This is a genomic window from Desulfoluna spongiiphila, from assembly GCF_900101345.1.
Taxonomy (GTDB): domain Bacteria; phylum Desulfobacterota; class Desulfobacteria; order Desulfobacterales; family Desulfolunaceae; genus Desulfoluna; species Desulfoluna spongiiphila.
In genome coordinates this window covers 117,804-233,146 of sequence record NZ_FMUX01000007.1, presented here as the reverse complement: position 1 = coordinate 233,146, position 115,343 = coordinate 117,804, and the positions used below count along the sequence as shown (strand labels likewise).

Genomic DNA, 115,343 nt, shown 5'->3' with positions numbered 1-115,343 from the left:
CTCATGGAGTTCGGTTCCTTCGTGGGCCACCCGGCCGAACATGGCATCCATGCAGCTGGCAGTGGCCTGGGTCCCGGTGAGGGCGATGGCACAGAGTGCTATGAAGGTAGACGCGATACGTGATTTTTTAATTGATCGTAATTTCATGGTTATGAACCTCCTGGTTCTAAAGGTGATCTGAACGCCTTGTCGCCATGGGCGCTGCCTTCGGGATGTTTTCGAAAAATACCCCACCAAGGGCAAGATTCCGAAGACCGGCTTGGCCTTTCCGGCGATTTGCGATGATTGAAGTGGCGTATTGCCAACCTGGGAGATGTTATACGGGGTTGATTTGATGTCATGAAGGGGGTAAAAAATCATTTATTAATTGCATATTTTGCAATTAATCGTATCGGCTCGGTATCTCCTGAGCTAAGGTCTTGAAACGTTTGACATACAGGAAATTGTTCCCGGTATGGTGCGGATGGTGGCAAACGGTTTTTGTCCTCTTCGTTACGTTGTTCGAATATGGCTTAGAACTGATGAGAGTGGCTCGACGACACGTCAGACAGGCATAATGGTGCTGGAGTGACAACCAATGGTGCATGGGTAATGCATGACACAGGAAGGGGGAAGAAGGGTGTTTTTCGGTGAGTCATCATGACAATTGAAACCAATGAACGGATTTTTTTAAGGGTGGTGGAAGCGGGAAGCCTCAAGGCGGCGGCTGAGCAGTTGGGGACGGACCCTTCGTCAGTGAGTCGGAAGGTTGCAGCTCTGGAAGCCCGCCTCGGGGTAAAGTTGCTCCAACGATCTACCCGGCGTTCCGTGGCAACGGAAGCGGGGAAAAAGTATTATGACGGCATGCGTCGGCTTGTGGCCGAGCAGGCTGCCCTTGAGGCCCATGTGGCTCGTGAGACCGACACCCCCAGGGGGCTGCTTCGGGTAACGGCCCCCAATAACATAGGGGATGTGCATGTGGCCCCGGTTCTTACCTCCATGGTCAAGATGTACCCGGACCTGAGGGTGGAGCTTATCCTGACAGGTGAGGCCCCGGATATGAGTGAGAAGGGAATCGACGTCTCTATCCGCATCGGCCATCTTCCCGATTCCAACCTCATCTGTCGTAAGCTGATAGACGTGCCTGTGCTGCTCATCGCCTCTAAGACGTACCTGAAAAAACGAGGTACCCCGAAAAAACCGGCGGACCTTCCCGGTCACGATTTTCTTTTCTTTAACCGCATGCAGCGGGATACCCCCCTTGAATTCATCGGGCCGAACGGAGCAGAGAGTGTGAAGGTGTCCTCGAAATTCATGGTGAACAGCGCGTCGGTGGTCCGGCAGCTTAACCGAGAGGGCTTCGGTATCAGTCTCGGCAATCGCTGGGCTTTCAAGGGGCTGCTTGAAAGCGGAGAACTGATCCAGCTGCTGCCGGAGTACACACTTGAGCCGTATCCCCTTTACGCCACCTATGTTTCAACGGCCTTTGTCCCTGCAAAAATCCGACGATTTGTCGATCTTATGGCTACTTACTCTTCTGGGGAGTTGACCGAGTGGGTTATGAAGGCGACGTAAAAGGCACGTTGACCATTCATGCCGATCCCGAACAGGTTATCGCAAAAACGTCCCCGTGATGACTGCAGGGCGCAGGTTATCTCGGATAACTGTACCTGTGTCCGGGGGAAGTCTGAGTCACATGTATCCTAATTCTCTATGTATTTTTGATCGTTACTTATTCGGGCCGTATACCTGCCTGGGTGCAAGGTACTGTGGAAATCTGTCCACAAGGGTGCGGCGGATAAGGGTGCAACAGTGGCATTCATCCACATACTCCTGTTCCAGCTCGACTCCGTAGTGTTCTGCAAGTCCTGCCGGCCCTCCGTTTGCAAGGGGGCCGCAGATGGGATGGGAGGTTGCGACATAGCTGCGCACCAGGTGTGAGAGCGGGTGCTGCCACATGTTACCCATGCTTATTCCCTGGCAGAGGTGGACATGTCCGTAGCAGTCCACATGGACCCTTGATGGGGTTTCCAGTTTCTCATGGGGGCATGTGGTGAAGTGTCGAGCGGGCCTTCGGGGTAACCCTTCGGCGAGTGTATCAACAGCCCGCCCCCTGAACATGGCACCGCCACCAATGACAGGGGAACCTGTGGCCTGGTCCTGGCCGGGGACGGACTCGACAAAGGGTTTTTCAATGCAAATGGAGGCGGTGGGGATGCCCAGCCTCCGTGCCGCAGCCAGTCCGCGCCCGGCAGGATTGTTTTGGCTTCCATAGTGAAACGAATCGTTACTGATTCTGAGGTCCGCGACGCCAAGGTCCGCCAGAGGCTGAAGCAGTATGTCGGCGTCTTCATCGGATACCGCTCCATAGATATTTGTCACGACCCCGACCTTAAATCCCATACTTCGTGCGAGCCTGATTCCTTCAAGCAGGGAGGGATAAAATAAAAACGGCTCCCCACCTTCGAAGTATATCCATTCCACACCGTCGATTTTTTTTGATTCATCCAGTACGGAACGAATCTGGGCCAGGGTCATGGTCCCTTGCGCCCTGGGCCCTGAGTAAAGAAAGCAATGGTCACACTCAAGGTTGCATGTGTATGTCATAAGGATGTGGATTCCAGTCAACATGGCTTTGTCCTCGTTGTGCGTATGCATGTGGCTCGGAATAATGAAACAACTGGGTTCACGCTCCAACGGTCTTGGCGATGTACATGGTGCAGGGAGGCGCAAGGGCCTCCAGTCAATGTGCTTATGAGTTTACTGTTCGGGTAAACCCGGCAATTTCTTCGAACAGTTCGATTTCGGGGGGCTCGCTCAAGAGGTCTTTGCACTGTCTCAGGAGCTCCTGAAGGTATGGCGTTGTCATATGATCGTTACAGGCCTGCTGGTCTTTGTACTTTTCATAAAACAAAAAACGGCCCATGTGTTCCTGGGACCGATGAAGGGTATACACAATGGTGTCTTTTTCTGTCTGGACACTGGGGATAATGCCTTTGAGAAGCTCTTCCAATGAAATTTCCATGCCCGATTTTGCCTGCAATATTGCCTTGATAACAATCATGATCGTCCTTTGCCACGAAGACATTCTGGTTGCTCGTGGCCTCTATGGGTGGGGATGATGGCCGAATGCCGTTTTGTTTCGCACTATGAATCGTCTGTACGTTATCGCATATCCAGAAAAAGAACAAAGAATCGGTAGCTTATTTTTTTAAAGGGGACAGGCTCTTTGTTCCTCTTTAGATTTCGACATTTTTTTTGTCATTGTCATGGGCTTCAGCAAGTCCAAGCAAAGCATAAATTGCCTGTCCCTTGTTCCTTGTTCCCTCTTTATTTTAATACCTTGATGGGCTGGTTGGAGAGGGTGGGGCAGGCCGATTATTCAATAGGGTCTGGTTTTTTTACGAGATGATGATTACTCGATAAATCCGAGGCGTCGCATCACGTCGTTTTTCTGGAAGTATGCCATACCCGTTTTCATTTTCCGGAATCCGAGGGATTGATAGAATCCTTCTTTACCCGGCGACGCGTACAAAACGATGTTGCAATGAGATAGCTCGGATAACAGAGAATTCATGATTATTTTTCCGATTCCCTTACCTTGAAATTCTTCACGAACCGCACAGTCATATATGGCTGCCTGATAGGTGCCATCAGATATCGCGCGACCAAATCCAATTAGTTTCGATTCATGATAGGCAAACACGGTCGTATGGCTGGCTTCAAATGCCTTTCGATGGATTTCGGGTTCGTAGAAAGCCATATTTACGCTTTTTAATGTGTCGGATACGGCCTTCCAGTCCACGCCTTCGCAGCTCAAACTCACATCTATATCCATATTCACCCCTTGTTGTCATACTTCGGCTGGCTAAATGCGTATAGTGCCTGTCCCCTTAGGACGCGGCCAACTTTTCCCATTCGCTTCTCATGATGATGTGATGGTCAATGGTATGGTCCGTAAACAAAATGCCATTCAGGTGATCTATTTCATGCTGGAAAAGTTCCGACAAATCACCTGTGAAGGTTTCAGTGATTGCTTCCTGCTTTTCGTTCCAATATTCAACGTCGATGGTCTGATGTCGGAGAGTCCTGCAGAAAAAGGCGACATCAGCGCTGAAGCAACTGTCCCAGACTTCAAATGTCTCGGGGCTTTTTGTAACAATCTTGGGGTTGATCATTACAATTGTTCGTCCCTCTGTCTCCATATAAACCATCCGCTTCAAGCACCCGATTTGAGGGGCGGCAATGGCCCTGCCGATACGCTTCTCTTTTTGAAAGAAATGAAGGGTATCCCTTAAGTCTTCGAGATGACAATTTACGTTGTCCCGTTCAAAATCAATGGGATCTGATTTTTTTCTGAGAGTTTCATTTCCAAGCATAAGAATGTTTCTGATGGTCATATCTCTATCCTTTTCCATGATGCTCAGGGCATCAATACAAAAAAGTGCTGTGACATGTAACCCATGTCTTCGCTATCATAGTCTTTATGAACGATGTATATGGCAAGGGATAATCGTGTTTTTGGGCTTTACGGGTCTACCCAATCTGCTCAAGCCTCACCCAGTCGTTTCATGGAATACATTCCCTCAACACCTTTTACCAGCCTGGGGATTCTTTTCCTTCCCCCATAAAGTCGGTCTTTGAATTCCTCATAGGTCGACAACACAAAGGCTTTGGAACCAATGATACCGGAATCGGTGAAATATCGCGAACGGTAACGAAATAGTCGGGTTTGATTTAATTCAAACCCGTTTGCTTTTTCCTCTTCGAGGATGGGATTGGGGATGCTCGCCTTTCCATGTTTTTTGACAGCCCCTGCATGATACAGATAGTCCCGATACGTCTTGAGCCGTTGGGACGCCTCCACTCCAAATTCCTCCAGCCCGAAATCCAAAGAGAGAAAGCTGTCTCTGTTTTCTGTCTGCACATGATGCCCGATGGAGCACCATCGATAATTCTCGGGCCGTTTCACAATTCCTGCCCGTACCGCGTTCAGGTCTATATAGCTCAGACAGTTGATGACCGTTTCTCCCTTCTCAACGATGACACTTTTGAACCGTTCGCCCCAGAGGGTTCCCCGTCTTTTTTTCTTCCGGTTGTATGCTCGGGAAAAGGTCTGCTTAATGTCCTTCACATACCACGATAAACTGCAGAATCGTTCTCTGAAATCGTCCAGTTGTCCCTCCGGAAAGTGGGAGTCCTTGGGGTAAAGAAGCTTAAACCGGCGTCTTACTTCGTCATTCGAGAGCATGGAAGGTGGGGTGACCTCCACCAGGATGTGAAAGTGATTCCCCATAACTGAAAAACCCAGTACCTTTACGGCATACACCATGGAGAACCGTTTGATTATTCGAACCAACTCATCTTTTTCAGTGGCTTTAAACGGAAGCCCGTCAAGGGCTGTGCGGCTGATTACATGATAAACCGTCTTCTGACCTGAATCAGTTCTGACCATCCGGGGAATACGAGGCATGTCGTCCTCCTTGAATAAGGGCAGTTGAATTTTTGGTGTTCCGATATTTCGATGGAAATGCAAATAAATAAGATGGGTTGTCTTGTTTGGTGTGATCATGCCACGGTGTTTCAGAAAGGTCAAAGAGTATCTGAGCATATCTTGCCTGTCCCTTTTTTTCTTTTTTTTCCATCATGTTCTTCAGTCCATGACGATCTCTTGATTGCATCGGGGGGCGAGTATGGTGTAATGCCTTTTAAAAGAAAATGGTTACTGCATAGTTTTTTCCCTTCGGCGGCCCTGCCTGGGGCCAGGTGTTTGAAACGTTTGATAAACAGCCGTTGAAAGCGATTTCGCTTCACTCAAGCATGTTCGTGTTTGGACCGATTTCGCCTTACAAACATGACCGAAACGGTTTTGTGGCTTTTTTTTCAACAAAGCAGGATTTGGAGAAGAATACAGACGCATGACACTCGAAGAGTTAAAACAGATTGACTGGTTTTTTGATCTCTGCAGCGTCACCGAGTCCCGGGATGAACAGTCATTTGGGTCACACGAGGCATTGACGTCTATGCTGAATGATGACCCGGATTCTTTTTTTGAGCCTGTTTATGCCTCTCCTTATGAGGCCTGGTGTGTCAAAGACCACGAAGCAGCGGAGGAGATAGTCGGAGCCGTCAAGGACGACATTGAGGACTGGGCCGAAGAGGTTTACCTGAAGTTGTTCGAAAGGGTCCCGAGCGCGGAATTGTGCGCTCTGGTTTACGACGAGGTTGTCACCATCGCATCGCTTATGTCTGCGAAAGAAGGGGCGGTGGGGGCTTTCCTGGAAAGCAAAATCGCCATTTATTCTAAGGGGAGAATCCCATGGGGCTACAAAGGAATTTTTCCAGATGGCGTCTGGATATTGATATAAGCTTCGGGCTTGTATCCCGAAGTGCTTGCCGACGGGGAGAGGGATTAACCTGCTAAATTGGTTTTGAAAAAATAGTGTTGACACCCCAAAATAACAAGTGTTATATAACATTCATTATTTAAATGAGGTATTATGCCGCGGAAGACCAGATTTGCCATTGAAGACATTACCCAGGCCGCTCTCCAGGTGGTTCGAAGAGACGGCATGGAAAAGTTGACCGCTCGAACCGTTGCAGCGGAGTTGAACGCCTCCACCATGCCGATCTATTCGTGTGGCAAGACCATGGCAGAGATTGAAGAGGCGGTGGTGGAAAAGGCATGGGAGGTTTTGGAAAGATTTCAGGACACCCCGAGAAGTGGGGACCTCTATCTGGATATGGGTTTGGGGTATGTTCTGTTTGCCAAAGAAGAGAGGCATCTTTACAAGTGCATCCACAGCGATAAATACCCGGGAATCAACACGGCGATGGCCGAGGACAACCTGAAGCGAAGCATGAAAAGGGTTGTCGACTACCCTCTCTTAGAGGGACTTCCTGATGAGATCAAAGAGACTGTTCTGATCCAGGGCTGGATTTACTCCCACGGGTTTGCGGATTTGATGCTGAATCCTTTGACACAGAACATGCGAGAGCTTGAGACCGAGGCTCAGATCGTCGACTCCTTTATTAAAGCCAACGCGATGTATTGGGAGGGGCTCAAAGGGGTGGTGGAGAAGCATCGCTCCTTGTAACGGATAGGGATTTTTGAGTTCACAGGTGTGCCGTTCGGTGGCGAGACCTCAATAGGGTGCCTGATTTTAGAACGGCGTAAGACATGGTCTGCAGCCTCGCATCGGAGCGAGTGTTCCCATAAACACAGGTAGGTAACCACGTGGATCCGTGGGACGTTAGACTGTCCGGGATCCGGTAAGATGATCGGCGTATTGGAAAGGGTTTTTTTTACCTCCAAAATTTCATATTGCAACCTTGCCTGGGTACAATCTGAAATCGTGTAATCCCCCCATTCCATGCATCGTGGCTTCTTACCGGGTCCCTTTTTTTACATCCGATGCGTAACCGATCTGGCGGAGGCTTTTTTTGCACACATTTCAACGCGGGAGATGACCATGGACAGAAGTTTTGTGATCACGCAGGTCTCAGGCTTTGTTATTCATTTTTCCATCGCGTATTTCAACGGGCTTCTGGTAACGCATAAGGGGGTGAAGGTCAACTACACCCGCAAGATCAACCACTTTATGCTCTTTTTCTTGCCGATTTATCTCAGCATGTACCTTACCTACGAACGGACCCTTGCCTCCACCATCCTTGCCATGTGCCTTATGGCAGCAACCCTTGTGATTTATATCAAGCCTGTCCGGCAAAGGGTTCCCGCCATCGCCACGGCCTTTCTCTCCTTCGATCGACCCGAGGACCGGCCCCACACCTTGCTCTGGCTGTCTACCCAGATCCTTGCGGCCACCGTGATCATGATTCCCCTGATGATCTATTTTTCCAAGGTCGGCATGCTGGAACTCATCTATATCCCCTTGCTGATCAACGGGCTCGGGGATGGCCTTGCCGAACCCGTCGGCGTGCGGTTTGGCAGGCACCCCTATAAAACCTGGGCGCTTTTTACGCGCAAGCGATATATCCGGACCCTTGAAGGGAGCGCCTGCGTGCTTCTGGTGAGCAGCGCAACCATATTGCTGTTTCGGGACAGCTTTACCCCGGTTCAGTTTATCATCGCCATGGCCGCCGTACCGGTACTGATGACCCTTGCCGAGGCTCTCTCGCCCCATACCTGGGATACCCCTTTTCTCTACACGGTGTCAGGTATCTCCCTGTCGGGTATTCTGATGATTTAGGGCTTGTCTAAAGGGGACAGGCACTTTATTCCCAGCACAGATCATCTTAACCTCTGGCTCTTCGACGCAGCAGAGTGGCTTTTTTTAATTGCATCGTATGGGAAAAAATCCGCTGTTTTTTTGTTCTTATTGGGGCTGTTTTTCGGTCAGGCATATGTTGCCTGTCCCCTTAAACTCTTAAACTTAAAATTACACAAAAGACCGGCAAAAGTGCGGAGGGAGGACAACCCTCACCCCTCACCCCTCACCCCACACACCCAAGACTGGGGTCCTGGGCGGCCGGGCGCCTGCGCTCCCGTTTTTTGTGCTTCACCTGACACAGCAGCGTTTTGTACACTGGGAACCCCGATATCTCATCGTATTGATCGAGATCGGTCAGCACGTTGACGTTGGCGTTCTGCCACGCCTCCGTCCCCAGGGGGCCGCCGCCTCCCACGGGTGCGTACACAAAGCCTTCCATGATCTTGTCCGTAACATAGGCCCTCATCACCACCGATCCCCGTGCGGTTTTGATGACGACGGTGTCCCCGGTGTCGATGCGGCGTTTTTTTGCATCAGATGCATTCATTTCGATGACCGGATACGGGTATTTTTCCATAAAACTGGGAATGGCCCGCAGGCAGGATTTCATATCGGGCTTGAAGGGGCCGGTCCCTAAAATCAACGGATACCTCTTGTGCATCTTTGGGTTGCTGACTGGGGTTTCAATGGATTCCTCATATTTGGGAAGGCCCTCATAGCCGTAGTGTTCCAGAACCGTCGATTTGATCTCAAACTTGCCTGAAGGCGTTTCAAAACCGGGCTGCCCATCACGCCGAAGCAGGCCCGTTTCCCATTTTCGGTAGGCCATCTCTTTTTTGCCGTTACGGAGCACATACTTTTCAGCCTGCTTCAAGTCGTCAACCGTAAATTCGGTATCGTCCAGGATATATTGCAAAAGCGCTTCTTGATTCTGGGGGTAGAGATGCCCGTACCCCAGGCGATCCGCCAACTCAGCCAGGATATAATAGTTCGGCCGGGCTTCGCCCACGGGGTCTGTCAGTTTTTCCCTCAGCCGGATGGCGTTGCCGTAATAGCAGTAGGACTCCTGCTCAAAGGCCGTGGTGGCCGGCAGCACGATATCTGCATAGGCAGCATCCTGGGTGAGCTGCAAATCGATGGTAACCAGGAAGTCAAGGGTCTCCAGGGCTCTCTTCCAGACACCCGGATCGGGCCATGAGGTCAAAAGCGAGGCCCCCATGACAAACATGGACCGTATCTTGTAAGGGTCTCCCTCCAGAATGGATTTTGGCAAAAGCGCGGCGTGGGGTTCTCCCCCGCAATAAAGGGAGTACACGGGAAACTTGTCTTTTCCGATGGATTTCTCATAGCCCGGCGTTTCAATCTGGCCCTTCCGGGTAAGGGGCAGGGTATTTTCCCGCCGTGCAAAGCAGCGCCCCCCTTCCACATCCAGTTGGCCCGCCAACGCCCACAAAACCATCACCGCCCGTATGTTCTGCACCCCGCTTTTGGTGTATTCCAGGCCCGTATACATGATGTAGCTGGCGCCTTCCGCATCGGCGATGCTTTCGGCCAGGTATTCAATTTTCTCCTCATCAATGCCTGTCACCGCAGCGACATGGTCAGGGGGGAACTCTTTTACATACGCTGCGAACTCATCAAATCCTAAGGTCCAGTCCTCCACAAATTCCTCATCGTAGAGGTTGTCCCGTATGAGGATATGGGCCAGTCCCAGGGCCAGCGCACCATCGGATCCGGGCCTGATGGGGAGCCACTCACTGCCCTCCAACTCCGCAGCTTTCGTTCGCCTGGGATCAATGACGATGATCTCCGCGCCTTCATCCGAGGCAGCCTTAAGCCGCTCAAACATCGCTGGCGGCGTTGAAGACGACGGATCGGTCCCCCAGACCACGATGAAATCCGAGTTGTCCACATCCGAGAACATATCAATATGCAGGCACCCCATGGTCAACTTGGGGGCCAGGACGCCCAGTGAGGTGTAACACGGGGCCCCCACGCCGAAGGAGTTCGGGGACCCAAAGGGAAACAGGACGCTGCTCGCCAGGTAGATTTCCGACCCTTTGAGTTGAAAGATATCTTTGAACGACCGCTCGTAGGTCCCGGTCCCCGCATAAAAGGCCACCGTCTCCGGCCCGAAGTTTTCCTTCATCTCCCGGAGTTTATCGACGATAATCTCAAAGGCCTCATCCCAGCTGATTTTTTCAAATTCGTGGGTGCCCTTGGGACCCACCCGTTTCATCGGATGCGTTATTCTCCGGTCCGAATAGATGATCTCTTTCACGCTGTCCGCGATGGGGCACAGGATGTTGCCCATGGGGACCTCGGGGTCAGGTTCCAGGCGGTCGATCCTGTTGTCTTCATCAAAATGTGCAATCACCCCGCACCCGGGGCTATGGAAACATATGCCGCAAATACCATGCTTCGGATCCACTGTGATCATCTCCTGTTTTGATGTCTGACACCGACGAGAAACTGGGACGTGATGTGCTCCCAGAGATTTTCTGTTTTCCTGATTTTCCAGTCCACATCGCCTTGATCCAGTATCTCAAAGGGAGGGTGGAAGGTCCCGCCGTCTCCTGCCATAAGCCGGCTGATATTGTCGATGCCCCGGCCTGTGAATGGCCCCTCCGTCCGTCCGCTGAGCCACACACCAGGGTCTGATACGCCTTCATCCCAGGAAAAGGGGTCGGAGAATACAAACATGGCGTTGTCATCTTTGAGCACATGGTTGATGTTGGCCAGGTGGTGCAGGGGCTGGGGCACTTTTTCCAGGACGTTGATGGAGGTGGCCGTCGAAAAAAGGGTGCGCTGAAAGGGCAGGGCCATGGCATCGGCCACCACAAACTCCACCCTGTCGTAGTTCCAGTCCCGGTCCAGCGTGCAGCCCCGCTGTTCTGTCATGTGGCCTTCGACAATCAGCTCAAATTCCAGGCGTTTTTGCTTCAGCAGCTGCCGTGCTTTTTTGATGAAGGAAAGCGAGGTGTCCATGCCCACCACCCGGGAATGGGTTTTACTCAATTCAAAGGAGAGACGCCCCACGGAGCAGCCGATATCAAGGGCCCATCCGTCTGTTTCCTTAAAATACGAGGACCAGGTCCTGTAGGCATCGGTGGCATCCGTGCCGTTGAAAAATTCAGAGAAATGACTCCACAAGTAGGAGGACAACATGGCCTTGGAGTTATACCCTGAACCGGTCGACAGCAAATCCATGCTGCTTTCAGGAAGCAACACGGCGACGCCCTCCTCAATCCCGTAGGTCCTCTGGCACGAGAGACACGTTAGTTCGCCTTCCAGCACATCGTCGCCCTCTTCGCGTGTGGCGGTAAGGCTCAACGGGTTTTCCGCCGGAGCACACTCCGGACAGATCAGCTTTTCCTGTAACCATCGTTTCATATGCGGCGCCTTTTTGCGGCCTTCCGGGAATACTCCGGGGCCGAGCGGTTACCCCTGACGAAAAGGGGCGCGGTGGGTAAATTTTGGGTGAAAAACTCGCGGAACATCTCCGCAGAGATGATGTTTCCGGGCACAGTGCCGGCGAAGAGCCCATGCCATGGGGGGGATGGCAGCCCGTTGTATCGGAGTATCGTATACTTGCGCTTCACGTGTTGAAACCGGGCATCAACCGAGGACACAGGTTGATTGAGAGCCAACGGGACGAGGTCACACCCCGGTTTTACAGATTGTGATGATGGGTTTACATGTGTTTTGGTATGATTGTGGACGGTTGCAAGTTGTTACAACATCTCACAGACGGCTGAAAAAAGTCCAGCAGAAAGAGCCTTTTCCCCTACTGCGGCTTTTGTGTGCAGGCAACGCGTCTGGTTTACGTCAGCCTGAAAACGTCGGGGTGCTTCTCCGTGGCCCATTCGTGGCAAAGGTCAGTGAGATACGTATCAACCTCAGAGCTGTCGATAAATGAGGGCACAATGAGGTCCGTTGCAGGGCGGCGTTTTCCATCCGCTCCCAAATAGAACAACGACCATGTGTTTTCTTTTTGTATGGCCAATACGATCCTGCCAAATACATTGAATGTGATTTTTTCAACCATATTGAAAATACCTTAACGCCACGAACATCTGTGGGCCGTTCAATGAACCTCACTTGCTTATCATCAGGAAACCATCGGTTCCCTCGCACCATGTGACAGCATAACGGGTGTCTCGAATGTCCGATAGGTACGGCACCGCTTTGTCTATGTTGGGTGAACTACCCCTGGCTTTTCAAGTCTCCGCATAGGGACCGATAATGCGGAGAGCCTGCTTCAAGGGAATTCCTTTCGTCATGGTATTGCGGTTGGTTTGCCTGTCTCCGAAGGCGAAGACGATGGACTTTTCAAAAAGCGATTCGCCGGACACAGGAGCATATATCATAAGTAAATCGAGGCCAGGTGGCAACGCGGTTTTTTGAGGGCAGAAGGGGACGGCGGGCAAGGGGGCGTCAGCCGTCAGACCCGGAAAAGGAACAGGGGGCGTTTGCGGCTGGGGGGCGTATGGTGTTGATTGGGCGGGCTTTATAGATAGGGTGTGCGGTGCTGTGATTTTTTTTAGTTTGATTTTCAAAACACTTGATCTTCAAATTAATGGCCGGTATAGAGAGGGGGTGCCGGGCTTGTTTTTCTGGTGCTGGAACGGAAGACATGCATGTGATGAGGACATAGATAATAGAGACAGAACAGACCGCGAAAAAGAGGAAACGCTATGATCGGCAGGTATGCAAAACTCAATGTGTATCAGGAGATATTCAAATCATCGGATTTTTACCGTGTGGCGGGCGGGGCATTTTTGATCCCGGTGGCCCTTCTGACGGGGATGGTTAGCAACACAGGGCTGGTGGCCTCCCTGAGTCTGAGGGACCTGGTGTTGATCGTGTCGGTGGCCCTTAATGGGCTCCCCATCATTGTCGATGCGGTCAAGGGGGCCATGGCCCGAGAGGTGAACGTGGACGAGCTGGTGAGCATCGCCATCATCGCCTGCATGCTCACGGGAAATTACCTTGAGGCCGCTGTGGTCAGCGCCATCATGGTGGTGGGGGCTCTCATTGAAGAGGCGGTGAGCGACAGCGCCCGCCATGCCATCGAGGAGCTGGTGGAGATGACCCCGGCCACGGCAACCCTTTCAAGGGATGGGGGCGAAGTACAGGTAAAGGTGGACTCCATCCGTGCAGGGGACCTGCTGGTGGTGCGAAGCGGCGAGACCATCGCTGTGGACGGTGTGATTCGCCAGGGGGCCACCTCCGTGGACGAGGCCGCCATCACCGGGGAGTCCATCCCGGTGAGTCGCCGTCAAGGGGACGAGGTGTTTGCCGGAACCACCTGTGTGGACGGGTTTATCACCGTGGAGGCGGTGCGCGTGGGGGAGGACTCCACCTTCGGGAAGATCGTCCAGATGATCCAGGCTGCCGAATCGTCCAAGACCCGGAGCGCTCGCATCGTGGATGAATACGCCAAGTGGTTTACCCCGGTGATCCTGGCCAGTGCCGTGTTGGCCCTTCTTGTCACCGGGGAGATCTCCCGGGCGATCACGGTTCTAATTGTGGGGTGTCCCTGTTCCTTTCTGCTGGCAGGGCCCGTCACCACGGTGGCTGCCATCAGCCGCGCGGCCAAAGAGGGCGTGCTGGTGAAGGGGGGCGGTTTCCTGGAGACCATGGCCGGGGCCGATGCCCTCTATTTTGACAAGACCGGCACCCTGACCAAGGGCGAGCCCGCCGTGGTGGAGATCCTGCCCGAAGGGGACAGGCGCCCGGAAGATCTCCTTTCCATGGCAGCCGCCCTGGAGACGGGAAGCGCCCACCCCCTGGCCCATGCGATCCTGGCCAAGGCAAACGCTTTGGGGTGCTCTGTGCCCGTTGCCCGGGAGATTCAGTCCGAGGTGGGGCGCGGTGTTTTTGGCAGGGTGGGGGACGCACGGGTTGACGTGGTCTCCAGCGATGCCAGGGGTGAGACAGGCCTGACCACCGTAGAGGTGCGGGTGGACGGCGAGCTTTGGGGGTATCTCGGCATGGATGATGAGGCGCGCCCCGAGGCGCGGGAGGTGATCCGGGCTGTGGAGGCAAAGGGCCTTACCGATGTCCGTATCCTTTCAGGGGATCGGGGACCGGCGGTCCGCCGCCTGGCAGACCAGGTGGGGATTTCACGGTGGCACGCCGGGTGCAAGCCCCATGAGAAGCTGGGTCTTATTGACGCGCGGGAGGGCTCCGGCCTGATCTTCGTCGGGGACGGGGTCAACGACGCCCCGGCCCTGAAAGCCGCCGACACCGGTATTGCCATGGGGCTTCGCGGATCGGACGTGGCCCTTGAGACCGCCGACATCGTGCTCATGAACGACCGGCTGGAGACCCTCCCTTTTCTCGTGGACCTCAGCCGCAGGATGAGCCGCACCATCAAGGCCAACATCGCCCTGAGCTTCGGCATCAACCTCGTGGCCGTGCTCCTGGGTTTTGCCGGGGTGCTCACACCCATCCTGGGGGCCGTGGCCCACAACATCGGCTCCATCCTGGTGGTGGGCCTGGCCGCGTCACTGAGGTATGCAAAGTAAGGCTTACCCTCCGTGGGTCTTGTTCCAATTATCCACAAACTGCGCCGACTCCTTTAGGGTGTCCACGAACCACGGCACCTCCCACTCGGGGGTGCTGGAGTAGGTGTGGAGGATCTCCTCGTCGGTCATGGTGAGGATCTGGGTCCAGTTGTCCTGGTTGGCGGCGTTCACCAGGCGGGAGATGAGGGCGTCGTCAAAAGTGCGTGTGGACTTCCAGAGCCACACCGGCGGGTAGATCTTCATGCCGAAGACGGCAAAGAGGGTCTGGACGCCCCCGGTGGGATCCCGCTGTTCGGACGTAAGGTCAAAGGCCTGGTTGCTGACCTTCATGGTGGTTAAGTCCACCCCAAAGTCGTCCCGGTGACATTCGTTGGGATCGCCCTGGCCCAGGCTGAGGGTGACCTGTTCCACCCACCAGCTCGGCTTGTCCGCCGGGATGTTGTACCGGAAATTGTCCAGAGAGTGGGTCATGAGCCACCCCATGAGGGTGTGGGTGTTGTCGTTGGATGCCTCGGCCAGGGGCGGGTTGCCCCCCTGGCCCCAGATGTGGACCGGCCCCACGAAATGGGCCCCCACCAGGTTGAAGAAGTAGTCGTAGCGCACCTTGCGGGAGAGGTGGCTGAGCATGACGATCTCCTGGTCATCGGCGTTGCGACCGGCCATGACCACGATGATGCAGGAGGTGGCGCTGTCCGAGTAGAGATATTTTTTGTCTGTGTCGTTGAGGCGAACCAGGCAGTAGTTGTCCTGGCTGACGTAGTGAAACCCTTCGGGAAGGGTCGTGGTGGGGGCGGAGTCGGTGCGTTTGAGAGTCAACATGGCTCTGGTCTCCTTATTTGGTGATGGTCATGGTTTGCCACGGTTTGGTGCGGGGGTTGCCGTTGATCACGTATTCGCACATCAGGCCGTTTTCCTGGGTGCTGAAGATCACCGAGGCCTGGGTGTAGAACTCACCGGGCTTGACTGCGACCCGGCAGATCGATAGCTCGGTTTCGCCGAAGTACTGATCCCGCAGGAGCTTGTGGATGCCGTCGTGGTTGGGTTGGATCAGCAACAACCGCTCGGCCCGTTCCAGGCGCAGGAAGGTGCTCAGGTTCATGGGGTAGGTGACGGACGTGTTGAAGAGGCGGCAGTTGTTGGTGTTGGCAAAATAATCGGCCTTGGGGGAGAGGGTCAGGACCTCGGGGTTCCCGGTCTGGCCGACCACATCGCCCAGGCCGTTGAATTTAAAGTTGCCGACGGGGGAGTACTCCATGTAAACAGCCTGGCTTGTGTCGGAGAACATGGCGATGTCTGCTGACTCAAAGGGCCCCGGGTGTTCGGCGTCGCCGTTTAAGTAAAAATCCGCCAGGGAGTTGGCGGCGTCCTGGGCGTTGTCGTAATCGGCCACGGCCTTTTCGTAGGCCAGGAACAACGAGTCCACGGAGCTGTTCGACCCCTGGTAGGTGTTGGTGCGGACCAGGCGGAAGGGGGAGTTGCTCTGTCGTGCCGTGAGTTCACGCGTGTAGTTGTCCGCGGCGGTGAAGGTAACGCCGCTCGTATTGCCCCCGGCCCACAGACCCGGCCTGCCCAGGCGGGTGAGGGCCAGGTAGGTTCCGGCTTTTCCCTGCCGTTCTTCCGGGGGATAAAAGGTGGTGGGGTCGGTGAGGTCGCACTGCTTGAAGGATCGGACAACGGATGCGTCAAACACGGTTCCAATGGTGCACATGGGGGTCTCCTTTCATGGTTGGCGTGGGCGGAAAAAAAAACGGGGCCCCGGGATCCGGGAGCAACATGCCCGGACCCGGGGAAAATGCCGGGTACAACGGTCAAAACCCCCGGTAAAAAGCCGTCACCGGGGGCTTGATTGTCATCGCCTGCGGGCCAGGGTGGACAGCAGCAGGATTTCAGGTGCGGTGGGCACCGCATCGGCCATGGGGGCGGCTTCGGTGCTCGGGGCATAGATGGTGTAGAACACCTCATCCGTGTCCATGTTGTACAGGGCCAGGGAGCCGTCGTTTCCGAGCTGGAGGTAGGCGTTGTGGCCGATGGCGGCTGTGTTCGTGGCCCACAGCGGGGTGTGGCTCATGTCGTAGAAGACCAGGTTGTTGTCGGACTGCATCACCAGCCTGCCCTGTGCGCCCATATCCTGGGACCAGATCAGGGTGGGGTTGGAGGCATCCGTGACGTCGTACAGCGCCAGGGTGCCGTCGGTGGTGTTCTGGAACTGGTAGTTGCCGTTGATGGAGAAGAGGTTCTCCCCCGGTGCCAGGTATGCGTTCTGGTAGCCTGAGATGGCGTAGTAGGGGGTGAGCTCGCCTGCAAGGCTCTGGCCCATGAGGTTCTCCACATCGGCCATGGCCATGGAAGGATCCCTGGCAAGGAGGACGACGAGCTTTGCAAGGCCGGCGATGGGGGTCATGTCGTGGCCGCTGATCACACCGGCCTCCTTGAGCCAGGCCCCGGTGGCATAGGCGTTGTAGTTGACGTCTCCGGCCAGCACCTGGGTGCAGTCCACCAGGATGATGCCGTCCGAGTGCATGTCCCCCAAGAGGGTCTGCATGGTCTGGTAGCTGGGGATGTTGCCCTCTCCGTAGGATTCGAAGATGATCCCGGCAAGGGGCGGGGAGACCTGGCTCAGCTGGGTGAGCATGGAGGTCAGGAGGGACGGGTCCCCACCGGTGTCTTCGTTGTAGTAGGCCGGAAAAATGAGGAACTGGATGACCGATTTGCTGGTGATGTTGGCGGTGATGGTGGCAAGGTCCGCACCCACCTGCTCGTAGTTGGCCTCCAGGGAGTTGGATCCCGGCAGCGGCAGGAGGAACTGGTTGTAGAGGGTGGGCAGGATACCGAACTCTCCCAGGGCCGGGTAGTTGGGCGAGGAAAAGGCCACAAATTCACTGGCGTTGGTCTTGACGACCCGGTTGCCGCGATAGAGGTAGTCGGCAAAGTAGAGACACACCTCGTTGACCCCCATGGTGAGGAACTGCACGCTGCCCAGCACGTTGCGCAGGGCATCGGTGTTGAAGAGAAAGGGGTACGCCGCCGGGTCGTCTCCTTCCTGGATGAACAGGGGAAGCTGGGAGCCCGTCACGGTGATGGGTTTTGTGGTCCCGGGAAGCAGGAAGGAGAGGGCCGAAGAGGTCCAGGCCATGGTGTCGGTGCCGTGGAGCACCAGAAAGGCGTCGTAGTCCTTGTAGTTGTCGAAGATGGCCTGGGCGATCATCACCCAGCCCGAGGGCTGCATGTTGGTGCTGTCCAGGGTCTGGTCGAAGTAGGCGATGTCCACCTCTGTGATGGAGGTCTGGCCTGTGATCATGGGCGTCACATTGGCGGTGAAGGCCGTTTTGAAATCGGCGCCGGACATGGGGGACAGGGGGGTGCCCACAGAGCCGATGGTTCCGCCTGTATACAGGATGTAAAGTTTCATGGAAGGGGTTCTCCTTGGGTTGGGAACGTCGTTTTTGTGGTTAAAACAAATCCTGCGGGTCAGATGATATTCACGCCTTCGCGGGGCACGAACATGTAGGTGTAGAAATCGTAGCTCACCACCATTTCTTGAACGTCTGTCTTGGTGGGGCCCTGGTTTACGGTCCAGTTGGCCGTGGCAGGGTCGGTGATGGGGTTGCCTGCGAAATCAAAGTCCGTGACCTGATCGGAGCCGTCTTTCTGGGACCACATGGAGGTGGTCAGGTCGTCGCAACGGACCCAGTGGTAGTCGCCGGTCCATCCGATGTCGGGGTCGGCATCGGAGATGAGCAGGGCCACGTAGTGACCCGGGGCGCCCTTTTTCGCATGGGAGTAGACCGCATCCAGAGTTTTTCCCACCATGGACAAACCGTCCAACTCGGCCCCGTGTGCCACATCCGAGCCCGTAAAATTGCTTGGTAGGCTGTAGCCGTTGAGACGCCCCGGCTGGGGAAAGGAGTTGCTGGCGATGACGCAGCCGTAGGCATAGCAGTTGTTGTTGGGCTGGTATTTCGCGGACATGAAGTAGCCTTCGCAGTCATGGGGCGGGTCGTAGGCGGCGGATTGGCCGAAGACCGTGGGCGCATACTGGGGGACGTTACCGATCCCCTCCACAAAGACATAGTTGGGGGCGATCACATGGTCTTCCGGGGCGGCTTCCTTGAGCAGGTGAAACTTGCTGTCGGGGTTGACGACGCCACAGAACTTGAGCCTTCCGGCATATTTCGCAAGATTTCGTGACAGGGGTGATGAGGGCATGGCTTGATCTCCTTATCTCGATGTGGCCCGTCCCGCGGTTTTTCAGGCAGGAACCCGGGATCGGGCCGGTTGGAAAGGGCGGGAGGCTCGGAAAATGGCAACCGGACAGGTGCACGCATTGGCCGCTTTGGGGATGATGCATACCACCTGCGGTTGCCCGGGTGGTGCAAAACGAAAGCTGGCTCCGGCGTGGTTCATTTCAGTTTTTCCGGCCAAGCCCATGCATGGTCATGGGCCGTCTTCGGATCTCAGCATGTCTGCGAAAAGGGCTGCGAAAAGGGTTGGGTCTCGGACGATGTGACGCGTACAGGCTGCATACCGGCGGCCAATGACGGCGATATGACGAAAAACAGGGCCTTCATGCTCCGTGGGCGGAAACTACGGTGTTTCCTTTAGGTGAGTTGTGGGTATTTATCGTTGTAAATAAGGCGTGTTGTGGGTCGCGAAGATCGTTGCATAGATCGGCTGAAAAATCAAGCGGCAGAACAGGGAAAAGGCCGAAAAAAGAACGGCTTGCGAGAGACTGCAGAGGGGGCGGGATGTGCACCCCCCCGTCCTCCGGGGCGCTGCGGCAACCACGGTGCCTTTAGTCCGGATATGTACTGAATTGATCTGGAATGTCCCGACTGTTCACATACACTTCTCAGCGTGTGTATTTTCAACCAGTTTTCAATGACGATGCTTGTATGGTTCGTGTAATCGGGCCATTACGCACGGTATGGGCCTGTCTGTTGCTTAAGCCTTCCCCCAGGGGAAGGCTTTGTGCTGATTTTATAGAGAAATGTAGTAAGGGAATAGCTGATTGTCTGGAAGATAAGGGGGCTGGACAGGAAAGTTGGGGGCCCGTGGCACAGAGGGGACAAAAGAATGGAGAAAAGGCGGGCCTCCGGTTGCCACCACCTCTCTTCTATTCCACCGGGCCGGAACGAGAGGCGGTTGTGTTTGAGGCAACCGGACATGTCTTGCTTTTTTCGGTTTTTTACACGTTCGTGAGCAGGCTCACAAGGAGGATCCCGTGGATGAGAAGGGCGCCGGTGAGGATGGCGATCTCTTTAATCTGTGGGCGTTTCATGGCGTGCCTTTCCCATGTGGGGTTGGATGGTGATGCCTTTGGTGACACTCCTTCGGAGCCCTGCCGCTTTCCGGAAACAGACCCCTGCCGGGCAGAAGAACCTGCACCAGAACCGGGGAATGAAAAACGACCCCCCCAGGGCCAGGGAGACCAGGTACCACTGCACGGTGGTTCCCTTGAGGCCGAAGAGGGTGGCAAAGGGCTCGATGGCCGCGTGGGCGGCATTGCCCGTGGCAAAGGCCACCATCAGGGCCAGCCAGGTGAGGCCCAGGGCCCCGGCCCGGAGGACTGCCTGGATTTTTTTGGGCACCGATACCCGGAGCCCTCCTGTGCGGGCGATAAGCTCCTGCAGGGCGCCGAAGGGGCAGAGCCGGGTGCAGTAGATGTTTTTTCCCGAAAGGGCGACAAGGGCAAGGCTCCCCGGCACCAGCAGCCACCAGAAGAGGTCGTCCCCGATGAAGGGGGCGTGGCCCATAAAGAGCGCCGCGATGTTGGAGACGGAGACCGGTCGGTTCATCATCAGCCCCAGAAAGAGGAAACCCAGGATCAGCAAGGGCATCTTTGCCCTGGTGAGTTTGAACCGCGTACAGGCCAGGGCGGCGGCAAACAGGGCCAGCAGGAGGAGCTCCTCTTTGCCTGCGCGCCAGCGGATATCCGGGGCGGGGCGCTTGACGCCCAGGACATCTTCGGCGGCAAGGGCCATACCGGAGTCCACGGCACGGGTGATGGCCTTGGACGAGATCGTGGCACCGCTCACCGCGTCGATGGTTTTCCCGACGCAGAGGGCATCACGGGGCGTCTTTCCTGCAAACTGTTCAAAGAACCCGTTGGCAAGGAGGTACTCGAAAAACAGGGGCGTCTCCCGGTGTTCCGGGACCAGGACCTCTTTCAGGACAAGCTTAGGCGTCAACACCGGGGCCACGGTCATGGGCCCGCCCCAGCCCGTGGTCCTACCCGGGTAGATGAGGTATTGCGTCTCGCCGCCATCCACCACCCGGTACGCCTCAGGGGAGGAACCTGTTTTTTCCACGGCAGCAGGGGCGAAATGATCGCTCAGGTACTGGATCGTCTTGTTTTCCCGGCTCACCCGGCCGTAGGCCAGGGCCCCTGCCAATGCAAGGACGCCAAGGATCGTGAGTGTTTTTTTTAGGTTCATACGTGTTTGTCTTTATGTCGGGCGAAACCCGAGTCGAAGGCCCTTGCACTTTGGCCCGAAGAACCGGGGCCAAAGCGCAAGGGCAATATGCTTTCAAGGCAGCCAGGTTAAAGATGCCTTCGGCGACCCTGCCGGGGGCCAAACTTTTGCAACGTTTGATAAACAGGTTTTAAAAACAGATTCAGGCCAATCAAAATCAAAGGCGAATGTGATTTTCCCTGAGAAACGAAGGGGAAAGCGCATTGGCAACCTGCTTTCAAGGTGGCACACCTTGCCGCCGGGGGCATCTTTTTGTTTTTTATGTCGTCTTTTTACCGGCGGGCGGCAGCTTCTTCCAGGCCATTCCCGCAAGGAGGACGGCGGGCAGGCCGAAGAAGAGGAGGCCCATGTTGGCGGCCTGGTGCTCATTTTCCAGAACAGAGCTCACCGACCAGGCCAGGGCAAAGAGGAAGAGAAAGAGCGAAATTCCGGACAGGACGAGGCTCTGGTTTCCTGCGCCGCGAACCTTCTTAAGGTAAACGATGCCCTGGATGCCCAGGGTGGTTAAGGCCCCGAGGATAAAAAAGAGGGTTTCAATACCGCTGAATACACCCATCTGTGTGTCTCCTTGTGGTGATTATGATTTCCAGAAATTGCTGACGGCTTTTTTGTCAAAGGAGTTGCCGTAGCCGAAGAGCTTGTCCATCTCCCGCATCATGGAGTGGGCCGGGCCGGGCATGAGGTGGTTGATTTTGTCCACCAGGCGATGGTGCCAGAAGTCCGGCTTGTTGTAGGGGCAGCTGGTGATGCAGGTGGCGCAGTCGCTTTTGGTTTTTCCCCAGGCCAGAAGGCATTTTTTCGCGTCGATGGCCCACTTGGCCACCCCCGGGTTGTTGCACTCATTGTGAACGGCAAAGGAGGGCTCCTTCTCCGTGGAGATGGCGTTTCCCGGGCAGGCGTCGGCACAGCGCATGCAAGTCTCGCAGAAGTGGCGGACCCCGAAGCTCACCGGCTTGTCATGGGCCAGGTCCAGCTCGGTGAACACCTTGCCGATGCGCACGCGGGGGCCGTACTCGTAGGTGACGAGGATGCCGTTTCGGGCCGCTTCCCCCAGCCCTGCGGCCATGCCGTAGGGGACGCTCAAGGCCACGTCGTTTCCGGCGGCAAAGGCTTTGTAGCCGATGTTCGTGATGAACCTGCGCAGGGATGCGCCGGTGATGGCCATCTGGGAGTATCCCTTGCCCACGGCGCCGCCGGAGACCCCGGACGGGGCCGTGGTCATGGCCCCGTAGTCCATCTCAAAGGCCATGACGATGACCGATTTGGGGGTAAAGGGCAGGTCCGGCGGCAGGTTTTTCTGCTTCTGGGGGTTGTAAAAAGAGGCGTAGGTCCAGCGCTCGTCGTAGGGGGTGATCCCCACCAGGTCGGCGCCCAGGAAACGGGCCGCTTTCTTGATGTAGAGGGAGGCCTCGTCGGGGGATGCAAAATCGTAGCGGTCCGGGGATACCTCATTGTCCCGGGCGTAGGCCACGGTGTCCGGGCTCGCCGTGGAGGCGCCGTCTGCGATGAGGGAGTCGATGTACCACCCCGCATCGGAGATGGCCTTGTCCAGGACGCGCTGCCCCAGCTCGGGCGAGGTGCTGCCCAACAGGCCCAGGGCCTGGCGTCCTTGGGGAAAATCCCCTGAGATGGCCTGGCAGAAGGCGGTGTTTTTCTGGTGAAACCGTTTGTAGACCGTTTCGTCAATGGTGACGGGCAGGTCCGGCAGCTCTTTTATGTTTGTTGCTCCTTTTGTCGCTTTGTCCGCGGCCTGGGCCGGCAGGCCGGCCATGAGGGCCCCCCCGGCCACGGCGGACGCGGCGCCGAGCTTGACAAAATTTCTTCGTTTCAGATCGACCTCTTTCTTTGATCCTTCTCCTGAATCCATTGATCCTCCTAAGGCAGTTGATCGGGCCCTGACAGTGGTGTCGGCGTGTGACGGCGTCGCAGTTGTCCGGGCGATTTTATCTCTGGCTTGTGTGCGCGGCCCATGGTTGCCTGGGTCGCTGCGTTGTGCCCATAACTGAGCACAAAGCGTGCCGGGTTGCCGGGCACAGGGGAACGGAGACCGTATCGTATGGAAATCATGGGGGCACTGCGGAAACCGGCGCGGCGGGGATCAACGGGCTGAAGGAGCGCCGGGGATGAAATGTCATCCCCGGGATGTCATTTCATCTGGATTCAGGGGGCTCGTCCCCGGCCGGGGAGGCCGATCTGGACAGGCCCAGCTTCTTGATCTTGGACGTCAGGGTCCGGGGGTTGAGCTTCATGACGGCAGCGGCCCCGTCCGGCCCGAACACTTTGCCGCCGGTGGCGGCAAGCACCGAGGCGATGTACCGGCGCTCGTTCTCTTCAAAGGAGTCCGGGGCTGCCGGGGCGTCTGTCATGGGGATGGACGAAAAGGAGATGCACGCCGGGTCCAGGCTGTCATCGGTGCTGAGGATGCAGGCGCGCTCCACCACGTTCTGAAGCTCCCGGACGTTGCCCGGCCAGTGGTAGGTTTCGAGAATATCGGTGAACCCTTTGGGCACGGTCTTGGCCTTGCGGTTGAGGGTGGTGCAGAAATTCCGGGTGAAAAATCGGGCAAGAAGGGGGATGTCCTCTTTGCGCTCCCGCAGGGGCGGGGTGGGGATGGGAAAGATGCTGAGCCGAAAGTAGAGGTCCGAGCGGAAGGTGCCCCGGCGCACCAGGTCCGGGAGGTCCCGGTTGGTTGCGGCGATGATCCGCACGTCCACTTTCAGGGTGTCGGTCCCCCCCAGCCGTTCGAACTCACCTTCCTGGAGCACGCGCAGGAGCTTGGCCTGGATCTCCAGGGACATCTCACCGATCTCGTCTAAAAAAATTGTCCCCCCGTCCGCCAGTTCGAATCGACCGGGTTTTCGCGAATGGGCCCCGGTAAAGGCCCCGCGTTCGTGGCCGAAGAGTTCGCCCTCCACCAATTGTGCGGGCAGGGTGGCGCAGTTGACCTTGACGAGCTTCTTCCCCGACCGTCCGCTCAACTCATGGATTTTCCGGGCCACCAGCTCTTTGCCCGTGCCTGTCTCTCCGGAGATGAGGACCGTGGTGGGGGTGGGGGCCACACAGCAGATCAGCCGGAAGAGCTCACCCGTGGCCCGGCTTTTGCCGATGAAATCCCGGAAGACCTCCCGGGGGTTTTCGGCATGGAGCTCCGGGGATTTTTCAGAATCCCGGCAGGGGTACTTCTCCTGAAAGGCCCGGAGCATTTCAGTGAGGCGAACGGTCTCGGAGAGGTCCGTGAAGAAGGCACACCCGAAGTCCCCGTGGTCTTCGTCTGCCCCGTAGACCAGGACCTGTACGGGAATCACCTTTCCGCGCTTGGTAAACAGGTTGTGAAGGGTCCCTGCCCCGGGGTCCTCACCGTAATAGGACCCTTTCTCTTTGCTGGTGTCCAGGACGACGAATTTGTAGAGGTAGTTCCCCGTGAGTTCCTCCGGGGCGTACTCCAGTTTGCGGGCGGCGTATCGGTTGACGCGGATGATCTTGCCGTCGGCGTCGTGCCAGACGATGCCCACCGGGGCCTGATCAAAGGCGAAGAGGGTTCGTTGTGCTTCCAGTCTGTTGTCGGTCATACACTGCGATTCCATGGTGGTTCCGGGTTACTCCGACGCTTTGAATTCCAGGATGTCGCCGGGCTGGCACGACAGGTGCTCGCAGATGGCATCCAGGGTGGACAGGCGAATGGCTTTGGCCTTGCCTGTCTTTAAAATGGACAGGTTCTGCTCGGTGATCCCGATGCGTTTGGCAAGCTGGACAGACTTCATCTTTCGCCTGGCCAGCATCACGTCTAAATTCACGATAATGGGCATGATCTCTCCGGTTCATTTTCTGGTCAACATAACATGGGCATGGGCCGGCGTCACCGCTGAGGCGGCCGGCAACGGGTCATGTGCCCGGACCCTTATACCGTAAATTGGCTCTCTTCGCTCAAGGCCCTGCCTTCATCCATGACCCAGGCGATAAAAAAGACGATGCCGGCCACCACCAGGGTGGTGAGCTCCGGCGAGCTGAAGCCGACGCTTATCATTCGTTCTCCAGGCGGATTGCCGATGGTGAAGATCACGCTCTTGGCCGATTCGTAGAGGATGGAAAAGACCACCCAGAGCACCAGGGCCTTGGCCGTGCTTTTGAACAGGCGGACGTGGGTAAAAGAGAAGATCTCCCCTTTGTTGTAATGGGCGAAAAGCTTTCGGAGGGTTATCAGGCCGTAGGTCAGGGCAGAAAGGGGCAGCAGGCTGCAAAGGAGCCCTGCAACCCGTAAGGCCGGGGACACATGCTCGGGGATCAGTGGCGTTGCCGTGGTGTTGATGTTGATGATCTCGTTGGGCAGCTGGTTGATGAAGAGCCAGTACAGAAGATAGTACAAGGGGATGGCTGCCATGAAAAAGGTGATGAGCATGTGAAACCGCTTACTGTTTTTTTTGATTTTTGACAGGTTGTCCACAACAGGTCTCCTTTGGTCGCGTTCTCGGTGAATGGCGATTGCGTTCTTATACATCAATCATTTATTATCGAAAAACAATAATTATTGGTACCGCAGGGTCTCCTTGTGTGTCAATCATTTATTATCGAAATTCGATAATAAAAAGGCAGGACACTCCTGTCCGGTCGGATGGGCAGGTGTCATCGACAGGCGGTGTGCGGGGATTGGATGGTTCGGAAGGGCTTTTTCCGGTGATGTCCTAAAGTACGGTGAACCCCAGGGTCTCATAAGGTTCAGAGAAAAAACCAAAAAGATGCCTCCGGCGGCAAGGTGTGCCACCTTGAAAGCAGATTGCGAATGCGCTTTCCCCTTCGTTCCTCAGGGAAAATCACATTCGCCATTAATTCAGATTAAACTGAATCTGTTTTTCAAACCCAGGTGATAGAAATTGGCAAAAGTTTGGCCCCCGGCAGGGCCGCCGCAGGCATCTTTAACCGGACTGCCTCCGGCGGCAAGGTGGGGGCACCTTGAAACCCTATGGCGAATGCATGGAGGCAGTCGTTTTACACACGCTTTCGGGGCATTCGCGTGATGTGTGACATGTGGCAGCCGTTTTTGCAGGAGAGGCCTATTTCATTCTTCTGGAAACACGATAACAGGCATTTGGAATTCGTTTGACTTTAACCGGAATAACTCCGGCGGCAAGGAGATCCATGGTGAACTCGCCTTACCGCTGCGTGTGCAAAAACGTAGGCTTATCTGTTTTCAGAAGCCTGGGGCAGGGTGGTCCCCCACTCCTTGAGGGCCAGGATGATGGGCTTGACGGGCTCGGCCATGTCCGTGAGGCTGTACTCCACCTTGGGGGGCACCACCTTGAACACCTCCCGGTGGATGAGGCCGTCGCTTTCAAGCTCCCGGAGCTGTTTGGTGAGCATCCGCTGAGTGATGGAGGGCATGTGCTTTTTCAGCTCACCAAAGCGTTTTTTTTCCGTCATCAGGTGGTAGAGGATGATGCCTTTCCATTTGCCCCCGATGAGGCCGAGGGCTTGTTCTACGGGGCAGTTGGGAACTCTGTTGGCCATGATATCTGTCTCCATGGTATACAAATTGATACTATAACACAAAATTGTACCTACTTGACCAAAAGATACTTTGTCCTTAGGTTGGATGTCAACATAAATACGACATCTTTACGGAGGACGATTCCATGAAAAAACAAGAGATTCTCGACGCCTTTATGTTCCGGCACGCCTGCAAGGAATTCGATGCGACGAAGAAAATACCCAAGGACGATTTTTCCTTTATCCTGGAGACCGGGCGCCTCTCCCCGAGCTCCTTCGGGCTCGAACCGTGGCATTTTCTGGTGATCCAGAACCAGGACCTGCGGGAGACCCTTGTGAAGGCTGCCTGGGGCGGTCAAAAGCAGTTCCCCACGGCCAGCCACCTGGTGTTTGTCCTTACCAGAAAGAGCCATTTCATGAAATACGACAGCGATTATATCGACGGGTTCATGGTGAACGTCCAGGGGCTGCCCCCGGAGATTGTCGAGATGAGGAAGGGGTTTTACGAAGCCTTTCAGGCCAAGGATTTCAAGCTGCTTGAGAGTGAGCGGGCCATGACGGACTGGGCCGCCCGGCAAACCTACATCCCCCTTGCAAACATGATGACGTCCGCTGCCATGATCGGCGTGGACAGCTGCCCCATGGAGGGCTTTGACCGGGAGACGATGGACGCCCTCCTCGCTTCGGAGCTGGGGATGGACAGGGACAAGTTTACCCTGGGCTATGCCGTGGCCTTCGGGTACCGCAAAGAGGCCCCCATGGAAAAAACGCGCCAGGAGATGGAGGCCGTTACCACCTGGTATGAATAGCGGTGTGTTTTGGTACCGCCTCCGGCCTTGCCGGAGGCATGGAACCGAGACATGGCACCCCCAAGGTGTTTCAGCCCTTCAGGGAGAGGATAAAATTTTTGATTTTTTTCAGGTGGGGGACCACCACGACCACGACGATGGCGATAAAAACGTACTGGATGATGTGGAAGCGGTCGTTCAGGAAATCAAAGCAGTAAAACCAGATAGCGATGGCGGTGAGGGTGCCCAGCAGGGTTGCGGACAGGTTCCGTATGAGACCCAGCCGGAGCATGTACCCGATGATGGAGCCCATGACCGGTCCGGTGACGGGCAGGGGAGCCATGACAAAGAGAAAAATGCCGATCCATCCGTAGGGCTCGATCTTGTGCTTGCGTTCCAGGGCTTTTTCAGTGAGGCGGTCCATGGCGTTCATGATCCACGGGACCCGTAAGTAGCTCTTGGTGCTGAGTACGAATCCTGAGTAGGTGAAGCAGACGATGAGGACTTCGATGTAAAAGTTGTAGCCGATGGACAGGGCTGGGCCCATGCCGGCAAAAATGCAGAGTCCCACGCCTGCGGCCCTGCCCCCGAAGGTGTGGGCGCCGAACACGAGGACAAGGGTCTCGGCTTGCTTCAGGTCGGTGACCGCGCAGTATCCCAGATACCCTAAGAGCAGGACGGTCAAAAACACGCCCAGAAGCAGGATCTTGAATTCAACGGAGTTTACAAGGGTATGTTTCATGGTGAATCTGTACCGTTATAGTGGGTGGAGGGTTCAGGCGTGTGACGGGTAACACACAGATAGGTGACTTTCAAAAGAACTATGCAGATGTTTTTATCACACCAGCAGCCCTTTACCAAGGGATAACGACCCCGCCCAAGGGTGTTACCTTCAGACTCCGGGCAGATACGTAAAAAAGGCCCGCATCCACCCATGATGGATGCGGGCCTTTTTTGCTTTCGTGTCACGATACCGTTTTACTTCAGCAACTCAACAAAGGCTTCCACGCGGGTCTTGAGCTGTCCCATGTCTTCCTGGCTGTAGTCGGTTTCGATGCGCAGGGTGGGAAGGCCTGTCTCTTCCAGCTCTTTTTCCAGGGGGATGGCTTCCATGGCATAGGGCTGGCAGAAGTTGAGGGTGTACTGAATCACGCCGTCGGCCTTTGATTTTTCCGCCAGCTCCTTGATGTGACCGGCTCGCTCGGTGTTGGGGGTGAAGATGGCGCAGTCGATGGCGAGGTAGCGGTCCACCAGGGCGTCCATGAGGCCGTCCATGTCGTCTGCGGAGTCGTCGGTGAGGTTGCGGCAGCCGCGCTCTCCCACGCAGGACTCCTCGGCCACGATGACAGCTCCCGAGGCCTCGATGACGGCGGGCAGCTTCCAGTTGGGCACGGCCATGGGGCAGCCCGAGACAAGGATGCGGGGGGTGCCGTCGGCAATGACGGAGGTTTTTTCTGCGATGCGTGTTTCCAGCTCGTCGCACAGGGCGTTGACCGCGTCGGTGAAACGGACCGGGTTGTCGTAGAAGAAGACCTGATTGGCGATGAGGGCGTCCAGGCCGGAGATGGGTAGCACCGGGTTGTGCCGGAGGGCGGCCAGGCGGGCCATGGCTTTTCGTTTGTTGTTGACGATGGCGATCCCTTTTTTCAGGGCGGCCGCATCAATGGTGTTGCCGGTTAAGGCCTCCACCGCCTCCTTGTAGCGGAGGAACTCTGCCTTCAACAAGGCCCGGCCTTCGCCTGATTTCACCTGGGGCAGGTCCATGACGTAGAGGTTGTCGGCCATGGTCCCAAGGGTCTCGTAGGCTTTCTTTTTGCCGTCGCAGGTGTTCTCTCCCACCACCATGTCCGAGCACTCCAGGTAGGGGCAGACCTTGGCGAGCTTGAACCCCAGGGACGATTTGATGAGGGCGCAGGTGTTCCGGGGCAGGTATTTTTCGACTTCGTCCATGGCAAAGTCGGCGCCGGAGCAGAGCCCCACCTGGATGGCTTCCGCCGCCAGGGAGATCTCTTCGGGCACGAAGACGCAATAACAGCCGATGACTTTTCGGCCCGCGGCCTGTGCGTCCACCAGCTCCTGAATACGCTGGCCGTGGACTTCGCTCATGACAAAGTCAAAGTACCCCATTCCTTCGGGGCGGTTTTCCTGGGCAAGGTAGATGTCGCCGTAAGCCTGGCCCAGCACGCTGAGCAGGGCATCGTGGGCCTCGATGTCAAGGCCTAGGTCTTTCCACATAGGGGTGTGATTGGTGGTCATGGGAGCTCCTTTGGGTTGGGTGATCATGTCTTGTCAATATGGATGAAAAAAGTAGGCCTCCAGGGTCGCGAATGCTCCCGGCCTTCGTTCCTCAGGCCGATCACATTCGCTGACGGGCTGCGCACGCAGGCAATGGGGGCCTTGCTGTTTTATGCGGGTAGGGTCTACAGAGCCTGCCTCCCGGAGGTACGAATGCTTCCGGAAACATCTGTAGGGTGCACTTTGTGCACCATGAATAACCGAAGCCTTCGGGCTTGCGAAGGCTCTCGAGGCATCATATGTCTTCGTTTCGGTGCACGGAGTGCACCCTACAGGTCTGATGCTGTTCGAATTTTATTCTGACAAAGCGACGACATCGTATCTATGGCCCACCAGTGCTTGTGATAAAGCCCGAACAGCATCCAGCTTTCGAGGTGTTTTCCGCCACTCTTGCCGCCGGAGTTATTCCGGTGAAAGCCAATTCAATGCGGAGAGCCCCGCAACGTGGTTTTTAGAAAAATGAAATGGGTATCTCCTGCAGAGACGGTTACCGAATTTCACACGTCGCGCGAATGCTCTGAAAACGAATGCATTGCGACGGCATTCATGCATTCGCAATAGGGTTTCAAGGTGCCCCCACCTTGTCAGATCATCTCCAAAAACGCTTCCACGCGGATTCGGATCTGCTCGGTATCCGACGGGGAGTAGCCGGTGTTGACGTGGAGGACGGGGATGTCGCACTCATTTTCCAGGGTGTCTGCCACGGTGGTGTGTTCCACGGTGTAGGGGTGGCAGCTCTGGAGGGTGGCATCCACCACGGCGTCTGCCCGGAACTGGGTCACAAGGTCTTTGAGCAGGTCAAGGCGCCTGGTGTTGGGGCTCATGCAGGCGCAGGGGGTGCCCAGGTAGTGGTCGGACAAGGCGTTGATCATGTCGGCTTCTTTTTCCACGGGGCGAAAGATGCTCTTGAGGCCGCCGCAGTGTTCCTGGGCCACCACAAGGCCTCCGAGTTCTTCCACGAGCCTCAGGACCTTGTCCGATCCGCTTCCCATGGGGCAGCCGGTGATGAGGACCCTCGGGGCACTGTTTTTTTCTGTCTCCGCCGGGGCGTTGGCCAGGATGGTTTGAAGAAGATCATCAAGCATGGCGTTGTAAGCCGAAAGGTCCACGGCCACGTTGCGGGACTCCATGAGCATGAGCATCTCTCGGCCCGTTAAGGGCGGCACGGGCCCTGCCATGAGTGTGGAGATGGCCATGAGGGCTTCGTTGCGGGTGTTGAGAAGATCTGCCTGGTGGGCCAGGCCCTCGTCGGTGATGACGCGCCCTGTGTGGTCTTCGATGAAGGCCTTCAGCCGTTGGACTTCGCTGCGCCAGAACTCTTTGGCCGGGGCGCTGTCCGCTGCGTAGGGCAGCTGCATCACGTGGACGGGTTTGAGGGCTGCCATGCGTTCGAACATTTTCTTTTTCCCGTCGCAGGTGGTCTCCCCGATGATGACATCGGCGGCTGCAAAATAGGGACAGGTGCCGGAGAGGGCAAAGCCGTAGCTGGACTTGATGAGGGGGCAAAGGGCTGCGGGGAGCTCGGTTTCGGCCACGGCGATGGGTTTTTCGTCCTTGCCGCAGAGGCTCACCGGGATCATGCCTGCGGCGCGGACCAGCTCTTCCGGGGCAAAGGCGCAGTAGATCCCGGCCACTTTGATGCCGTTTTCCGGGGCTTCGGCCAGGTGGCGCTGGCAGTGTTCGGACAGGAGGGTAAAGGGTTTCAGTGCTGCTTTGATGGCAGGGTGGGTGGTACGGGTCATGACTGTTTTCCTGAAGATGGGGTGATGAGTGCGTGGACGGAGACCGCCCCCATGATGACGACGCCGTAGACCATGCGGGTCCACAGGCCGGAGAGGCCGATGCTGATGATGCCTGCCTCGATCATGCCGATGATGATGGCTCCCATGAGGGTGCCGTAGATGGTGCCTGTCCCCCCGAAGACCGAGGTGCCCCCCACGAAGACGGCGGCAAAGACGAGGAGCATGTAGCCCTCGCCCTGGGTGGGCCACCAGCTGGCCATCTCCATGCAGACCATGGCGCCGGAGAGCCCGGTGACCATGCCCATGAGCACAAAGACGCCCGTGCGGACCTTTGCCGTGGGGATGCCCATCATGCGGGCGGCCTCCGGGTTGTCTCCGCAGAAGCGCAGGTGGTCCCCTGCCACGTGGCGATTCAAGATCAGCCAGAAGAGGCCGGTGAGCATAGCAAACCAGACCGCCTGGGCCGGAAGGAGATCAAACCAGCGGCCCACCATGAGGTGGTGAAGGGCTGTCTCCCGGATCTCGGGCATGTTCACGGCCAGGCCACCTGCCAGGAGCACGGTGGCCCCGCGCCAGAAGAACTGGGTGCCGATGGTGGCGATGATGGCGGGAACGCCGAATCCCACCACCAGCAGGCTGTTGAACCCCCCGGCAATGGCGCCCACGGCAATGGCCGCCATGAGCCCTGCCCCCGGACTGCCGGTCATGGCAAAGAGTTTGGAAAAGGCGAACCCGCAGGCCGCCATCACCGCGGGAAAGGAGAGGTCCATCTCCCCTGTAATGATGACCAGGGTCATGGCAAGGGCGACCATGCCTGCAAAGGGGATGGTGGAGAGGTAGGCGATATAGATCCTGCCGTGGAGAAAGGTGTGGGGGGCAAGGGCCATGAAACTTGCCAGCAGCAACCCGAAGATCAGGGTAATGGCCCATTGCACGGGGTTGTTGCGCACGTATGCTGGAATCGTCGTCATATTAAGACCATTTCATCAGGGTTGCCATGAGGGACTCCGGGGTTTCGTCGGCCTTGCGGGCTTCGTGCACCACCCGGCCCCGCTGGAGAAAGAGGAAGCGGTCCGCCACGTCATGGACGTGGTGGAGGTTGTGGGAGACGAAGATCCCGGATTTTCCGTCGGCCTTGAGGGCCCTTGCAAAGCCCAGCACCTTGCCCACCTCCTTGACGGCCAGGGCCGTGGTGGGCTCATCCAGAATCACCACCCGGGCGTTGAAATACATGGCCCGCCCGATGGCAAGGCCCTGGCGCTCCCCGCCGGAGAGTACCGAGACCGGGGCGTCTGCAGAGAGGCCTGCGCCTTTTAAGCCCAGAACCTTGGTGAGGACATCCATGGCCTCCTTTTTTTCATGGGCCACCCTGATCATGCCCAAAGCGTTGGTGCGGTGGCGCCCCATGAAAAAGTTACGCCAGATGGGCTGGGACTCCCCCAGGGACTTGTCCTGGAAGACGGTCTCGATGCCCATGTTCCGGGCGGTTTTCACGGTGTGCCTGCCCGGGTCCACGGCGTCCCCGCCGATGCGCATGATGCCGGCATCAAAGGTCTCCACGCCGGAGAGGATCTTGATGAGGGTCGATTTCCCTGCGCCGTTGTCTCCGATGAGGCCGATGATTTCGTTGTCATGCAGGGTCAGGTCCACGCCGTTCAAGGCGTCCACCTGGCCGTAGGACTTGGTGATACCGGACAGTTCAATAAGGGGCGCCATGGGAATCTTACCTGAGCCCTTTTTTCGCCAGGGGTGCGATGAGGGAGAGGTTGTCCGCTCCGATGAACCCGCCGCCGGTGTCGATGTTAAGGCCGGAGAACCCGTATTTTTCGGTGAGGGCGATCTGGAGCACGGAAAAGTAACCCAGAAGAAAGGGCTGGGCGTCTCCGATGAGGTCCACGTAGCCGTTTTTGATGGCCGTTGCCGTGGCAGGGGACAGGGAGAATCCCGCCACGTGGATTTCATCGGGTTTCACGGCCGCAGCCCTCAGGAAGTTTTCCATCTGGGCAGTGAGGGCGCCGTGGTCCACCACCATGAGCTTGCAGTCAGGGTGGGAGGCCAGGTAGCCGGTGACCACCGGGGTGCCAAGGGAGGGGTCCTTGTCGATCTCCGGGGAGATCTCAAGGTAGTCCACGGTCACGCCGGCGCCTTCAAGGACTTCAAGGATGCCCAGGGCACGGCGACCTCGGGTGGGGAGGCGCTTGAGGCCCCAGACAAAGGCCCGGTCTCCCTTTTTGAGGCCGAAGCGCTGAAGGCACTCGGTGGCCATGCTCTTGCCCTGGGTGTAGTTGTCCGGGCCGATGAAGCCAAACCCATCGGCCTGGTATTTGCCTTGGGTTTTCGGAAGCGGGGTGTCCACGGTGGTGACGAGGATGCCGTGCTGCCTTGCTTCGTCGATGAAAGGGGCAAAGGCCGAATCACCGGGAAGGCCCATGACGACGATGCCCGTGGGCTTTTCCGCCAGGGCTTTTTTGAAGTTTTCGATCATCTTCTCGGGGCTCCAGTCGGAGTAGACGAAGCTGATCCTGGCGCCGATGTCGCTGGCCGCGGCTTTGGCACCGTTATACACCACGGTGTTGTAGGTGCCGCCGACGGGGCCGCCGGTGTCGAACCAGATGTGCATGCCGTTACCGGTTTTCGGCATCTCCCCGGCCGAGGCCAGGGGAACGGCGGTAAAAAGGAGCAGGGCAAGGGTCAGGAGTCGTTTGATCATGTCGTGTTTCCTTGGTTTTTGGTCACTATTCAGTTTATGCCTCCGGCGGGTCGCTTTTTGGAAAAAGCTCCGCAAAAGCTTTCCGGTTGACTGTCCGTTACGTTTGAAACAGTCGACTCGTCGATAACTTTCGGCCGGTCCAAGTTGCTCGTAAGACCTGTTGCAAAACTTATTAAATGGTTTTAGAGGGACGGGTTTTACAAACAGGTCGTAAAAATCCTTTTTGAACCAATTTTGTTTTAAAAGCGGATGTGATTTGACCCGAGGAACGAGGGGCAAAACGCATTCGCAACCTGCTTTCAAGGTGGCACACCTTGCCGCCGGAGGCTTTGTTCCATGCACTTTAACCATAGAAGGCAAACCGAATAGCCGCGTTTTTTTTCTCAACGGTTGGGGTTGAACCCCTGTTAACGCATAGCGTCCGCCAGCAGTGCGGCGCCTAAGGCCACAACGGTTTGGGGGGATTCCGGGACCACCACCTCGGTGCCCAGGGTCTCTGCCAGAAGAGCCCGGATGCAGGGGTTCTTTGCCACGCCCCCTACAAAGCACAAGGGGCCGTCAAGGCCCACGCGGCGGATCATGGAGGCGGCGCGCCTGACCACGGAGTCGTGGAGGCCCCGGGCGATGTGGACGGGCTCTTCGCCTTTGGCCAGCAGGGAGGTGACTTCGGATTCGGCAAAGACCGTGCACATGCTGCTCACCTCGATGGTTTTTTCAGCCGCCAGGGCGGCATCCCCGAAGGTTGACAGCTGAAAGCCCAGGTTGTCGGACATGATCTCCAGGAACTTGCCGGTGCCTGCGGCGCATCGATCGTTCATCTCGAACTTCACCACCCGGCCTTTTTTTCCCACGCGAATGACTTTCACGTCCTGGCCCCCGATATCGAGGATGGTGGAGACCTCGGGGTAGAGGTGAAAGGTTCCGGCGGCGCAGGCTTTGATCTCGGTCACCGTGTCGGCCTGCATTTGCTGCTCGAAGAGGGTGCGGCCGTAGCCGGTGGCCATGATGCGATGTGGGGTCATGCCGCTGGTGTCCAGGATTTCACGGGCCCGGGTCATGGGTTGAAACCCGGTGTCCGTGGTGGCGGAGTCGGTGACGGTGCCGTCTTCTATAAGGACCAGCTTGATGGTTCGGGAGCCGATGTCGATGCCTGCTGAGATCATGGGGCCATCCTGTGTCAGTCATAATAAAACATGGCCGGGATCTGTGGGCCATGGTGGGGCGCTGTGTGCGACGGATTGCGATGGGTTTGTTTTGTATGTGCAGGGGGACCGGGCGTCAAAGAGATAATACTGATAGGGGCAGGGTGTTGCTATTTGGATGATCTATTGGGAATGGGCAGGGGGCTGAAAGGCCTGGAGGGGCGTGCGGCGACCTGTTATGCGGCCGCATGGTAAATTCGGTTTCGGCCCTTTGCCTTGGCCCGGTACAGCTGCATGTCCGCATCCCGGATCAGGCAGGAGAGGTCGGCGTGGTCCGGTTGCAACTCTGCGGCTCCTATGCTGATGGTCACCAGGACCTCGCCGTTGTCCGTATGAAAGGGGGTGTTGCAGACGGTGGTACGGATGCGCTCGGCTGCGATGAGGGCCTGGGGCAGGGTGCATTGGGGAAGGAACACGATGAACTCTTCCCCGCCGAGCCTGCCGAAGGAATCCACTTCCCGCAGGGCGTGTTTGCATCGGGTGGCCACCCCGGCAAGGATCTGGTCGCCGGTGTGATGGCCGAAGGTGTCGTTGAACCGTTTGAAATGATCGATGTCCAGCATGAGGACAGAGCCCGGTGTGTGAAACCGCCTGGCGGATTTGAAAAAGAAATGCCCCATTTCAAGGACCTTTCTCCGGCTGTACACCTGGGTCAGCTCGTCGATCTCCACAAGGCTTCGCAGCTCGGCAAGGGCGGAAAATTCGCGCCTTTTGGTTTTTTCCATGTGGATGAAAAAATAGATGCCGCAGCAGTTGGCAAGGCCAAAGGAGAGGATGGTGGTGGACATGGAGGTAAAGGGAAGGGGCGTCAGGAAGATCATGGACCCGATATACAGCACCGAGCCCCCCAGGCCGCCGATGAGGGGTGCCATGAGGCGGGGGGGAAAAAAGAGGTAGCAGATCAGCACCACAAAGGAGGTGGCGGAGATGGTCATGGTACCCGTAATGGGTGCCTTGAGGATGAGCTCGATGATCTCCGTGCCCATGACTGCGGACATGTACACGCAGACCGTGGCCGTGTGCCTGAGAACATCTTTTTTATTGAGATAGAGCTGATAAAAAGAGGTCAGGCCAGCCATGGCGGCAAGGGCCCTGCATGCCAGAAGGAGGTTGAACTTGGGACCCGGCCCGAGCTCTAAAAAATCAGCGAACCCGGCGAGGAGGTAGACGACGGCCGTTGTGACGTACACAAATTGCATTTTGTGTTTGACCCGTGGCCATTGATCTTCCCGGAATGTTATCTCTTTTTCGGGGTCCTGGAACTCACCCATCCAATTGAACTGTGCCATCATTCACTCTCATTCGTTGTTGCGGGACGCCTTTAAAACGGGGGATGAGGCGCCAAGGGCCGGATAAATCCGTGCAGACCCGGGGCACCGGGACAAACAAGGCGCGCTCCTTTACCGGGACCAACGGGGATCTGTCGATGAGTCGGCGTTTAGGGTCCGAACCCGGTTCAGCTCATATATCAGTACGCAGTGCCCCGTGGTCAATATCAGTTTTTAGTGAAAATTTAAAGGGCATTATTACCCATCAGTTCAGGTAGTAGGCGATATCTCCCGTGTAAAATGAACCCGGAGAAAAGGGTCGGAGGCGCGCTGAAAGTACGTATGGGGCGCTGTAAGGGGCGACGGGCTTGTGGCACTGCGCGTACCCATAAAAAAGTATCCATTAGGTAAGGCAAGATTCATGGGGGTGGGAGAGGCATTTTTCTTTGCCTGATCATAAGTCATCTTACTGAAAATAAAACAATGTTTTTGTGCGGAGATGGTGTAGGATAAGCTATCTTGAGGCCGGGATCATTGATTCCGTGCCAAAGACCGCCCGCCCCGTTGCCGTCAAACATCTTTCACGTAAATACGCCGGTGACGCCATTTCGCACCGCGACCCTTTTGGGAACAGATCACCCAGGTAAGGACTGGCCCAGACCATGCGCATGATTCCTTTATTTCGATGGGTTCTGATCGGATGGCTCTTTTCTGTTTGCCTGTGGTCCGTTTGTGTGGGGGAAGAGGCCTCCATTGTCCGGGAGACGGCCGATTCCCTGGGGACCATCAGCATTCCCTACGGTTTTTACAACGACAGCTTCGGTGTTGCCGTGGGGTATGTGCACAGCGTCACCGGTTACCCCCAAAAGCAGGCCGGGCTCCTGGGCACCGCCATGGTGGGGTCCCAGGGGTCGGCCATGGCCATTTTGTACGGGCAGGACATCCTGCTTCCCAATACGGAGCGGTTCCTGTTCGATCCCATTGCCTCGGTGGGGTACTTTTCCGACAATGAGAGCTATATCGACGGGAACCCCAGTTTTACCGGGGAGCGGGCGGGGAGCAACGGGTCCGACAAAGACAACTTTGTCACCGGGGACGGGTGGGACAACTACTTTCGGCTTCGGTTCCAGTACCTCTTGCCCATCGCCGGGGGCAAGGTGGTCTCCTTTGACACCGTAGCCCTGAAGGAGGGGCTTCCGGTCTCGAAACCCAGGGAGGATCCGAAATGGAACCCGCTGTCAAGCGGCAAGATCTACCTGGAGCTGACCCCATTTTACCGGTCCCAGCAGGTGGACGGGGACGATATCGAATCCAAGCTGAAGACCAACGGCCTTGATGTGGGGGTGTTCTGGGATAACCGCGATTTCCATCAAAACCCTTCCAGCGGAAATGCCCTGAATATCGAGCTGTCCCGTGACTTCGGGTGGCTGAACAGCTCGGAGTCCTGGACCACGGTCTCCGCCGAATACGACCATTACATCCCCCTTTCCCTTTCCTCTGCGTTTCGCCAGTCGGTTCTGGCTTTTGATGCCTGGACGGCCTACTCGCCGTCCTGGAATGAAATCGAAGACGGGGAGATCGAGAATCGGCCTCCGGCCTTTTCAGGGGCCACCCTGGGCGGGGAATGGCGGATGCGGGGATACCCCTCGAATCGGTTCAGCGACAAGACGGCTGTCTACTATGCAGCCGAGCTCCGGATGATTCCGTACTGGAACCCCTTTGATTACTGGCCCTGGCTTCAGCACTACGTGGGGGTGGAGTGGGTGCAGATTGTTCCCTTCGTGGAGGTTGGCCGGGTGGCGCCCTCCTGGGATGTGTCGGAACTTCATTCCGACATGAAGGTTGACGCAGGCCTGGGGCTCAGGGTGTGGGCCAAGGGGATCGTGGCGCGGGTGGATGTGGCGGTCTCCGAAGAGGCCGTGGGGGTTCAGATGATGGTAAGCCAGCCCTTTCAATTTTAAAGAGACCGAGCCGGAAGGCACCATGGCGGTCCGGCCCCCGGTAGCTTCATGGGGGCCTTCGGGCTTCAGCAAAAAGCTTACGGGCAGTTGGTGTGTGTGGTGTCTGCCGCCTCTTTCAACGCCTCGATGTCCACGGTGGGAAAGGGCATGATTTTTACCTGGGTCTCTGGGGGGGCAGACCGGGGCGGGGTTGCCTGGATGACGACTTTGTTTTCGATTTTTCCCGTGTTCCGGTTGATGGTGTACCTTTCGGTGGTTCCGTCCGAGTAGACGCGTTCCCGTTCGATGATTTTGCCTTTCAGGGTGTCCACCTGGGTATACTCCCGGTGCTTGTCCACCGGTACCGGGGGCTCGGCATGGGCCGACGGGATGAGGGACAGGGCGCTCGTCTGTTCGGTGGGAAAGGGGAACCACTGGGAGTAATCGCCGTATTCGGCAAAGATGTCCCCGCCCTCATAGATGGAGAGCTTCATGTTGACGGTTTTGTGGCGGGTCTTGATGGGCACCGGGATCGTCACGATGGGTGCCTTGTTGAAGTTTTCCGAAAACAGGCGGCTGTTGATCTGTTCCGACCGGGTTTTGGGGAAATTGATGAGGGATTTGTAGATGTCCAGACCGGCGTTGACCATGGAGGGGATCACGAGGAGCACCGCTGTCAGCCCGATGATCCAGTTTCGCATCTCGGTCCAGAGGGATGGGGAGGAAGAGGCATGATCGTTCATGGATCGCTCCTTTCATCTAAGATCGGGCACTGAATTCCTTCATAATCTGCTTAAACGCGTCGGGGTCGCTTTGGCTGAGTTTGTCAAGGAGCCTGCGGGCGGCCTCCCGGGTGGCGTCCTTCATCTCTTTTTTGATTTTTTCAGCCTCTTCCTGGGTTTTTTTGAGAGCCTTGTACGACCCATGGGCCTGGACGCCTGGACCGACCTCATCCACCAGGGCCATGAGGACCTCGGTGATCAGCCCGAGCTGTCTGCCGTAGGAGGCTGTGTTGACGATGGCCTTTTCCATGCGGCCGTCTCCGGCTTCCTCGGGGATGGCATCAAAAAAGGTTTCGGGCTCAATGTATTGGACGACATCCCCGCTCCAGGGGAAATTGAATTGAGAGGACGGGATCACGGTGGAACCTCCTTAGTCTGGGGGTGAGGTTATGGCCGGCGTATCGGTTGCGGCGCTCCTTTTAGGGAGGCCGTTTCGGTAGCAGGCGGCGGGCAGTTGGTTCATGACGGCTCCGATGCATCGGTTGCAGGAGATGCACGAGGATGCCTCGGTTTTTCCTTCCATGAGACGGTTGATCAAGGCGGGTTGCCTGATGAGGGGCCGGGCAAGGGCGATGAAATCGGCGTGCCCTTCCGCCAGGACGGTTTCCATGTGCGCCTTTTGTCGCATGCCCCCCACGATGACAAGGGCCATGTCCCCGGCGCACCCCTTTACCGCTTTTATATCTTCAAGGCTCCAGCCCTCGATGAGGTCGCGGGTTCCTTCCAGTTGTTTCATCAACAGCCATCCCACCGGTTTTTTCCAGGCGGGCAGGGCCCGGACAATCTCTTTGACCGGGACGGCCCCGCGCCAGCAATTCATGTGGTCGTAGAATTTGATACCCGTGGTGAGCTCCAGGCCGTCCACCCCGAGGTCGTTGAGCCATGCCGTGTAGGTGCGTGCCAGCTCAAGGGTGATGCCCTGTCTGGGGGTCAGGTCCCGGGAGTTCATTTTGACGAGGATGGGAACGTCCTTTGATACCTTTGCTTTGATGCCGGTGATGATCTCTTCGAGGATGCGGAACCGGTTTTCGTCGGAGCCGCCCCACCTGTCTTTTCTCACGTTGAAAAAGGGGCTGAGGAACTGGTTGAGGAGATCCCCGCCCCCGGCGTGGAGGTAAACAAGATCAGAGCCGGCTTCCACGGCCCGGCCTGCGGCCGCCACAAAGTCGTCCACGGCGTTTCGGACCATGGCATCGGTCATTTCGTCCGGCTTGATGAAATAGGAGGGGTCTCGCCTGATGCGGGAGGGGCCCACGGGGTTTTGGCCGATGAGGTGCTTTTCGGTCTGACGGCCGGCGTGGGAGATCTCAAAGGCGATTTTGGCTCCGTGGTCGTGGGTCGTGTCCGCCAGTTTTTTAAGGCCCGGGACCATGGCGTCACAGTGGATGCCCGCCTGACGTTTCTGGGCCCTTCCCAGGGGGGAGGCAAACATGTACCCGGTGCAGATCAGGCCCACCCCGCCCCGGGCGAGGCGCTCGTGGAAGGCAAGCATGTCGGGGCCCACGGCGCCGTCGGCTTCGGCGAGCCCCTCGTAGACGGGCGCTCGGACAAATCTGTTTTTGATTTCAAGGGAGCCGATGTTTCCAGGGGTGAAGAGCAGTGACATGGGTGGATCCTTTCAGGGGCTCTGGGGCCCGGGCAAAAAGCAGGGCACGGTGCCTTTGCACGCGGGGCCACGCTTTATGGTGAAACTGCCGCGGGGCATACCGGCTCCGGAGGATCGCGGGAGGGGCCGGGCAACACCGGCGGACTGTCAACTAAAAGAGTAAAATACGACGCGTGAATTTGCTTGCAACGGGTGAGAAGGAAATCAACAAGGCATCAACGGACGGCCTTTGAGGTAAATAATCATGAATGATTTCAAACGGGGCTGTCAAGTGGCAATGACGCTTCGGGAAAAATACGGGGCCGGGCAGGGGGGACGGACCGTCGGTGACGGCGCATGTTTCGGCCCCTGGCGGGGCGGGGCGTGGTTTCACTCCTGAGGCATTGGTGGTAAGGGTAGTTGAGGGCGCCGGATGACAAGATGACGTCGGCAACAAAGGAGTGAAATTCAGTCGGAGGTTTTCTTGAAAAGGACGGCGACAAGCAGCAGGGGCGGCGCAAAGATGACGGAGGGAACGGCCATCGCCATCGGGGTGAGGCTTTTCCTGGCTTTTCTGAGTGTGATCTGTTTTCTGGTCTGCCTGGGTTTTGTGGGGATCTACAACGTCAAAAACGTGATGCAGACCGTCGAAGAGGCCAACGGCAGGGTCCTGGAGCTCAAGATGATCCAGGGGCGGCTCAACCATGCGCGTATTTATATCTATGACCTGGTGAGCCCCGGGGACCGGGAGCAGATTGACCGCATCAAGGCCCGGTTCAACGCGGACATGGACTCCATTGCCGAGACCCTCGATACCTACGGGCTGCCCCGGGACACCTTTGACGCTGCCCGGGCGACCTACAACCGGATTATTCGCCTGACCTACGGCGAGGCGGACATGCACGCCGACAAGGTGCTGCGGACCCTTTCAAAGATCGAGCATGAGCGCCTCTCCGTCCTCTTCGATGAAAAGGTTTCGGCCATCATCGATACGCTTCAATCCCGCATTTCACAGGTGTACCACCGAGCCATCCTTTTGACCGTGGTGCTCTGCTCCATGGCCCTTATCACCCTGACGGCCTGGGTCTTTTTCCTGGGATGTCTCCTGGCCGACCGGAAGCATGCCGAGGAGATGCAGCACCGGTACCTGGAGCGCCTGGACCTTCTTCACCGCATGGACCAGTCCCTTCTGGGCGTGCGGTCCCCCGATGCCGTGGCCCAGGCGGCCCTGCACCATATCCTCCATATGGTGCCGTGCGACAGGGCCACCATCGTGACCTTTGACGAGGAGATGGGCACCGGGACCCTTCATGCCATGTATTCGCGGCAGGAGACGGAGATCGATGTAGGCCTCTGCCTGCCCCTCTCCTCTTTTTATGTCTCCAAGGGGATGACCGCCGGGGAGCCCATGGTGGTTGCGGACATGGCCATCTCCACCCATGACTCGGATGTGGCCCGCAGGCTTGCGATGCGGGGAATCCGGTCCTGCGCCGGGGTGCCCATGATGATCGAGGGGCGCATGATCGGGGCCATTTATGTGGGCAAGGAACGTGCCGGGGGTTTTCTGACCGAGCACCTGGACATCGTGACGGAGGCCGCTAACTCCCTTGCCACGGTGATCTACAATGCCCAGCTTCATGCCGCGCTCATGAAAAGTGCAGGCGAGCTTGAAATGCGCGTGGAGAGGCGGACCCGCGAACTTGCAGCCGCCAACCGGTCCCTGGTGGCGGCCAACCGGGAGCTGGAGGCTTTTTCTTATTCGGTGTCCCACGACCTGCGGGCTCCCCTTCGTCGCATCGACGGGTTTTGCCAGGCCCTGGAAGAGGACCATGAAGGCTCCCTCAACCCCGAGGGGGTGGCCTGTCTGGGACGGGTGCGCAAGGCTTCCCGCCACATGGCAGGACTCATCGACGATATCCTGCACCTTGCCAGGGTGACCCGTTGCGAAATGACCACCGAGCCCCTGAACCTGTCCAGCCTGGTCCTTTCCATGCATAAGGATCTGGAGCGTCAACATCCCCGTCGGAGCGTTGCTCTGTCGGTGGCTCCGGGGGTGATGTGCCAGGGAGATCCCCGGCTGGTCCATATCCTTGTTGCCAACCTCATGGGCAACGCCTGGAAGTTTACGTCCCGGAAAGAGAGGGCGTGCCTTGAGTTCGGGGTTTCCGGGGCCCGGGAGCACGGAAAGCCGGTCTATTTTTTCAAGGACAACGGGGTTGGGTTCGATATGAAGGGACAGGATAAGCTCTTCAGGCCCTTTCAGAGGCTCCATTCCGGGGATGCGTTTCAAGGCTCGGGGGTGGGGCTGGCCACGGCCCAGCGGATCGTCCACCGCCACGGGGGGACCATCTGGGCGGAGGGCACCCCCGGCGTCGGGGCCGTATTTTACTTCACCCTGTAAGGAGGGGTTGGATGACTCAAAAGCTGTGTGTGCTCATCGTCGAAGATTCCGAAGACGATGCCTTTCTTATTTTACGCAAGCTCAGAAGAGACGGCCTCAAGGCCCACTGCGAGCGGGTGGACAGTGAGGAGGACATGCGTGACGCCCTTGCGGCCCGCAGGTGGGACGTGATCATCTCCGATTACGACCTGCCGGGGTTCGGGGGTATCGAGGCGTTGGCCCTTTGGAAGGCTTCGGGCATGGACATCCCCTTTATCATGGTCTCCGGCGTGCTGGGTGAGGACGTGGCCGTTGAGGTGATGAAGGAAGGGGCCCACGATTACCTGATCAAGGATCGCCTGGACCGGCTTGTCCCGGCCATCCAACGGGAGCTAAGGGACGCTGCAAACCGCAGGAAACGGATGGTGGTGGAGCGGGCACTGGACCGCAGCGAGGTGCAGTACCGGCTGCTCACCGAGCAGATCGCCGATGGCATCTCCCTCACCCAAAACGGAAAATACCTCTTCGTCAACAGCGCCTTTGCCGAGCTTTTCGGCTACCCTGATACCGAGTGCCTGGTGGGCCAGGCGGCCTTTGGGCACCTCGTTCAAGACCAGCAGGACTCCGTGTTGGCCTGGGTCCGGCAGCTGGAGGCAGGGGGAGATGGGCCGGACTCCTTTCAGGGCAGGTGCATCGGGGGTGACGGCAGGGTCTTTTGGGTGGGGGCCAACCTTCGATCCATCATATGGCAGGGGAGCAACGCTGTTTTGTTGACCGTCAGGGATATCTCCGAGGTCAAGGAGAAGGAGCGGCGCCTGGAGGAGGAGTCCGCCCTTTTACGGACGGAAAACCGGCTCCTGCGATCGTCCATGAAGGACCGCTACCGGTTCGGGGCCATGATCGGCAAGTCCCATCCCATGCAGGATGTCTACGAGCTGGTGGCCAAGGCCGCCGCCACCGATGCCGGCGTGGTTGTGTACGGGGAATCCGGCACAGGCAAGGAGCTGGCCGCAAGGGCCATCCACGATTTGAGCGATCGCCGCGGGATGCCCTTTGTTCCGGTGAACTGCGGTGCCATTCCCGAAGAGCTCCTGGAAAGCGAGTTCTTCGGGTACGCCAAAGGGGCCTTTACCGGAGCCCACGGCGACAGGCCGGGATACCTGGATCATGCCGATGGCGGGACCCTTTTCTTAGACGAAATTGGAGAGATCAGTCTGAGCCTTCAGGTGAAGCTGCTCCGCGCCATCGAGGGCGGCGGGTACTCTCCCCTGGGAAGCGTGGCCGTGAAAAAACCCGATATCCGGATTGTTGCGGCGACAAACCGTGATTTGGATGCCGCGGTACGTGCCGGCACCATGCGGGAGGATTTCTACTACAGGATCCACATCATCCCCATTCACCTTCCCCCTTTGAAAGAGAGGCGGGATGATATTCCCCTTCTGGTGGAGCACTTCATCAAAACCCAGGGAGGAAACGCCTCATCCGCCGTGATGGACGGGCGCACCATGCATACCCTGCTGGAGTATGGGTGGCCGGGAAACATCCGGGAGCTGCAGAATGTGATCCGCCGGTACCTCACCTTGGGGACCCTTCAACTTGAAGGGACGGGAACCGTGGAGGCCCAGGTGCCGGAGGGGGGCGATGTGCAGGACCTGCAGGCGGCCATGAAGCACCACGAAAAAAAACTGATGGTGATGGCCCTGGAAAAAAATCGGTGGCACCGGGGCAACACCGCCCGGTACCTGAACCTGCCTGCGCGTACCTTCTATAAAAAAATGAAAGACCATAAGCTGAATTCTGCATGAATTGTGCAAGAAACGGCAGTGCTCCTGAAATACATGTATTTCAGGTGGATGGTTTCGTGACTCCGCGGGTTGTGCCATTTGTTGCACCATGGCCCCCGTGCCCTTCCCTTTGTGTCCTCTTTGGGATCCTTTCTAAAAATCAATCGGTTCCATGATTTTAGGTGACGTTGGCATCCCTTGTGCATTTTCCCTTGGTATCGGCGGGGCGGTGAGTCGGATGATTCCACCTGGGGGAGAGACCCAGCGGAAACGTCATCCATTGTTTCCACGGGTGGCTCCTCATCTACTTGTTTCCTTCTTTGTTTTATTGCAGCGGAACATAACCACCTACACCATACATCCAGGGCTTACCGCCCCGATCGATTGTTTCTGACTGACTTCTACCCGGGGATAAACGCTTGAGAGTGACCATCAAAGGCAAGATCATCACGGCCTGCGTGCTGATGCTTGCCGTATCCATTGTTTCCATCTGCATGATCACAGGGGCAAGGCTTGAAGAGAACTCCCTTGCCCTGTTTGTTCAGGACTCCAACGATGAGCTGAGGCTGGTGGACGAAGCCATCGCCCTGTTCGTTGACGGTGTGGCGGCCAATGCGGCCATGCTGTCAAAGGACCCCCGGCTCCTCAAGGACGACAACAGCCTCACCCTCTACCGGCACACCACCGGACCCACACGCATGACGCCCCTTGAAAACGGCGGACTCGAAGCCGACATCTTTCGGTACTTCAAGGCGATGCTCGGGACCCATCCCGCTTACGGTTCCCTGGCCTTCGGGGCGCGGTACGGCGGGTATGTGCAGTGTCCTGCAAGGGAAAGGAAGCCCGGCTACGACCCCACCACGCGGGGGTGGTACCGCAGCGCCCTTGCCGACACGGACAAGGTCGCCATGACCGATCTCTACCGGGCCACCGACGGCGATGCCTACCTCAGCCTGGTAAAGGCAGTCACCGGCCCCAAGGGCGACGTGCTGGGGGTTGTGGCCGCCAATATAAGGCTGTCGGGGCTCACCGCGATGATCGGCGGGGTCTCCTTCGGAGAGAGCGGGTATGTGGTGGTGGCGGACGAGACCAACACCGTCCTTGCCAACCCCAAGCATCCGGAGATGAATTTCACCCAACTGGCGGGCAGCGGGGTTTCCCTGTACGAAAAAATCGCGGCCACGGCCTCCGGGCACCTGAGGGCCGATGGCCATGGCGGGGGGTATGATCTCAATGTGTACACCTCCCCAGAAACGGGGTGGAAGCTCATCGGCATCATCGAGCATGATGAGATCCTCTCCCATGGCCGGGGGATGATACACACCCTTGCCGCCGTCGGGGCGGTGCTTTTCGCCGTGTCTGCCTGCATCGCGTTTTTTCTGGCCGAGTCCATGGTCCGGCCCGTGAAGCGGGTCACCGACGGGCTCAAAGAGATCGCCGAAGGGGAAGGGGATCTGGCCATGCGCCTTGAGGTCCGGGGGAGAGACGAAATCGCCGAGCTTTCGGGCTGGTTCAATGTCTTGATGGACAAGATCCATGCCGTCATAACGGATACGGCCTCCAACGCCCATGCCGTGGGAAGTGCCTCGGGGGATCTGCTGGGCATCTCAAGGAAGATGGCCTCCGGGGCCGAGCAGACCGCCCAAAAGGCCCATCGCATCACCACGGCCTCCGTGGGCTCCATGGAGAGCATGGACACCATTGCCGAAGCCATGGAAGAGACCTCTGCCAGCATGGCCATGATCGCCGCAGCCACGGAGCAGATGACGGCAACAGTCAATGAAATCGCCCATTACTCGGAGATATCCCGTGAGATTTCAGAAAAAGCGGTGGCCAATGCCGGAAACGCCTCGGACAAGATGGGCCGCCTGGGACAGGCCGCCGGGGAGATCGGCCACGTGACGGAGGCCATCACCGAGATTTCGGAGCAGACCAACCTGCTGGCCCTTAACGCCACCATCGAGGCGGCCCGGGCCGGAGAGGCAGGAAAGGGCTTTGCGGTGGTGGCAGGGGAGATCAAGGACCTTTCAAAGCAGACCGAGGGTGCCACAAACGAGATCCGCGGGAAAATAACGGGCATCCAGGAGGGGACCCGGGCGGCCCTTTCCGAGATCGGAGATGTCTCCAAAACCATCCATGAGGTCAATGACATCACCCTGACCATTGCCACGGCCATTGAGGAGCAGTCGGCCGCCACCCGGGATATCTCGGGCAACGTCACCCAGGCTTCGGAGCGGTTCCAAAGGGTCAACGCCAGCATGGCACAGGTGTTGGCCGTGGTCCGGGAGATCACCGCCGACATCGGCCATGTGGATGACTCCGTGGATGAAATGAAGCAAAACAGCAGCGAGGTCAACTTAAGCGCCGACGCTCTGGCCGGCCTCTCCGAGACCCTCTCGGAGGTTGTGGATCGGTTCAAGCTGTAAAACCCCAGGGACATGCCCGGGGGCGGGGCCCTTTGTGGAGACCCTGCCGTGACGCTTTTTTTTGCGATTGAACCCGGGCCGATCCCTGGTGGGTGACTTTGAGTTGACGTGTTACGTTTTTTGCGTTTGTGTTTGACGATAATTTTAGTAAAACAAAACCATGCCGGCGTGCGGAACGCAGCCCCGGCTTGGTTGCCTTGTCCCGGGTACTGCCGGGCGAGGCGGGGAGGAACCATGGATCAGGAAAAGACAGTGTAATCAGGTTTGGGAGGGAATCACGGGCGGTGCCCTGTGGGCCCTGCTCCCTGGGCACGTGGGTGTGAGGTGATAGTGCAGGTTCTGGTAGTGGATTGTGGCTGTTCCAGGGACAATGATCTGATGAACGCGGTGGAGTGCTTTGGCGTGACGGCCGATTGCGTGACAACCGTAGAGGATGGGTTGAAAGCGGCGGCGGCGTCCGACGTTGAGCTGGTCCTTTTCGATGAGGTGGCATCCGGTGGCCATGGGGTGGATCCTGTGGCGGCCTTTCTTGACCTTCCGTCGGAACCCGAAGTTATTATCATCACCGACAATGCCGACATGAAAAGTGCTGAGGCGGCCCTTAAAAACGGCGCCTGGGATTACATGCAGAAGCCCTTTTCCTGTGACGAACTCCTGCTGGTCATGTCCCGGGCTTCGGAGTTCAGGCGACGCAAGCTGCAGGCGAACCGGGAGGTGCGGTTCAACAGGGACGGCATCGTGGGCAACTCCCGGCCCATACGAAAAGCCCTTGAACTGGCGGCCCAGGCCGCGTCCTGCGATGCCAATGTGCTGATCACCGGAGAGTCCGGCACGGGCAAGGAGCTGTTTGTCCGGGCGATTCACGGGAACAGTCCCCAGGCTGAGAAGCCGCTGGTGGTTGTGGATTGCGCCACCATCGCCAAACCCCTTGCCGAGAGCATGCTCTTCGGGCACGACAGGGGGGCCTTTACCGGGGCGGACGCCAGCCGAAAGGGGCTCCTTCGCCATGCCGACGGGGGGACCCTTTTCCTTGACGAGGTGGGGGAGATGTCCCTCTCCGTGCAGAAAAAGTTCCTGCGATTTCTCCAGGAACATGAGTTTCGCCCCGTGGGGTCGGATACGGTCATCACCTCCTCGTTTCAGCTTATTTCGGCAACGAACCGGGACCTGGACCGCATGGTGGAAGAGGGCTCCTTCCGTGCCGACCTGATGTACCGCCTCAAGGGGATCGACATTGAGGTGCCCCCCTTGAGGGACCGCAGGGACGACATCAAGGCCATTGCCGCCGGGTGTGCCGACAGGTTCTGTGAAGAGGCGGCCCTGCCCATGAAGCGTTTTTCCCCCTGTTTTGTGGAGTCCCTCATGCGCTATGACTGGCCGGGCAATGTCCGCGAGCTGCTGGTTGTCATGGACAAGGTCCTGGCGAGTGCCCGGAGCTACGACCTCCTCTACGATTTTCACCTGCCTCCTTTTATTCGCCTTTCAAGGGTAGATCATGCCCTGCGAAGCAGGGGCGGAAAGGATGGGGCTCCGGAATTGACGAGTTTCAGGCAGCACCAGGCGGACAGTGCCAGGGCATACCTGGATCGCCTCTCCCGGGCAGCGGGAGGGGACAAAGATCGCGCCTGCAGGATATCCGGCCTTTCCAAATCCTATTTGTATAAACTGCTCAAGGAGCATGGGGTGGCGATGGGGGGCTGATGCCCTGAGGTGTTGATATTGTAGGGATATATCCTGTGTAAGAACGGTATTCTCTTATTTGAGAACGGTTCTTGTATGAAGGAATTTTTGTCCCCGTTGGTGTGAACGCCGTTCAGGAACAGCCTTTGTCATGATCCATTACAGTCCCATTCCCTTCTTTTAGCCGCTTTTCATTCTCCGATAAAATAATCCGAACAGAAAAAACAGCTCCCCCACTTTCCCCGGGAAGTTCATATTGTGTTGTCTAATTTGAGGTTAATGCCTTTTTGTGCGTGTTGGCCCCGATTTTGCTCAACGTCATAGGGTGTATGAATGGCGGAAAGGACGGCGACAGCCGGGTGGCCAAAGACGGGTTGACCGGCGTGTTTGTAGAAGGGTGAGACAGGAAGGGCGTCCATGGCTTCCTGAACGTGTGTGGGGAAGGGGGTTGGTTCACGGGGGGCACCCGAGTATCCATGGTGGAATTGATAACGGCTGGTTTGGAGATTGGTGTGAAAGATAGTGATAAGACTGTTCTGGCTGTCGATGATGGGCAAACCATGCAGCATGAGATTTTTCCGGGCGTCATTCGCCATGTGTCCTCCGTAAAAAAGGGGCTCCAGGCCGTCAGCACGGGTTCCGAGGCTGATTTCATGGGGCTCGGGGCAGGGCTCCAGGCCGGGTACGAGTATGTGACGGTGCTGATGCGCGATGCGGTGGGGGTAGCCGAGCTCATCGGCGACGACTCCGGTGACCACTCCCTCCAGTCCGTGGGGACGTCGGTCAATCAATCCCTGGCCCTGCTCAAAAGGTGCCGGGACAACGCCGCCTCCAAGTCGAATCCTGTGAAAGAGGTCCTGGGCTTTTTTGAGCAGCTGGACGTAAAGCGCGGGGAGATCGACGGGGTTGCCCGGTATTTAAGGGCCGTGGCGTTGAATATTTTTATCGAGACCTCCCGGTCCGATATCTCCGACGACAATTTCTCGGTGATTGCAGGGGAGATCAAAACGCTCTCCGAAGACATGATCCACATTTCAAAAAACATCCACGAGTTGACCGTTGCCTCTAAGAACCGCTTTGAGTCCATGTTCACCCAGATCTCAGGCGGGATCGTCGAGATTACCGGACTGGCCGACCGGGCCGAACGTTCTGCAGGAAACTCCATTGAAAAAACCGAAGAGCTCATGCGTTACTCCTTTGGGCTGGTGGACGATGCCGAGCGCATGTCCCGTGGCATCTTCAAAGAGGTGGAAAAGATCGTCGTAGGGGTCCAGCTCCACGACTCCATGCGCCAGCGGATCGAGCACATCATCTCGGGCCTGGGGGAAGTGGATCGGCTCTGCAGCCCTGGTGCGCCCGTGACCGATGGCGGCCATGCCGAAGAGGTCGCCACCGCCCATGCCCTCATTGCCCTTCAGCGCGCACAGATTGAGCAGCTCATCGCCGATGTGGGTGCTGTTTACGGGCAGAGTCGTGTGGCCATGGAGGGGATCGTGGACGACATTTCCCAGCTGACCCATTACCTGACAAGCATGGGCGACCCCGCCAAGGCCCGGGAGTCCGGCCGGGAAAGGCGCGAAGACCCCTTTGCCCTGTTGTCCGCGGACCTGTCGAATATCCGCAGCCTTGAAGGGCGGGGCGCAGACCTTGAAACCCGTCTGGGGGAGATCTATCAAAAGGCCTTTGAGGCGGTCTCCACCCTCTCTTCGTTTACCGACGACCTGCACAACATGAGTCGCGAATCCCATAACAAGGCCTTGAACACCATCATCGCCGCCAATCACCTGGGCACCGAGGGGCGATCCCTCTCCGTTCTGGCCAAGGAGATGAAATCCCTTTCAAACCAGGCTGAGGAGTCCATTGCCGGTGTGGAGCAGGTCATCGCATCGGTTGTGGCCACCATCCAGGGGGTGGAGCTGGAAACGATTTTCGAGGCGGGGTCAGACGGGACGTCGGCGGACGGGGGGCGCCCCCTGGACACCATCGTGTCCATGACCCTGAACCTGTATGAGCAGATCAAGGGCCGCACCGAGGGGCTCCTCGGGGTGTCCACAAAGCTCATCACCACCTTCGCAAAGGCCAGGGAGGCCCTGGCCTTCCTGCCGACCCTTGTGGAGACCCTGACCCTTCAAATGGAGCGGCTGGACGAGGCCGGAGGGCTGCTGGCTCCCTGGGTGGATGAGACGGTGGCCGCGCGAATCCCCGAGCATTGCATGGAGGGCCGGTACACCATGGAGACCGAGCGCAGTGTCCACATGGCCTGCATGGCAGGGGATGGGAAGGGCTCTTCTACCCCCTCGGACGGGGTGGAGCTCTTCGGCGACCAGGGGGACGCTGAGGCGGCAGCCGACGACGACTTCGGGGAGAACATCGAGCTGTTCTGATGAGAAAGGACCGCACATGCAGTACGAGGTAGAACATAACGACACGGTTGCCATCGTGACCCTTACGGGCAGTGTAACCATCGAACACGCGGCGGAGCTCAAAGAGCTTCTGAACCGCGTGCTGACGGAGGCAACCGAGGTGGTTGTCAACATGGGCAATATAACGCACCTGGACCTTGCGGGGATCCAGCTGTTCTGCGCGGCGTGTCGGTCGGCGGAGGGCGGCGGGACCAGGCTGTTGCCGAAACTTACGGGCAGCGAGGTGATTCCCGCAGCCCTTATGGAGGCGGGGTTCAACCGCCGGGACACCTGCGCCGAGCAACGGTGCGAGACATGTTTTTGGAAAGGAGACGTATCCTAATGGCTCAGACGATTCTTACTGTGGATGATTCGGCAAGTGTTCGCCAGATGGTGGGATTTACCCTTAAAAACGCCGGGTATGAGGTGGTGGAGGCCGTGGACGGCAGGGACGGCGTGGCCAAGCTGTCGGCCGGGGGGATCAACATGATCATCACCGACCTCAACATGCCCGGCATGGACGGCATTGAGTTGATCCGCAAGGCCCGCGCCATGGCTCAGTATAAGTTTATTCCCATCATCCTTCTCACCACCGAGTCCCAGGACGACAAGAAGAAAGAGGGAAAAAAGGCGGGGGCCACAGGGTGGATCATCAAGCCGTTCAAGCCCGAGCAGCTTCTTGGCGTGGTGAAAAAAGTGTTGAGATAACAGGGCTCATCAGGAGTTAAGTCATGGACGCACAAGAAGAAGCCTACAGGGCGGAAGCCTGTGAACTGCTTGCCGAACTTGAGGCCTCGCTGCTGGAACTGGAGGAGTATCCCGAAGACATGGAGCTCATAGGCCGTGTCTTCCGGGCCATGCACACCATCAAGGGCTCAGGGGCCATGTTTGGATTTGACGCCATCGCGGCGTTTACCCACAACGTGGAGACCGTGTTTGATCTGGTTCGGGAAGGAAAGGTGCTCGTCACCAAAGAGCTGATCAACCTGACCCTCTCGGCAGGGGACCACATCAGGGACCTTCTGGACTCCCAAGGGGGCGGCGATGCGCAGAGGGAAGAAGAGATCATTCGTGCCTTCAGGGAGCTGATCCCGGAGTCCGAGTCAGGGGAAGATCCCCCCACCGATCCGGAGGGAGAGGCTGCCCCGGACGAGGGGCCGGAACCCTCCGGGACCCTTTCAACCTATCGCATCCGGTTTCGCCCGGAGCCCGACATCTTTACCGGGGGCACCAACCCTGTTCACCTCATCGACGAGCTGCGGGATATGGGGGAGTGCCGGGTGGTGGCCCACACCGACAAGATCCCCTCCCTTTCAGACATCGATCCGGAGTCCTGTTACCTTTTCTGGGACATTATCCTGACAACGGACCAGGCGGAAAACGCCATTCGGGATGTCTTCATCTTCGTTGAGGACGAGTGCGAGCTCTCCATCGACCGCATTGATGACGATAACGCGGAAGATGCGGATTGCGAGAAGATCGGCGAAATCCTTCTCAAACGGGGGGATCTCTCCGAGGAAGATCTGGAAACGGCCCTTAAGAGGCAAAACCTGTTGGGGGAGATCCTGGTGGCGGAGAAGGTGACCAGCCAGGCGGCGGTAAGCTCTGCCCTCATGGAACAGGATGCGGTGAGGAGACAAATCTCCCGGCGAAAGGAAGAGGCCCTTGCCGCCAGCATCCGGGTGTCGGCGGACAAGCTCGACGACCTTGTGGACCTTGTGGGAGAGCTCGTGATTGCCCAGGCCCGGCTCAGCCAGAAGGCCCACACCATGAACGATGTCGATCTTGTCTCCATTGCCGAAGAGATCGAAATGCTCACCGGCAGTCTCCGGGACAACGCCATGGGCATGCGCATGCTCCAGATCGGATCCACCTTTTCCACCTTTCGGCGCCTGGTCCGTGACCTCTCCGCCGAACTTGAAAAGCAGATCGAGCTGACAACCTCGGGGGAGGAGACGGAGCTGGACAAAACCGTCATCGCCTACCTCAAGGACCCGTTGGTGCATATCCTGCGCAACAGCATCGACCATGGCATCGAGTTGCCCGAAGAGCGCAGGGAGGCCGGGAAAAAGGCGTGCGGAACCGTCCACCTTGCAGCCGAGCACTCCGGGGGCAACGTGCTGATCCGCATTTCAGACGACGGGAAGGGCCTCGATCCCGAGGCCATCCGCTCAAAAGCCCTGGAAAAAGGGTTGATCCTCCCCGACGCCGACCTGACGGAAAAGGAGATCAACGGGCTTATTTTTGCCCCGGGGTTCTCCACGGCAAGCCAGGTCTCGGACATCTCCGGCCGGGGGGTGGGCATGGATGTCGTTAAAAAGAGCATCGAGCAACTGCGGGGGACCATCGAGGTGGAGAGCACCCTGGGGGTCGGCACCACCATCACCCTGAAGCTTCCCCTGACCCTTGCCATCATCGAAGGGCTGCTGGTCACCCTGGGGGAGGGGTTCTTTATCTTTCCCCTTACCGCCGTGGAAGAGTGCGTGGAGCTGCCCCCGGACGAGGCGGCCAGGGGGACCCGTTTCCTGAATATCAGAGGAGAGCTGGTGCCCTACATCCGGCTTCGCGAAGAGTATGCCGTAGGCGCCCCGAAACCCGATCTGGAGCAGGTGGTGATCATGGAAGCCGGCGGCCAGAGGGTGGGGGTGGTGGTGGACAGCGTGGTGGGCAGCCAGCAGGCTGTCATCAAAAAAATGGGAAGCGTGTTTAAAGACGCCCCGGACATATCCGGGGCCACCATCCTCGGTAACGGATCGGTGGCCTTGATTGTGGATGTGAACAAGTTATTGGATTTAAAGCTGTGATTCGGGTTTTTAATAAGGAAAGGAGTTCCAGATGCTTAAGATGAAAAACATCAGGTTAAAGCCCAAGCTGATCGGGTTGTTTTTACTGATCGGGATTGTTCCCATGGCCATCGGCGGGTGGTGGGCCGGACATCTGGCAAGCAGTGCCTTGACCGACCAGGCCTTCAACAAGCTGGAGGCAGTACGCGTCATCCGGGAGACGCAGGTGAAAAAGCTGTTTGACGGCCGCAAAGCCGACATCAGCGGCCTGGTGGAGTCCGTGGACGTCCTGAAGCAAAACGCCTTTGAAAAGCTCAACGCGGTGCAGGACTTGAAGGCCGGCGAGATGGAGACCTTTTTCAGGACCCAGGAAAACGAGATGGCTGCCCTTTCGGCAAGTGCGGATGTCCTGACGTTCTACAACGTCCTTTCCGCGTACCGGAAGGCCTCCAAGGCGGGACCGGCCCAGCCCTTTCCCGTGGCCACGGAGGCGTACAGGGCCCTTGTTGACAAACACGGAGGGTTTCTGAGGGAGTATATCAAACGGTCGGGCTACGATGACCTGATGCTCTTGAGCGCCGATCACGGCCAGGTGATGTTCACCTGCGCCCAGGGGCCGGACCTGGGCACCAACCTGGTGAGCGGACCCCAGAACCGGGAGGGGCTGGCCCGCCTCTGGGCCCGTGTGGTGGAGACCAAGGGCGTGATCATCGAGGATTTTTCCGCCTACACCCCGGGCCAGGGTGAGCAGGCCGCCTTTGTGGGGGCGCCGGTTCGCAACGCCTCGGGTGCGGTGGTGGCGGTGGTGGCCCTGCGGCTTTCAGAGGGGCCCCTCAACGCCATCGTGCACAACCGCCACGGCATGGGAAAAAGCGGAGCCACCTATCTTTTGGGGCGCCAGGGGGGGAAAACCCTGGCCCGAAGCTCCATTGTGGCCGGTGGTGAGACCCTCTACAGCATGGGTTACGACTTCACCAGCAAGATCACCGATTACATGGGAAAAGCCCTGGGGGGCGAAACCGGTTCCGGGGTCTATACCGACTCCACGGGAAAGCTGACCATGGTGAGCTACAAGCCCCTTGATATCCCGGGGCTCAACTGGGCCATGATCTCCAAGGAGGACCTGGAAGAGGCCATCGCTCCCAGGCTCAACGGCCAGGTGGAAGATTACTACAGCGGCTACCTGAAGAAGTTCGGGTACCAGGATCTCTACCTGATCCACCCCGAAGGCAACGTCTTCTACTCGGTGCTGAGGCGGGCCGACTACGACTCGAACATGGTCACCGGAAAATTTGCGGGCTCCGGCCTCGGCAAGCTCGTGCGCCGGGTGCTGAAGGACAAGTCCCTTCATATCGCGGATTTCGAACCCTACGGGCCGAGCAACAACGCGCCCTGCTCCTTCATCGCCCAGCCCGTCCTTAACAACAACGGCGATGTGGAGCTCATCGTGGCCCTTCAACTCTCCGTAAACGCCATCAACGCCATCATGAACGAGCGTACGGGCATGGGGGAGACCGGGGAGGTCTACCTGGTGGGGAGCGACCTGCTGATGCGCTCGGATTCCCTCACCGACCCCGAGAACTTCTCCGTTGCGGCCTCCTTTGCCAACCCGGCCAAGGGGCGGGTGGATACGGTCTCCACGAAAAGGGCCCTGGCAGGGGAGACGGATCGAACCCTGCGCAAGGATTATCGGGGCAAGTGGATGCTCTCCAGCTTTTCATCCATCGACATCGAGGGCACCATCTGGGCCATCGTGGCCGAGGTGGAAAAAGCCGAGGTGGTGGCGCCCATCAACAAGCTTTTGCTTTCCATTCTGATCATGGGCATTGTCATGGCCGTCATTGTGGCCGTTATTGCCCTGGTGGTTGCCAGCGGTATCGTGACGCCGGTCCTCAAAGGGGTGGCCGTGGCGAAATCCGTTGCCAAGGGTGACCTGGACGTGACCTCCGACGTGGACCAGAAAGACGAGGTGGGGGCTTTGTCCGACGCCTTGAACCACATGGTGTCAAACCTTAAGGACACGGCCCGCGTGGCCGAGCAGATCTCCCAGGGGGACCTGACGGTGAGCGTGAATGTCATGTCGGAGAAAGACGCCCTGGGCCATGCCCTCACCCGTATGGTGGGGAACCTGAGCTCCACGGTCACCGACGTCAAGACGGGCTCGGACAATGTCGCCTCCGGGAGCGTGGCCCTGAGCTCGGCCTCGGAGGAACTCTCCCAGGGAGCCACGGAACAGGCCGCCGCAGCGGAAGAGGCCTCCAGCTCCATGGAGCAGATGGCATCGAATATCCGCCAGAATGCTGAAAACGCTCAGCAGACGGAGCGCCTGGCCATCCAGGCGGCAGGGGACGCTGAAAAAGGCGGGGTGGCTGTGGGCAAGACGGTCTCGGCCATGAAAGAGATCGCCGAGAAGATCTCCATCATCGAGGAGATCGCCCGTCAGACCAACATGCTGGCGTTGAACGCAGCCATCGAAGCGGCCAGGGCCGGTGAACACGGCAAGGGCTTTGCCGTGGTGGCCGACGCCGTGAGAAAGCTTGCCGAACGGAGCCAGGCAGCGGCCGCGGAGATCGGGGAACTCTCCACCTCCAGCGTGGAGGTGGCCGAGCGTGCCGGGGAGATGCTGGACCGCATTGTCCCGGATATCCGCAAAACCGCCGAGCTGGTCCAGGAGATCAGCGCCGCGTCCAATGAGCAGAACACCGGGGCAGAACAGATCAACCAGGCCATTTTGCAGCTGGACCAGGTGATCCAGGAGAATGCCTCGGCCTCCGAAGAGATGTCGGCAACCGCAGAGGAGCTGTCTGCCCAGGCCGAGCAGCTTCAGGATGCCATCGGTTTTTTCACGGTGAAGCAGGCCAGCGATGCCGGAAAAGTCAAAAGAACCTCAGGTATCAAGCGGCCAGCCAAGGCCGCTGCGAAAGAGGCCCCGGCCCCCCGCAAGGCGGAACCGGCCCCGGCCGGGGTGAATCTGGACCTTGGCGGCGGCGTCTCCGAAGGGGACGCCCTGGACGACGAATTTGAGAAGTATTGATTCGGGCATTGACCAATAAAACCGTTTGGCGATGCGGACGGTTCCCCCAGAGCGACCTGGGGGAACGTCCGTGTCGTGGAACGGGTTGACGAGAGATATCAGACTATGACCATCGAAGGGATCACAGAGACAGGCCGTTACCTGGCGTTCATGCTCCATGGGGAGGTGTACGCCCTGGACATCATGCAGGTGCGGGAGGTGCTGGATTACACGGAGATCACCACCGTCCCCAGGATGCCGGATTTTATGCGGGGCGTCATCAATTTACGGGGCGGTGTGGTGCCCGTGGTGGACCTGCGGCTTAAATTCGGGATGCCGGCAACGGAAAAGGGCGTCAACACCTGCATCATCATCATGGAAACCGACATCGACGGAGAACGGGCCCTCATCGGTGCCCTTGCGGACTCGGTGCGGGAAGTCCTGGACCTTGAACCGGACCAGGTGGAGCCTGCTCCGCGCATCGGCACGCGCCTGAAAACCGAGTTTATCAAAGGCATGGGAAAGAAGAACGAGGAGTTTATCATTATCCTTGATATCGACAGGGTCTTTTCCGCCGATGAGCTCTCGGGCGTGCAGGAAACAGGCCTTCAGGCCGAAGGCTAAAGGACCCCACGCCCATGAACCTAACCCGTCATCGTGTCCCGGGCTACGGCCCGGGAGAGGAGCCGCCCATGGTCGGCAATCGGCGCAGGGCCACGTTTCATCCCCATCTCTCCACCCGGGATTTCAGGACCCTTGCACGTTTTATCCAGGGCCGGTTCGGCATCAAGGTGCCGGACGTCAAAAAGGGGATGATCGAGGCGCGCCTCTGCAAACGGCTGAGCCGGCTGGACATGGGCTCGTATTCCCAGTACTGCGAGTACCTCTTCAGCCCGGAGGGCATGGAACAGGAGCTCTCCCACTTCATCGACGAGGTGACGACGAACAAGACCGATTTTTTCAGGGAGGCGAACCACTTCACCTGCCTTGTGGACGAGGTCCTGCCCGGGTACATGGATTCCCTGAAGGCCGGGCATAAGCTTAAGGCCTGGAGCTGCGCCTGTTCCAGGGGGGACGAACCCTATACCCTGGCCATGGTGCTGAGTGAGTACGCCCGGCGCAACCCGGGGTTTGATTTCTCCATCCTGGCAACGGATATCTCCACCCGCGTCCTTGAGGTGGCCAGAAAGGGCGTGTACGACGCCTCGGAGATCGCCCCGGTGCCCCTTGCCCTGAGGAAAAAGTACCTGCTGAAGAGCAAAGATCCCCGCCGTCACCTGGTGAGGATTGTGCCGGGGTTAAGAAAAAAAGTGGCCTTTCGGCAGCTCAACCTCATGGATTCGGAGTATCGCCTCGACAAGGCCATGGACATCATCTTCTGCCGAAACGTGACCATCTATTTTGACAAAGAGACCACGGAGCAACTGCTGTTGAGGCTCTGCAGCCGTCTTGCCCCGGGGGGGTATATTTTCATGGGGCATTCGGAGTTTCTGGATTGCAAGGTGTTGCCGCTGGTACCCGTGGCGCCCACCGTTTACAAAAAAGTGAGAGAGCATGAAAAAGAAGGTACGGGTTCTTGTCGTTGACGACTCCGCCCTGGTGCGTCAGACCCTGTCCGGGATTCTTGAATCCGATGACGACATTGAGGTGATGGCCACGGCATCCGACCCCTATGACGCCGCCCGGAAGATGAGGGAGGAGGTGCCCGATGTCATCACCCTGGATGTTGAAATGCCGAAGATGGACGGCATCACCTTTCTGGAAAAACTCATGGCCCAGCATCCGATTCCCGTGGTGCTGTGCTCCAGCCTTGCGGCGGAGGAGTCGGCCACAGCCCTGAAAGCCTTGGAGCTCGGGGCGGTGGAGATCATCCGAAAGCCCACCCTGGGCACCAAGGCCTTCCTTGCGGAGTCTCGCATCCAGATTTGCGATGCGGTGAAGTCCGCGGCCCTTTCCCATGTGAAAAAAAAACCGAGCCTGCGATCCGTGGAGCCGAAGCTGAGCGCGGACGCCGTCCTGGTCAAGTCCACGCGGGCCATGCTGGAAACCACGGAAAAAGTGGTGGTCATCGGGGCCTCCACAGGCGGCACCGAGGCCCTTCGGATCTTTCTGGAGCAGTTGCCCGCCGATGCTCCGGGCATGGTCATCGTGCAGCACATGCCCGAGCACTTCACCAAGGCCTTTTCCAAGCGCCTGGACACCCTGTGCCGGGTTTCCGTTAAGGAGGCGGAGAACAAGGATCCCGTGGCCAGGGGGCAGGTCCTCATCGCCCCGGGGAACATGCATCTGCTGCTGAAACGAAGCGGGGCGCGCTACCATGTGGAAGTGAAGACAGGCCCTTTGGTGTCCCGCCATCGTCCCTCGGTGGACGTGCTCTTTCGTTCTGCGGCCCGGTATGCCGGGAAAAATGCCGTGGGGGTGTTGATGACGGGCATGGGGGACGACGGGGCCAAGGGCCTTCTGGAGATGAAACAGGCCGGGGCTGCCACCATCGCCCAGGACAAGGCCTCCTGTGTTGTCTTTGGCATGCCCAACGAGGCGATCAAGCTCGGGGGCGTCGACAGGGTGGTCTCCCTGGAGCAGATCTCCGGGGTGGTCCTTGGGTGCTGCGGCGAGACCCACCATGTATGAAAAGGCGGTGATGCCCGTCACCAATGCGTCGGTGAAACGGGTGACCCTTTCCATCGGGGAGTACTACGCCAGCAGGGAGCCCGCCGTGATCAGAACCCTTCTGGGCTCGTGCGTCTCGGTGTGCCTCTTCGATCCCGTCAGCCGGGTGGGGGGCATGAACCATATCCTCCTTCCCGGACGGGCCGATCTCAAACGCTTCAACCTGTCGGCACGCTACGGGATCAATTCCATGGAGCTTCTTATCAACGCCGTCATGATGCGGGGAGCGGAACGCAGCCGCATCAGGGCCAAGGTTTTTGGCGGGGCCAGCGTCATCCCGGGCCTCATCGAAGCCCAGGCCGTGGGTCGGAAGCTCTCCGAGTTTGTGATCACCTTTCTTGCAAACGAGGGGATTCCGGTGGTAAGCCGGGATTTGGGGGGGATCTACGTCAGGAAGCTTATCTTTCATACCCGCACCGGGGACGCGTTTCTCAAGAAAAGTCGCTCCATGAAGTCGGCGCAGCTCATGTGGGAAGAGCGGAAAAAGGCCGAACAGATCCGGGCCACGGTGAAAGAGCCGACGAAGGTGACATTGTTCTAAGTCCCCTATCCTGTCACCTCGCCGTCGGAGGCAACACGTTTAAAGGTGTCTTCGGCGACCCTCCCGTGGGGCAAACGTTTGCCTGATTTTATAACGACGGGTTTAACAAACAGGTTTTAAAAACAGATTCAGTTCAATTTGAATCAAAGGCGAATGTGATTTTCCCTGAGGAACGAAGGGGAAAACGCATTCGCAACCTGATTTCAAGGTGGCACACCTTGCCGCCGGAGGCATCTTTTTACCAATGGGGCTGGTTGCCCACCCGGGGGTTCATGACATCCAGGGTTTCGGTGACCACCACAAAGGCCATGGGGTCCACCTCCCGGATGATGTCCTTGACCCGGCCCAGGTCCCGCAGGGTGATCACCGCATAGAGGATTTTTTCGTCCCGGTGCGAATAGGCCCCTTCCCCGTGGATGATGGTAAGGCCCCTTCTGAACTCCTTGAGCATCCGTGCCGAGAGCCCCTCCCATTTTTCCGAGATAATCAGTACGATCTTCCGGTGGCTCATCCCCATGAAGACAACGTTGAGGACCTTGGCGTTCACGTAGAGAAAGACGATGGTGTAGACGATGATGTCCAGGGTGGAGAGGACATAGGAGAGGATCACCACCAGGATGTTCAGGGCAAGGGTGGTGTTGCCGAGGCGGATGGAGAACCGTTTCAGGAGAAGCACCGACAGGATGTCCGTGCCCCCCGAGGAACCGTAGGATTTCAGGATAATGCCGAGGCCCGTACCGGAGAGGATTCCCGCCATGAGGGCGTCGAGCATCTTGTCGTGCAGGGGGATGGGGACGTGGATGAAGTGGACGCACAGGGAGAAGATGGCAAGGCCCAGGAGGCTGTAAAGGAAAAACCGCCGCCCCACGTATTTCCAGGCCACGGCAAACAGGGGCACGTTGAACATCAGGTAGAAGAGGATAAAGGGGATCTCGGGGAACTGGTAGTGCAGAAGCAGGCCCAAGCCCGTGATGCCGCCTGAGGGGAAGTGGTTGGGGATGAGGATCCCGTTGATGGATAGGGCCGACAGGCAGCTTCCCAGGGAGAGGAAACACACATTTTTGGCAACGTTTTTTCCGGTGGTTATCCAGGCTCGGTCAGTCATGGTTCGGTGGTTCCATTTCATACTCAGGGGCAACGAAGGGGGCTCTCAACAGGCCGTTACCCGGCCCTGTTCAAGGGGGGAGCAACGGAAGATGGGCTGGTATATACAGACGGTTTCGGGCAATGGAAAGGATAAAGAGACCCGTTGCCGTACCGGCGCCCTGGGCCATGGTGCAACCCTCTATAATCAAAGCCGTTTGGCGGATGGTAAAGGGACCCTTTTTTTCCTTTGAAGTGAGATGCCTTGCCTTGAAAAAGGGGAAGGCGTTTTCTTTTTTTGCGTGTGTGCCTATAATCAGCTCTCGCAGGTTTTGTTCCAGGCAGACATCCTTTGACCCAGGAGAGGCTACTTATGTTTGAGATCACCCCGGATGCACAGGCATACATCGCGAAAAAGGGCCGTGAAGTCACGGTCTGGATGGAGACCCACCACGCTTCGGGGGGCTGATGCGCCCTGCGGCAGGTGACCACCCGCACCCCGGCGGTCCGTCGGGGAACCCCCCTTTATACAGAGTCGTACACAGCCAGCCTTGTCTCCGGGTTCACGGTCTGGCATCCCGTGGGGATGGAACCGGAAGACCGCGTCATCACCATCTCCCTTGAAAAGAGGTGGATTTTCAAGGAGCTTGTGGTGAGCGGGGTGGGGGCGATCGTTTATAGTGGATAGGGAAAACAGGTAAATTAGGTCATAGGTCATGGTGAGAGGTGAGAGGTGAGAGGCCTCCGGCAGGGTGCCGGAGGCTTTTTTAGGTTGTGGCGTGGGGTATGGCATCGGTTATCTTTTTCGTGCCGCCACAAAAATCCGGGTGCTTTTCTCTATGACGGGCGGGGTGGAGCGGGCCTCTTTGATGATGGGCATGGCGCAGCGCTTTCCCATCTCCCTTATCAGCTGGTCCTTTGATTTCAATACGCCCTCGTAAACGGCCAGCTGTCTCTCCAGCCACCCCCGGGTCTCTTCGTAAACCTCCACATCAAAGCCTGCATCCCCAAGGCACTGTCTGTGGTCTGCAGGCATAAAGGGGATGTTGCCGTCCCAGGTGGTAAAGACAAACCGCCCGCCGGGTTTGAGGATCCGGTGGATTTCAGCCAGGGCCCTGGCCCGGTCCGGGGCCAGCCACAGGGCATCTACGGAGATCGCTCCGTCGCAGCTTCCGGTCTTTAGCCCGGTGCCGTAGAAGGTGCCGGTGGTGAATGCGGCCCGGCCTTCTAAATCGAAATCGGGGATACGCCGTGTGGCCGTGGCCACCGCCTCTTTGGAGATATCCACGCCGAAAAGGCTGGCACGGGTATGGCGTGCCAGCCACATGCCGGGGCCTCCTCTGCCGCAGGCAAGGTCCGCCAGGCAGTGCCCTTCCTTCAGCTGAAGGTGCCGGGCCATTTGGTTCAGCTCCGTTGCGGTGACAAAGCTGTAGGTCTCCGTCTCTTCGGGGAACTCATCCCCGAAGGCTTCCTTGACAATGGCCGCAAAGCAGTGGCTCTTGTTCTGTCCCTTGTAAATCGTGTCGTAGGCTTTTTCAAACCGCCATGTCCCGTGGCATAAAAAGCTGATCAGCGACATCATCATCCGTTTTGAACTGTTCTGGATTGCCGGCATCTGGCGTGCCTCCTTATTGCTGTGGGGGTGCAGCGGTTGCTTCCGCGTCGAGGAGCTCCGAGACCAGGATTCCGTTTTTGCCGAGCTGATGCTTGGTGGCGGTATCAAAGCCCCGGAAGGTTTCTACGGTGCCCGTCTTAAGGGAGACCTTCCAGACTTTGGAAAAATTACGGTGAAACGCCAGAAACACCTCTGCGGCCTGTGGGTCGAAGACCATGGAGCAGCTGGTGGGGTATGCCGGGTTTCGGTTGTAGGCCTGTTCCAGTGCGGACAGGCCGTGGTCCACATCAAAGGGGACTCTGGTTTTTTCCAGGTAGGCACAGAGGACCTTGTAGCGATCGTCCCCGCACCCCCGGGCGTCCTGGTAGGGTTTTCCCTTCATGCCGTGGCTGGCGAAGTTGGCCATGGCCAGGTAGGGGCCGGTCATGGGGGTGAGGAGGTTCCTCCCGGTGCCTGTCTCCACCACAAGGGCGGCTCCGGTTTTGTCTGCAAACAGGGTGTGGCAGGTGACATCCGGCACCTGGGTCAGGTGGGCTTTGGCGCACACGGCCTTGAGTTCGGCAACGGTTTTCATTCGGCCCACCATGGTGTTGAGGAGATAAAGGGGCATGTCGCCTTCCCGGGGCGGGGGTGGGGTGCGAACCTGGGGGTGGAGTTCCTGGCAGGCGTAGAAGAGGCCGTTGCTGTTCATGCCGCCGGTGGTCACAAAGATGTGCTCTCCCTGGATGACCCGCTCAAAGGCGAGGTGAAAGGTGCGCAGGTTTCCGTTGTCTTCCAGCAGGAGTTTCATGGGGAACCGGGCGTAGTCAAAGTTCATGCCGAAGATGGGGCGGGGGCCGCCGACGGCAAAGCTGGTACAGGCCGGTGCCGCCTGTGAGACGCCCAGAAGGGCAAGGGCGGTGACGGCAAGGGACAGGATGAGACGTTTCATGGGGGCTCCTTGGTCTTGGGACCGGTTGGGGCAGGTGGCCCGGGGCGGTTTCATTGCACCTATTATTCGCACCGCTGGTGTGGTTTTTGCCTGGATTGGTGCGAAGTGTTTGGGTGCGCGTCGTGCCGAGACACCCGCTGTCCGGTTGTTTGGGGTGAAAAGAGAACTTGGTGACACATATGATTATGTCTTAAGAGGAAAAGGGGAGGGTTGTCAAGTGTGTTGTCGCACTTTTGTTTTTATTTGCGGTGTGTGGTTCGCACTGATTTTTTCTTTGAGGGTGTTTGAGGTGCGATAAGTGGCGGGTGTGGGGACTACTCGTCGTCCCGGGTGGCGGCTTGAAACAGGGCTTCCAGGCGGCTCTCCCTGGAGAGCAGGGCCTCGATCTCTTTGTAGTAGGGGGGCTTTGTGTCGCCGGGGGCAACAGCGGACAGGAGAGGGTGGTTCTCCCGTGAGACGCCCTGGTGGTTTTTGGAGGCCACGGCGCCCTGCTCCATGGCGCAGAGTTCGGTGACCATGGTGGCGATGTGCTCCGCATAGGGGGCCAGGTGGGGGGCCTGAGCGGAAAAGGCCTTGAGGCTGCTCTTAATCTGTCCGGTGAGGAGGGTCAGGGTGTCCAGGGCCTCTTTGCGCCGTTCCATGGCATCTTCAAGGACGGCTCCGAAGAGAAAGGGGGCCAGGTCCACGAGATGTCCCTGGGTGGCCCCGGCCTCATCGGAGAGGGTCTTGATGAGGGTCTGGGACAGGGAGGAGATGCTGTAGGAGATTTTTCGTTTCTTAGCATCTTCGCTTGATTTGAGCATGTCGGCCAGCTTTTCCGACAGATGGGGCAGGCCCCGTTTGTTGGAGAGGACGGCATCGGTGAAGTCCGAGCAGGGTCGCGTGCGTACTGTTTTTTTTGCGTTGTCTTCCATGGGGGCAACCCTCCGTGTGTGCCGTGTGGTGGGGAGCCTTGTCTGGTGTTGTCAAGGCTCCCCGGGTGTCTGCAAAGGTCGCAACGGACCGTCCCGGGCTGGTTAAGGAATAAACCAGGCCCCCCTGTTTTGCAAACGGATTTTCCACGGGCTTTTTGTTTCAGCCAGCACGCCAGTCGAAGGGGATGATATCGCCGAAGCCACCGGTTTCGTCTCGACGACGAGGACGCGAGGGGCGCTTATTCCGGGTAGTTCATGAGAAAACGATTCATCCTGATGAATTAAGATGGCTCCTGCAATATAGGTGCACTCGACTCGTGAACTATCCGGGCTGAGCTGTCGGGGTTTTCTCCAAGGGGCGCAGGATCGCCTCCAGGGTTTGGCAGACCCGTTTGGCCTCCTCTTCGTCTCCGGCGCAGCCGATCCAGCACTCCCAGGTTTCGTCATCATCTTTCCAGGCGGTTCCGTCTGGCTTGGACCCCGGGGTGCCGTTGGTGTCGTAAATCCGCTGAAAGAGCATGGCCTTTTTGAGGAAAGCCTCTTCGGTGTCCTCGCCGCCCCGGCTGCGGTAATCGGGGTAGAGGGTGTCGGCCACGCGGAGGTAGAGGCCGCGTTTGAAGTCCTGGACAAGGCGGGGCAGTGCCCCATAAATCCAGGGGGCATTGCGGCGCGCCAGCTCGCTGCGCAGGTGCCCCTTGCTTTCGGCAAGGCCTGCCTGGAGTTTGCGGGAAAGCGCCTCCATGTCCGGGGACCCGTTGTCTCCTCCGGGGACGTACCCGGTACGCCAGGTGGTGAACTCATCGGTGATACCCTGGCTAAGGGCGTTGTCCGGGATTTTCTCTTCAAGGGATTCCGGGGACAGGGCGAGGTCGTCCGGCAGGTCGATGAGGATCTCGGTGACGGCCCAGGGGTATGTTCGGCCGGTGGCGGGGTCCACGGCCTGTTTTTCGGTAAGATGAAGGACCTGGAGGGCGACCCGAAGGTCCTCGGAGACAACGGCACGCATGCCCCAGACCCTTGTCACCGGGGGGCGCTGGGGGAACATGCGGCGGGCGTTGAGATCGAAAACGGATGGGGTTCGGTAAGGGGGCTGGTAAAGCACGAAGAATCCCCGGGGTGTGTGCATGATGAGCTCCTTTTGGCTGTGGTTGTATCTTTCAAAAAGCGACCCGCCGGAGGCAACTGAATACTTACTCCGATTGTAACTATTCAGCTCAAAAAAAAGCCTCCGGCGGCAAGGTGTGCCACCTTGGAAGCAGGTTGCGGATGCGCTTTGCCCCTCGTTCCTCGGGGCAAATCACATCCGCCTTTAAAGTAAAACTCACCCAAAAAGATTTTTTAAAACCTGTTTGTTTAACTTTTTAAAAGTTTAGCCCCCGGCAGAGCCGCCAGAGGCATTTGGGGCTGAATAGCTACCTTCGTTTTTTTACTTCCGGGCACGGTTACTCCAGACGGCATTCCCAGTCGTAGGGGATGATGTCGTTGTCCGTGGGGCTTAACCGGCGTTCATCCACGTTGTCCGGGTCGTAGTAGACCGAGGGCATGCCGATGACCAGGGAGATGCCGCTGCCGATGTTCTTGGTGCCGTGGAAGATCCCCGGGGGGATAAAGACGGCCCGGGGGTTGCGCTCTCCCATGAAGATTTCGTTGAGCACTCCGTAGGTGGGGGAGTCTTCCCGGTAGTCGTACAGCACGAGCTTGATCATGCCGGTGACGCAGACCAGGTGGTCCTCCTGCACGGAGTGAAGGTGCCAGCCCTTGACCATGCCGGGGTGGGAGTACGAAGCGATGGCCTGCTTGATCTCCCCGGCGTTCATGGGCTCATCGTTAAAGCGCATGATCTCCATGAGGTATCCCCTTTCGTCGGAAAAGACATCCAGCGATTTGATCAGGACCCCCTCGATGAGGGAGTCCCCGTAAAAACCGGGGAGGGTCTGGATCCTGGGACGGTCCATTTCGTCGTACTCGTTCATGCTCAGAACCTGGGCCATGGTGTTCTCCTTGTTTTGTGAATAGTCCGTAGTCATTATTCAGCTCAAAAAAAGCTGCCTCCGGCGGCAAGGTGTGCCACCTTGAAAGCACGTTGCGAATGCGCTTTCCCCTTCGTTCCTCAGGGAAAATCACATTCGCCATTGGTTCAGATTGAACCGAGTCTGTTTTTAAAGTCTGTTTATTAAACTTTTTAAACGGTTGGCCCCCGGCAGGGCCGCCGGAGGCATAAATTCATGAAACGTTCAACAAGCAGGCCGGGGTGGTTTTATGAGAATTCTCGCGAATGCTTTCACCCCGAGGAACGAGGGGGGAAAGCATTCGCAACCTGGGGTCCAAGGGATCATCCCCTGGCCGCCGGAGGCTTGTTTTTAGTCCCTCTACCCCGCGGCAGTGACCGGATCCACGCCTGAGGGGAACATGGCGGAAAAGGGCTCGAAGCCCTTTGTTTCCCGGATGGTGCAGAAGTGCATGCCTTGTTTGCTGCCTGTCATCATCAGGGGGTCGGCGGCCATGGGGTCCAGGTGAAGGGTGTCGTCCAGAACCCCGTCTGCCACCTCAAGGCGCAGTACTTTGCCCATGACAAGGCTGTACTTCTCTTCCTTGAACTCTTTTTCCAGCCGGCACTCCATCCAGGCGTAGCAGCCCATGATCCCGGGGGCCTTGATGGTGTGGGAGGGTTTTTCGGCTAAGCCCGCCGCCTCGAACTCATCGACCTCCGGGGCGCTCATTCGTGCCGTGGGGATCACCTTGTTCTCGAAATCAGCGCCGGGCAGGTTGATGACGAACTCTCCGGTGTCCCGGATGTTTTTGAGGGTGTCGCGTTTTTCGGCCGAGGCAAAGCAGATGAGGTCCAGGGGCCTCAAGACCGGCATGATGCAGGAGTAGGGCGCGATGTTCCGCACGCCGTCCGCGCTTACGGTGGAGATAAAGCTGACGGGAAGGGGCATGATGCCTTCCCGCATGAACGGTTTTAAGATCATGGGGTCTCCTTACCACTCGGTGTCTTTGCCGAGGATGACGGCCAGGGGGTTGGCCCCCAGGCGGGTGAGTCGGTCGAAATCCGCCTGGGAGGTGAGCTCCACGGTTTTGTGAACCGAGAGGAAATCTTCGGGGGCGTGGGGGTTCTGGAAGACGTAGCGGTTGTAACAGGCGTGGAGCCAGAGGTCTTTGTGCCAGTCGAGTTCATCCGGTGAGAGCCCTAAGCTTTCCACAAAGTCGTCGGTCTGCCAGCGGTAGTTGAGGACCGTGGCGTCGCCTGTTTGGGTGGCTTTGTTGAAGCGGATGATGACACCGCCGATGTTTTCCCAGGTAGCCTCTGCAGTCTGCCAGGGACGCCTGCTCGGGTAGGCCATGGAGAGGTAGCGCCTTTTACCCGGGGTAAGGTTGAGGGCATGGGCGATGTAGTCGTCCTGGCACCAGGCGGGAATGCCCATGTAGGTGTAGGACTCGCCGTCCCGCAAGGGGCGCTGGTCCAGGATGAACCCTGCGGTGAAGTAGCCGGAGGCCACGCCGCAGCAGAAGTGGTCGTGGAAGAGGGCGGCCTGCACCAGGGACTCGGGGATGCCGTCGTAGCAGGCGTTGGCCAGGGTGGCCACGGCAAAGGCCCGGGAGCCCAGGATCCTGGTGAGGGGTTCAAAGGAGGTGCCCACACCCACCCACAGGTTGAACACTTCGGAGGCCTCCAGCTGGTCCCCGGTGGCGGTGATGGAGACCGCGGCGAGTTCCTTCGGCCCCTTTTGGTGCACAAAGACCATGAACAACGGGGCGTCGCGCCGGGCGTGGACGCTCAAGAGGTTTCCCTTGCCCCGGCCCATGGCGCTCAGGCGGGTTACCGTGTCCAGGATCTCACCTGTCGATTCGCCCTGGTGGTCCACGTATCCGGCGTTGGTCACCAGGGCCAGCCCTTCGTCACCGGGGGAGGCCGACAGGGTTGTCATGGCCAGCATCAGGGCCCGTTGCCCCAGGGTGGGCTGGTGCCCCCCCATGGCATGGGCCGACAGGGCGCACAGGCCCCCTGCAACACACCAGACAAGCATTCCGATACACCATTTTTTCATGTTTTTTCTCCTTTACGCATGCATTGTTTACAAATAACGATTCATCTCAACATGGTCTCCGGCGGGTCGCTTTTTTGAAAAAAAGCTCCGCAAAAAACTTTCCGAAAAATTAGAACAGTCAAAATCGCTGGAAATCATGCCAAAGCTATCAAGGTCTGTTTGTCAAACTTTTCAAAAGTTTGGCCCCCGGCAGGGCCGCCGGAGGCATAAGCTGAATAGTTACAAAAGCTCCGCAAAAACGTTCCAGTAGCATCCCTCCTGTTGTTCAGCCCCAATGGGGTGAGCGACAGGGGGAATTTATGGGTGTTGGTTTTTATGTCGGGCGAGGCCCGAGCCGAAGGCCCTTGCGCTTTGTCCCTCGTCCCTCGGGCCAAAGCGCAAGGGCAATATGCTTTCGAGGTGGCTCACCTCGCCGCCGGAGGCAGGTTTTTTCCGGCGGATAGCTTTAAAACACCGCGCTCAGCCCCACGGTGTAGGTGGCATCGGGCATGGGGTAGCCGGCTTCTTCTTCGTACTCTTCGTCAAAGAGGTTGTCTGCCGAGGCCAGGAGGCGCCAGGTGGTGAATTTGTTCTGGAAGAGCCTGAGGGAGGCATTGAGCCCCACCACAGTGTAGGCGTCCAGGGTTTCAGGGGTGGTTCCTTTGAGGTGGTCCCGTTCGCCTACGTGCCGGAGCGTGACCCCTGCGGTGAAGCGGTCGTCAAGGCGGAGGTCGAGGCCTGCGTTGGCCATGATCTCCGGAAAGTCCGGGATCTGTCCTTCCAGGCGGTTTTCCCTGTCCCAGGGGTCGCCTTTTGTGTCGCCTTCCTGCCAGGTGAGGTTGCCCCAGGCAAAGAGGTTGAAGGGCAGGGGAGCGGACAGGGCAAGTTCAGCGCCCTGGATGGTGACCTCTTCGATGTTGTAGATGACGGTGCCCGTGCCCGGGACCATGGTGGAGGCGATGTAGTCGTCGATGTCGTAGCGGTAGCCCCGGATCTCGGCGGTGAAGGCGTGGGCGATCTCCTGGGTGAAGCCCAGCTCCGCCTGCCTGGCCTCTTCCACGGCAAGCTCGGTGTTGAAAAAGCCGGTGCTGCGGTTGAGGTACCACCAGAAGTACTCCGGCGAGGTGGGGTAGCGGTGGGCGATGCCCAGGCGGCAGGAGAGCTCTCCGCCTTTCCAGGGCCGGAAGGAGAGGGCGGCCCGGGGGGCCAGGTTCGATTCCGAGAGGTCCGTTGGCGTGGCTGCGGCGGGAAACCCGAAGGCTTCCGGGGCGATGGCATCGGCCTTGAACCACTCCTGGCGCAGGCCCGCCTCAAGGGTCCAGTTTGTTGAGACGCGCCAGGTGTCCTGGAGGTAGAGGGCGTGGGTGTCGATGACCTCTTCCTGGCCTTTGAAGCCCTCTTTGATGAAGGCGAAATAGGGGGAGTTGATGGAGCCGTTGAAGTAACTGGTGTCGATCTCGGTGACTGTCTGGTCTCCCCAGCCCAGGCTCCGGGTTTCGCCCCCGGTCTCGATGGTGTGGTTGCCGAAGGTAAGTTCTCCTTCGGCCTGGAGGGACCAGTTGCCCGGTTCGGCTTCGGTCTCCCGTTTGTAGATTACTTTGGAGGGGTCGGCGGCGTCCACGTAGGTCTCTTCCCGGTCCTGGCTCCAGGTGAGGTAGTCCAGGCGAAGGTGCCCGCGTTTGATCTCTTTTTCCACCCAGGCCGTGACGCGGGTGTTTTCGTCTTCGGCAAAGCTGCCGTCTCCCCAGGTCTGGGCGCCGTTGATGAGCCGGGAAGAGATAGAGGGGCCGCCCAGCTCCCGCTCGTCTGCGTCGGGCTCTCCCCCGTCGTAGGTGGGACTGTTCGGTCGGTTGTAAACGGGCATCCCGGTTTCGTACGTGCTCCAGCAGACTCCTGCCCCTGCGGTGAGGCCCATGGGCAGGTTGACGGACAGGTCCAGCTCACCGTGGTTGCGGTCCACGGTGTTGTTTCTCAGGAACCCGTCGGTTTCGTAGTGGCCCCCTGAGACGAACCAGCTTCCGTACCCGTTGCGCCCCATGTGGGTGAGGACCTCCTCATGGGTGGCGTGGCTGCCGTAGAGCCCGCGGATTTCGGTTTCCAGCCCTTCCTCGGGGGAGCGGGTGGCAATGTCCACCACGCCCCCTAAGGTGTTGCCGTACTTGGCGGGCACGGCGCCTTTGTATACCTGGACGCTCTCCACGCTGTTGGGGTTGAGGGTGCTCCAGTCCACGGGCCCGTTGCCGTAGGAGCCGTCGCGATGGATGGGGACCCCGTTTTTCAGGATACGGAGCCGGGTTTCATCAAACCCGCGCATGCGGAGTTTGCCGTTTTCGTTGCCTGAGACAGCCGTGCGCCGTAGCTGGAGGCCGGGGATCCGGATGAGGTCCTCCAGGATGGTATCGGATACGCTGGGTTGCTCCATCTCTTCTCTGGTGACGATCTCCGGCTTGGCGGTGGCGGGCCGGGGGGCCTGGACCGTTACGTCGTCCAGGGCCAGGGGGACGGAGTCGTTCAGGCCGTCGCCCCATGCCATGCACGGGACCACCAAAAGGGCCAGGCACAAGCTTGTCAAACCAATCTGTGTCGCGTGTTTCAAGGGATTACAAAGCCTCCGTGTTGGGTGAGTGATAAAGGTGGCCGGTTTGCCCGGAGGTCAGGTGCTGCGGCAGGTGAGGCAGAGGGCGCGGCCGTCGATCTCTTTGAGCTTGGAGGCCATGACCGGTTCGCCGCACCGGTCGCAGAGGGCGGACGGTTCGATGACGGCCTTGGGAGGGATGGCCGGTGCAACGGTGGTCATGGAAAAGATGTCGCTCCAGGGCATGCGGAGAATTTCCTCGGCGCGCTGGTTGTGGAGTCTCCAGAACTCCTTGTGCTGTGCCTCCGTGGGATTGCCCCGGCCCATCACCTTGTCCATGAGGGCTCGGTGCGCGTCGGAGAGCCTGATGGCTCCGGGTTTGAGGCAGAGCCGCACCGAGGACTCCCTGTCCCGGCTGATGAAGGTCATGGCCACCTTGCCCACGTCCCTATAGATAAAATTGCCTTTGCCGAAGGTACTGCCCGAAAGCACCTGCACGGCATCGGCGCAGCAGGCGTCGGTCTCCAGGCAGGAGACCACCTCTTCGTCATGGGACCGGTCCACGCCCAGTTCTTCGAGTCCTGCCCGGGCCGCCACAATGCCCAGGGCCAGGCCCGGGCAGAGGTGGCCGTGAAAATCCACGCATCGTCTGACATCGTCTTCCAGGGTGTTCATGGTGTGTCCTCTCTTCCGTTGGTCGTTGTCGTTTGTAAGGCCTCGGCATGCCCGAGAAAAAAAGCCCGGGCTTAAGGCCCCGTTATCGGTGGTGCGGGCGCAGTTCTCCCGCATCGCTTGGTGCGATAAGTTGGGTCATCATGGATTGACGAAGGGAGGAAACGGATGGTAGGAATAATCCGGGCCCTCCCTTCGGGGAGAGTGCCTTATTCTTAAAGGAGGCAGTCCTCATCTCTTGCCGGAGCCGGACTGTCTCCTTTTTTTATGTCAGCTCAAAACACAGGGTCACCTCTATGCTGATGGGTTCTTTTTGCATGGCGCCGGGAATCACCGGGAACGGCGCGGCGGAGAGCACTGCCTTTTTTGCCGCTGTGTTGAGCATGGCAAACCGGCTGCCCCGGATGATGGTGATCTTCTGTACGTCCCCTGTGGGAGAGAGGACAAACCGGACCCGCACAGCCCCTTCCATGCTCTGTCTTCTGGCCCGTTGCGGGTAGGTTTTTCGCGATTCGATGCGATGGCGCACCTGCGCGGCATAGAGATTGAGGAGCTCCGCACGGGAGGGTCCGGATATATCCACCGCAGGGCTTGATGGTGGTGCGTCGGCAGATTCTGCATTCGGTTCGGCGGCAGGGGTCGTGGGCGATGCCTCGGCCACACAGGTGTGCTGGGGAGGCTTTGGGATCGGTGTGCTTTGTGCCACCTGGGGCGCTTGGTCCGGGGGTCGCATCACGGGCGTTTCAGGGGATGCTTTGACCATGCGGCGTCTTTTGACGGGGCGCTCTTCAGGGGGCGGAGCGGTGTGGGGTTTGGGTGGCTTGGGGCCGGGCCTTGTCTCTTCCCGGATGGAGAGAAGCTCGAACTCCCCTGTTATGTGGAGTTTCTCCGCCTCAAGGCTTTCCGGCCCACGGATGCACAGGATGGCTGCGTGGAGAAGAAGGGAGAGGGCCAGGGTGCATGTGGTTCTGGCGTGTGTTTTCATGGCTCGGTCTCCGTGGCCAGGCAGAAGCTCGCGGCCCCCACGGTCTTGGCCAGGTCCATGACCCGGACCACGCTGTTGACCCTTGCACCCCGATCGGCACGGATAACGATGCGGGTGTCCGGGGTCAGTTCAGGTGAGGCTTTCAGCTTGTTTTCGAGCTCGGACAGGGTGACCCGGGCCCCTTTCCAGAAATAGGAGCCCTCGTTGGTGACGGCCACCACCAGGTCCCGGGGCAGGGTCCGGGAGGCTTCCCCCGCTTCGGGCAGCTTGATGCCGATGCCCTCATCCACCATAAATCCCATGGTGAGAAGAAAATAGATCAGGAGCATAAAGACCATGTCGATGAGAGCCGTCAACGGGGGCTGAACCGACCCGGTTTCGGCCTTGGTACCCGAGAGATCAATCATCGGCCGGCAGACTCCTTGAGGAAACGGACCATTCCGTGTTTCAGGTAGGCTTCCTGGTCCTCAGCGCGGGAGACCAGGTAGCTGTGGGCCATCATGACGGGCAGGGCCACGGCAAGGCCCAGGGCCGTGGTGAGCATGGCCTCCCAGATGCCGCCGGCAAGGGCTGCTGCGTCCACTTTGCCCCCGGTCTGCTGAATGACCATAAAGGCCTTGATCATCCCGGTGATGGTGCCCAAAAGGCCCAGCAGGGGCGAGATATTTCCGATGGTGGCCAGAAGTTGAAGCCGGGATGCCAGGTTTCGGCTCTCCCGGGCATACGCGTCGCGGATTGCCGCCTGCCGCGTGGACTCCTCACAGCCCCGCACGGAGAGCACTTCGGTGAGAAGGCGGCCCAGGGGGCTTCGGCTGTGGCGAGAGAGTTCGACGGCTCCGGGAGCCTGTTGGCCCCGGTTGAGATCGCTCAATGCCTCCACCAGGCCGTCATCGTTTTTCCTGATCCGGGCGAAAAAGATCCATCGTTCCAGGAAGACAGCAAGGGCCACCACCGAGCAGAGGGCGATGGGGATGACAAGTACCCCGCCTTTAAAGAGAAACGACACCATGAAAACCTCATCTGTAATCAGCGTTGTAAGGCTCCGAAGCTGCGATTTCACCACAGGCCGGACGGGACAACAAAAAAAGCCACGAAATCCGGGCGAGATTTATCTCACCTGCCTTCGTGGCTTTGTTGGCTTAAATGATAATGTATTGATACGAACGCTTAAACAAGCGGTGGAACATCTCACCTTCTTGATGAGTAGTTAGTATAAAACTAATGTTCACATTTTAGAGCAGGTGTCAACAGGAAAAAGGCTGGGGCAAAGGGCTCTATGGTTGGGGAGCTGGCCTCCGGCAGGGATGCCGGAGGCGGTTTTTGTCGGGTTATATTTTGAAGTTACCTGCCAGTTCTGCCAATTCGCCTGTCCGGGAATTCAGCTCTTCGGCCTGCTTTTTTACGGCAGCGCTTATCTCCGTGATTCCCCGGGAGGAGAGGGTGATATCGGAGATGGTTTGGGTGATGGTCGCTGAGGCATCCCTGCTTGTGTTCATCCTGAGGGTGGCGTCTGTGATTCCCTCGGATGCCTGGACGATATGCTCCGAAATTTCCCCTGCAACCGAGGATTGCTGCTCCACGGCTTCGGCGATGCCGGTGATGGTCTCATTGACGGTGGTGATGATGCCCGAGACCTCCCCGGTGCCCTCGGCGGCGTCTCTGGCGAGGCCCTGCACACTATCAATTTTACCTTTGATGTCGTCGGTGGCCTCTGCCGTTTGCCTGGCAAGTTCCTTGATCTCATGGGCCACCACGGCAAAGCCCTTGCCTGCTTCTCCGGCACGTGCCGCTTCGATGGTGGCATTCAGGGCCAGAAGGTTGGTCTGGTCGGAGATTTCCGTGATGACGTCGGTGACTTTGCCGATCTCTTCGGCCGCCTGGGTCAGTTCATTCATCTTTTCAGAAGCAGCCTTGGACCGGGATGCGGCACGATGGGAGACGGATGTGGCGTTTTCCGCGTGGGCCGAGATATCGGTGGCCGTTGAGGCGAGTTCGTCAATGGCAGATGCGACCATGGCGATGTTCTCCGATGATGTCTGGATCCGCGTTGCCCCTTCCGAAAGATCCGAGCTCATACCGCTTGCCGAGGCCAGCACCTGTGCTGACTTTTCCGAGGTCTCCTCGGCGTTGGACGCCAGCTCCGAGGAGATGGTGAGCAGCCCTCCGGCCGAGCTGCCGAGGGCATCGGTGCAGCGGGTAAACTGTGCGATGATGCCCTGGAGTTTGTTGATGAAGACATTGAACCACCGGGCGAATCGACCGGTTTCGTCCCTTGAGTCCACCTGGAGCCTTCGGGTGAGGTCCCCTTCTCCTTCGGCGATGTCTTTAAGCTCTTCAAGGGCGGCATTGATGGGGCGGACAATGGTACCGGAGAGGAGGACGATGGCCATCACCACCAGGCAGGCGGAAACCAGGCAGGAGACAAAGCCGATGCGCCTGATCTGGCGGACATCTTTGCCGAGGGTGGCCAGGGGTACGCTGACGGCAAAGGACCACGGGGTGTCGGTTTTACCGATGCGCATGGGGGAGAAAAACATGAAGGCACCGTGGCCGTATCCTTCCTGTGCGCCGGTCAGTGTAGACTCCTTTCCGTTGCGGATGGCGGCAAGGAGATCGCCCGGTGCTCCGGCATCGGCAAGGTTTGTGCCCGTGAATCCCTTGTCGGGATGGGCGATGATCACCCCGCTGTGTGAAATGAGGATCGCGTTGCCGGTACCGAAGGGTTTGATGGTGGTGATGGCACGCTCAAGTTCGGTTAAGGCGATGTCAATGCCCACGACGCCGATGACAGTCCCGTTTTCCTTGACGGGCACCGCAACGCTTGTCATGAGGATGTTCCCCGTATCCTCTTCGGCATAGGGCTGGAGAACGGTCTCTTTTCCGGAAACCTTGGCACGTTGATAATAATCGGCTTCCGCGTAATCGTCATTGACGGTGACGGCAATGTTTCCGTCTTCCATGTACCAGTAAGGGTAGTACATTCCCGATGCGTCATGCCATGACCTGTTGGCGTACTGCCGGTCCCTTCCGTCGAGCATGTCGGGTTCGAAGATAGCCCAGATTCCCAGATAACTGTCATCATCCTGAAGCAGGGCTTTCAGCGAATCATCCAGCATGTCGCGGTCGATGGCGGTGCGGTGCCGGACTATGCCTTCCATGACCCGGGCCAGGGCCCTGGTATCGGTCATGGCCTTGTCCAGCTTGCGCTGCATCACGCCACCATATCGGTAAGCTATCTCAGCGGCTTTTTCACGGGCTTCTTGCCCGGAGGCTGCGCCCGCTTTGTAGGTAATATAGAACACTGCAGCGATGAATGGAATCAACGCAACGGAACAGAACACAACCAGCATTTTTCTTCGTAAACTGCTTTTGTCAAAACCCATGTACTCCCCCCTGCCGTTAAGATGTGCCCCCGTTTGAGGGGCAGCCGCGTCCGCATAAACCGAAGGAGCCGGGAACAACAGGCCCACGCGTAAGAATGAACCGGCGGCCCTGTGTCCACGGGGCGTGCTGCCGGTCCTTTACGGCACCTGCGGGTCCGTGCTCAAGGGAGCCCCCATTCGGCTTTGACGTTTTCTAACGACCCTTTGATTCGTAATGATAGAATAAGGAATATACTGTTTGCTGAAAATTGGCGCGGGGTATCAGGGGGGCTCGCCCAGCTCGTGGAGGATGTGGGCTGACGAGCCGTGTGGCGTGGCATGCAGGTGATGTGTTTTTACCATGTGTGTGCCTGATATATCATAAAAAAATCTGTTTCGAGTAAAGGTTATAAAAAGTGCTGTTTTTTTAAAGGATATATCGACACCAGCGATAAAATACATAAATGTTATTTTTTCGCTAAAGGCAGGGGTCCCATGGATGGGCCATCAGTTGATCTGGAAAGAGGGGTTGTGGGTGACCATCGTTCGGCCGCAGGGGCGAGCCCTCGATCGAACGATGGTCCGGCCCCTGTTGCCGGTCTGACGCGCCTTGCATGAAAAGGGACTGTCTGCCGCTTTTTGTGTACACCACGGCCCAGGGAGGTCTTATTCGCTGTCCAGGGCTTTGGTGATTTGTTTGCCGTAAAGATAGGCTCTCCAGCCGGTTGTCTCGTCAATCATGGTATACGAGCCTGCCCTGATGGCATTTTTTTCGGTGGCCAGTTGGCTCAGCCGGTCGTAGATGGTTTCTGATTTGGCGCTGCCATTGTAATTCCTGGGAATGTAGACTCGGTTAACCGATACCCGAAGAATACCCTTTTCTGTGGTTCTGGCCCGTACCTCAAGGACGCGACCTTTTCCGTTTGTAAAATAGGTTGCGTCTCCATGGTTCTGGGATATTGCGGCGGTCCCGAGGGCGTGGAGCTCGCTTCCCGGCACCGCGGCGCGGCCGAAGAGGAGGTCAAGGGGTGATGCCGATGTCGGCGGAACGACCGTTGAGAGAATAATCAGCATTAGGGCTGCGTTGATGAGCGTTTGTTTTATCAGGGTGATGTGTTTCATGTGTGTCTCCAGTGGTTCCTTTTTGCTTAAAGGGTGGCATAAAAAAATGGTCGTGATGGTGTGAATTGATGCTCCCAGCAGGCCCGGTGAGAGGGGAGGGGGCGCCGGGAACATCGTGACTCAGAGCCCCACATGAAGAGGCGATTGTTCAGCCTGTCCATCGGGGACATCCGATATGGCTCTCGCAAGGATTATGCGGGAGCACCCTCTTCGAGACTTTTAAGGATCGATGTTGTCATTTCTGTTAGGCTGTCGAGGTCGGCCTGGTTGGGGCGGTCTCGAATATCACCCATTCGCCCGCCCACCGACAGCGCCTCAAGGTTCCCGTGAAACGCCCCGACAATGTGCCAGGCACCCATCACCTCGATGCCGAGGTGGTCGAAAAACTGCCCCATCCATTGCGTGGTGGGATACGCCTCGTTGATCCCCGTGTGGGTGCCGCCGTAGGTGCAGTAGGTGACGGCTTTGATGTGCGACCTGCGGGGGGCATTTCGCGGCAGCGCACCGGAGGCGCGATAACCGGTGCATGCTTTGTCGATCAATTTCATCAACGGCTTGCCGGGTAGCCAGTGGTATACACCGGAGCCCATGAAAATAAAGTCATAGTCCAGGAATTCCACCTCAACACCTCCTTTGACGGGGACGGTCGAGACGGTATGGCCTTCCCGTATTGCCACCTCCTCAATTTTGCGTGCCACTTTTTCTGTGTTTCCTGTTGCCGAAAAGTAAATGTTCAAAATGTTCATGATGTCTCCTCTTTGATGGATAGGTTACTATGTTGAGCAGGGGATCGCCGGCACCGTGCCGTAACTTTTCCCCGGGTACCAGTGTGTTGTTTTTCGGCTTGGGTGTATACCCGGTATACGCTGCGGACAAGCATAGACATACCTCGGGTGTTTACTGGATAGAGACCCCGTTGCGGCCCAACCCGAATATTTCATGAGAAAACGATTGAGCCAAAGCAATAAAGCATTATTCCAGGTGGTTACTGTGAAAAATTAAGACATTTGTAAAATACAAAATGTAATTCACGGTTTTCTGCTCGATTTTCTCACCCTTCGGGCGAGCCGAGTGCACCCATCTTCTGCGTTATCAGAGCTTTGAGGTAAACTACTACATCTGCAGCTCTGATGCCTTGAATATGGGTGCACTCGACTCGTGAAATATCCGGGCCAAGGCATGTCCATCGGTAGCGGTCAGCCGTATACTGGGTATACGCTCAGGGTGAAAAAAGATGACCATTCAGCTTATGCCTCCGGCTGCCCTGCCGGGGGCGAAACGTTTGCCGGATCACATAAACACGGGTTTGACAAACAGGTCTTTATCGTTCTTCTTGAATGACGTTTGTTTGAAAGGCGGATGTGATTTGACCCAAGGAGTTCACCTACGTCCCTGTCAATGCGTCACCATTAGACAAACGTCAATGGGCTACGCGCGACAGGCGAGGGGCAAAGCGCATCCGCAACCGGCTTTCAAGGTGCCCCCACCTTGCCGCCAGAGGCAGCTTTTCAAAGCTGAATAGTTGCAAAAATAATTACAGGTGTTTTTCCGACATCCCTTGGGCCTTGCGAAGGAATGTGACGATCGTGTCGACTTCCTGCGGGTCTAAGCTTTGATAGTATGCCATGAAGTCGGCATTCATCTCGTTGTGAATTTTCTCATGCATCGCATTGGCGTTTATGCCTTGGTCTGTCAGGCGGATCAGGATCCGGGAGTTGTTGGCCGGGTCCGTATGTTTTGCGGCGAGGCCTTTTTTTTCCAGTTTCCGGACGGTTTTAGAGATCGCACCTTTGGTGACATTCAATATACGCGCGATTTCAGAGATGTGCACCGTCTCGCTTGAGGCGATCAGGGCCATCAGGTGAATTTCGCTGCGGGAGATGGAGAGCCCCTCGATATACTGCTGGGGCTCTTTTTCCCCTTTGATGATTTTTTCCACCAAAACCATAAATTCAACAAGCAGGCTATTTTTATTCTGTGTTGTCATGGGGTGAACGTATACCGGGTATACGCTACCGTCAAGCAATAAATTATTATTTTATGGACAGGAAGCAGGCAAGGTCAGAATGAGGGACTTCTCGGAAGGAACCTATTCGGCTCAGTATGGGCAGATCAGGCCGCAGCCGTTTTGGGGTTCGGGCCGTACGGGTTCCCCTCGTCCTTGCTGTCCATGATCAGGAAGACAAGGTAGACAATGGCGCCGATGAGGGGGACCAGGGTGATAAGGAGCCACCAGCCGCTTTTGCCGATGTCGTGGAGACGTCGGATGCTGACCCCGATGCTTGGCAGGAGAACGGCAAGGCAGTACAGGGCGCTCAGGAAGCCGGGGCTGCCGAACATTCCCTCGATGAATGCGATGGCAATGGTGATCAGGGCGTTGAACAAGGCAAACATCCAGAACTCTTTTCTTCGGGCTCGCCCGTTGAAGACAGCATACTTCTTCAGGACCTCGATATACCAGTTCATGCCTTTTTCCTTTTTTTTGTGTTTTTTTTACTGAAGGGTTGCGTATGGGGTTATGCGAATTTTGATAGCAAGGTTCACTGGGCCTCAAGTTGAAAACCATGATTTCAGGGTGGTGCCGTGTCGATGCAGATCAAATGACGGGCTGTAGAGATCGGAAGCCTGTGGGGCTGGCGTGCTTCATTAACGAGCATGGAGAGGAGACTTCGGGAAAGGGGGAGACGCTACTTTCTGGAGGCCATGCCGATGTCCGGAAAGGTCACGGTGATGATTTCATAGATGCTTGTGGCAATGACCGTGACGAAGACCATCATGGACGTGACGAGGATCATCACCCCTGCCTTGGTACTGAGGATGTGCATGGCCTCTGCGGCCTTTATGGCCAGGGGCATGGTCAGCCACCCGATGAGCGTGGCCAGGACCACGGCAAAGACGATGCGGGCCTTGTTTGCCCGCACGCCGCTGAACAACCCGAAGACAAAGACGGCCAGTGCCAGCACAAGGGCTGCAATGGACAGGGTGCTGCTGACCTCAGGCCATGCAAAGTACACGACGGTTTCCGACGACATGGGTGGGCTCCTTGCTGGAATGTTGGGTGGTGTGGCGCTCCGTGCGGTGGCGTTGGGTTGCTTGTAACTATCTCATGTTGCTTGTGATAAATCAAGTGTGGGACGGTTTTGGGGATGGGCGCCGGCAGGTCTTCCGGTTGTGTTTTTCTGGACCATTCACGTGGAACCGTCCCTTTTTTTGTGGCTGGCGACAGTGACAATTGAATTGGGGTCGCGATGATACTTATACTTCTTTTTAAGAGGCTTCATGAGACGTAATTGAACTTTTTGTTGACTGACTAGAATAAGAGTACGAGGCTGTTCGAAGGGGGGCGCTGTGTTGAGCGGTTCTCCTTGCCGCCGTAGGTTATTTTCATTTGCTTTGCCCGGAGGCGTCAAGGCTGTATCTGCCCCAAAACTCTTAAGACAACAAGGCGGGTGGGATGGATTTTCACATATGGGTGGTTTTTGTGGTGGCGGCTTCGGTGGTCCTTGTGGTGCCGGGACCCACGGTTGTTTTTGTGGTGGCAAAGGTGACGGATCTGGGGATTCGGAGAAGTTTTCCCGTTGCCTGCGGGGTGCTTGCCGGGGACCTTGTCTGTATGTCTCTTTCGTTGGTGGGGGTGGGGCTTGTCCTTTCCACATCTGCTGTCGCCTTCTCCATAGTCAAATGGCTGGGGATCGCGTACCTGGTCTATCTCGGCGTGGATATTATGGTAAAGACGCGTTTAAGGCACACCACTGCGGCGGAAAAAACTGAGCATGAGGGGGTAAATGAGAGTCGCGAGAGCTCACGATCTCTCTTTTTTAATGCATTTTTACTGAACACCCTGCATCCGAAAGGGATGATTTTTTACTCATCATTCATGCCCCAATTCATCTCCGGAGAAAAAGCGGCATCCTTTCAGTTTCTGACCATGGGCCTGACTTTTTTGTGTCTGGCTGCCGTGAACCTTCTCATCTACATGGCCATGGCAATGCACCTGAAAAGGCTCAAGGGCTCAGGACGGTTCCGCTCCGGTACCTTGGTCAAGTATGTCTCCGGGGTAATTTTGATCGCAACGGGAGTGTGCGCTGCGGTGATGTGAGGTCCCCTTGCCTTGATGGACGAGTGTGTCCCGCTGAAGGACCTTCAGCCCTGTTTTTTAACTGCCGAAAGGGTCGGGGTGGTTCGCCTGAATCCATACCGGGCTCGGGCCGTACAGGGGAAAAAAGTCTCTGTGGGTATACCCACGAGACCCCTCCTCCAATTCGCGTTGCTGTGCTTAACTATCCGGTTTCTTGTTTTGGAGACATCGTTTTCTTGTGGCATATCCGGGATAGTCTCAGGCAATGGACCGGGCAAGGGACGCGCCAAGCTCAAAGGCCTGGGCCAGGGTGTCTTCTTTTTTCTTGATGTCGCCCCTGCCGAAGACGTTGAGAACGGGCAGCTCTCCCACGATGTCGTAGCCCAGGGCCTTGAGGGGAAGGCCCATGGCCTCCATGGTAAAGCCCATGTCTTTTTTTGTCTCCTGCTCGCAAATGGCCACAATCACGGCTTTTCTGCCCTGGTCCCCCAGCTGGCTGGACCAGGGGCCGGGCCGTTCAGCGGTGAAATTGTAGAAGCAGTAGAGGCGGTCGATGAAGGCCTTCATCCATGCCGTGATGTTGTAGTTGTGGGTGGGGGAGATCAGCACCAGCCCCTTGGAGGCGATGATGTCCGGGTAGAGAAGGGACATCCCGTCCCTCTTGCCGGTGCAGATGCGGTCTTTCCGGCACCGCTCGCAGCCGATACAGGGGTCGAACTGCACATCCCGCAGGTGAACTTTCCGGGTCTCCGAGCCCTGGCGGCTCGCTCCTTTAAGGACCTCTGTCAGCAGGAGGTCCGAGTTCCCTTTGGCCCTGGGGCTGCCCCCGATGCCCAGTACCGCGGGCTCCGGGGTGTGCGAACTGATGTTTTGAAACAGTGGGGCATCGAAAAATCGCATGGGTGATGTCCTTGGCATGGTAGGCGCCAACCGGGGCTGGCGGTTAAAAAAAGACTCTGCTGATGGCCTCAGGCGGCTTTTTGCAATCGATGCAACCATAGGGGAGATGTGGCTATAAATCAATGGACTGTGCCTAAAAGCTGTAGCGCACCCGCACGAAACCGCTGGTGCCCGTGCGACCCGGTGAGGCGTCTTCGGCCCCGGCCGGGATATTCAGGGAGAGGGATACGTCCCATCCCGGGTATCCGTGTAACGGGTGTACAGGAAGGCAAGGTCCCAGCCGTTTCGGTAATGGGTGAGGCGCACCTGGCTGTCCACATGGCGGTGATCCTCATCGGTGCGGGCCGTGAGCTCCAGCTCGGAGGAGGCAGAAACTTCCTGGGAGAGCATGGCCGCGTCAAGGCCCCGGGTTTCATATGTCGGGTCCAGGGATTTATTTGATTTCATCCGTATAGGCATGGCGGTTCTCTTCGGGAATCATGGCCTCGTCCTTTTCGGGGAGATAGACGGTGAGGTGGTAGGCCCGCTGCCCCTCGTCCCTCGGGCCAAATCGCATCCGTCTTTGATTCAGGTTGGCCTGATTCTATTAAAACCTGTTTGCCAAACTTTTTAAAAGTTTGGCCCCCGGCAGGGCCGCCGGAGGCATTTTTACATGTTCTTATGCGCTGAATCGGTACGGGGTGGTGGCGGCGCCACGGGAGGCGATGGACACCGAGCGACTGGGCACTGGCGGGAACCCCTTTTTTCCGGTATAACGACGCCATGACACCAACGAAACTTTCACAGACGGCCCTTTTCCATAAGCTTCCCGAGGCACAGCAGCAGTGGCTGCTCGACATGTCCGAGACCTATGCCCTTTCTTTTCAACAGCTCAAGATGCTGACCGAATACAGCGCGGACCTGATCTGCTGGCGTGCCGGGTCCCTGGAGCAGTTTCATCGCCCGGAGGCGGTGGGCAAGGCAAAGGGGAAGCAGGCGGCGGCAAAGGTGTTTCAGCAGTTTCGGGATGGGTACGAAGCGTTAAAAAACGGGCAAAAGCAGTATGCGGGAGCCGAGGGGTTTTCGGCTGCGGAACGCAAATTTCCGGCGGAGCAGATGGTGGAGGTCCAGCTTCGGGGCAACATCATGGGGCGGTGCCCCGTGGCCTCTGAGAAGACCCGCTGCTGCAACCTGACAACCCTGGATGCGGTTCAGCAGTGCGGCTTTGATTGCAGCTACTGCTCCATTCAATCCTTTTACCACGGAAATCAGGTGCGTTTTATCCGGGACCTTGTGGCCCATCTGGATACCCTGGAGCTGGACAAGGACAAGCCTTACCACATCGGCACCGGGCAGTCCTCGGACTCCCTGATGTGGGGCAACCGCTTCGGGCTCCTGGACTCCCTGTGCCGGTTTGCCTCGGCCCACCCCAACGTGATCCTTGAGATGAAATCCAAGAGCGGCAGGGTCGATTATTTCCTTGAGAACCGGCCTCCGGCCAACATGGTGTTTACCTGGTCCCTTAACACGCCCACGGTGATTCACCATGAGGAGAAGGGGACCGCTTCCCTGGAGACACGCCTTGCCAGCGCCCGGAAACTGGCCGACAAGGGACTCCCGGTGGGGTTTCACTTTCACCCCATGGTCTGGTACGAGGGCTGGCGGGAGGATTACCTGGCTCTGGTGTCCCGTCTGACGGAGATGTTCCGGCCCGAAGAGATCGTCATGGTCTCTCTGGGGACCCTGACCTTTATCAAGCCGGTGTTAAAGCGCATCCGGGAACGCATGCCCGACAGCTCCATCCTTCAGATGCCCACGGAGGAGTGCGCCGGGAAACTGAGTTACCCCCTGTCCATCAAAGAAGACCTCTTTTCAACGGTGTACCAGGCCTTTCCTCAGTCCTGGAGAGAGTCCGTCTTCTTTTACATGTGCATGGAGCACATCGACCTCTGGGAACCGGTGTTCGGGCGCAGCTACGCCTCCAACGAGGCGTTCGAGGCGGACATGATCAAGACCTATCACGAAAAGACAGCCCGTATCCGTCAAGCCAACCCATAGTCAGGCCAATTTTCCCCTCATGTCAAAACAAAAAAGCCCCCGACAGGAATGTCGGGGGCTTTTTTGTTATAAAACTTAGTGGTTAAGCTTTTCGGTAACTATTCAGCTTGCCTCCGGCGGCAAGGTGGGGGCACCTTGAAACCCTATGGCGAATGCATGGAGGTCGCTGTTATACGAATGCTCACAAGGCATTCGCGTGATGTATGACATGGGGCAACCGCTTATGCTGAAGAGGCCTATTTCATTCTTCTGGAATCACGATGAAGGGCATTTGCAATTCGCTTGACTTTAACCGGAATAACTCCGGCGGGTCGCTTTTTTGAAAAAAAGCTCCGCAAAAAAATGTCCCAATGCACGAAAAGTTGACACTATGTCGGCGGAGCCTGGAAAGGCTTTCTTAAGACCTGTTTGTCAAACCCAAAGTATCTAATTGGCAAACGTTTGGCCCCCGGCAGGGCCGCCGGAGGCTTTTTCGAACCGACCCGCTACGTCTACAGCTTGAAGGCGCTGACCAGATCCTGGAGTTTTGCGGCCATCTCCTTTAAGCGCTGGGAGTTGTGGCTCACCTCCGAGCTCTGGGTGGAGATGGCGTTGGCTTCCATGTTGACGTCGGCGATGTCCCGTGCAATCTCCGTGGCCACGGTGGAGGCCTGGGCCACGTTTTCCGTCACCTCCAGGGTGCCCCTGGATGCCTGGGAGACATTGTCGGCGATCTCCCGGGTGGTGGCTGTCTGCTCTTCGATGGCGGCCGCGATGGTGCTGACGATGTTGTTGACCTCTCCCACCACGTTGGAGACCTGATGGATCTGGGAGATGGTGGAGTCCGTAGAGCTCTGGATGGCCTGGGTCTTTCCCTTGATCTCCTCGATGGCGTCGAAGGTTTGCCGGGCCAGTTCCTTGATTTCGTTGGCCACCACGGCAAAGCCTTTGCCGGATTCCCCTGCCCGGGCCGCCTCAATGGTGGCGTTCAAGGCCAGGAGCGTGGTCTGCTCGGAAATGTCCGTGATGACATCGGTGATCTTTCCGATCTCACTGGCAGCAGACCCGAGTTCCCCGACCTTTTCAGAGGCCCGTGTGGCTTCGTCCACCGCCTCTCCGGTAATGTGCCGGGCGGTTTCGGTGCTTTCGGCAATCTCGTTGATGGTGGCGGTCATCTGTTCGGCGGCGTCGGCCACGAGGCTGACGTTGGTGGCCGTCTCTTCCACGGCCGCGGCAACCGAGTTCATGTTGGTGCTCATCTCTTCGGATGCCGCTGCCACGGTCCGGGACCGGTCGGCGGTGTTGTCGGAGCTTTTGGAGAGGGTGCCGGAGATCCCTTCCAGTTGTGTGGACGCCTCCAGCAGCCGGGTTCCTTCGCCCCCGATGTTTTCCATCATGGACTTCAGGCGGGCCACCATGGCATTGAGGCGCCGCATCATGCGGCCCATCTCATCGTTGCTTTTTACCTGGACGACACCGGAGAGGTTGCCCTCTTCAATCTGTTTGATGAACCGGCCGGTGGCGGTAAGGGGGGCCAGCAGGCTCTTTCGGACGATGAACCAGGAGATGAGAAGGATCAGGGCCAGGGCGCCGAAGGTGAGAAGCGCGACGTTCAGCTTTGCCGCCAGGATCTGGCGGTTGGTCTCGCCCAGGGACATGGTGAGTTCGAAGGCTCCGTGGATCTCTCCGGCTTTCCATCCCTCCTTGGTGCCGCCCAGGGGGTCTTTGGTTCCCCGGGGGAACCCATGGCAGACCATGCAATCGGCCGTGAGCTTGATGGGGCGGAAGTAGCGGATTTCATCGTCTGAGATAACGATTTTTTCCGTGAGCCCTTTGGTCTTGATTTCGTCTAAAATCTCTTTTTCAAAGGCATTGGCCTCGTTGGCCCTGTTTCGGGGGGAGATTTTCGGCACCTTGAAGGTGTACCCCGTGGAGTCAGCGTTTAGCTTCACCATGTCGATGGCGGTGACGACCGGCACGGCCTCAATCAGTTTGGCTTTGGGGATTTGGTCGAAGGGAACGATGATCCCCTGGGTGAGTTTGTGGGCCATTTCGTTTCGGGCGGCCTCAGCCATCAAGACGATGGCGCGGCTTTTCTGCACCATTCCGTCCACAGCGCTGTTTCGGATGTCGGATACCCTTAAAACGCCGAGAATAATGGCGATGGCCAAAGGGCCCAGGGTGGTGATGGCTGTGATTTTCCACTTGATGCCGATGTCTTTGAATGTCATGGGAATTTCTCCATTGGGACGTTGGGGGGGTATCCGCCACAGGCGTTCCTCCCGAGGAACTGAAAAGTAAGGAAAAAAAAGTAGCACAGTGTGGCTGATGAGGCAACCATACTGTGCTGATAAGAGACGTCGGCGTGATTCCGTATTTTGATGTCAGGAAAGGGATTGCGGATTTTTCTTGGCAGGATTTGGGCAGGATATCTCGTGTGGTGTTACGGGGTTCACCGTGTATTGCTTTACCCTTTGGCAAGTCGTTTTTGGATAAACCTGATCAAAGCCCGCCTTCACCCTGGGGGTGCCGCAGGCTCTTTTGCAGAGCGGAGGGTCACGATTGGCCCAGGATCGATCTTACGCTCATGAGGGCGAAGCCCAGCAGGTTAAGGCCTTTCCAGTTCTTCGGGTCCCTGCAGAGGGGGGCTTCTTCGACCAGGCCGATTCCCCAGATGGTATCCATCGGGCTTGCCTCCACCAGAATGTGATCCCCTGTGCCCAGAAGATATGTTTTCAATGCTTCATTCTGCTCGAATTTTGCTTTGTTTCCGCGCACCACAATGTCTAAACGATGCCGGTTCCACTCGGCTTCATGGAAGTTTTTTATGCTGCGGCCCCATTTTTTTGCTTCCCGGGGGTGTGCGCACTCGATGATCTTGCGCCGCATGGTCTCGTCATTGAATAGCCGCGCTTTTTCCGCCATCATGTAGACTTCCGCCGACGTATAGCGAATACCGTCCAGGTCAAAGGGGGCCTGCCACCACTGGCTGAAGCACTGCTTGCCTGTGCGGCCGTCCTTTCTCGGGTGATGCCCCCAGAAGAAGAGGTAGTCGAGTCGGTTTCCGCCCTTTGCCTCTTTTTGCAACGAGTCAATATCAAAGATTTTTTCATGCATAAGACAATTTCTTTCCTGATGACAGATCAACACCGGGTCCAAGATACCGTTTATATCAACATCCCGCCCCAGGCAAGGTGAATGGTTGACGCTCTGGTAGAAACAATCCACACAGGTGCTTATCAGTACGGCAGTTACGTGGATAATTATGAGCTGTCCGAGCCTTTACGCTTTTTCTCACCGATAGTCGAATTCAAATTCGATCTGGCCCAGAAGGTTAAGGAATCGACGCGTCTTGGCAGGAACAAAGGCTGCCCCCGGATAGAGGGCGTACCAGGGATATGGGGACAGCTGGTACCCTTCCAGCAGTCTCACCACCTCACCGGTTTCGAGAAGTTTCCGGTAGGGCCACATGGGGGCCAGGCCGATGCCGAATCCCTCCACCACAAGATCCCGAACCGCAGTGAGGCTGTTCACCGTGAATTTTCCGTCCGTGACGTGGACCCGTTCCCGCTTGCCCTGGCGGTGCAACTCCAGGGGGAGCTCCCGCTGCTGTTTTGAAAAAAGCAGAAAATCATGGTGTTTGAGATCCTGGGCGGTTTGGGGGGGCGGGTGGGTTTCAAGGTAGCCCCTGGACGCAACGAGGATCATGGGCATGTCCGCAAGTTTTTTGCACATGAGGTTGGAATCTGGAAGGTCCCCCACGTGAATCTCCACATCAAAATGGGAGGTTGGGGCTTCGGCGTATCCGCTGTTGAAGCGAAGCTCCACCCTGAGCTCCGGGTACTGTGTCACCATGTCTTTCAGGACCGGGACCACAAAGGCCAGGCCAAACTCCAGGGGAGCGCTCACCCGAAGGAGGCCCTGGGCCGTATCGGCCACGCTGGAGACCCTTGCCTCCAGGGCGGATTGTTCATCTGTAAGCCTGCGCATGCCTTCGTAGTAGAGGAGGCCGGTCTCCGTGGGCGTGGAGCGGCGGGGAGAGCGCTGCAAAAGTTTGACACCCAGGCGCTCTTCCAGGGCCATGACCTTGCGGCTCACCGCTGACGGGTCGGTACCCAGCTGCTCTGCCGCGGCTTTGAAACTGCCGGCCTCCACCACCCGTAGAAAAATCCGTTCCGTTGATTCCATGTGCTCCCTCCCTTAAGCGTACAGAGAACAGTGTCCGTGCGTCCCGGTTTTTAAAAAATCGGCGCACCGGTGCGGCCGTACAGGAACCCGGCAGACCTTTGTTCCGATTGTAAATTTTGCAATTTTAAAATGCAATAATAGGGTCTACATGAATGGCAATCATTTCGGTATCCTTTGGCCCGAATGTCGACTGGGGTTCCCTGTGGGGATCACAGGCAGGGGCTGGTTCGTCAGGGGAAATCCATTTTCCAGACTGAGTTGCTGGATGAAAAAGTGACGAATACCCAGGGACGAGAAGCGATTGAACAGGAAAGCAGGGCCTACCCATTGACAGAAAGATACGGTGGGTTGCTTGTTATTGTTCAGTAATTCTATATAATTAGATAAAAAGCAAGCGTAGCCCACAATCTCTCCTCTTTGGTCACCCCGCATTCTCAGCTCCCCATCAACCTATGCTTGACGGCATGTCACTCAGGAAAAGATACCCCCAAACATAAGGAACTTTAACGACCATGGACACTCAACAAGAGATGAACAAAATGGAGACCTCTCTGGCCACCATGAAGCGTGCATTTGCAAGCAGCCCCATGCCAAGCCTCAATACGCGGATCGGTATGCTCAAGAACTTGAAAACCGCCCTCATCGAGTACACGGGAAAGATCAGCTCAGCCATGAGTGATGACTATGGCAAGCGTAGTGAGATCGATACGCTGATTGCCGATATTGCGCCCTGCATCGCCAACATAAATCATACCGTTGGCCACCTTCATGAGTGGATGGAGCCCTCCAAAAGAGACTCCGGGCCCCTTCTTTCAACGGCATCCGTGGAGGTGATCTACCAGCCCTTAGGGGTTGTGGGCATTGTTGTCCCGTGGAATTTTCCCGTCATGCTCTCCATCGGGCCGCTTATTTCAGCCATCGCCGCGGGAAACCGCGCGATGCTCAAAATGAGTGAATTCACCCCCCATACAAACAAGGTCCTCGGAGAGATGCTCCAGTCGGTGTTTGATGAAGCCTATGTCAACGTGTTTGAGGGGGAAGCAGAGGTTTCGGCGGCCTTTACGGCACTGCCCTTTGACCACATCCTCTTTACCGGATCGACCACGGTGGGGCGCCATGTCATGCGTGCCGCAGCCGCCAACCTGACTCCGGTAACCCTTGAACTCGGGGGAAAATCGCCGGTCATCGTGGCCGACGATGTCTCCATGGAGATGGCGGTGGAACGGATTATTTACGGGAAAAGCCTCAACAACGGCCAGGTGTGCGTGGCACCGGATTATGTGTTCCTGCCCGAGGGCAGGGTGGAATCGTTTATTGCCGAATACAAAAAGCAGTACGGGGATCTTTTCCCGGACGGGGTGGATTCTGAAAACCTCACCTCCATGGCCAACACGCGTCAGTTCAATCGCATCGAAGGGCTTTTAAACGGCGAGACAGAAAAACAGACCCGCATCGAACCCTGCCATGGAAACAGCAGGGACAACGCAAAAAATCGATTGGTCACCCACATGATTGTGGACCCGGCAAAGGATTCTGAGGTCATGACCGAAGAGATTTTCGGTCCATTGCTTCCCCTGATTCCCTATGGGGATGTCCAGGAGGCCATGGCCTATATCCAGGGCAACCCACGCCCCCTGGCCCTTTACCTGATGACCTTTGACGAGGACCTCCAGCAGCAGGTCAAGACCACCGTCCATTCAGGTGGCATGTGCATCAACGACAGCGTGTTTCACCTTGCGGTGGACGATGCCCCCTTTGGCGGTGTCGGCGAATCCGGCATGGGAAACTACCACGGGTTTGAGGGCTTTTTGACCCTGTCCCACTCAAAGACCGTGATGACGTCGGGCACAAAACACAACATCAAGCATCTTTTCGCAAAGGACGACAATGCGTTCAAAAAGGCCGTATTGGAGGCCATGTTGCGATAGAAGGCCGACACCATGAGCCATTTTGCAGGCTCCGTGTCAGCCAGCCACCCGGCCTCCGGGCCAATGAAAACATGAACCCTCCATGGCACATGCAGCATCATGAAGGGTATTTAGAAACAACAGGAATGAAAACCATGCAGTCTCACTCTTTTGATTACCAGATGAAAACCATCGTCCACGCCAGGGAAAACGGCATTGAAAATGTGCCATCACTGTTTCTGGGCATGGGGGCAAAGCGCGTTGTCCTCTTTTCCGACAAGGGCCTTGAGGCCGTTGGGGTTGTGGATACCTTTGTCGGCATATTCAACCGCCAGAAGGATGTCTCCCTTGCCGGGATTTTTACCTCCATTGAACCCGATGCGGCCTGCCAGAACATCAATGACGCCACGGCTTACATGAGAAGCTGCGGGGCCGATGCCATCCTTGCCGTGGGGGGCGGAAGCGTCATCGACGCCTCCAAAGGGGTCAAGTACGCCCTGGACAGAGGGCTCTCCGATATTCGAGGGGATATCGCAGGCGGTGGCAGGCTGGAGGTCTGGCCGGACTCTCAGGGGTTTGCCATCCCCCACATCGCCGTCCCCACAACAGCCGGTACCGGTGCGGAAGCCTCCCCCATTGCCGTCTTTTTTAACGAAGAGGAAAACGTGAAGGCAAGCCTTGTGGTTTCCGGGCTTGAGGCGGACATCGCGATTCTGGATCCTTGCATGACAACGGGGCTTCCCAAGGGGCTTACCCGCTCCACGGCCTTTGACGCCCTGACCCATGCCGTGGAAGCCCTTGCCTCGCCTCTGAGCAATAGCTTCACGGACGCCTATGCCATGCAGGCGACCCGCCTTATTATCGATAACCTGCCCAGGGCACTGGAGGCGCCCGGGGACACAGCGGCCCGTGCTGCCCTGCTGCAGGCCAGTACCATGGCCATTTCAGCCTTCTACTCTTCCCTTGGGGGAATCCCCATCCACAATTGCGCCCACGCCTTCGGAGCCGTCGGTCATATCCCCCATGGAGACGCCAACACGGTTCTGATGCCCGTTGTCATCGACGCCTTACCCGAGTTCTATCAGCCGAAAATCGGCAAGCTGGCGTCGGCCTTGGGGGTGATGCCCGGTGCCGATGATGGGCAGACCCTTGCGTCGGTGGTGGCATTTCTGAAAAGTTTTCAGGATCGAATCGGGGCGGATACCACTTTTTCAGCCCGGGCCCTTGATGACAACCAAAAGAAACAAATCATGGAGACCGTAAAAAAAGACATGGCCTACCAGTTTTACGCCATCAGTGAGGAGAAGATCGCTCAGATTGTCAACCGGGTGGCATAGCCCCAGACGTGAAGCATCCTCGCCCAAAGGCGTAACACGTGGCCTGTGCCATGTGCCGGTTTCATGGACACGTATCACTCACCCATTGAAGGACCGATAATCCAACCAAGGAGGACGATACAATGAAGCTCAGCTTACGCGGAAACATGAGGACAGGTACACTGGTCACCGTGATGGTTGTGATTGCTTTGGCTGCGTTTCGGCTGCCGGCCTATGCGGAAGAGGCGCAAAAACCCAACATCGTCATTATCTGGGGGGACGATATCGGGCAGAGCAACATCAGCGCATACACCAAAGGCCTCATGGGCTACCGGACGCCCAACATCGATTCCATCGCCAAAGAGGGGATGCTCTTCACCGATTATTACGCTGAGCAGACATGCACCGCCGGGCGTGCAGCCTTTATCATGGGGCAGAGTGTTTTTCGAAGCGGCCTGAGCAAAGTGGGGATGCCTGGCGCCGACCTCGGCATGAACAAAGAGGACCCCACCATTGCAAGGCTTTTGAAAGCCCAGGGGTATGCCACCGGGCAGTTCGGAAAGAACCACCTGGGTGATAAAGACGAGCACTTGCCCACCCTCCACGGGTTCGATGAATTTTACGGCTCCCTGTATCACCTCAATGCATCGGAGGAACCCGAACTGCCTGACTACCCCAAAGATCCGGAGTTCATCAAGAAATACGGTCCCAGGGGTGTACTTTATTGCCTTGCCCTGCCCAATGGGAAACAGTCCATCGAGGATACGGGGCCCCTCACAACAAAACGCATGGAGACCATCGATGACGATGTTGCCGATCGGTCAGCCCGATTCATCGAAAAACAGCACAAAGCAGGGACGCCTTTTTTTGTCTGGGTCAACTTCACCCACATGCACTTTCGCACCCACGTAAAACCTGAAAGTGTGGGCCAGTCCGGCCGATGGCAGAGCCCGTACCATGATGCCATGATCGATCACGACAAAAATGTCGGCACGGTCCTCGACAAGCTTGATGAGCTGGGTATCGCAGACAACACACTTGTCTTGTACAGCACGGACAACGGGACCCATATGAACACCTGGCCCGATTCGGCCATGTCGCCTTTTCGGGGGGAAAAAAACGCCAACTGGGAAGGGGCGTACCGGGTACCTGCCATGGTGCGGTGGCCCGGAAAAATCGAAGCGGACTCGGTGTCCAACGAGATTATGTCCCACATGGACTGGATGCCGACGCTCCTTGCCGCAGCGGGCGTTCCCGACATCAAAGAGAAGTTGAAGAAAGGCTACAAGGCCAGCAAAAAGAAATATCGCGTGCACCTGGACGGCTACAATTTTCTGCCGTACCTGACGGGCAAGGAAGAGAAAGGCCCGCGGGAAGAGTTCTTTTATTTTTCAGATGATGGGGATCTGCAGGCTCTGCGGTACGACAACTGGAAGGTGGTCTTTGCCCAGCAACGTGCTCCGGGAACCATGCTCGTGTGGGGTGAGCCCCTGGTGCACACGCGTATTCCGTGGCTCTACAACCTCAGGACGGATCCCTATGAGCGGGCGTCCATCACCTCGAACACCTATTGGGACTGGTGGATGGATCATGCCTTTCTCCTGATTCCCGCCCAAGCCTATGTGGAAACGTTCCTGGCGACGTTTAAAGACTTTCCTCCCCGTCAGGAAGCGGGGAGCTTCACCATCGATAAGGTTATGGAAAAGCTCAAGACCCCCAGCAGCCTGTAGCGCTCCTTTAAAACGCAGCGGCAGCCAGTTTTCAAGATGGCTCTCCCTGTAGCCGGAGGCAACGGTGGTCTGAACCGTTAGATGGTATATAGACAGAAAGCGGCCCGTAACGGGCCGCTTTCTGGTTTGGCGTATGGACGGCTGAAGGGGAACGGCCGCATTTGGTACGTCCGTTGTGTCAGTGACCGCCGCACCGGCTGTACAGGAGGTTGCATATGCCCATGAGGGTGGTGTCCTGTCCGTATCCCGCCATGAAAGAGAGCCCCACGGGGACGCCCTGGATGTCTGCCACCGGCATGGTGATCTGGGGCGCGCGTGACAGGCTTGAGATGGCGTTTACGCCCATGGAACGCGGGACGTAGTCCCCTTCGTAAAAAGCCGGTGTGATCTCGTCCAGCCGGGGGGCGGGGTCCACCGTTGTGGGAAAACAGAGGATATTCCCGCCACTCAGGAAATCATTCAGTTGGCGCTGGAAGGTTTTTCGAAACGTGAGGCGGCACTGGATATCCTTGCGATCCGAGGCCTCGGCATACCCGTGAAGACCGGCCGCCGCCCCGGGACTCAGCCTCGGCTTATCATGGGTTACCCAGGCTCCGAAGCTGTTCCAGATCTCGATGGAGAGCAGGTACCCCAGGTTTTCAAAGAGCCAGCGCCAGTTGACATGGGACGCTGTGATCTCCGAGAGTGTTGCGGTCTGTGTGCGACACATCTCGGCGATTTTTCTTTGAAACGGTGCCAGGGCCTCTGCCATCTGCCCGCCTGCCAGTTGAAACACATCATCCACAAAGCAGACCGTCGGAGGGGCTGTGGGACCCTGCCCCTCTTCTGCCAGGAGAACTCCCATCACCTTTTCCAGGACCTCTCCGGTTCGTGCCATGATCCCCACGGTGTCGTAGGAGGGCGCCAGGGGCAGCACCCCGGACACGGAGATGGCCCCGTGGGACGGCCTGTAACCCCAGATGCCGCAATTGGCCGCCGGAACCCGCACCGAACCACCCGTGTCCGTGCCGAGGGCAAAGTCCACCTGTTTCCCCGCCACCGCCGACGCAGATCCGCTGGAGGATCCCCCGGGAATCCTGTCCGGGGCCTTGGGGTTTGCCGGCGTGCCGTAAAAGGCGTTGACCCCCAAAAGGCTGTAGGCCAGCTCATCGGAGATGGTTTTTCCTTTAAACGTCGCCCCTGCACCCAGGAGCTGCTCCATGCAGATGGCATGGGCAACAGGCTCGGCGGCGTGGGCATCTTTCCAGCCCGGGCTTCCGTAGCCCGTGACCTCACGGGCCACATCGATGTTGTCCTTCAGGGCAAAAGTCAAGCCGTCCAATGCGCCGGGGGCGTATGGTGCGTGCGTTTTTTGACTGACAAAGGGATCGGACAGGGGGGTGGTTTCACATGAATTCATTGAATCACTTCTTTTTCTGGGCTCATTGTTTCACCCCCTTCTCCCGTTCTCTGATGGAGACTGCCGGGGGCGTCGCTGTTCATTCTACACATTGAACTCTCAAGAATTAGGAATATGACAATGATCCGGACTATTCAACAGGAAATGAATGTGGATTCTCCTGGCGTGGGAGAGAACTCTAAATAAACTGGTCCACATGGGGTGCGGGGCTTTTCTAAAACGCGACCCACCGGAGGTGTGTTTTGTTCAGGGTAGGGCTCACCCAAAAAATAGAAATGGATGAATCCTATAAGAATGCCGCCGTGATTTGACCCGGGGGACGAGGGTTAAAGCGTAGCGGCAACCAGCTTTCAAGGTGGCTCACCTTGCCGCCGGAGGCGTTGTCTCTTGTACCTGCCTGAGGTGCTCCAAAGCCTCCCGGAAACTCACGCTCAACCGCTGGTTTTCCGTAAGCAGGATGAATCCCAGTCGTTGGGCTTTCTTTTCGATGAAGGCCATGTGGAGGGCGCCCCAGGGGACGATGAGGGTGTCGTAACGGGGGAGGGCCTTGGTCATCATGGCGACGGCAGCCTCGTTTCGCCGGGTGAAGATGTCGTAGGTAATGTCGGAAAGGGCGTTCTCATCGTTTACCTGGGAGTCGATCCAGGTGGTGTACTGTCTCCATGCTTCAGCAGGGGAGTCGGTCTCTGATAAGGCCGTTGCAAGGGTGTTGATGAAGGCCACGGTGGCGGGGGAGACCTCGGAGAGGTCGATGTCGGCGGAGACGATATGGGGTTTTCCGGCTCCTGCGTCCGACGGGTCCAGGGGTTCGAAATCCGTGGAGACGTAGGTGGCGTTGAGCTGCATCCGGGATTGGGAGTCCAGGCCGAGGAGTTCCCCCATGTTGTCGTAGGAGAACTGCGTTTTAAGGAGCCCTTTTTCGTCGGAGACCCCTTCGGCCAGGATCAGGGTCCTGCCGTTGGTCATGGATGTACCGATTTCACGGTAATAGGCCGTTCGCCCGATGTGGATCATGGGGATCAGACGCAGGGTTTTGCCGTCTTTGCCGTAGGTCTTCTCGTTCATGTACAGGCCGGTAGTGGTGATGCGCATGAACCCGTTGGTTTTGGCCTCGACATAGCTGGAAAAAGCAGAGAACCCCATGAGGCACAGGAGGACGGGGATGATGAGAATGCCGGCCGACATGCAGGCCAACGTGTTTTTCAGGCTGAACCAGGGGCCCTGGATCATGGACGGGCTCAGGAGAAAGGCGTGGTCAGACTGCTTTCGGATGGCCCAAATCCCCGCAAGGCCGATGCCCAATTGCCCCAACGCCATGATCAGTCCGAAGGCCCCCTTCGGGATGTACAGGGGCATGGGCCAGAACAGGAGACCGCCCCACAGGGCATAGCCTGCCATGGGCAGAAAGACCCTCTTGGGAAGCCGTCGGTCCAGGCCCATGGCCACAAAAACAGGCCCGGAAAGGAACAGCACCAAAAAGGCCAGGAAGTCCCTGGGCTGGATGAGCAGGTGCATCCCGCTTACCGCCGTAAAGAGTTCGTCCAGAACCGAAATCGCCCCGTCGGCAAGGAAAAGGATCAGAAAGAGGTTGGCAAAACGACGCATCATGGGTGCAGCCTTTTGTGAATGAGAGCTATTTTCTGCTTGAAGGGTGAACAACGACACTGGAAAAGCCGAAAGCATGCCTCCGGCGGCAAGGTGGGGGCACCTTGAAACCCTATGGCGAATGCATGGAGGCCGTCATTATGCAGGCGTTCTCGGGGCATTCGCGTGACGTGTGACATGTGGCAACCGTTTTTGCTGGAGATACCCATTTCATTCTTATCTTTTGTTCCCAGGCTCCCCTCAACGTATATGTCGGACGGAGTCCGACCCGAAGGCCGTTGCGCTTTGTCCCGAGGAACGAGGGGCAAAGCGCAACGGCAATCAGCTTTCGAGGTGGCTCACCTCGCCGCCGGAGGCGTTTTTTTATGACCTATGGCCTATAACCTGTCCTTTTAGTGCGCCTCGTTCCAGTTGTCCCCCACTTCGATATTGACGGACAGGGGCACGGCAAGCTCCCAGACATTTTCCATGGCCTGCTGCATGAGGCCCTTCACCTCACTGACTTCCGATTCCGGGGCTTCAAAGACGATTTCATCGTGGACGCTCATGATCATGCGTGTGGCAAGATTTTTCTCTTTGATGATCTCGCTGCAACGGAGCATGGCCAGCTTGATGAGGTCGGCGGCGGTGCCCTGGATGGGGGTGTTGACGGCGGAGCGTTCGGCGAACTGCTTGACGTTGCGGTTGGCGCTGGTGATCTCGGGCAGGGGCCGGATGCGCCCCAGAAGGGTGCTGGTGGTTTTGGTCTCCTGGGCCTCTGCGATGCAGGTCTCGATAAAGGTTTTTACGCCGCTGTAGCGGGCAAAGTAGTTTTCGATGAAGCTCTTGGCCATCTTCTGGGTGATGGCCAGCTCTTTGGAGAGGCCATAGGGGCTCATGCCGTACATGATGCCGAAGTTCACGGCCTTGGCCTGGCGGCGCATCTCCCCGGTGACAAAAAGGAGGTCGCAGTCGAACATTTCTGCTGCGGTGCGCTTGTGGATGTCTTCGCCGGAGTTGAAGGACTCGATGAGAATGGGGTCCCCGGAGCAGTGGGCCAGAAGGCGCAGCTCGATCTGGGAGTAGTCGGCGGCGATGAGCTTTTTCCCTTGGGCCGGGACAAAGGCGCCGCGGATCATGCGGCCCTCATCGCTTCGGACGGGGATGTTCTGGAGGTTGGGGTTGGAGCTGCTCAGGCGCCCGGTGACGGCCACGGTCTGGTTGTAGGAGGTGTGGATCCGGTGGGTGGTCGGGTGGATCAGGCCCACCAGGGCGTCGGCGTAGGTGCTCTTGAGCTTTGCCAGGGTCCGGTAGCGGATGACCTGGGCCGGAAGGTCGTGCTTGGCGGCCAGGGCGGTTAAGACCTCCACGTCGGTGGAATAGCCGGTCTTCTTTTTGGTCTTCTTCTGGACGGGCAGTTCGAGTTTTTCAAAGAGAATGGCGCCGAGTTGCTGGGAGGAGTTGATGTTGAACTCTTCCCCTGCGAGTTGGTAGATGGTCGCCTCGATGGTGTTCATCTCGGTTTCAAAGGTCTTGGAGATGGTGACCAGGGCTTCTTCGTTGACGGCCACGCCGGTGTGCTCCATCTCGGCCAGGACATGCATCAGGGGCATCTCCATGGTGTCGAACAGCTCGGTGAGGTTTTTCGCCTCAAGTTCCTTTTTAAACTCTTCGGCAATCATCAGGGTGATGTCTGCGTCTTCGGCGGCGTAGGGCACGGCCTGGGAGAGGGGAACCTCGGAGAAGAGGAGCTGGTTCTTGCCTTTGCCCGCCACCTCTTCGAATTTAATGTTCTGATGGTCGAAGAGCTCCAAGGCCAGTTCGTCGAGGCCGTGGGAGCGCCGTGTGGGGTTTAAGAGATAGGAAGCGATCATGGTGTCGAAGGCGATGCCGGCAAGTTCAATGCCCGCGCCCTTGAGGACCAGGAGGTCGTACTTGATGTTCTGGCCGCACTTGGAGATGTCCGGGTCTTCCAGGATGGGTTTCATCACGGAAAAGACGGCCTCTTTGGAGAGCTGTTTGTCGGACTCCAGGCCGGTGTGGCCGAAGGGGATGTAGTACGCCTCGTGGGGCTCCATGGCCACGGAGATGCCCACCACCTCGGCCCGCATGGGGGACAGGTCCGTGGTCTCGGTGTCCACGGCCACCAGGGGTGCGGCTTTTATTTTGCCTGCCAGTTCGGCCAGGGCCTCGTCGGTGAGTACGGCGTGGTACTTTTTTGCCACCTTTTTCTGCGGCGCGCTGAACATCTTGATGTATTTTTTAAAACCCAGCTCCTTGAAGAGTTCAAGGAGGGTCTCGCCGTCGGGCTCGGGTACCACCAGGGCCTCTTCGTCAAAGGGAAGGTCGGCATCGGTTTTGATGGTGACCAGGTCCCGGCTGATGAAGGCCAGGTCTTTGTTGGTGATGAGGTTCTCTTTCTGCTTTTTCTTGGTAATGGTCTCCACCTGCTCGTAGAGGCCGTCCAGGGAGCCGAACTGGTTGATGAGGTCCGGGGCGGTTTTTTTGCCGATGCCCGGGACCCCGGGGACGTTGTCCGAGGTGTCGCCGGTGAGGGCCATGATGTCGGTCACCTGCTCGGGCCAGACCCCGAGTTTCTCCTTGACCGCGTCCCGGTCCAGGTAGACGTCCCGGGCCGGATCGGAGATGACGCAGGTCTCGGTGACGAGCTGCATGAAGTCCTTGTCCCCGGTGACGATGACCACTTCAAAGCCCTGGGACTCCGCTTTTTTGGCCAGGGTGCCGATGACGTCGTCGGCTTCGAGTCCCTGCTTTTCCATGGTGGGGATGCGGTAGGCCTCGGCCACCTTGTGGACAAAGGGGATCTGCGCCCTTAAGTCGTCGGGCATGGGGGGGCGGTTGGCCTTGTACGCTTCGTACATCTCGTGGCGGAAGGTGGGGCCCTTGGCGTCAAAGCAGATCACAGCGTGGGTGGGGGCAAAATCGTTCATCATCTTGACGATGATGTTGGTAAAGCCCAGCACCGCATTGGTGGGGAGCCCTTCGGCGTTGGTCAAGGGGGGAAGGGCGTGGAAGCTTCGATATATGTAGGCACTGCCGTCGATGAGGTAGATTTTTTTCTTGTCTGTCATGGGTGGATGGCTCCGGGGTTGATGGGGCGAGGCCTGTTGACAGGGGCCTTTCGTTGCATTACCTTCTGCACCGAACATCGTGATGGGATCATACGGCCGGTGAGCCGGGTGGTGATGCCCCTTTGGGTCTTTAAATATCGGGACAACCCTTAAAGGACACGGTGTCACTGTTTACGTGTCGGATTGTTTTGGTTTATGGGTCGATGAGAGCATTGCGCGGAAAAGCCGCCGCAATGGCGTATACCTACCATGAAAAGGGCCAAACGGCAAACACCCGGAGGTGAACCATGGCAGAGAAAAAAGGCGAGATCCTGGTCTCGGACCGGCAGATCAAAAAGGTGCTGGAGCAGGCGAAAACCATCGCGGTGGTGGGGCTCTCCCCCAAGCCCGAGCGGGATTCCCACGATGTGTCCAGGTACATGCAGCAAAACGGGTACGTCATCATCCCCGTGCGTCCCGCCCAGAAAGAGATCCTGGGGGAAAAGGCCTATAAAACCCTTGATCTGGTGCCGGGTCCCGTGGACATCGTGAATGTGTTTCGAAAAAGCGAAGACGTTATTCACCACGTGGATGAGGCCATCGCCGTCGGGTGCAAGGTGTTCTGGATGCAGCTCGGCATTGAAAACAGGGAAGCGGCTGAACGTTTGACCGATCACGGCATCGACGTGATCATGAACCGGTGTATCAAGGTGGATCATGCCTCGTACTTCAAAAAGAATATCCTCATATAAGCAAAAGAAACTCAAGGCCCAGGAATCGTCCTGCCACTGCTGCGGGAAAGGGGATCTCCCCTTTGCCTGGCGCTGCCGCTGTGGTTTTACCATCTGCCAGGAGTGCATGGACGAGAACGTCTGGGGCATGTCCTGCAACGGCATCACCTGGGAATGCCCGGACTGCAGCGCCCAGAACGGATTCGGGAATCAGTGAGACAGGCGATAGGCTTATAGGTCATAGATCATAAGGCTATAGGGAAAATAAAAAAGGGAGCGACCCGCAGCGGGCGCTCCCTTTTTTTGTTTTTTATGCGGCTTGCCCTACATGAAGAACTTCAGAACAAAGATGACCGCGATGATGTACATCACCGGAGAGACCGTTTTGGCCTTGCCGGAGAGGACCTTTAAGATCACGTAGCTGAGCATGCCGAAGACAATGCCCTCGGAGATGCTGTAGGTCAGCGGCATCATGAGGAAGGTGATAAAGGCCGGAAGGGCCTCGGTGGCATCGTCGAGGTCGATGTTCTTGATGGGGGAGAGCATGAAAAAGCCCACCATCACCAGGGCCGGAGCGGTGGCTGCGGCGGGGATCATGAGAAAGAGGGGGGCCATGAAAAGGGCCACGAAGAAGAGGCCGGCGGTGGTCAGGGAGGTGAGGCCGGTGCGACCGCCTTCTGCCACGCCCGAGGCGCTTTCAACGTAGGTGGTCACAGTGCTGGTGCCCATGCAGGCGCCGAAGGTGGTGCCGATGGCGTCGGCAAAAAGGGCCTGCTTGGCCCCGGGCAGACGTCCCTTCTCATCCAGCAGGCCGGCTTTGGCGCCGACGCCCACCAGGGTGCCCACGGTGTCGAACATGTCGATGAAGAGGAAGGTGAAGAGCACCACGGCCATGTCGGTGGTGAAGAGCTTGGAAAAATCGAACTTGAACATGATGGGTTCAAGGGAGGGGGGCGCGGAGAAGAGCTTTAATCCTTCCACATTGGTGACGCCAAGGGGGATACCCACGAGGGTGGCCACGACGATGCCGGCCAGAAGAGCCCCTTTTTTGTTCAGGGCCAGAAGGGTCCCGGAGACGATGATCCCGATAAAGGCCACCCAGACGGTGTGATCGGCCATGTTGCCCAGGGTGACGAGGGTGGGGTCGCTTCGGACGATGACCCCGGCACCCTTGAGGCCGATGAGGGCGATGAAGAGGCCGATGCCCACGGAGACCGCATTTTTGATGGAGATGGGGATGGCGTTGATGATGGCCTCACGCACGTTGAAAAAGGTGAGGACAATAAAGATAAGGCCTTCGATGAAGACTGCGGTGAGGGCCATCTCCCATGAGTAGCCCATGTTGAGGACCACGGTGAATGCAAAAAAAGCGTTCAAACCCATGCCGGGGGCCAGGGCAAAGGGGAGCTTGGCCACCAGCGCCATGACAAGGGTAGCCACAAGGGCGGACAGGGCGGTGGCGGTGAAAAGGGCCCCTTTGTCCATGCCGGTGGCACTCATGATGTCCGGGTTGACGGCCAGGATGTAGGCCATGGTCATAAAGGTGGTCAGGCCTGCGATCACTTCCGTCCTGACATCGGTTCCGTTCTCTTTGAGCTTGAAAAAGTTCTCCAGCATCTTCTTAGTAACCTTCCTGGTGGTTCACACATATCCCTGCCGTAGCGGGCAGGGTTCAACGTCTGCAAGGACCTTGTACCGGCCCTTTGCATCACTCCTTGTATCCACGGCGGGGCCCCGGTGATGGCGTGGTCATCCGGGGCGCCAAAAAAAAGAGTGCCGGTACAATGAAACCCTTGGATTTGCATGATACCGGCACGAGCTTTCTATACCACTATGTAAGCGGCAGGGAAAAGGCATTTTTTGAATGTGTTATCCCGTCAAGCGGGACGGCCCTTCATCCGTGTCTCTTTGCGGGGCTTGCGAAAAAGGCGGGACCAAGGGGTGCCGCCCGTGGGCGGCAGGTCCTGGGTGCCCCGTTATTCGGCGGAGGGCACGATCTCCAGGAGCTCCATTTCGAAGATGAGGGCTTCGTTGGGGCCGATCTTGGGGCCGTTGCCGTTGGCGCCGTAGGCCAGGGCCGGGGGAACGTAGAGCTTCCACTTGGAACCGGTTGTCATGATCTGGAGGGCTTCGGTCCAGCCCTTGATGAGGCGATCCACCTGGAAGGTGGCGGGCTCGTTGCGCTTGTAAGAGCTGTCAAAGACCGTGCCGTCGAGGAGCATGCCCCGGTAGTGGACCTTGACCTTGTCGGAGGCCTTGGGGGTATCGCCCTTGCCCTTGGTGATCACTTCATACTGGAGGCCGGACTCGGTGGTGGTGATGCCTTTTTTTGTTTTGTTCTCGGCAAGGAAGGCGTTGGCTTTTTCGAGGTTGTCCACGGTCATCTTGATGCGCTTGGCCTGCATTTTTTCGATGGCTTTGGTTTTGGTGGCCATCATCTCTTCGCTGGTCATGAGCTGCTCGTTGCCGTGAAAACCGTCCTGAATCCCTTTGATGAGGGCATCGAGGTCAAGTTCAAGGGCATTGGACTTGAGGTTGGTGCCGATTTCCATGCCGATGGTGTAACCGATCTGCTCATCAAAGCTTTTGAGGGCGCCTTCTTTCGCCTCTTCGGCCAGGGTGACGGTGACCAGTGTCAGGGTTATGAGCAGGGCAAGTGATGCAGAGATCAGGCTTTTTTTCATGTTAGGTGTCCTTTGGGTTACAAGTCGTTGGTTGGGATCTCCAGTAACGAAGGGATCCGGGGTACCATCGTATCTACAGGTTGGTGCTGAACAGTCTTTCTTTTTATGGAAAACGTGTCTGTGCGGCCGGGTGTGTCATGATGCGTTGCCCAGCCCCAGCAAGGGGGGGATTTCGTCAAGGCTATCCATGTGGGCATCGGCCGTGAGCTCCGGGTTGCCGAAAGCCACAAAGGGGACACCCGCGGCCTGGGCGGCGAGCTGATCCGTGGTGGAGTCCCCTATATAAAGGATCTCATGGGCCGCTACATCGAAGTGGTCCATGATCTTGTGGAGCTGGTCCGGGGCGGGCTTGGGGTGTTCGACGACCATGGAGGTGACCACCAGCTCAAAGAGGTCCGAAAGGCCGTGGAAGGCCAGGACCGCTTCCATGGTGTTGGCCCGGTTGGTGGCGATGGCCCGCTTGCAGCGGGGTGCAAGGGTGGTCAGGACCCGGATCAGGCTGGGCTCCATTTTCATATGGGGGATGAGGGAGGCGTAATCAAATGCGGCGGTTGCCGCACGCACCTCGCCCATGTCAACGCGTCCTTCAAACAGGTAGTCCAGGGCCTGGCCCACGGTGGCCATGTGGACGTAGCGAAACTGTTCGTCGCTCAGGGAGGGCATCCCGAACCGGTCGAGGATGGTGTTGTAATATATGCGGTTGGTCTCTTCGGTGTCGAACATGACGCCGTCGCAGTCAAAGGCGACCACACGGATGGCTTCGGGGGTGATTTTTTGTTTCATGCCTTAAAAGCCCCGGAGTGCGGGGCTTTCCATTGTAAATGTTGGTGACTTGATTGGTTATGGCATCGCAGCTGTGCAAGGTTGCGGCAGGGCCTAAGCCTTTTTGCGGATGTACAGGGTGACCTGGATCCTCATCTGCGGCCTGATCTTGCTGTCGGTGCCGATGGAAATGGCGCTGGAATACCGTCCTTTTTGGCTGGTGACGTTTTTCACGGTGAGTTCATACTCCTGGCCGTTTTTTCCCGCCACCTCCTCGACGTCCACCGTGAACAGCTTGGGGTCCATGGCATTTACCGAGAGGAGTTTAAAGGGGTATTCCTTGCTGGGAACGATGCGCACCTTGGCCGTGAGGTCCTGGCCCTCGGTGCCGATGAGGCGCACCTGGGCCGGGGTGATGGTGACGACCTTTTCCACATGCCCCTTGAAGATCAGGGAGGTGGTCTGGTGTTTGGGGTCGTTGGACTCCACCTGAATGTTGCGTTTGAAGTCCCGTCCCCCGTATCCCCGGGTGTTGCCGATGATTTTGATGGTTCCGCTGCCGCCTGGCGCGATTCGCTTCGAAAACGAAGCGGCGGTGCAGCCTCAGCCGGGCCTTACGCGGGTGATGCGGAGCTCTTCGGAACCACGGTTCTCGACGGTAAAGATGTGCTCCACACGCTGGCCCTCGGGGGCGGAGCCGAAGTCGAATTGTGCTTCGGGGATATGGATGGCAGGCCCTTTGGCTTGTTCCGCAGCCGAAAGGGGCAGGGCGGTGCAAAGCATGAAAAGCACCAGCGCCACTAATTTTTTGGACATGATTTCACCTCAGTATCGAACGTTGCTGTCGTCGCGGGGGGACGAAGGGGTGAGCATGAGGGCTCGGGCAACACATAACCGTACAGCTTAACGACCAAAGCCGGCTTCCCGTCGACACGCTTTTTGGGCTGGTACGTATCTTGAGAGTAAATAATCCCTCAAAAGAGGTGATGGTGTACAGTTATTTATTGCGCGAGCGCGGACTCGTTGCGTATCAGGTATCAGCATCGGCGCATAGTGTATGTTTCTCGCCGGGTGTTGTCAAGGTGAAGGGCGGACCCGGAGTCCTTCCTTACGGCATGGGGAAAGGTGATTTTACTGATCGTTTCTTTTTGGGTGTCAAGGAGGGCAAAGCTCGGGTCCCCGTTGGAGCCCATGATCTCTCCGGGGTTCAGGAGGGTGCAGCGTCCAATGGTCTCCTGGTGCCAGGTGTGGGAGTGACCGCAGCAGACCAGGTCGAAGTTGCCGGTGGCGGCAAAGGCCCGACCCACCTCCGGGTGATGGGTAAAGGCGATGCGGCAGCCCCCCAGGGTCACCTTTCCCACCACGTCATGGAGATGGATGTGGGAGAGCTCCTTGTAGGCGGCCCGGGCCAGGGTCAGGACGCTGCCGTCGTTGTTTCCGAGGACGCCGTGGACGGGTATGCCCGCTTTCTCTATGCGTTTGAGCATAAAGGGGGCCACAAAGTCCCCGCAGTGGATGATGGCCTCGGCCTTGGCGTCGGCGATAAGTTCAAGAGCGGTCTTCAGGTGCCAGATGTTGTCGTGGCTGTCGCTCATGATGGCAATGCGCATGGTGGTGTTCCTTGAAATCCTATGGCGAATGCATGGAGGTATTCATTATGCAAGCGTTCTCGGGGCATTCGCGTGATGTGTGACATGTGGCAACTGTTTTTGCAGGAGAGGCCCATTTTATCCTTCTGGAAACACGATGAAGGGTATTGGGGACTCGCTTGACTTTAACCGGAATAACTCCGGCGGTTAAACGGTTGCCAATTTTTGAGCCGGGGTCAGCAAAAAGGTCTTAAGAATTCTTCATGAATGAATGTTGCGCTTAAGGCGGATGTGCTTTTCCCCGAGGAACGAGGGGGAAAGCACATTCGCAACCTGCTTTCAAGGTGGCACACCTTGCCGCCGGAGGCTGTTTTTGCTCCCAGCTTTATCCCAGGGCATAGGGGTCCACGTCGATGGAGATGGAGACGCCGGAGAAGCCGCCCTCCTTGCGAAAGGCGGCCAGGGCGTCGGTGATCATTTTTTTCATGGCCGACGGGGACTCTCCTTTCAGGAGGATCTGCCAGCGGTAGCGGTTCATGGCGCGGGTCAGGGGGGCTTCGGCGGGGCCCATGATGGCGATGCCCTGGTCGGGGCGGCGTTCCCAGAGGAGCCCGGAGAGTTTCTGGGCGGCGGTGCGGCATCGTCCGCTGTTTTTGTCGGCGATGCGCACCAGGATAATCCGGGTGAAGGGGGGGTAGGCCAGGGCGCGGCGGAAGCTGGTCTCCTGGGTGTAGAAGGCGTCGGCATCGTGGTCCACGGCGCAGCCGATGGTGAAGTGATCCGGCACGTAGGTCTGAAGGATCACCCGGCCGGGTTTGTCGCCTCTGCCGGCGCGTCCCGCCACCTGTGCCAGGAGCTGGAAGGTGCGTTCCCCTGCCCTGAAATCGGGAAGGTTCAGGGCGGTATCCGCACAGATGACCCCCACCAGGGTGATGTCGGGAAAATCGTGTCCCTTGGCAATCATCTGGGTTCCCACCACGATGTCCACCTGCTTTTCCCGGACCCCTTTCAGGATTTTGAGCAGAGAGCCTCGCCGGGCGGTGGTATCCTGGTCCATCCTCGCAACATTTTTATGGGGAAAGATGTCCTTGACGGCCTCTTCCACCTTTTCCGTGCCGCTGCCCAAGAGTTTTATCTTGTGGCCGTTGCAGATGCGGCAATGGGTCTTGGCCGGCTCAAAATAGCCGCAGATGTGGCAGCGAAAGGCGTTCACCCCTTTGTGGAAGGTCATGGAGACATCGCAGTGCCTGCATTTCAGGGGCTCACCGCAGTGGGCACAGATGGGCGCGCCGGAGAAGCCGCGCCGGTTCAAAAAGAGCAGCACCTGTTCGTCCCGGTCCAGGGTCTGGGTCATGGCCTCCACGAGGCGGGGGGTGAGAAAGGTGTGGATACCGGGCAGGTCTTTGTATTTTTTCAGGTCCACCACCTCGATTTCGGGCATGGGTTTCTGGTTGACCCGCTTGGTGAGGAGCACCTCTTTGAATTTTCCGGTGCGGGCGTTCCAGGCCGACTGGATGGAGGGGGTGGCCGATCCCAGGAGCACCACGGCCCCTTCCATGCGGGCCCGGACAGCGGCCAGGTCCCGGGCGTTGTACCGGAGGCCGCTCTCCTGTTTGTAGGAGCCGTCGTGTTCCTCGTCCACCACGATGAGGCCGATGTCGGTCAAGGGGGCAAAGATGGCCGAGCGGGCCCCGATGACCACGCTGACCCGCTTTTCGGCGATTTTTACCCACTGGTCGTAACGTTCCCCGTCGGAGAGGCCGCTGTGGAGGACGGCGATGCGGTCCCCGAAGCGGGCCTTGAAGCGGCGATCGGTCTGGGCGATGAGGGCGATTTCGGGCACCAGCACCACGGCTGTCTTTCCGGCGGCAAGGGCGTCCTCCACCAGCCGCATGTACACCTCGGTCTTCCCGCTCCCCGTCACCCCTTTTAAAAGGAAGGTGGCGTAGCCGGAGGTCAGCTGGGCAGATACCGTGGAGACCACCTGCTGCTGTTCGTCGGTGAGGGACGGCGGCGTGTCGGGCACGATCTCTTCACCCAGAGGGGAGCGTTCCACACGGTCTTCGGAGAGGTGGATGAGCCCCATCTCCACCATGGGCCCCAGGGTGCTTTTGGCCGAAGGCAGCTTTCGGTTGAGGTCGGCCCGGGCCGTGGGGCCGTGGACGCGAAGGAAATCCAGGAGGAGCTGCCGTTTTTCCGTGACCCCTTTTTTGGGGAGGGGACCTGCGGCGGCTTCGGCCACGGTCTCCATTTTGGCCCTGGCCCGTGCGGTGCTGAGCTCCCGGGTGACCGTGACCCATCCCTTGTTCTCGAGGACCTTGATGAGGGACCGGGGGATGGGCGGTTCACTGTCCAAAAGCTGCTTGAGGGGGACCGGGGTGCTTCCGAGGATGTCGATGAGTTCTTTTTCCGCCTCCGGGCAGGCCGGGTCGTCGGCGGCGCGTGTTCCGCTTGTCGTCAGGGACACCACCTGGCGGTCAACCACGTTGAGGCCACCGGGCAGGGCCGTTTTGATCACATCCCCCATGGGGGCGATGTAGTAGTCTGCGATCCACTGGAACAGGGGGACCATGCCGGGGGTGAACAAGGGGCAGGGGTCCAGGGTGTCGATGATCTTTTTGACCCGCATTTTTTTGCTGGGCGGTGCAAAGGCCGTGATGTACCCCGTGACGGTGCGGCGCCCGAAAGGCACAAGGACCCGGGACCCCACGGCTGCATGGGGGCGCAGGTGATCCGGCACCAGATAGGTGTAAGGGCCGGAAAGGGGCAGGGTTACGGTGACCTGGGCGTAACAGGTGGCGTCGGGCATGGAAGTCTCGGTTTGGGGTAAAGGCGGCTCGGCCCGGCGCTGTGTGCGCCGCTTGTTCAAAGGGCAGGCCGTGGGTTGTCTGTGTCGCCGGCACGCAGGCTCGGTGGTGAATCGCCACCACTATAATGATGCGATTGAAAAAAGTCACCCCCCAAAGCGGTCCCGGCAGGATCCGGTCCTGGCGGCTGCCTGTACGTGGTCCGGCAGGGCCACCTTCATACTGGATCGGGGTGAAAACCACAAGCCCGGGCGGTGAATACAGAAGGCGAACGCCTTAGGGGCCAGTTCAAAAACAAATCATTCATGAACCGCAGATTCATAGAGAAACCAGAGAAAACCCCAAAGCACGCCTTCTATGGTTGAAGCCTGATGAACCACAGGGGCAAGATGGCTCAGGTAAAAACAAAGGCGATGCCTCCGGCGGCGAGGTGTGCCACCTCGAAAGCAGACTGCGAATGCGCTTTTCCCTTCGTTCCTCAGGGAAAATCACATTCGCCTTTGATTTTGGTTGGCCTGAATCTGTTTTTTAAAACTTGTTTATTAAACTTTTTAAAAGTTTAGCCCCCGGCAGGGCCGCCGGAGGCATCTTTCACTTGGCTGCCTCCGGCGGCAAGGTGGGCCACCTTGAAGGCAGACTGCGAGTGTGCTTTTCATTCTGGGTATGTTGAGAAAATTTTGCCGGATAGGTGTTTACAAAACGTTTCGAAAGCTTGGCCCCGGGCAGGGGCGACGGCCAAGCCGTTGTCGGGTGGTGCAGCTCATTGAACATAAAAACAGGTTGAAATCCTGGGACGCTTTTTATATACTTCGTTGATTTTGCCGTGAGGTCCGGGTGGGTTTTTGGTAAATACACTAAAGAGTCCGATGGGTTGTGCCGTCCGGCGTGGCAGGCATGGGGCTGACTGGTTTCGGAACGGAGCCGATGCAGCCGGGAGCTTGCGCCACGATGCGTGATCTTAAATCCGGCGGAGACCCTTTATCCGGCGGCCCTTCAATTTCCGGGGAGCCCGGGGCGCACCATGGCAAAACAGACAGAAAATGGATGCCCGGGCAATGCAGGACACCGCTCCAAGGCGGTGGCGTTTCTGCCCGGCGATCAATAAATAGCGCGACATTTAAGCATTTGGCTTCAGGAGGATCCCATGGCCGTACATATTGCAGAACACCCCCTTATCAAACACAAACTGGGTTTGATGCGTGCACGAAATATATCCACCAAAGATTTCAGGGACCTTTCATCAGAGGTTGCCCGCCTTCTCACCTACGAAGCCACCAAGGATCTGGAGACCGAAGAGGTTGAAATCGACGGATGGGCCGGTCCCGTTACCGTGGAGCGCATGAAGGGCAAGAAGATCACCATCCTTCCCATCCTCCGGGCCGGACTCGGTATGATGAACGGGGTTATCGATCTGATTCCTTCGGCCAAGGTCAGCGTGGTGGGGCTCTACAGAAATGAAGAGACCCTTGAGCCCGTGGTCTATTACGAGAAGATGGCAGGGGAGATGGACAAGCGCATCGCCTTGATCCTGGACCCCATGCTCGCCACCGGCGGTACCCTCATCGCCACCATCGACATGTTGAAAAAGGCCGGTTGCAACAGCATCCGAGGTCTCTTTCACGTGGCGGCACCCGAGGGCATCAAGCGGGTGACCGACGCCCATCCGGACGTCGATATCTATGTGGCCGCCGTGGATGAGCGGCTCAACGAAAAAGGGTACATCCTCCCGGGCTTAGGTGATGCCGGGGACAAGATATTCGGTACCAAATAGCTTTTTCAGAGGGGCATGTGCCCCTCTTTTTTTATGCCCTTTTGGCGGCGGCGGGCCGGAATGATTTCAGGAGGCCCGCCCTGCTGTGCACGGGGGAGATACAGGTTGGTTTGTTTTGCGGGTCCTTTCGGGGGCCTTTTTTATGATGTTTTTTACGTGTGTGTGGCTGATCAGGAGGGGAAATGAAAAGCAGCAAGAGTAATTACAGGTTTGATGTAAAGGACTCGTTTCTAGGGGCCCAGATGCTCTTTGTGGCCTTCGGGGCTCTGGTCCTCGTGCCGATTTTGACAGGGCTCAATTCCAACGTGGCCCTGTTTACCGCAGGGGTGGGTACCCTGATTTTCCAGGTGGTGACCCGGGGAAAGGTCCCGGTTTTTCTGGCGTCGTCCTTTGCCTTTATCGCCCCCATCTCCATCGGGGTCCAGCAGTGGGGCATCGCCGCCACCATGAGCGGGCTCATCGCCGCCGGTATTTTTTATATTGCCTTGAGTTTTCTGATTCGCTGGCAGGGGTCTGCCGTCATTGAGAAGGTCCTGCCCCCTGTGGTGACCGGTCCGGTGATTATGGTCATCGGCCTGATTCTCTCCCCCGTGGCCGTGAAGATGGCCACCGGTGTAGCCAACCCTGCGGCCATCATTCCCAAGGGCACGGCCCTGACCGTTTCCATGGCTGCCCTGGCGACCACGGTTCTCGTCTCCCTTCTGGGACGTGGCATGCTGAAATTGATTCCCATTCTCTGCGGGATTTTCGTGGGGTACATCGTGGCCTTGTTTTACGGGCTGGTGGATTTTACCCCGGTGAAGGAGGCGGCATGGATTGCCATGCCCGATTTTACCTTTCCCGAATGGAATTCTCAGGCGGTCTTTTTTATTGTCCCCGTTGCCATCGCACCGGCCATTGAGCACTTCGGCGATATTCTGGCCATCGGCGGTATCACGGGCAAAGATTACCTTGAGGATCCCGGCATTGAGAACACGATGCTTGGTGACGGCCTGGCCACCAGCTTTGCCTCCCTTCTGGGTGGGCCCCCCAACACCACCTACTCCGAGGTCACCGGGGCCGTGGCCCTCACCGGCGCACAAAATGCCGGGGTCATGACCTGGGCAGCCATCACCGCCATTGTTCTCGCCTTTGTGGGCAAGCTCGGGGCCCTGCTTTCCACCATTCCCACTCCGGTCATGGGGGGCATCATGCTGCTTCTCTTCGGTGCCATCATGGTGGTGGGCCTTAACGCCCTCGTGAAATCCGGTGAAGACCTTATGGAATCACGGAATTTGACCATCGTGGCCCTCATCCTTGTCTTCGGTATCGGCGGCATGAGCGTCTCCGCTGGTCAGTTTACCCTCCAGGGCATCGGCCTTGCCGGCATCTTCGGCGTGGTACTGAACCTCGTACTGCCCCGCTGCCGGGTGGACGAAGAGTAATGTCGGGTATGTAGCGACATCGCATGTCCGCCCGACTAATATAGGGATGGAAAAAAAACAATGCCTCCGGCGGCAAGGTGAGCCACCTTGAAAGCCGATTGCCGCTGTGCGTTAACCCTCGTTCCTCGGGTTAACGCACAGCGGCATTTTTGTGGGGGGGGGGGGGCATTTTTTTTGTATGGGCCCAAGTTGGAATTGTTCAGGGAACAATGCCTCCGGCGGCAAGGTGTGCCACCTTGAAAGCAGTTGCGAATGCGTTTTTCCCCTCGTTCCTCGGGGAAAATCACATCCGCCTTTCAATGAAACTTCGGCCTTGATCATCGTTTGGGCCATCGGCCTATTTGCATCACCCCCCGAACACTCTTGTCCCCTGGAGCGCCGCACTCCTGTGCGGCACGGGTAACGACGGACTAAAAAGCCGCACCGGAGTGCGGCGCTCCGTTTCGGTCGATTTTTCATGGTTTTTTTGAAGGTCGCGGCCCAAACTCATTTAAGAAGAACTGTTAAGATCTGTTTGTTGAGTTTTTTTAGCAATTTAAACCCCGGTAGGGCCGCCGAAGGCCTAAGCTGAATGGTCACAACTTGAACAGGTTAGAAAAGCTCGCCATGACGGTGGGCTTTTTTTGGTTGTAATCTCAGGTGGAGATAAGGAACGAGATTAATACGAGCAGGGTTCACGAGAGCGACGAAAACAGGGTACAGCCAACGATTGTTATGCCATTGGGATTTGCCCTGAGGAACGAAGGGCAAATCCCAATGGTGGCCTGCTTTCGAGGTGGCACACCTCGCCGCCGGAGGCGTTTTTTTGGCCTTTGGGTATAGGCGTCATAATGGCCCTGTCTACCACCTTGCAAAGTGGTCCTCGCAGAAGCCCGGGGCGTTGGTGACGGGCACCGGATCGGCACCGGGGGGCGTGACGGTGCCGGTGAAGCTGCCGCAGAGCTGGGTGAAGAGGCTGCCCATGACCAGGGCGTTGACCTTCTCCTCGCGGTGGCCTTCCGGGGTGAAGGTGAGATCGATGATGCCGTCCATGGAGGTGATGCGCCAGGGGGTGGTGGTGTCGTTGTCCCGGTAGTCGAAGTGCACCGGGCCGATGTGGACGGGGGCACCGTCGATCCAGATCATGTTCTCGGTGAAGCCGGTTTCGTTGACCCCGGCGGCGAGGTTCATGCCGAAGGGCCTGCCGTCGGCCAGCACGGCTGCGGAGGAGGCCCAGCTCCAGAAGGTGTTGCGTCGCATGTAGCCTGCGGACCAGTCGGTGAGGGCAAGAACGTGGGGTGAGGCGATCTCCGTGGTGGTGCCGTTGACGGAAAAGGTGCCCTTGACTGACACGGGTGACCGTTTGTCGGTGTAGGTCCAGCCCCTGTAGCCGGTGCGGGATGCCACCCGCAAGGGGGCGGGGTGGGGGGCGGTGAACTCAGCCTTTAGAGAAAAGGTGTCGGTGCGGCAATCCACCCCGGTTTCTGAAATGGTCAGGGCCAGGGATGAGGTGTTGATGCGGCTCATGGGGGTGTCCGGGGTGGGGCGGATGGTTGCCCTGAAGGGCGTGAGGACCGAGGTCTCGGTGAGAACGCCTGTTTTTCGGTCAAAGTGATAGGCAAACCCGTTTTTGATAAGCCCCAGGTCCACCACCGCGACCCCGGCCAAAAACTCGTCCGCCATAAATCCCACAAAGTTGAACCGGTTGAACTTGACGCGTTTGTACAGGGAGCTTCGCCTGCTCCCAAAGGCTGTCCTGAGGTCAAAGTCCAGGAAGTTGAGTTCCCCCACCGGATTGTGGTGGTAGCCGTAGGGGAGTGTTCCGTCATCTCTGATCAATGTGTCCATCTCTCCTCCGATAATCGTCGGGTTAAGGCCATTATTTCCTGTGAAATTTACATCGTATGCATTGTATGTCTGAACTGATTTCAGGGGCGTCTGGTAGTCCGGATTTTCTAATATACCCCTTTTCCGCACCTCTGGGGTCACAATACCGACTCATTTATTCAAGGACAGGTTCCCTCTGTGTGTACGGCATGTCTCCACTGGCCCTAAAAATCAATTGTATACTAAAAAAATGCCGATACATTAAATGAACTGCGTTTCAGATGATGATTCAAGTCTATGTGTTGAAACGCTGGTATTGTAGAAATCGTTATTTAACAATATGTTAATCCTCAGTCTGGAATTGTGATTCTAATTTTAGAGTGTAAATCCTGTTTGCGGTTGACAAGTGCTTTTCACGGTCTCTACTATCTCTCCAATCGCGCAAAAAAAGTTAGTTTCCTGTTGTGGTGGATTGACTCGCGGTTGCTTGTGGTGAACTTAGTTAGCTTATAGCAACTGTTGACAATATAGGTAACAACAAACTTTTTGGGAGAGAAGTATGAAGGTGGAAAAAATGGTGAAAAAAGGATTGGTGGTCCTTGCAGCGGTGGTTCTGACCGCATCGTCGGCTTATGCGGCCAACGTTGAAACGATGGGAATCGGCGCAATGAACACGGCTCAGGCAGGCGCTGTGTCAGCCTATTGCGACAACGTGTTTGCAGCGTATTACAACCCGGCGGGCCTCTCGCTTATCGAAAGACCCACCATATCGGCGGGTGCCATGTACTACAACGCCAAGATCAAGGTGTCTGATTGGAATGTGGTATCACAAGGGTCAAATGATACCTTGGATGGCGCACCATCGGATTATGAATCCGATACCATGGACATCGTCAGCCCTTCGTTGGGCTTTGCCATGCCGGTGACCGACAAACTTACCCTTGGTGTGGCCGCGTATACCCCCTACGGCCTGCATGTAACCTGGGACAAGGACCCTGCCAACTCTCCGTCCAGCGCCTATGCCTGGGAGTCTTACTACGGTCGCGTAGCTGTATCCCCGACCTTGTCCTACAAGGTTTCTGATAAGTTTTCAGTGGGGGTTGGGGTGAGCCTTGGCCGCTCAATCTCTGAAGCTGGAAAGACCATGGAATACAGCGATGACTTCAACCCCACTGCCATTGCTAAAGAAGCAGGAGGGTTACTTACACCTGATCAGGCCCAAGCAAAGGCAGGGCTGAATGCCCTTAATTTCACCGGCGATGCGGAGAAGGCTCAAGAGCTGGTAATGTCGGCTACGCTTCTTGATGGCGCTCAACTGAAGATGGAGACCACCGACGATTTTAACTACTCTTTTAACGTTGGGCTGATGTACCGTCCCATTGAGCAGCTCTCCATGGGCCTGACCTACCGAGGTCGTTCCGATGGCGATTTCGAAGGGGATGTGATGATATCTGGCGCCATGGGGGGGACACAGGACCTCGATGGTACCGTCACGATGGAGTATGACCATCCTGAGCAGGTGCAGGCAGGTGTCCGCTGGATGCCCAGTAACAAGTTTTCGGTTGAGGCCGACGTCACCTGGACCCGGTGGAGTATCAACGAGAA

Annotated in this window: 97 protein-coding genes (2 of these 97 cut by a window edge); 31 read left to right on the top strand and 66 right to left on the bottom strand. The window is 57.6% G+C overall.

Features of this window, described 5'->3' with window-relative positions; translation table 11 throughout:
* On the bottom strand, positions 1 to 147 hold the start of the coding sequence (locus tag BLQ12_RS11725) for a hypothetical protein (protein WP_139163955.1). 318 nt of this gene lie to the left of the window's left edge; 147 of the gene's 465 nt are visible here — the first part of the coding sequence; it begins with the start codon at positions 145 to 147; its stop codon lies off the left edge, out of view.
* Positions 148 to 639: 492 nt separating this feature from the next.
* Here BLQ12_RS11725 and BLQ12_RS11720 point away from each other — a divergent pair, with 492 nt between their 5' ends.
* Positions 640 to 1,554 (top strand): LysR family transcriptional regulator, encoded by a 915-nt coding sequence (locus tag BLQ12_RS11720; protein WP_092210838.1) that lies wholly within the window; start codon positions 640 to 642, stop codon positions 1,552 to 1,554.
* Positions 1,555 to 1,707: 153 nt separating this feature from the next.
* Here the strand turns inward: BLQ12_RS11720 and BLQ12_RS11715 are convergent, their stop codons facing one another.
* The 5 genes from BLQ12_RS11715 to BLQ12_RS11695 all read right to left on the bottom strand — a co-directional run bounded on the left by BLQ12_RS11715 (position 1,708) and on the right by BLQ12_RS11695 (position 5,452).
* Entirely contained in the window at positions 1,708 to 2,586 is an 879-nt protein-coding gene (locus BLQ12_RS11715; RefSeq protein ID WP_367888778.1) for a radical SAM protein, read from the bottom strand.
* Positions 2,587 to 2,731: 145 nt separating this feature from the next.
* Positions 2,732 to 3,043, bottom strand: coding sequence for a putative quinol monooxygenase (locus BLQ12_RS11710; protein WP_092210836.1), 312 nt, complete (start codon positions 3,041 to 3,043; stop codon positions 2,732 to 2,734).
* A gap of 351 nt (positions 3,044 to 3,394) precedes the next feature.
* Positions 3,395 to 3,817, bottom strand: a complete 423-nt coding sequence (locus tag BLQ12_RS11705) for a GNAT family N-acetyltransferase (RefSeq protein ID WP_092210835.1) — start codon at positions 3,815 to 3,817, stop codon at positions 3,395 to 3,397.
* A 55-nt stretch (positions 3,818 to 3,872) separates the two neighbouring features.
* Positions 3,873 to 4,379, bottom strand: coding sequence for a peptide deformylase (locus BLQ12_RS11700; RefSeq protein ID WP_175469683.1), 507 nt, complete (start codon positions 4,377 to 4,379; stop codon positions 3,873 to 3,875).
* A 149-nt stretch (positions 4,380 to 4,528) separates the two neighbouring features.
* Positions 4,529 to 5,452 (bottom strand): transposase, encoded by a 924-nt coding sequence (locus BLQ12_RS11695; RefSeq protein WP_092210833.1) that lies wholly within the window; start codon positions 5,450 to 5,452, stop codon positions 4,529 to 4,531.
* 445 nt (positions 5,453 to 5,897) lie between these two features.
* On the opposite strand from BLQ12_RS11695, the gene BLQ12_RS11690 reads away from it, so the two are divergent.
* The 3 genes from BLQ12_RS11690 to BLQ12_RS11680 all read left to right on the top strand — a co-directional run bounded on the left by BLQ12_RS11690 (position 5,898) and on the right by BLQ12_RS11680 (position 8,189).
* Positions 5,898 to 6,347 (top strand): hypothetical protein, encoded by a 450-nt coding sequence (locus BLQ12_RS11690; RefSeq protein WP_092210832.1) that lies wholly within the window; start codon positions 5,898 to 5,900, stop codon positions 6,345 to 6,347.
* 132 nt (positions 6,348 to 6,479) lie between these two features.
* A complete protein-coding gene (locus tag BLQ12_RS11685) occupies positions 6,480 to 7,076 on the top strand; it encodes a TetR/AcrR family transcriptional regulator (RefSeq protein WP_092210831.1) in 597 nt (198 codons plus the stop codon).
* A gap of 375 nt (positions 7,077 to 7,451) precedes the next feature.
* Positions 7,452 to 8,189 carry a hypothetical protein gene (locus tag BLQ12_RS11680; protein WP_092210830.1) on the top strand — a complete coding sequence of 246 codons (738 nt, stop codon included), beginning with the start codon at positions 7,452 to 7,454 and terminating at the stop codon, positions 8,187 to 8,189.
* 244 nt (positions 8,190 to 8,433) lie between these two features.
* On the opposite strand, the gene BLQ12_RS11675 is transcribed toward BLQ12_RS11680, so the two are convergent.
* The 3 genes from BLQ12_RS11675 to BLQ12_RS11665 form a co-directional block, all read right to left on the bottom strand.
* A complete protein-coding gene (locus BLQ12_RS11675; RefSeq protein WP_254782041.1) occupies positions 8,434 to 10,587 on the bottom strand; it encodes a molybdopterin-containing oxidoreductase family protein in 2,154 nt (717 codons plus the stop codon).
* Positions 10,588 to 10,646: 59 nt separating this feature from the next.
* Positions 10,647 to 11,603 carry a class I SAM-dependent methyltransferase gene (locus tag BLQ12_RS11670; RefSeq protein ID WP_092210828.1) on the bottom strand — a complete coding sequence of 319 codons (957 nt, stop codon included), beginning with the start codon at positions 11,601 to 11,603 and terminating at the stop codon, positions 10,647 to 10,649.
* Positions 11,604 to 12,033: 430 nt separating this feature from the next.
* On the bottom strand, positions 12,034 to 12,258 hold the full coding sequence (locus BLQ12_RS11665) for a DUF7661 family protein (RefSeq protein WP_092210827.1): 225 nt from the start codon (positions 12,256 to 12,258) through the stop codon (positions 12,034 to 12,036).
* A gap of 649 nt (positions 12,259 to 12,907) precedes the next feature.
* Here BLQ12_RS11665 and BLQ12_RS11660 point away from each other — a divergent pair.
* A complete protein-coding gene (locus tag BLQ12_RS11660; protein WP_092210826.1) occupies positions 12,908 to 14,743 on the top strand; it encodes a heavy metal translocating P-type ATPase in 1,836 nt (611 codons plus the stop codon).
* Positions 14,744 to 14,746: 3 nt separating this feature from the next.
* Here BLQ12_RS11660 and BLQ12_RS11655 read toward each other — a convergent pair whose 3' ends face one another.
* From BLQ12_RS11655 to BLQ12_RS11605, 11 genes are all read right to left on the bottom strand, one after another.
* A complete protein-coding gene (locus BLQ12_RS11655) occupies positions 14,747 to 15,562 on the bottom strand; it encodes a hypothetical protein (RefSeq protein WP_092210825.1) in 816 nt (271 codons plus the stop codon).
* Positions 15,563 to 15,575: 13 nt separating this feature from the next.
* Positions 15,576 to 16,451: a hypothetical protein gene (locus BLQ12_RS11650; RefSeq protein ID WP_092210824.1), complete on the bottom strand. Its 876-nt coding sequence runs from the start codon at positions 16,449 to 16,451 to the stop codon at positions 15,576 to 15,578.
* A gap of 141 nt (positions 16,452 to 16,592) precedes the next feature.
* Complete coding sequence (locus tag BLQ12_RS11645) at positions 16,593 to 18,152, bottom strand: asparaginase domain-containing protein (RefSeq protein ID WP_092210823.1); 1,560 nt, start codon at positions 18,150 to 18,152, stop codon at positions 16,593 to 16,595.
* A gap of 59 nt (positions 18,153 to 18,211) precedes the next feature.
* Complete coding sequence (locus BLQ12_RS11640; RefSeq protein ID WP_092210822.1) at positions 18,212 to 18,949, bottom strand: hypothetical protein; 738 nt, start codon at positions 18,947 to 18,949, stop codon at positions 18,212 to 18,214.
* Between the two features lie 1,052 nt (positions 18,950 to 20,001).
* Positions 20,002 to 21,177 (bottom strand): FMN-binding protein, encoded by a 1,176-nt coding sequence (locus BLQ12_RS11635; protein ID WP_092210821.1) that lies wholly within the window; start codon positions 21,175 to 21,177, stop codon positions 20,002 to 20,004.
* A gap of 298 nt (positions 21,178 to 21,475) precedes the next feature.
* Positions 21,476 to 21,772: a VcrB family reductive dehalogenase putative membrane anchor gene (locus BLQ12_RS11630; protein WP_092210820.1), complete on the bottom strand. Its 297-nt coding sequence runs from the start codon at positions 21,770 to 21,772 to the stop codon at positions 21,476 to 21,478.
* A gap of 21 nt (positions 21,773 to 21,793) precedes the next feature.
* The gene (locus BLQ12_RS11625; RefSeq protein ID WP_092210819.1) at positions 21,794 to 23,083 is read right to left on the bottom strand and encodes a reductive dehalogenase; all 1,290 of its coding nucleotides are present in this window, start codon (positions 23,081 to 23,083) and stop codon (positions 21,794 to 21,796) included.
* Between the two features lie 283 nt (positions 23,084 to 23,366).
* Positions 23,367 to 24,785: a sigma-54 interaction domain-containing protein gene (locus BLQ12_RS11620; RefSeq protein WP_175469682.1), complete on the bottom strand. Its 1,419-nt coding sequence runs from the start codon at positions 24,783 to 24,785 to the stop codon at positions 23,367 to 23,369.
* Between the two features lie 27 nt (positions 24,786 to 24,812).
* A complete protein-coding gene (locus tag BLQ12_RS11615) occupies positions 24,813 to 25,022 on the bottom strand; it encodes a helix-turn-helix domain-containing protein (RefSeq protein ID WP_092210817.1) in 210 nt (69 codons plus the stop codon).
* Positions 25,023 to 25,114: 92 nt separating this feature from the next.
* On the bottom strand, positions 25,115 to 25,657 hold the full coding sequence (locus tag BLQ12_RS11610) for a DUF2975 domain-containing protein (protein WP_092210816.1): 543 nt from the start codon (positions 25,655 to 25,657) through the stop codon (positions 25,115 to 25,117).
* A 734-nt stretch (positions 25,658 to 26,391) separates the two neighbouring features.
* Positions 26,392 to 26,718, bottom strand: a complete 327-nt coding sequence (locus BLQ12_RS11605) for a winged helix-turn-helix transcriptional regulator (RefSeq protein ID WP_175469681.1) — start codon at positions 26,716 to 26,718, stop codon at positions 26,392 to 26,394.
* Between the two features lie 125 nt (positions 26,719 to 26,843).
* On the opposite strand from BLQ12_RS11605, the gene BLQ12_RS11600 reads away from it, so the two are divergent.
* Complete coding sequence (locus BLQ12_RS11600; RefSeq protein WP_092210814.1) at positions 26,844 to 27,506, top strand: NAD(P)H-dependent oxidoreductase; 663 nt, start codon at positions 26,844 to 26,846, stop codon at positions 27,504 to 27,506.
* Positions 27,507 to 27,576: 70 nt separating this feature from the next.
* Here BLQ12_RS11600 and BLQ12_RS11595 read toward each other — a convergent pair whose 3' ends face one another.
* The 8 genes from BLQ12_RS11595 to BLQ12_RS11560 form a co-directional block, all read right to left on the bottom strand.
* The gene (locus tag BLQ12_RS11595; protein WP_092210813.1) at positions 27,577 to 28,227 is read right to left on the bottom strand and encodes a small multi-drug export protein; all 651 of its coding nucleotides are present in this window, start codon (positions 28,225 to 28,227) and stop codon (positions 27,577 to 27,579) included.
* A 236-nt stretch (positions 28,228 to 28,463) separates the two neighbouring features.
* On the bottom strand, positions 28,464 to 29,741 hold the full coding sequence (locus BLQ12_RS11590; RefSeq protein WP_092210812.1) for a double-cubane-cluster-containing anaerobic reductase: 1,278 nt from the start codon (positions 29,739 to 29,741) through the stop codon (positions 28,464 to 28,466).
* A 623-nt stretch (positions 29,742 to 30,364) separates the two neighbouring features.
* Complete coding sequence (locus BLQ12_RS11585; RefSeq protein ID WP_092210811.1) at positions 30,365 to 31,522, bottom strand: double-cubane-cluster-containing anaerobic reductase; 1,158 nt, start codon at positions 31,520 to 31,522, stop codon at positions 30,365 to 30,367.
* Positions 31,519 to 32,493 carry an ABC transporter permease gene (locus BLQ12_RS11580; protein ID WP_092210810.1) on the bottom strand — a complete coding sequence of 325 codons (975 nt, stop codon included), beginning with the start codon at positions 32,491 to 32,493 and terminating at the stop codon, positions 31,519 to 31,521. The genes BLQ12_RS11585 and BLQ12_RS11580 overlap by 4 nt, the downstream gene beginning before the upstream one ends.
* Before the next feature lies 1 nt (position 32,494).
* Positions 32,495 to 33,238: an ATP-binding cassette domain-containing protein gene (locus BLQ12_RS11575; RefSeq protein ID WP_092210809.1), complete on the bottom strand. Its 744-nt coding sequence runs from the start codon at positions 33,236 to 33,238 to the stop codon at positions 32,495 to 32,497.
* Positions 33,239 to 33,245: 7 nt separating this feature from the next.
* Entirely contained in the window at positions 33,246 to 34,232 is a 987-nt protein-coding gene (locus BLQ12_RS11570) for a sugar ABC transporter substrate-binding protein (protein ID WP_092210808.1), read from the bottom strand.
* Positions 34,233 to 34,639: 407 nt separating this feature from the next.
* The gene (locus BLQ12_RS11565) at positions 34,640 to 35,395 is read right to left on the bottom strand and encodes an acyl-CoA dehydratase activase (RefSeq protein ID WP_092210807.1); all 756 of its coding nucleotides are present in this window, start codon (positions 35,393 to 35,395) and stop codon (positions 34,640 to 34,642) included.
* Between the two features lie 215 nt (positions 35,396 to 35,610).
* Entirely contained in the window at positions 35,611 to 36,726 is a 1,116-nt protein-coding gene (locus BLQ12_RS11560) for a GGDEF domain-containing protein (RefSeq protein WP_092210806.1), read from the bottom strand.
* A gap of 644 nt (positions 36,727 to 37,370) precedes the next feature.
* Here BLQ12_RS11560 and BLQ12_RS11555 point away from each other — a divergent pair.
* On the top strand, positions 37,371 to 38,663 hold the full coding sequence (locus BLQ12_RS11555) for a BamA/TamA family outer membrane protein (protein WP_175469679.1): 1,293 nt from the start codon (positions 37,371 to 37,373) through the stop codon (positions 38,661 to 38,663).
* 77 nt (positions 38,664 to 38,740) lie between these two features.
* On the opposite strand, the gene BLQ12_RS11550 is transcribed toward BLQ12_RS11555, so the two are convergent.
* From BLQ12_RS11550 to BLQ12_RS11540, 3 genes are read right to left on the bottom strand one after another with little or no spacing between them, the layout of a single operon-like run.
* Positions 38,741 to 39,385 carry a hypothetical protein gene (locus tag BLQ12_RS11550; RefSeq protein WP_092210804.1) on the bottom strand — a complete coding sequence of 215 codons (645 nt, stop codon included), beginning with the start codon at positions 39,383 to 39,385 and terminating at the stop codon, positions 38,741 to 38,743.
* A 16-nt stretch (positions 39,386 to 39,401) separates the two neighbouring features.
* Complete coding sequence (locus BLQ12_RS11545) at positions 39,402 to 39,782, bottom strand: hypothetical protein (RefSeq protein WP_092210803.1); 381 nt, start codon at positions 39,780 to 39,782, stop codon at positions 39,402 to 39,404.
* Positions 39,783 to 39,794: 12 nt separating this feature from the next.
* A complete protein-coding gene (locus tag BLQ12_RS11540; RefSeq protein ID WP_092210802.1) occupies positions 39,795 to 41,030 on the bottom strand; it encodes an NADH:flavin oxidoreductase in 1,236 nt (411 codons plus the stop codon).
* Positions 41,031 to 41,532: 502 nt separating this feature from the next.
* On the opposite strand from BLQ12_RS11540, the gene BLQ12_RS11535 reads away from it, so the two are divergent.
* The 13 genes from BLQ12_RS11535 to BLQ12_RS11475 all read left to right on the top strand — a co-directional run bounded on the left by BLQ12_RS11535 (position 41,533) and on the right by BLQ12_RS11475 (position 60,688).
* Positions 41,533 to 43,410, top strand: a complete 1,878-nt coding sequence (locus tag BLQ12_RS11535) for an ATP-binding protein (RefSeq protein WP_092210801.1) — start codon at positions 41,533 to 41,535, stop codon at positions 43,408 to 43,410.
* An 11-nt stretch (positions 43,411 to 43,421) separates the two neighbouring features.
* A complete protein-coding gene (locus BLQ12_RS11530; protein WP_092210800.1) occupies positions 43,422 to 45,194 on the top strand; it encodes a sigma-54-dependent Fis family transcriptional regulator in 1,773 nt (590 codons plus the stop codon).
* Between the two features lie 404 nt (positions 45,195 to 45,598).
* Complete coding sequence (locus BLQ12_RS11525) at positions 45,599 to 47,599, top strand: methyl-accepting chemotaxis protein (RefSeq protein ID WP_092210799.1); 2,001 nt, start codon at positions 45,599 to 45,601, stop codon at positions 47,597 to 47,599.
* A 378-nt stretch (positions 47,600 to 47,977) separates the two neighbouring features.
* Complete coding sequence (locus tag BLQ12_RS11520; RefSeq protein ID WP_092210798.1) at positions 47,978 to 49,300, top strand: sigma-54-dependent transcriptional regulator; 1,323 nt, start codon at positions 47,978 to 47,980, stop codon at positions 49,298 to 49,300.
* 491 nt (positions 49,301 to 49,791) lie between these two features.
* Positions 49,792 to 51,663, top strand: coding sequence for a methyl-accepting chemotaxis protein (locus BLQ12_RS27435; protein ID WP_175469677.1), 1,872 nt, complete (start codon positions 49,792 to 49,794; stop codon positions 51,661 to 51,663).
* Between the two features lie 16 nt (positions 51,664 to 51,679).
* A complete protein-coding gene (locus BLQ12_RS27430) occupies positions 51,680 to 52,024 on the top strand; it encodes an STAS domain-containing protein (protein WP_175469675.1) in 345 nt (114 codons plus the stop codon).
* Positions 52,024 to 52,389: a response regulator gene (locus tag BLQ12_RS11505; protein WP_092210795.1), complete on the top strand. Its 366-nt coding sequence runs from the start codon at positions 52,024 to 52,026 to the stop codon at positions 52,387 to 52,389. Before BLQ12_RS27430 ends, BLQ12_RS11505 begins: the two co-directional genes overlap by 1 nt.
* 23 nt (positions 52,390 to 52,412) lie before the next feature.
* Positions 52,413 to 54,485, top strand: a complete 2,073-nt coding sequence (locus BLQ12_RS11500; protein WP_092210794.1) for a chemotaxis protein CheA — start codon at positions 52,413 to 52,415, stop codon at positions 54,483 to 54,485.
* 31 nt (positions 54,486 to 54,516) lie between these two features.
* Positions 54,517 to 57,498 carry a methyl-accepting chemotaxis protein gene (locus BLQ12_RS27770; protein ID WP_139163950.1) on the top strand — a complete coding sequence of 994 codons (2,982 nt, stop codon included), beginning with the start codon at positions 54,517 to 54,519 and terminating at the stop codon, positions 57,496 to 57,498.
* 105 nt (positions 57,499 to 57,603) lie between these two features.
* Entirely contained in the window at positions 57,604 to 58,101 is a 498-nt protein-coding gene (locus tag BLQ12_RS11490; RefSeq protein ID WP_092210793.1) for a chemotaxis protein CheW, read from the top strand.
* Between the two features lie 68 nt (positions 58,102 to 58,169).
* The gene (locus BLQ12_RS11485) at positions 58,170 to 59,063 is read left to right on the top strand and encodes a CheR family methyltransferase (RefSeq protein WP_092210792.1); all 894 of its coding nucleotides are present in this window, start codon (positions 58,170 to 58,172) and stop codon (positions 59,061 to 59,063) included.
* On the top strand, positions 59,032 to 60,108 hold the full coding sequence (locus BLQ12_RS11480) for a protein-glutamate methylesterase/protein-glutamine glutaminase (RefSeq protein ID WP_092210791.1): 1,077 nt from the start codon (positions 59,032 to 59,034) through the stop codon (positions 60,106 to 60,108). Before BLQ12_RS11485 ends, BLQ12_RS11480 begins: the two co-directional genes overlap by 32 nt.
* Entirely contained in the window at positions 60,101 to 60,688 is a 588-nt protein-coding gene (locus BLQ12_RS11475) for a chemotaxis protein CheD (RefSeq protein ID WP_217640293.1), read from the top strand. The genes BLQ12_RS11480 and BLQ12_RS11475 overlap by 8 nt, the downstream gene beginning before the upstream one ends.
* 238 nt (positions 60,689 to 60,926) lie before the next feature.
* Here BLQ12_RS11475 and BLQ12_RS11470 read toward each other — a convergent pair whose 3' ends face one another.
* Entirely contained in the window at positions 60,927 to 61,793 is an 867-nt protein-coding gene (locus BLQ12_RS11470; RefSeq protein ID WP_175469673.1) for a YitT family protein, read from the bottom strand.
* 351 nt (positions 61,794 to 62,144) lie between these two features.
* Between BLQ12_RS11470 and BLQ12_RS28205 the strand changes: the two genes are divergently transcribed.
* On the top strand, positions 62,145 to 62,459 hold the full coding sequence (locus BLQ12_RS28205) for a CC/Se motif family (seleno)protein (RefSeq protein ID WP_302846774.1): 315 nt from the start codon (positions 62,145 to 62,147) through the stop codon (positions 62,457 to 62,459).
* Between the two features lie 108 nt (positions 62,460 to 62,567).
* Here the strand turns inward: BLQ12_RS28205 and BLQ12_RS11460 are convergent, their stop codons facing one another.
* From BLQ12_RS11460 to BLQ12_RS11375, 18 genes are all read right to left on the bottom strand, one after another.
* Entirely contained in the window at positions 62,568 to 63,386 is an 819-nt protein-coding gene (locus BLQ12_RS11460; protein ID WP_092210788.1) for a class I SAM-dependent methyltransferase, read from the bottom strand.
* 13 nt (positions 63,387 to 63,399) lie between these two features.
* Entirely contained in the window at positions 63,400 to 64,317 is a 918-nt protein-coding gene (locus BLQ12_RS11455) for a C45 family peptidase (protein ID WP_092210787.1), read from the bottom strand.
* A 314-nt stretch (positions 64,318 to 64,631) separates the two neighbouring features.
* The gene (locus tag BLQ12_RS11450) at positions 64,632 to 65,231 is read right to left on the bottom strand and encodes a hypothetical protein (protein ID WP_092210786.1); all 600 of its coding nucleotides are present in this window, start codon (positions 65,229 to 65,231) and stop codon (positions 64,632 to 64,634) included.
* A 322-nt stretch (positions 65,232 to 65,553) separates the two neighbouring features.
* Complete coding sequence (locus BLQ12_RS11445; protein ID WP_092210785.1) at positions 65,554 to 66,357, bottom strand: hypothetical protein; 804 nt, start codon at positions 66,355 to 66,357, stop codon at positions 65,554 to 65,556.
* A 316-nt stretch (positions 66,358 to 66,673) separates the two neighbouring features.
* A complete protein-coding gene (locus BLQ12_RS11440; RefSeq protein ID WP_092210784.1) occupies positions 66,674 to 67,222 on the bottom strand; it encodes a dTDP-4-dehydrorhamnose 3,5-epimerase family protein in 549 nt (182 codons plus the stop codon).
* 378 nt (positions 67,223 to 67,600) lie between these two features.
* Entirely contained in the window at positions 67,601 to 68,203 is a 603-nt protein-coding gene (locus BLQ12_RS11435; protein WP_092210783.1) for a flavin reductase family protein, read from the bottom strand.
* 9 nt (positions 68,204 to 68,212) lie between these two features.
* The gene (locus tag BLQ12_RS11430) at positions 68,213 to 69,280 is read right to left on the bottom strand and encodes an FmdE family protein (protein ID WP_092210782.1); all 1,068 of its coding nucleotides are present in this window, start codon (positions 69,278 to 69,280) and stop codon (positions 68,213 to 68,215) included.
* Positions 69,281 to 69,725: 445 nt separating this feature from the next.
* The gene (locus tag BLQ12_RS11425) at positions 69,726 to 71,855 is read right to left on the bottom strand and encodes a TonB-dependent receptor (protein ID WP_139163949.1); all 2,130 of its coding nucleotides are present in this window, start codon (positions 71,853 to 71,855) and stop codon (positions 69,726 to 69,728) included.
* A 57-nt stretch (positions 71,856 to 71,912) separates the two neighbouring features.
* Positions 71,913 to 72,509 (bottom strand): FmdE family protein, encoded by a 597-nt coding sequence (locus tag BLQ12_RS11420; protein ID WP_175469671.1) that lies wholly within the window; start codon positions 72,507 to 72,509, stop codon positions 71,913 to 71,915.
* A gap of 262 nt (positions 72,510 to 72,771) precedes the next feature.
* Entirely contained in the window at positions 72,772 to 73,491 is a 720-nt protein-coding gene (locus BLQ12_RS11415; RefSeq protein ID WP_092210779.1) for an energy transducer TonB, read from the bottom strand.
* On the bottom strand, positions 73,488 to 73,898 hold the full coding sequence (locus tag BLQ12_RS11410) for an ExbD/TolR family protein (RefSeq protein ID WP_092210778.1): 411 nt from the start codon (positions 73,896 to 73,898) through the stop codon (positions 73,488 to 73,490). The genes BLQ12_RS11415 and BLQ12_RS11410 overlap by 4 nt, the downstream gene beginning before the upstream one ends.
* Positions 73,895 to 74,500, bottom strand: a complete 606-nt coding sequence (locus BLQ12_RS11405) for a MotA/TolQ/ExbB proton channel family protein (protein ID WP_092210777.1) — start codon at positions 74,498 to 74,500, stop codon at positions 73,895 to 73,897. The genes BLQ12_RS11410 and BLQ12_RS11405 overlap by 4 nt, the downstream gene beginning before the upstream one ends.
* A 319-nt stretch (positions 74,501 to 74,819) precedes the next feature.
* Positions 74,820 to 76,874 (bottom strand): methyl-accepting chemotaxis protein, encoded by a 2,055-nt coding sequence (locus tag BLQ12_RS11400; protein WP_092210776.1) that lies wholly within the window; start codon positions 76,872 to 76,874, stop codon positions 74,820 to 74,822.
* A 645-nt stretch (positions 76,875 to 77,519) separates the two neighbouring features.
* A complete protein-coding gene (locus BLQ12_RS11395; RefSeq protein ID WP_092210775.1) occupies positions 77,520 to 77,975 on the bottom strand; it encodes a hypothetical protein in 456 nt (151 codons plus the stop codon).
* A 191-nt stretch (positions 77,976 to 78,166) separates the two neighbouring features.
* Positions 78,167 to 78,721: a flavodoxin family protein gene (locus BLQ12_RS11390; protein WP_092210774.1), complete on the bottom strand. Its 555-nt coding sequence runs from the start codon at positions 78,719 to 78,721 to the stop codon at positions 78,167 to 78,169.
* A 788-nt stretch (positions 78,722 to 79,509) separates the two neighbouring features.
* Complete coding sequence (locus tag BLQ12_RS11385; RefSeq protein ID WP_092210773.1) at positions 79,510 to 79,962, bottom strand: MarR family winged helix-turn-helix transcriptional regulator; 453 nt, start codon at positions 79,960 to 79,962, stop codon at positions 79,510 to 79,512.
* 125 nt (positions 79,963 to 80,087) lie between these two features.
* Positions 80,088 to 80,441 carry a DUF805 domain-containing protein gene (locus BLQ12_RS11380; protein WP_092210772.1) on the bottom strand — a complete coding sequence of 118 codons (354 nt, stop codon included), beginning with the start codon at positions 80,439 to 80,441 and terminating at the stop codon, positions 80,088 to 80,090.
* Positions 80,442 to 80,662: 221 nt separating this feature from the next.
* Entirely contained in the window at positions 80,663 to 81,007 is a 345-nt protein-coding gene (locus BLQ12_RS11375; RefSeq protein WP_092210771.1) for a hypothetical protein, read from the bottom strand.
* A 422-nt stretch (positions 81,008 to 81,429) separates the two neighbouring features.
* On the opposite strand from BLQ12_RS11375, the gene BLQ12_RS11370 reads away from it, so the two are divergent.
* Positions 81,430 to 82,074, top strand: coding sequence for a LysE family translocator (locus tag BLQ12_RS11370; protein ID WP_092210770.1), 645 nt, complete (start codon positions 81,430 to 81,432; stop codon positions 82,072 to 82,074).
* A gap of 237 nt (positions 82,075 to 82,311) precedes the next feature.
* On the opposite strand, the gene BLQ12_RS11365 is transcribed toward BLQ12_RS11370, so the two are convergent.
* The 3 genes from BLQ12_RS11365 to BLQ12_RS28200 all read right to left on the bottom strand — a co-directional run bounded on the left by BLQ12_RS11365 (position 82,312) and on the right by BLQ12_RS28200 (position 83,509).
* Positions 82,312 to 82,953 carry a flavodoxin family protein gene (locus BLQ12_RS11365; protein WP_092210769.1) on the bottom strand — a complete coding sequence of 214 codons (642 nt, stop codon included), beginning with the start codon at positions 82,951 to 82,953 and terminating at the stop codon, positions 82,312 to 82,314.
* A gap of 213 nt (positions 82,954 to 83,166) precedes the next feature.
* Positions 83,167 to 83,412 carry a hypothetical protein gene (locus BLQ12_RS11360; protein ID WP_139163948.1) on the bottom strand — a complete coding sequence of 82 codons (246 nt, stop codon included), beginning with the start codon at positions 83,410 to 83,412 and terminating at the stop codon, positions 83,167 to 83,169.
* Positions 83,387 to 83,509: a hypothetical protein gene (locus tag BLQ12_RS28200; protein ID WP_302846773.1), complete on the bottom strand. Its 123-nt coding sequence runs from the start codon at positions 83,507 to 83,509 to the stop codon at positions 83,387 to 83,389. Before BLQ12_RS28200 ends, BLQ12_RS11360 begins: the two co-directional genes overlap by 26 nt.
* Before the next feature lie 206 nt (positions 83,510 to 83,715).
* On the opposite strand from BLQ12_RS28200, the gene BLQ12_RS11355 reads away from it, so the two are divergent.
* The gene (locus BLQ12_RS11355) at positions 83,716 to 84,990 is read left to right on the top strand and encodes an SPL family radical SAM protein (protein WP_092210767.1); all 1,275 of its coding nucleotides are present in this window, start codon (positions 83,716 to 83,718) and stop codon (positions 84,988 to 84,990) included.
* 491 nt (positions 84,991 to 85,481) lie between these two features.
* Here BLQ12_RS11355 and BLQ12_RS11350 read toward each other — a convergent pair whose 3' ends face one another.
* From BLQ12_RS11350 to BLQ12_RS11340, 3 genes are all read right to left on the bottom strand, one after another.
* The gene (locus BLQ12_RS11350; protein ID WP_092210766.1) at positions 85,482 to 87,200 is read right to left on the bottom strand and encodes a methyl-accepting chemotaxis protein; all 1,719 of its coding nucleotides are present in this window, start codon (positions 87,198 to 87,200) and stop codon (positions 85,482 to 85,484) included.
* A gap of 325 nt (positions 87,201 to 87,525) precedes the next feature.
* On the bottom strand, positions 87,526 to 88,086 hold the full coding sequence (gene ybiA / locus BLQ12_RS11345; protein WP_092210765.1) for a riboflavin biosynthesis intermediates N-glycosidase: 561 nt from the start codon (positions 88,084 to 88,086) through the stop codon (positions 87,526 to 87,528).
* Positions 88,087 to 88,263: 177 nt separating this feature from the next.
* Entirely contained in the window at positions 88,264 to 89,157 is an 894-nt protein-coding gene (locus tag BLQ12_RS11340) for a LysR family transcriptional regulator (protein ID WP_092210764.1), read from the bottom strand.
* A 512-nt stretch (positions 89,158 to 89,669) separates the two neighbouring features.
* On the opposite strand from BLQ12_RS11340, the gene BLQ12_RS11335 reads away from it, so the two are divergent.
* From BLQ12_RS11335 to BLQ12_RS11325, 3 genes are all read left to right on the top strand, one after another.
* On the top strand, positions 89,670 to 91,085 hold the full coding sequence (locus tag BLQ12_RS11335) for a coniferyl aldehyde dehydrogenase (protein WP_092210763.1): 1,416 nt from the start codon (positions 89,670 to 89,672) through the stop codon (positions 91,083 to 91,085).
* A 134-nt stretch (positions 91,086 to 91,219) separates the two neighbouring features.
* Entirely contained in the window at positions 91,220 to 92,401 is a 1,182-nt protein-coding gene (locus tag BLQ12_RS11330) for an iron-containing alcohol dehydrogenase (RefSeq protein ID WP_092210762.1), read from the top strand.
* A 122-nt stretch (positions 92,402 to 92,523) separates the two neighbouring features.
* Complete coding sequence (locus BLQ12_RS11325) at positions 92,524 to 94,110, top strand: arylsulfatase (RefSeq protein ID WP_092210761.1); 1,587 nt, start codon at positions 92,524 to 92,526, stop codon at positions 94,108 to 94,110.
* A 178-nt stretch (positions 94,111 to 94,288) separates the two neighbouring features.
* On the opposite strand, the gene BLQ12_RS11320 is transcribed toward BLQ12_RS11325, so the two are convergent.
* The 3 genes from BLQ12_RS11320 to polA form a co-directional block, all read right to left on the bottom strand.
* Entirely contained in the window at positions 94,289 to 95,509 is a 1,221-nt protein-coding gene (locus BLQ12_RS11320) for an amidase family protein (RefSeq protein WP_092210760.1), read from the bottom strand.
* Positions 95,510 to 95,869: 360 nt separating this feature from the next.
* The gene (locus BLQ12_RS11315) at positions 95,870 to 97,117 is read right to left on the bottom strand and encodes a hypothetical protein (protein WP_092210759.1); all 1,248 of its coding nucleotides are present in this window, start codon (positions 97,115 to 97,117) and stop codon (positions 95,870 to 95,872) included.
* A gap of 389 nt (positions 97,118 to 97,506) precedes the next feature.
* Positions 97,507 to 100,185 carry a DNA polymerase I gene (gene polA, locus BLQ12_RS11310; RefSeq protein ID WP_092210758.1) on the bottom strand — a complete coding sequence of 893 codons (2,679 nt, stop codon included), beginning with the start codon at positions 100,183 to 100,185 and terminating at the stop codon, positions 97,507 to 97,509.
* Positions 100,186 to 100,472: 287 nt separating this feature from the next.
* On the opposite strand from polA, the gene BLQ12_RS11305 reads away from it, so the two are divergent.
* Together BLQ12_RS11305 and BLQ12_RS11300 are read left to right on the top strand one after the other, a co-directional pair.
* A complete protein-coding gene (locus tag BLQ12_RS11305) occupies positions 100,473 to 100,916 on the top strand; it encodes a CoA-binding protein (protein WP_092210757.1) in 444 nt (147 codons plus the stop codon).
* Positions 100,882 to 101,112, top strand: a complete 231-nt coding sequence (locus BLQ12_RS11300) for a hypothetical protein (RefSeq protein WP_175469669.1) — start codon at positions 100,882 to 100,884, stop codon at positions 101,110 to 101,112. The genes BLQ12_RS11305 and BLQ12_RS11300 overlap by 35 nt, the downstream gene beginning before the upstream one ends.
* A 107-nt stretch (positions 101,113 to 101,219) precedes the next feature.
* Here BLQ12_RS11300 and BLQ12_RS11295 read toward each other — a convergent pair whose 3' ends face one another.
* The 6 genes from BLQ12_RS11295 to priA form a co-directional block, all read right to left on the bottom strand.
* Positions 101,220 to 102,512 (bottom strand): NCS2 family permease, encoded by a 1,293-nt coding sequence (locus BLQ12_RS11295; protein ID WP_092210756.1) that lies wholly within the window; start codon positions 102,510 to 102,512, stop codon positions 101,220 to 101,222.
* Between the two features lie 359 nt (positions 102,513 to 102,871).
* Entirely contained in the window at positions 102,872 to 103,579 is a 708-nt protein-coding gene (bamJ, locus tag BLQ12_RS11290; RefSeq protein ID WP_092210755.1) for a BamJ family beta-barrel-assembly machinery protein, read from the bottom strand.
* Positions 103,580 to 103,714: 135 nt separating this feature from the next.
* Positions 103,715 to 104,362 carry an HAD family hydrolase gene (locus BLQ12_RS11285; RefSeq protein ID WP_092210754.1) on the bottom strand — a complete coding sequence of 216 codons (648 nt, stop codon included), beginning with the start codon at positions 104,360 to 104,362 and terminating at the stop codon, positions 103,715 to 103,717.
* Positions 104,363 to 104,455: 93 nt separating this feature from the next.
* Entirely contained in the window at positions 104,456 to 105,157 is a 702-nt protein-coding gene (locus tag BLQ12_RS28195; protein WP_268815310.1) for a DUF1573 domain-containing protein, read from the bottom strand.
* A gap of 221 nt (positions 105,158 to 105,378) precedes the next feature.
* Complete coding sequence (locus tag BLQ12_RS11270) at positions 105,379 to 105,951, bottom strand: metallophosphoesterase (RefSeq protein ID WP_092210751.1); 573 nt, start codon at positions 105,949 to 105,951, stop codon at positions 105,379 to 105,381.
* 364 nt (positions 105,952 to 106,315) lie between these two features.
* On the bottom strand, positions 106,316 to 108,739 hold the full coding sequence (gene priA, locus BLQ12_RS11265; protein WP_092210750.1) for a replication restart helicase PriA: 2,424 nt from the start codon (positions 108,737 to 108,739) through the stop codon (positions 106,316 to 106,318).
* 1,142 nt (positions 108,740 to 109,881) lie between these two features.
* Here priA and upp point away from each other — a divergent pair.
* Positions 109,882 to 110,508 (top strand): uracil phosphoribosyltransferase, encoded by a 627-nt coding sequence (upp, locus tag BLQ12_RS11260; protein WP_092210749.1) that lies wholly within the window; start codon positions 109,882 to 109,884, stop codon positions 110,506 to 110,508.
* Between the two features lie 182 nt (positions 110,509 to 110,690).
* The gene (locus BLQ12_RS11255; protein WP_092210748.1) at positions 110,691 to 111,932 is read left to right on the top strand and encodes a uracil-xanthine permease family protein; all 1,242 of its coding nucleotides are present in this window, start codon (positions 110,691 to 110,693) and stop codon (positions 111,930 to 111,932) included.
* Between the two features lie 840 nt (positions 111,933 to 112,772).
* Here the strand turns inward: BLQ12_RS11255 and BLQ12_RS11250 are convergent.
* Complete coding sequence (locus BLQ12_RS11250; RefSeq protein WP_092210747.1) at positions 112,773 to 113,759, bottom strand: DUF2804 domain-containing protein; 987 nt, start codon at positions 113,757 to 113,759, stop codon at positions 112,773 to 112,775.
* Positions 113,760 to 114,297: 538 nt separating this feature from the next.
* Between BLQ12_RS11250 and BLQ12_RS11245 the strand changes: the two genes are divergently transcribed.
* Positions 114,298 to 115,343: the 5' portion of an OmpP1/FadL family transporter gene (locus BLQ12_RS11245; protein ID WP_092210746.1), read on the top strand. Its footprint extends 451 nt past the window's final position; only the first 1,046 of its 1,497 coding nucleotides appear in the window; its start codon is at positions 114,298 to 114,300; its stop codon lies off the right edge, out of view.

Bases quoted from the DNA above. Each gene is read 5' to 3' on its own strand.
- BLQ12_RS11705 (WP_092210835.1), bottom strand. From the start codon at position 3,817: ATGGATATAGATGTGAGTTTGAGCTGCGAAGGCGTGGACTGGAAGGCC.
- BLQ12_RS11490 (WP_092210793.1), top strand. From the start codon at position 57,604: ATGACCATCGAAGGGATCACAGAGACAGGCCGTTACCTGGCGTTCATG.
- BLQ12_RS11695 (WP_092210833.1), bottom strand. From the start codon at position 5,452: ATGCCTCGTATTCCCCGGATGGTCAGAACTGATTCAGGTCAGAAGACG.
- BLQ12_RS11520 (WP_092210798.1), top strand. From the start codon at position 47,978: ATGAACGCGGTGGAGTGCTTTGGCGTGACGGCCGATTGCGTGACAACC.
- BLQ12_RS11715 (WP_367888778.1), bottom strand. From the start codon at position 2,586: ATGACATACACATGCAACCTTGAGTGTGACCATTGCTTTCTTTACTCA.
- BLQ12_RS11355 (WP_092210767.1), top strand. From the start codon at position 83,716: ATGACACCAACGAAACTTTCACAGACGGCCCTTTTCCATAAGCTTCCC.
- BLQ12_RS11535 (WP_092210801.1), top strand. From the start codon at position 41,533: ATGACGGAGGGAACGGCCATCGCCATCGGGGTGAGGCTTTTCCTGGCT.
- BLQ12_RS11405 (WP_092210777.1), bottom strand. From the start codon at position 74,500: ATGGTGTCGTTTCTCTTTAAAGGCGGGGTACTTGTCATCCCCATCGCC.
- BLQ12_RS28200 (WP_302846773.1), bottom strand. From the start codon at position 83,509: ATGCGATTTGGCCCGAGGGACGAGGGGCAGCGGGCCTACCACCTCACC.
- BLQ12_RS11640 (WP_092210822.1), bottom strand. From the start codon at position 18,949: ATGCCCTCATCACCCCTGTCACGAAATCTTGCGAAATATGCCGGAAGG.
- BLQ12_RS11485 (WP_092210792.1), top strand. From the start codon at position 58,170: ATGGTCGGCAATCGGCGCAGGGCCACGTTTCATCCCCATCTCTCCACC.
- BLQ12_RS11415 (WP_092210779.1), bottom strand. From the start codon at position 73,491: ATGAAAACACACGCCAGAACCACATGCACCCTGGCCCTCTCCCTTCTT.
- BLQ12_RS11550 (WP_092210804.1), bottom strand. From the start codon at position 39,385: ATGAACGATCATGCCTCTTCCTCCCCATCCCTCTGGACCGAGATGCGA.
- BLQ12_RS11620 (WP_175469682.1), bottom strand. From the start codon at position 24,785: ATGACCGACAACAGACTGGAAGCACAACGAACCCTCTTCGCCTTTGAT.
- BLQ12_RS11385 (WP_092210773.1), bottom strand. From the start codon at position 79,962: ATGACAACACAGAATAAAAATAGCCTGCTTGTTGAATTTATGGTTTTG.
- BLQ12_RS11335 (WP_092210763.1), top strand. From the start codon at position 89,670: ATGGACACTCAACAAGAGATGAACAAAATGGAGACCTCTCTGGCCACC.
- BLQ12_RS11475 (WP_217640293.1), top strand. From the start codon at position 60,101: ATGTATGAAAAGGCGGTGATGCCCGTCACCAATGCGTCGGTGAAACGG.
- BLQ12_RS11295 (WP_092210756.1), bottom strand. From the start codon at position 102,512: ATGCTGGAGAACTTTTTCAAGCTCAAAGAGAACGGAACCGATGTCAGG.
- BLQ12_RS11430 (WP_092210782.1), bottom strand. From the start codon at position 69,280: ATGAAAAAATGGTGTATCGGAATGCTTGTCTGGTGTGTTGCAGGGGGC.
- BLQ12_RS11340 (WP_092210764.1), bottom strand. From the start codon at position 89,157: ATGGAATCAACGGAACGGATTTTTCTACGGGTGGTGGAGGCCGGCAGT.
- BLQ12_RS11410 (WP_092210778.1), bottom strand. From the start codon at position 73,898: ATGATTGATCTCTCGGGTACCAAGGCCGAAACCGGGTCGGTTCAGCCC.
- BLQ12_RS11655 (WP_092210825.1), bottom strand. From the start codon at position 15,562: ATGTTGACTCTCAAACGCACCGACTCCGCCCCCACCACGACCCTTCCC.
- BLQ12_RS11660 (WP_092210826.1), top strand. From the start codon at position 12,908: ATGATCGGCAGGTATGCAAAACTCAATGTGTATCAGGAGATATTCAAA.
- BLQ12_RS11400 (WP_092210776.1), bottom strand. From the start codon at position 76,874: ATGGGTTTTGACAAAAGCAGTTTACGAAGAAAAATGCTGGTTGTGTTC.
- BLQ12_RS11630 (WP_092210820.1), bottom strand. From the start codon at position 21,772: ATGGGTGTATTCAGCGGTATTGAAACCCTCTTTTTTATCCTCGGGGCC.
- BLQ12_RS11370 (WP_092210770.1), top strand. From the start codon at position 81,430: ATGGATTTTCACATATGGGTGGTTTTTGTGGTGGCGGCTTCGGTGGTC.
- BLQ12_RS11270 (WP_092210751.1), bottom strand. From the start codon at position 105,951: ATGCGCATTGCCATCATGAGCGACAGCCACGACAACATCTGGCACCTG.
- BLQ12_RS11670 (WP_092210828.1), bottom strand. From the start codon at position 11,603: ATGAAACGATGGTTACAGGAAAAGCTGATCTGTCCGGAGTGTGCTCCG.
- BLQ12_RS11420 (WP_175469671.1), bottom strand. From the start codon at position 72,509: ATGAACACCCTGGAAGACGATGTCAGACGATGCGTGGATTTTCACGGC.
- BLQ12_RS11300 (WP_175469669.1), top strand. From the start codon at position 100,882: ATGCCTCGTACTTCAAAAAGAATATCCTCATATAAGCAAAAGAAACTC.
- BLQ12_RS11470 (WP_175469673.1), bottom strand. From the start codon at position 61,793: ATGACTGACCGAGCCTGGATAACCACCGGAAAAAACGTTGCCAAAAAT.
- BLQ12_RS11645 (WP_092210823.1), bottom strand. From the start codon at position 18,152: ATGAAACTTTACATCCTGTATACAGGCGGAACCATCGGCTCTGTGGGC.
- BLQ12_RS11350 (WP_092210766.1), bottom strand. From the start codon at position 87,200: ATGACATTCAAAGACATCGGCATCAAGTGGAAAATCACAGCCATCACC.
- BLQ12_RS11320 (WP_092210760.1), bottom strand. From the start codon at position 95,509: ATGAATTCATGTGAAACCACCCCCCTGTCCGATCCCTTTGTCAGTCAA.
- BLQ12_RS11395 (WP_092210775.1), bottom strand. From the start codon at position 77,975: ATGAAACACATCACCCTGATAAAACAAACGCTCATCAACGCAGCCCTA.
- BLQ12_RS11450 (WP_092210786.1), bottom strand. From the start codon at position 65,231: ATGGAAGACAACGCAAAAAAAACAGTACGCACGCGACCCTGCTCGGAC.
- ybiA (WP_092210765.1), bottom strand. From the start codon at position 88,086: ATGCATGAAAAAATCTTTGATATTGACTCGTTGCAAAAAGAGGCAAAG.
- BLQ12_RS11665 (WP_092210827.1), bottom strand. From the start codon at position 12,258: ATGGTTGAAAAAATCACATTCAATGTATTTGGCAGGATCGTATTGGCC.
- BLQ12_RS11365 (WP_092210769.1), bottom strand. From the start codon at position 82,953: ATGCGATTTTTCGATGCCCCACTGTTTCAAAACATCAGTTCGCACACC.
- BLQ12_RS27430 (WP_175469675.1), top strand. From the start codon at position 51,680: ATGCAGTACGAGGTAGAACATAACGACACGGTTGCCATCGTGACCCTT.
- BLQ12_RS11615 (WP_092210817.1), bottom strand. From the start codon at position 25,022: ATGCCCATTATCGTGAATTTAGACGTGATGCTGGCCAGGCGAAAGATG.
- BLQ12_RS11590 (WP_092210812.1), bottom strand. From the start codon at position 29,741: ATGACCACCAATCACACCCCTATGTGGAAAGACCTAGGCCTTGACATC.
- BLQ12_RS11500 (WP_092210794.1), top strand. From the start codon at position 52,413: ATGGACGCACAAGAAGAAGCCTACAGGGCGGAAGCCTGTGAACTGCTT.
- upp (WP_092210749.1), top strand. From the start codon at position 109,882: ATGGCCGTACATATTGCAGAACACCCCCTTATCAAACACAAACTGGGT.
- BLQ12_RS11595 (WP_092210813.1), bottom strand. From the start codon at position 28,227: ATGAAACATACCCTTGTAAACTCCGTTGAATTCAAGATCCTGCTTCTG.
- BLQ12_RS11690 (WP_092210832.1), top strand. From the start codon at position 5,898: ATGACACTCGAAGAGTTAAAACAGATTGACTGGTTTTTTGATCTCTGC.
- BLQ12_RS11560 (WP_092210806.1), bottom strand. From the start codon at position 36,726: ATGATGGCACAGTTCAATTGGATGGGTGAGTTCCAGGACCCCGAAAAA.
- BLQ12_RS11330 (WP_092210762.1), top strand. From the start codon at position 91,220: ATGCAGTCTCACTCTTTTGATTACCAGATGAAAACCATCGTCCACGCC.
- BLQ12_RS11625 (WP_092210819.1), bottom strand. From the start codon at position 23,083: ATGGATTCAGGAGAAGGATCAAAGAAAGAGGTCGATCTGAAACGAAGA.
- BLQ12_RS11555 (WP_175469679.1), top strand. From the start codon at position 37,371: ATGATTCCTTTATTTCGATGGGTTCTGATCGGATGGCTCTTTTCTGTT.
- priA (WP_092210750.1), bottom strand. From the start codon at position 108,739: ATGCCCGACGCCACCTGTTACGCCCAGGTCACCGTAACCCTGCCCCTT.
- BLQ12_RS11460 (WP_092210788.1), bottom strand. From the start codon at position 63,386: ATGCCGGCAATCCAGAACAGTTCAAAACGGATGATGATGTCGCTGATC.
- BLQ12_RS11375 (WP_092210771.1), bottom strand. From the start codon at position 81,007: ATGTCGTCGGAAACCGTCGTGTACTTTGCATGGCCTGAGGTCAGCAGC.
- BLQ12_RS11710 (WP_092210836.1), bottom strand. From the start codon at position 3,043: ATGATTGTTATCAAGGCAATATTGCAGGCAAAATCGGGCATGGAAATT.
- BLQ12_RS11585 (WP_092210811.1), bottom strand. From the start codon at position 31,522: ATGACCCGTACCACCCACCCTGCCATCAAAGCAGCACTGAAACCCTTT.
- BLQ12_RS11685 (WP_092210831.1), top strand. From the start codon at position 6,480: ATGCCGCGGAAGACCAGATTTGCCATTGAAGACATTACCCAGGCCGCT.
- BLQ12_RS11360 (WP_139163948.1), bottom strand. From the start codon at position 83,412: ATGCCTATACGGATGAAATCAAATAAATCCCTGGACCCGACATATGAA.
- BLQ12_RS11570 (WP_092210808.1), bottom strand. From the start codon at position 34,232: ATGATCAAACGACTCCTGACCCTTGCCCTGCTCCTTTTTACCGCCGTT.
- BLQ12_RS11390 (WP_092210774.1), bottom strand. From the start codon at position 78,721: ATGAACATTTTGAACATTTACTTTTCGGCAACAGGAAACACAGAAAAA.
- polA (WP_092210758.1), bottom strand. From the start codon at position 100,185: ATGACAGACAAGAAAAAAATCTACCTCATCGACGGCAGTGCCTACATA.
- bamJ (WP_092210755.1), bottom strand. From the start codon at position 103,579: ATGAAAAAAAGCCTGATCTCTGCATCACTTGCCCTGCTCATAACCCTG.
- BLQ12_RS11580 (WP_092210810.1), bottom strand. From the start codon at position 32,493: ATGACGACGATTCCAGCATACGTGCGCAACAACCCCGTGCAATGGGCC.
- BLQ12_RS11540 (WP_092210802.1), bottom strand. From the start codon at position 41,030: ATGTCACTGCTCTTCACCCCTGGAAACATCGGCTCCCTTGAAATCAAA.
- BLQ12_RS11380 (WP_092210772.1), bottom strand. From the start codon at position 80,441: ATGAACTGGTATATCGAGGTCCTGAAGAAGTATGCTGTCTTCAACGGG.
- BLQ12_RS11605 (WP_175469681.1), bottom strand. From the start codon at position 26,718: ATGGCCAACAGAGTTCCCAACTGCCCCGTAGAACAAGCCCTCGGCCTC.
- BLQ12_RS11530 (WP_092210800.1), top strand. From the start codon at position 43,422: ATGACTCAAAAGCTGTGTGTGCTCATCGTCGAAGATTCCGAAGACGAT.
- BLQ12_RS11575 (WP_092210809.1), bottom strand. From the start codon at position 33,238: ATGGCGCCCCTTATTGAACTGTCCGGTATCACCAAGTCCTACGGCCAG.
- BLQ12_RS11455 (WP_092210787.1), bottom strand. From the start codon at position 64,317: ATGAAACGTCTCATCCTGTCCCTTGCCGTCACCGCCCTTGCCCTTCTG.
- BLQ12_RS11255 (WP_092210748.1), top strand. From the start codon at position 110,691: ATGAAAAGCAGCAAGAGTAATTACAGGTTTGATGTAAAGGACTCGTTT.
- BLQ12_RS11720 (WP_092210838.1), top strand. From the start codon at position 640: ATGACAATTGAAACCAATGAACGGATTTTTTTAAGGGTGGTGGAAGCG.
- BLQ12_RS11700 (WP_175469683.1), bottom strand. From the start codon at position 4,379: ATGACCATCAGAAACATTCTTATGCTTGGAAATGAAACTCTCAGAAAA.
- BLQ12_RS11635 (WP_092210821.1), bottom strand. From the start codon at position 21,177: ATGAACCTAAAAAAAACACTCACGATCCTTGGCGTCCTTGCATTGGCA.
- BLQ12_RS11325 (WP_092210761.1), top strand. From the start codon at position 92,524: ATGAAGCTCAGCTTACGCGGAAACATGAGGACAGGTACACTGGTCACC.
- BLQ12_RS11650 (WP_092210824.1), bottom strand. From the start codon at position 16,451: ATGTGCACCATTGGAACCGTGTTTGACGCATCCGTTGTCCGATCCTTC.
- BLQ12_RS27770 (WP_139163950.1), top strand. From the start codon at position 54,517: ATGCTTAAGATGAAAAACATCAGGTTAAAGCCCAAGCTGATCGGGTTG.
- BLQ12_RS11480 (WP_092210791.1), top strand. From the start codon at position 59,032: ATGAAAAAGAAGGTACGGGTTCTTGTCGTTGACGACTCCGCCCTGGTG.
- BLQ12_RS11505 (WP_092210795.1), top strand. From the start codon at position 52,024: ATGGCTCAGACGATTCTTACTGTGGATGATTCGGCAAGTGTTCGCCAG.
- BLQ12_RS11285 (WP_092210754.1), bottom strand. From the start codon at position 104,362: ATGAAACAAAAAATCACCCCCGAAGCCATCCGTGTGGTCGCCTTTGAC.
- BLQ12_RS11305 (WP_092210757.1), top strand. From the start codon at position 100,473: ATGGCAGAGAAAAAAGGCGAGATCCTGGTCTCGGACCGGCAGATCAAA.
- BLQ12_RS11315 (WP_092210759.1), bottom strand. From the start codon at position 97,117: ATGATGCGTCGTTTTGCCAACCTCTTTCTGATCCTTTTCCTTGCCGAC.
- BLQ12_RS11680 (WP_092210830.1), top strand. From the start codon at position 7,452: ATGGACAGAAGTTTTGTGATCACGCAGGTCTCAGGCTTTGTTATTCAT.
- BLQ12_RS11565 (WP_092210807.1), bottom strand. From the start codon at position 35,395: ATGATCTCAGCAGGCATCGACATCGGCTCCCGAACCATCAAGCTGGTC.
- BLQ12_RS11600 (WP_092210814.1), top strand. From the start codon at position 26,844: ATGAAAAAACAAGAGATTCTCGACGCCTTTATGTTCCGGCACGCCTGC.
- BLQ12_RS11435 (WP_092210783.1), bottom strand. From the start codon at position 68,203: ATGATCTTAAAACCGTTCATGCGGGAAGGCATCATGCCCCTTCCCGTC.
- BLQ12_RS11440 (WP_092210784.1), bottom strand. From the start codon at position 67,222: ATGGCCCAGGTTCTGAGCATGAACGAGTACGACGAAATGGACCGTCCC.
- BLQ12_RS11445 (WP_092210785.1), bottom strand. From the start codon at position 66,357: ATGCACACACCCCGGGGATTCTTCGTGCTTTACCAGCCCCCTTACCGA.
- BLQ12_RS11250 (WP_092210747.1), bottom strand. From the start codon at position 113,759: ATGGACACATTGATCAGAGATGACGGAACACTCCCCTACGGCTACCAC.